The following is a 115,343-nucleotide window of genomic DNA, read 5'->3' on the forward strand; positions in this document are numbered from 1 at the left end:
GATGTCGAGAAAGCGATTCAAAAAGCCGACCTCGGCCTCTCGCCGTCTTCTGATGGGACGGTCATTCGTCTCGCGATCCCAGCTTTGACAGAAGAGCGCCGCAAAGAGCTCGTGAAAGTGACGAAAAAATATGCGGAAGAAGCGAAAGTAGCTGTCCGTAACGTTCGTCGTGACGCGAATGAAAACTTGAAGAAGCTTGAAAAAGATGGGGACTTGACTGAGGACGACCTTCGCGGTTACGCGGATGACGTTCAATCGTTAACGGATTCGTACATCAAAAAGATTGATGAATCTGCAGCGACGAAAGAAAAAGAAATCATGGAAGTGTAATCACGGAAGTGGTATACCAAAAAGCTGTGTGGGGACCCTTTTACTGAGAGGGTCCCTCTTTCATACAATCAGGAGGATAGAGTATGTTTAAATGGGTGAATCCTAAAACAAAAACCGAGGCGGAACTGAGCATTCCCGAACACGTCGCCATCATCATGGACGGCAACGGCCGTTGGGCGAAGAAGCGTGGGCTCCCTCGCATCATGGGTCACCGGGAAGGGATGAAGTCGGTCCGGGAAGCGGTGCGCACCGCCCAAGAACTCGGCATCCGTTCATTGACGCTGTATGCGTTCTCGACGGAGAACTGGACGCGTCCTGAAGAAGAAGTCAACTTCTTGATGAAATTGCCGAAGCAATTTTTAGAGACGGATTTAAAAGAATTGGATGAACAGAACGTTCGCGTGCTCGTCGCAGGCGATGTGACAAAACTGCCACGCGGGACGCGAGAAGCGGTCGATGAGGCACGGACACGGACGGCGACGAATACGGGGCTCGATCTCGTCTTTGCGCTCAACTATGGCGGACGTGATGAACTCGTTCAAGCGATGAAACAAATCGCGAGTGATGTGGCGCACGGTACGATCCAACCGGACGAGATCGATGACGTCATGATTGGTGAGCGTCTCATGACGAACATGCAAGACGTTGATTTGATTATCCGCACGAGTGGGGAACAGCGCCTCTCGAACTTCTTGCTCTGGCAAGGGGCTTACGCTGAACTACATTTCACGGACGTGTTGTGGCCTGAGTTCAAACGGGATCACTTCGTCGAGGCGATTGAAGCGTACAATGCGCGGACTCGCCGGTTTGGCGGGGTGTGACATGAAAACACGAATCATTACCGGTCTCTGGGCCGGCGCCATATTTGTCACGTTGATTGCCTTAGGCGGTAGCCCGTTCGTCATCTTGATGGGCGTGCTCGCCTTAATCGGATTGAGCGAGTTTACGTTGATGCGCAATCATAAATTGATGGCGTTCCCGTTTCTCGTGACGTCACTTCTCGTGGCGTTCCCGTTCATCTTGATGTTGCTCGAGCGTCGGCTCGTCCTCGAGGAACTGCCGATGTCGACGACGCAATGGATGGTGCTCGGTTTAATGCTCCTCTTGTTCTGGACGGTCGTCACGAAAAACCGGTTCACGTACGAAGATGCGAGCTTTTATTTCGTCTCTGCCGTCTATCTCGTCATCGGGTTCTCGAGTTTCGCACTCGTCCGCTTGTCAGAAGACGGGCTCGTCAAAGTGTTGCTCGTCTTGTTCATGATTTGGGCGACCGATTCTGGAGCCTATTTCACAGGGAAAGCAATCGGAAAGACGAAACTATGGCCGTCGATCAGCCCGAATAAGACAATTGAAGGTGCGATCGGCGGCATCGTGTCGGCGATTGTCCTCGGCATCGTCTACGTACTCATCGAGCCGGTGTTACCGATTCTCGAAGTATTGGTGCTCGCGGTCGTCGTATCAGTCGTCGGTCAACTCGGTGATTTGGTACAATCAGCATACAAGCGTCAATATAATGTGAAAGATTCCGGTCATCTGTTACCGGGACACGGTGGGATTTTAGACCGGTTTGATAGTATGATCGCGGTATTCACCGTCATTTGGGTATTTAATTTGTTATAAAAGAGGAGTGTCAAGATGAAGCGAATCAGCTTAATCGGGGCGACTGGATCGATTGGCGTACAAACATGCGACGTCATCGAACAGCACCCCGACTTGTTTGAACTTGAGGCATATGCGTTCGGAACGAACGTAGACGTGGCGGAAGAATGGATCAATCGACTACGGCCAAAATACGTATCCGCTAAAAATATCGAGGTACTCGAACAGCTCAAGCCACGCCTTACATATGAACCACTCTTTTTCATCGGACTGGAAGGGTTGATTGCATGTGCGACCGCTGAACGGGCCGATGTCGTCGTGACGGCAGTCGTCGGGGCCGTCGGGCTTGAACCGACCCTTGCCGCCATCGAAGCGGGGAAAGACATCGCGCTTGCGAACAAAGAGACTCTCGTCACGGCAGGGCATCTCGTCACCGCAGCCGTCAAAAAGCATGGCGTCAGCCTGCTCCCGGTCGACAGTGAACATTCGGCCATCTATCAATGCTTGAACGGCGAACGTCGCGACGACGTCTCGAAAATCATCTTGACGGCCTCAGGCGGAAGTTTCCGTGACAAGTCGCGAGAAGAGCTTGAAGGGGTTACGGTCGCAGAGGCGCTCGCGCATCCGAATTGGTCGATGGGTGCCAAAATCACAATCGATTCGGCGACGATGTTCAATAAAGGACTCGAAGTCATCGAAGCGCACTGGTTGTTCGATATCGATTATAATGATATTGAAGTAGTGCTCCATCGCGAGTCGATCATCCACTCGATGGTCGAATTCAAAGATGCCGCTGTCATGGCGCAGCTCGGCAACCCCGATATGCGAGGCCCGATTCTCTATGCGCTATCAGCCCCGAAACGTCTTGAAATCGAAGGGAACAAGCGGTTAAACTTGAGAGAAATCGGGACGCTACACTTCGCGGAAGCCGATTTAACACGTTATCCGGCGTTACGCCTCGCTTATGAGGCCGGGCGTGCCGGCGGTTCGATGCCGACCGTGCTCAATGCGGCCAACGAGGCGGCCGTCGAGCTGTTCTTGAACGGGGAGATCGCATTCCTCGATATCGAACGCATCGTCGAGCAAGCGATGGAGACACATACGGTAATTGCAGAACCGACGCTCGAGGAGATTCTTCAAATCGACCGAGCGGTTCGAGAACAAATTCAGCAAGGAAAGTGAAGGTGGGGAATAGACAATGACGACTTTTATCGCCATCGTTTTGATGTTTGGGGTACTCATTTCGGTTCATGAATGGGGACACCTCGTCATGGCGAAACGGGCAGGGATTCTCTGTCATGAATTTGCAATCGGGTTTGGACCGAAAATCCTCTCATTCCGAAAAAATGAGACGCTGTATACGATTCGACTATTGCCAATCGGCGGTTATGTCAAAATGGCCGGGGAAGATTTTGAGCCGATCGAAGTGAAGGCCGGGCAACACGTCGGATTGCGTCTGACGAGTGCCGGGACGGTCGATCGCGTCTATTTCCAATCGGACCAGGCCCAAGACGTTCATGTCGTCGGGACGGTCGACAAGTTTGACTCGGTCCGCGAATTGAAAGTACAACTGCTCGTCGATGATGAGGTCCGTGTCTATTCGCTCGAGCGGGACACGCTTCTCGTCGACCAAGGCATGGAGATTCAAATCGCGCCTTACGACCGCACGTTCGGAGCCCAGTCTGTCTGGAAACGGGTGCTTGCGATTGCAGCCGGTCCGGCGATGAACTTCGTCCTTGCCTTCCTCCTCCTCGTCATCGTCGGTCTCGTCCAAGGGACACCGACGGACGATGGTCAAATCGGTACGGTCCAACCGGACTCGGCCGCCGATCAAGCCGGGCTCGTCGCAGGCGACGAGATCGTCTCGATCGAGGGTCAACCGATCGACAACTGGCTCGATTTGCGGACGGTATTGGCCGATCGTGCCGACACGCCGACCGAAGTGACGTATATTCGTGACGACGTCGAGCAAACGGTGACGATTACGCCGCAAGCGGTCGAACAAAATGGGGAGACGGTCGGAATTTTAGGCGTGACGAACGCGCTCGAACGTTCACCGGCCAAAGCCTTTACAACCGGGGCCGAGACGACGTGGACGATGTCGACGCTCATCTTCTCCGCGGTCGGTGACTTGGTGACGGGTCAGGTCGGCGTCGATCAGTTGGCCGGTCCGGTCGGGATCGTCCGCATGACCGACGAAGTGGCAGCGAGCGGATTCATCATGCTCCTTAACTGGACGGCACTTCTATCCGTCAACTTGGCCATTTTCAACTTGTTGCCGCTCCCGGCGCTCGATGGGGGACGACTCATCTTCCTCTTGTTCGAAGCGGTGCGCGGACGACCGATTGATCCGAAAAAGGAAGGATTCGTCCACTTTATCGGTTTCGCTTTGCTCATGCTGCTCATGTTGATTGTCACCTGGAATGATATCCAGTCATTCTTTAAATAATAAGATCTAATCGAGTTACAGAAGGGAAACGTTGATACCTATGAAACAATCGAGACTGTTCATGCCTACATTACGAGAAGTACCGGCCGATGCGGAAGCCATCAGCCATCAGCTTCTCGTCCGTGGGGGCTTCATGCGCCAAAACGCCGCTGGGATTTATTCATATCTCCCGCTCGGCCATCGCGTATTGCACAATATCCAAACGATTATCCGCGAAGAGATGAATCGGGCCGGAGCGCAAGAGTTGCTCATGCCAGCGATTCAACCGGCCGAACTATGGGAAGAGACGGGACGCTGGGGCATTTACGGTCCAGAATTGATGCGATTGACGGACCGTCATGACCGTCGTTTCGCACTCGGTGCGACTCATGAGGAACTCATCACGTCAATCGTGCGCGATGAACTCAACTCGTATAAAAAGTTACCGGTCAACTTGTATCAGATTCAGACGAAGTATCGCGACGAACGTCGTCCGCGCTTCGGATTGCTCCGGGGTCGTGAGTTCTTGATGAAAGACTCGTACTCGTTCCATGCGACGCAAGACGACTTGGACGAAGAGTATACGAATATGTATAACGCCTATTCACGCATCTTTGACCGCATCGGCTTGAAATATCGTCCGGTCGTAGCTGATTCAGGTGCCATCGGCGGGAAAGATACACACGAGTTCCAAGCGCTCGCCGAAATCGGTGAAGATACGATCGTATATACGGATTCATCAACTTATGCGGCGAACATCGAGATGGCTGAAACGCTCGACCGCTATGACATGCAAGCGGCCGACGTGCTCGCACTCGACAAGGTCGACACGAAAGACAATAAGACGATTGAAGATGTGGCGCGTTTCTTGAACGTCGATCCGAAGACGACGATCAAGTCGGTCCTCTTCAACGTCGATGGCGAGACGGTCATGGCCATCGTTCGAGGTGATCACGAGGCGAACGACGTCAAAGTGAAGAACGCTCTCGGTGGACTCGACATCCAAATGGAAGAAGAAGCGACGATTATCGACTTGTTCGGCTGTGAGCCGGGCACGCTCGGACCGATTCATTCACCGGTCAAAGTCGTGGCTGATTACGCCGTCAAATATTTGGTCGACGCGGTATGTGGCGCCAACGAGGCGAACACCCATTATACGCACGTCAACGCCGAACGCGACTTGTCGCATTTGACGTATCACGACCTCCGTTTTGTCGTCGAAGGCGACATGGCACCTGACGAGTCAGGTCCGGTCCGCTTCGCCCGCGGGATTGAAGTCGGACAAGTGTTCAAGCTCGGCACACGCTATTCAGAAGCGATGGGCGCGACGTTCTTGAACGAAGAAGGTCGGGCCGAACCACTCATCATGGGCTGTTACGGCATCGGCGTCTCGCGGACGTTGTCGGCCGTCATCGAGCAACATCATGACGATCGCGGGATCGTCTGGCCGAAGAGCGTCGCTCCGTTCGATGTGCACTTGATTGCCATCAACACGAAAGACGAGGCGCAAGTCGAACTCGCGAACCGTTTATACGATGAGCTGTCATCGACGTACGATGTGTTGTATGATGACCGTAAAGAACGGGCTGGCGTCAAGTTTGCCGATGCTGATTTGATCGGTCTTCCGATTCGTATCAACGTCGGGAAAAAAGCGAGCGAAGGAATCGTCGAAGTGAAAGTACGTGCCACTGGCGAAGTCCTCGAGACGACAGTCGATGAGTTGCCACGTGTCATCACGACGCAACTGAACGAAGCCAAATGATCGATGAAGGTGACGGTTTCTTGCCGTCACCTTCATTTTTCGACATTGAATGATAAAAGGGGGGACTTCTTACCCGTGGAAGCTAATCAAAAAATGCAATTGCTCTTGGGTGACCTCGGCATCACGACCGAAACGGATCAATTCGACGGAGCGGAGCTGTCACGACTCGTCGTCAACAAGCAACGCCGGACATGGACGTTTTATTTCCAATTGCAACACGTGTTGCCGTATGAGGTGTATCAACTATTCATGAGCCGGCTCGAGAGTCGCTATGCGACGTTCGCGGACGAGGTGTACGCTCGGTTCACGACGACGTCAGGTGGGGGCGAACAGGACTATATCGACTATTGGCCCCGAATCGTCAGTGAATTGAGCCAAGTGTCAGGCGCGATGCGCAGTTATTTCGCATCGGTCGCACCGCGCTTCGAGCAGAACAAATTGCTCATCCCGGTGCGCTCGGCCCCTGAGGCGAACTATGTCGATAAAGAGTTATGCCAAGAAGTCCAGGCGCTCTACAGCGCCTATGGCTTTATGAAAAAACCATGCCAAGCGTTGTTCTCAGAAAATGAAGAAGCGAACCAAGCGTTGCGCGAACAAGTCGTCCAAGAAGATTTGGAACAGGCGAAGCTCGCACTCGCGGCGCAGTTCGCCAAGTCGACCGAGACGAACGATGAGCCGGTCACTGAAGTGCGGATGGGCGCCTTGATTAAAGACGAGATTGTCCCAATCAAGACGATTATCGAAGAAGAACGACGCGTCGCCATCCGTGGCCTCGTCTTCTCGGCCGAACGGAAAGAATTGAAGAGCGGGAAGAAACTGTTCACGTTCAAGATGACGGACTATACCGATTCACTCATCGTCAAAGTGTTCGCGCGCGATGACGACGATGACCGTATGCTCAGTGCCGTCAAAAAAGGCATGTGGATTCAAGCAGCCGGTCGTGTCGAGGATGACAGCTTCATGCGCGAACTGTGCATGATGGCGTCACAACTGCAAGAAGTGAAAGTCGAACCGGTCCGGGACGAATGGGCCGGTGAAAAGCGGGTCGAACTGCACGCGCACACGCAGATGAGCCAGATGGACGCGGTCACAAACGTATCGGCACTCGTCGCACGAGCGGCGAAATGGGGCCACCGTGCCATCGCCATCACGGACCATGCCGGAGTCCAGTCGTTCCCAGAAGCCTATTACGCCGGGAAAAAGAATGACATTAAAGTGCTGTTCGGGGTCGAGGCGAACGTCGTCAATGACGGCGTACCCGTCGCCTATCATCCGACCGACGTCCCGCTCGACGATGCGACGTACGTCGTCTTCGACGTCGAGACGACGGGGCTTTCGGCCGTCTACAATAAAATCATCGAGCTCGCGGGTGTCAAAATCAAGGACGGAGAGATTATCGACCGCTTCGAGGCGTTCGCCGATCCGAAGCATCCGCTCTCGGCCACGACGATTGAACTGACGGGTATCACCGATGACATGGTCCATGGCCAGCCCGATCCGGAAGTCATCGCCAAGCAGTTCGTCGATTGGTGCGGGGACGGCATTCTCGTCGCCCATAACGCATCGTTCGATATGGGCTTCCTTGAAGCGACGCTCCGGAGCGGTGGACACGAGCCGGATGACTATCCGGTCATCGACACGCTCGAGCTCGCCCGGACGATTTTACCGACGCTCAAGAACCACCGTCTCAACACGCTCGCGAAGCGATTCGATATCGAGTTGACGCAACATCACCGCGCCATCTATGATGCCGAGGCGACGGCGTATTTGCTCATGAAGCTGCTCGAACTCGCCAAACAGATGTTTGAGATGGAAACGCATCGCTCGCTGAACGCGAAAGTCGGGAGCGACGTCTCGAAGATTCGTCCGTTCCATGCGACGATTTATGCGAAAACGAAAAAACCGGGACTCCGGAACTTATACGAACTGATTTCCTTGTCGCACATCGACTACTTGTTCCGCATGGCACGCATGCCTCGCTCGGAGATTATCAAGCGTCGTGAGGGCCTCTTGATCGGTTCGGCGTGCGACAATGGCGAGATTTTCGATGCTGCCCTGAACAAATCGGACGAAGAGCTTGAGAAGATGATGGCGTTTTACGATTTCATCGAGATTCATCCGCCGGCGCTCTATATGCATCTCATCGATAAAGAAATTGTCGCCAACGAACTTGAGTTGCGTGAAATCATCAAACGGATCATTCGCGTCGCAGGTCAGGCCGGACTGCCGGTCTGTGCGACCGGCAACGTCCACTATCTCGACCGGACGGACCGTTCGTATCGGGAGATTTTGATTCGGACGCAAGGTGGCGCCAACTTCATCAACACGCGGAAAGAACTCCCGCATGCCCATTTACGCACGACGAAAGAGATGATGGAAGACTTCAAATTCCTCGGGGACGAGCTCGCCCGCGAGATCGTCATCACGAACCCGAACGCGATTGCCGATCAAATCGAGTCGATTCAAATCATCCCGGACGACTTGTATACGCCGAAGATTGAAGGGGCCGACGATGAAGTCCGGAATATGAGTTATGATATGGCCCGCTCGATTTATGGAGAACAACTGCCTGAAATCGTCGAAGCTCGGCTCGAGAAAGAGTTGAAGTCGATTATCGGTCACGGGTTTGCGGTCATTTATTTAATCTCGCATAAACTCGTGAAGAAATCGCTCGATGACGGCTATCTCGTTGGGTCACGTGGTTCGGTTGGATCGAGTTTCGTTGCGACGATGACCGAAATCACCGAAGTCAATCCGCTGCCACCGCATTACGTCTGTCCGAAGTGTCAACATTCCCACTTCTTCGACGACGGATCGGTCGGGTCCGGGTATGACCTTCCCGACAAGCAATGTCCGGAGTGTGGGACTTGGTATACGAAGGACGGGCACGATATCCCGTTCGAGACGTTCCTTGGTTTCAAAGGGGACAAAGTACCGGATATCGATTTGAACTTCTCGGGTGAATATCAACCACACGCCCACGCTTACACGAAAGTGTTGTTCGGTGAAGAGTATGTGTATCGTGCCGGTACAATTGGGACGATTGCCGATAAGACGGCGTACGGATACGTGAAAGGCTATGCGACCGAGAACGATAAGATTTATCGGAATGCCGAGGTCGACCGGCTCGTCTCGGGTGTCACCGGCGTCAAACGGACGTCCGGGCAACACCCGGGGGGGATTATCGTCGTCCCAGATTATATGGACATCGCCGAAATTTCGCCGATCCAATATCCGGCCGATGATAAGTCGTCCGAATGGAAGACGACCCACTTCGACTTCCACTCGATTCACGACAACTTGCTCAAACTCGATATTCTCGGTCACGATGATCCGACCGCCATCCGGATGCTCCAAGACTTGTCCGGTATCGATCCGAAGACGATTCCGACGGACGATCCGACGGTCATGAAAATCTTTTCGTCGCCGGAAGTACTCGGTGTCACGCCGGAACAAATCGAATCGAAGACGGGTACGCTAGGGATTCCAGAGTTCGGGACGAAGTTCGTCCGGCAGATGCTCGAAGAGACGAAACCGTCGACGTTCTCCGAACTCGTTCAAATTTCGGGACTGTCTCACGGGACAGATGTCTGGATTGGGAACGCGAACGAACTCATCTATAACGGGACGTGTGAATTGAAAGACGTCATCGGGTGTCGTGATGACATCATGGTCTACTTGATTTATGCGGGCCTCGAACCGTCATTTGCCTTCAAAATCATGGAGTCGGTACGGAAAGGGAAAGGCTTGTCGGAAGACATGGAGACGGAGATGCGGGCCAACGATGTTCCGGAATGGTACATCTCGTCTTGTAAGAAGATCAAGTATATGTTCCCGAAAGCGCACGCCACGGCGTACGTGCTCATGGCCGTCCGGATTGCCTACTTCAAAGTGCATCATCCGATTCTGTATTACGCGACGTACTTCACGGTCCGGGCCGGCGACTTCGATTTGTCGGCGATGATCAAAGGGTCACAGGCCGTGCGTAAAGCGATGTCGGATATCCGTGAAAAAGGATTTGAAGCCACGGCGAAAGACAAAGGCCTCCACACCGTGCTCGAGCTCGCACTCGAGATGTTAGAGCGCGGCATGAAGTTCCAGAACATCGATTTGTACCGTTCGAGCGCGACCGAGTTCTTGATTGAAGGGAACACGCTCATCCCGCCGTTCAATGCCGTCGATGGTCTCGGTACGAACGCGGCGAAAGCGATTGTCGATGCACGTGCCGAAGGACAGTTTTTATCGAAAGAAGACTTGCGCAAACGGGCCAAGTTGTCGAAGACAATCGTCGAGACGCTCGATACGATGAAATGTCTCGAAGGCCTCCCGGATGAGAACCAACTCTCGTTCTTTGATTTTGGGGTGTAAGTTGCGAAAAACCGGGAAAATATGATATATTGGTATCGAACAATGTTGGATACTACGACGGAAAGGAGTAGGGAACCCTACTCCTTTCTTGTATGTAAAAGCCAGAAGGAGGGATGAGAGTGTCCAAAATAACAGAAGTCGTCGAAGCGATCGCGTTGCCGATCGTGGAGCGTGAGAACATGGAATTGGTCGATGTCGAATTCGTGAAAGAAGGGCCAGACTGGTTCTTGCGCGTCTATATCGACAAGCCGGGGGGCGTCGATTTAGATGATTGCGTCAACATCAACGAACAACTCTCGGAAAAACTAAACGATAGCGATCCGATCGAACAAGCCTATTATCTTGACGTCTCGAGTCCCGGTGCCGAACGACCGCTGAAGAAGCCGACCGACTTTGAACGCGCGATTGGAAAGAACGTCTATATCAAGACGTTTGCCCCGATTGAAGGTGCCAAAGAGTTCGAAGGGATTTTGACGGAATATGACGGCGAGACCGCCATCGTCGAGACACGCATCAAGACAAGAAAAAAAGCGATATCGCTACCGGTAGACAAAATTGCACAAGCCCGCCTAGCGGTCACGTTTAGTTAAGGAGAGGTAAAGATGGGGCCACAATTACTCACAACAATCGAACAGATTGCTAACGAAAAAGGAATCGAGAAGGAGATTATCATCGATGCACTTGAGCAGGCGCTCATTTCGGCATACCGCCGAAACGTCGCCAACCCGAATGAAAACGTAAAAGTTGAATTCGACCAAGTGACCGGTGATATTCGTGTCTTCGCACTTCTCGAAGTCGTTGAACGTCTCTCGCATCCCGAGCAACAATTGTCGCTCGAAGAAGCGCATGAGATTGACCCGAACTATGAGTTAGGGGACTTCCATAAAGAAGAAGTCACACCGAGCGACTTCGGTCGCGTCGCGGCGATGACAGCCAAACAAGTCGTCACGCAAAAGATGCGGGAAGCCGAGCGCGAGCGCATCTATAACCACTTCGTCGATAAAGAAGACGAGATCATGACGGGGATTGTGGAACGGTTCGACCCACGCAACTTGTATATCGGTCTTGAAAACAATATCGAAGCGGTGCTCACACCGAACGAGCAGATGCCAAATGAATCGTACCAGATTCATGACCGCATCAAGGTGTATGTCACAAAAGTCGATTCGACGACGAAAGGGTCTGGCGCAGCCATTCAAGTCTCGCGGACGCATCCAGGTCTGTTGCGTCGTCTGTTCGAGCTCGAAGTGCCAGAAATCGCGAGCGGAACGGTCGACGTCATGTCGGTCTCACGCGAAGCGGGTGATCGCTCGAAGATTGCTGTTCATTCAGACATCGTCGATCCAGTCGGCGCTTGTGTCGGTCCGAAAGGGCAACGTGTCCAAACAATCGTCGATGAGCTCAACGGTGAGAAAATCGATATCGTTCGTTGGTCGAACGACCCGAAAGAGTTCGTGAAAAACGCACTCAGCCCGGCTCAAGTCGTTGACGTGTACGTCAATGAACCGAATAAATCGACGACGGTCGTCGTGCCAGACTATCAATTGTCACTCGCCATCGGGAAACGCGGTCAAAACGCCCGTCTTGCCGCTAAGTTGACGGGATGGAAAATTGATATTAAGAGTGAGACCGATGCAGAAGGCATGGACTTGTATGATACGTACGCCGAAAAAGTTGAACCGGAGCCAGAAATTGTTCACAATAAAGTGGAACAGACTGACTCGGTTGACGTCGCCCTCGAGCCGACAACGGTGAAAGAAGAGGAATGACCATGAAGCAAAAGAAACTTCCTTTGCGCAAATGTGTGGTCACGCAAGAAATGTTACCGAAACAAGCGTTGATTCGTGTCGTTCGGACGCCGGAAGGTGACGTCGTCATCGATACGTCCGGTAAATTGAACGGACGTGGAGCGTATTTGTCGAAAGATGCGGATGTGATTCGTTTAGCAGAGAAAAAACGGACACTCGATCATCATTTAAAAGTCAAGACGAGTGACGCGCTTTATGAGCAGCTGCTTCAAGCTGTCACAGGAGCCGAATCATGAGTCAGTGGGAATCATTGTTAGGCCTTGCCGCACGTGCGAGGAAAGTAACGATGGGAGAAGAGTTTGTGTTGAAGGATGTGCGAGCTGGCCGAGCCAAGCTTGTCATCCTTGCCGGAGATGCAGGAGCGTCTACGAGAAAACGGGTTACCGACAAGTGTACATCGTATGGTGTTCCATTGATTGAAGTGAGCGACCGATATACGATCGGGGCTGCTTTAGGTAAAGACATGCGAGTCGTCGTGTCTGTGACAGAATCCGGATTTGCGAACAAGCTTAAGCAACTTCTCTCTTAACTATTAACGGAGGTGGATGCTTTGGGAAAACGCGTCTATGAATTTGCAAAAGAACAGAATGTAACAAGTAAACAAGTCATTACTCAGCTCGAGAAAATGAACAAGCCAGTGAAAAACCACATGGCTGTCTTAGATGAGGAGTCGGTCAAGCAACTCGACCGTGTCTTCAATCCTGAGAAATACCGTTCGGCTGACAAGCAAGAAAAGCCAGCTGCAACGAAACCAGCTGAAACGAAGTCTGCCGAGTCAAAACCGGCTGACGCGAAACCTGCTGCCAAGCAAGAAGCACCGAAAGCACGCCCACAAGCGTCTGGCGGTCAAAGCAACCAAGCGGGCAACCGTGGTGGCAACCGTTTCGGCAACAACCGCAACGACAACCGCAACAAAAAGCGCGGTGGTAAATTCAAAGGCAAGCCTGCGAAAGCAGCCGTGCCATTAGAAGCGGATCCAAATTCGAAAACGAGTCAGCGTAAAGCAGCTCGTTTAGCGCAAGAGTCTGAAATGGGCAACGTCATCAAGTACGATGATGTCCTCAGCGTATCGGACCTCGCTGCGAAGATGGATAAAAAGCCAAACGAGATCATCATGAAGTTGATGGGTCTTGGTGTCATGGCGACAATCAACCAAACACTTGATGACGAGACGATTGAGTTGCTTGCAACTGAATTCGGTTATGAAGTGGAGAAAGAAGTACTCATCGATGAGACGGACTTTGAAGAAGTAGAAATCGACTTCTCTGAGTATGAACTTGTTGAGCGTCCAGCTGTCGTCACAATCATGGGTCACGTCGACCACGGTAAGACAACACTTCTTGACTCGATCCGCAACACGAAAGTCGTTGCTGGTGAAGCCGGCGGAATCACGCAGCACATCGGTGCTTATCAAGTTGAAGTCAACGATAAAAAGATCACGTTCCTCGATACACCAGGTCACGCCGCCTTTACGACGATGCGTGCTCGTGGAGCCGAAGTGACGGATATCGCGATTATCGTTGTCGCAGCGGATGACGGCGTCATGCCACAGACAGAAGAAGCCATCTCACATGCGAAAGCGGCAAACGTGCCGATTATCGTCGCTGTGAACAAAATGGATAAAGAAGGCGCAAACCCTGACCGCGTCAAACAAGAATTGACAGAGTTCGGTCTTGTACCGGAAGAGTGGGGCGGCGAAACGATTTTCGTACCGATCTCAGCTTTGAAGGACGAAGGAATCGATGAGTTGCTCGAGATGATCTTGCTCGTTTCTGAAGTCGAAGAGTACAAGTCGACGCCTAAAATGCCAGCTCGCGGTTCGGTCATCGAAGCGAAGCTCGACAAAGGCCGCGGTCCTGTCGCCACGCTTCTCGTTCAACACGGGACACTCCGGATCGGTGACTCAATCGTCGTCGGTAGCACGTTCGGACGCGTCCGGGCCATGGTCAACGATATCGGTCGTCGTGTGAAAGAAGTGGGTCCATCGACACCAATCGAAATTACAGGATTGAACGATGTCCCACAAGCCGGGGACCAGTTCATCGTGTTTGAAGATGAGAAGAAAGCACGTGCAATCGGAGAAAAACGTTACCAACGTTACCTCGAATCACAGCGTCGCGAATCGGCTAAAGTTAGTCTTGATGACTTGTTCAGCCGCATTCAAGAAGGCGAAGTCAAAGATTTGAACGTCATCATCAAAGCAGACGTTCAAGGTTCGGCTGAAGCACTCGCTGGTTCACTCCGTAAAATCGACGTCGCAGGCGTTAAAATCAACATCGTCCACCAAGGTGTCGGTGCAATCACAGAAGGTGACGTCATTCTCGCTTCGGCGGCAAATGCGATCATCATCGGATTCAACGTTCGCCCAGATGGTAACGCCCGGTCGATGGCCGAGCAAGAGCATGTTGAAATGCGTCTGCACCGCATCATCTATAACGCAATCGACGAAATCGAAAGCGCGATGAAAGGGATGCTCGACCCTGAGTTCGTTGAAGAAATCACAGGACAAGTTGAAGTCCGTGACGTCTTTAAAGTCTCGAAAGTCGGTACGATTGCCGGCTGTTACGTCACAGAAGGTAAAATCTCACGCGACGCCGGCGTCCGCATCATCCGTAACGGGATTGTTGTGTACGAAGGAAAACTCGATACGCTTCGCCGTTTCAAAGACGACGTCAAAGAAGTCGCGACAGGTTACGAGTGTGGGATTAAAGTAGAGAAGTTCGACGACATCAAAGTGGAGGACGTTATTGAAGCGTTCATCATGAAAGAAGTCGAACGTAAATAAAGCGAGGAGGGAACACGTATGAACATTCGTGCCCAACGCGTCGCAGAGCAGATGCGTAAAGAGATTACAGATATCTTGCTCCGTGAAGTCAACGACCCACGTACGAAGAACGCTACAATCACGAGCGTTGATGTGACGGGAGACTTGCAGCAAGCGACAGCCTACTACACGGTGCTCGGAGACGACGCCACGGTGAAGGCTGAAACGCAAGCTGGTCTTGATAAGGCGAGCGCATTTATTCGCCGCGAGATCGGGAGCCGCATCCGTCTTCGGAAAACGCCAGAATTGTCGTTCGAATACGATTCATCGGTCGCATATGGTAGCCATATCGATTCATTGATTCGTGACTTAAATCGGAACGACCAATAAATTGAAGGGGGGACTCGCGTCTCCCCTTTTTTGATGGGAGGAATTCAGATGGAACCAACTGGCGTATTGATTTTAGATAAAGACAGCGGCATGACGAGCCACGACTGTGTGTTCAAGCTCCGTAAATTGTTCCAAACGAAAAAAGTCGGACATACCGGCACGCTGGACCCGGAAGTGACCGGTGTCCTACCGATTTGCCTCGGACGGGCGACAAAGCTGTCTCGTTTTCTGACCGATGAAGGCAAACGGTACGCCGCCGAGATTACAATCGGAACAGCGACGATGACGGAGGACGCCCATGGCGAGGTCGTCGAGACGCGTGAAGTCGGTCCCGAGGCGTTCACCGCTGCGGACATCGATCGTGTCCTTGAGAAGCTGACAGGAAAAATCGAGCAAATCCCGCCTTACTTCTCTGCTGTCAAAGTGAACGGTAAGAAATTGTACGAATACGCCCGAAAAGGTCAGACGGTGGACCGACCGCGCCGCATTGTCGAGATTCATCGCCTCGTCCGGACGAATGAGCCGGTCGTCGAAGACGGTGTCTGCCGTTTCCGTGTCGACGTCGAGTGTGGCAAAGGGACGTTCATCCGGACGCTCGCCGTTCAAATCGGGGAGCAGCTCGGCTATCCGGCCCATATGAGCGACTTGCGGCGGACCCGGTCTGGTTCGTTTGAGGAAACGGCCGCCGTCACGTTGCAGCAACTGGGCGACCTCGAGACGGTCGAGGAACGAATGAACCACCTCATCCCGCTCGAAGAGGTCATCAAACGTTGGCCGGCCATGACGATTCCAGCCAATCGAGAACGGTATATTCGAAACGGAGGTCGTTTGAACGACGTCTCGCTCGAATTTGAACTGTTTACTGTCTATAATGAAGAAGGAATTCCACTTGCCCTCTATCGACGGCTTGACGGAACAACAGACGCAACTGTCGAGGTCATGTTGACTATCGACTAAAGGGGAGATTGAAGTATGGAAACGATCCATCTGACGTATCCTGAGACACCAGACCTGGTCCCTTCGGTCATGGTGCTCGGATTTTTTGACGGCGTCCACACCGGACATCAGGCCGTGATTCGGCATGCGCAGGCGCAAGCAAAACAGCTTGACGTGCCCGTGACCGTCATCACGTTCGACCCGCACCCGAAACAAGTGTTATCGAACAAACCGGATGCGGTCCGTTACATCACACCGCTCCAGCGGAAATTGAACCGGATTGCCGCACTCGGTGTCGAACGGTGCATCGTCATCACGTTCACGAAAGAGTTGGCGAGCCTGTCGCCACAACAGTTCGTGGATGACTATTTGATTGGTGCCGGTGCGGTCCATGTGACGGCAGGTTTTGACTACTCGTACGGTAAATTCGGCGAGGGGACGATGGAAACGCTGCCGTATCATGCGCGCGGTCGCTTCACGACCTCGGTCGTCGCCGAACAGACGAGCGGCGGCGAAAAAGTGTCGTCGACGCGGATTCGTCAGTTGCTCGGTGCCGGTGATGTCGATGTGGCGAGCGAATTGCTCGGTACGCCGTACGTTATCTGCGGGGAAGTCATCCACGGTGACGCCCGAGGCCGGACGATCGGCTACCCGACGGCGAACGTCGTCATGGACGCATCGTATGTCATGCCGCGTCTAGGCGTCTACGCGACGCGTGTACGGCTTCAGGACGGTCGGACGTTCGACGCGATGACGAACGTCGGTCGGCGGCCGACGTTCTATGCGACCGGTGACGTCTCAATCGAGAGCCACTTGTTCGACTTCTCGGAAGATTTATACGGACAATTGATCGAAATCGAATGGATGCACTATTTACGGGACGAGCGGGCGTTCGACGGACTCGACTCGCTCATCGCCCAACTCAAGCAAGATGAGACGGCAGCTCGGGCAATCCTGTCTTGACTTTGGATGGGTGGTACGGTATCCTATTTTGGTACGCAAAGTACACCGCTTCGCTTGGCTGATCGATTCACCAACGTCGGCTCGGCAACGCGGCAATTTTCTATTAAATGGAGGTGGAGAGGCAATGGCACTCTCAAAAGAACGTAAGAACGAAATCATCGCGGAATACGCGACAAAACAAGGTGACACTGGTTCACCGGAAGTTCAAGTTGCAGTATTGACTGAACAAATCAACACTTTAAACGATCATCTTCGTACACACAAGAAAGACCACCACTCACGTCGCGGTCTTTTGAAAATGGTTGGACGTCGCCGTAACTTGCTTACGTACCTTCGTAACAAGGACGTTACACGTTACCGTGAATTGATTCAACGCCTTGGTCTCCGTCGTTAATCCGAACGGACCATGTGACGGGCTGGGACACTTGTTCCTAGTCCGTTTCTTCTTTTTTAGGAGGAAAATCATTAGACATTCATATGAATGAGTTACATAATAAACTAGATAAGGTTTGAGAGGAGAATGTTCATGTTAGGTACGAAACAAGTATTTTCTACAGAATGGGGCGGGCGTCCGCTGTCTGTAGAAGTCGGGCAACTTGCGAAACAAGCAAACGGCTCGGCACTCGTCCGTTATGGGGACACGGTCGTGCTCGCCACGGTCACAGCATCGAAAGCGCCGAAGGATTTAGATTTCTTCCCGCTCACGGTCAACTATGAAGAAAAATTATACTCGGTCGGTAAAATTCCTGGAGGTTTCCTCCGTCGGGAAGGTCGTCCTGGGGAGAACGCGATTTTGACATCGCGCCTCATCGACCGTCCGATCCGTCCGCTTTTCCCGGATGGCTTCCGTCATGATATCCAAGTGATGATTTACGTCATGTCGAACGACCCGGACTGCCCAGCTGAGATGGCCGGTATGCTCGGAACGTCAATCGCACTCTCGATTTCAGACATCCCGTTTGATGGCCCGATCGCCGGTGCGACAGTCGGACGCGTCAACGGTGAGTTCGTCGTCAACCCGACGACGGCTCAGCTCGAACAGACAGACCTCGAACTCCAAGTCGCCGGAACGGCAACTGCAATCAACATGGTTGAAGCAGGCGCCAACGAAGTACCGGAAGACGTCATGCTCGAGTCAATCTTGTTCGGTCATGAAGAAATCAAGAAATTGGTCGCTTTCCAAACGGAAATCGTCGAAGCTGTTGGAAAACCGAAGTTCGAATACACGGTATCGAAATTTGATGACGCCTTGACGGCTGAGCTCGAAGCAGCTCGTCCAGAAATCAACGCTGCGGTTCAAGTCGAAGAGAAGCATGCGCGTGATGCAGCAATCAACGAAGTGATTGCCAAGTACGTCGCCATCTACGAAGAGCGCCTTGTCGACGAGCCGGCCAAGTTGAAAGAAGTGTCTGGCATCTTGAATAAATTTGTCAAAGATGAAGTTCGCCGTCTCATCACGGTCGATAAAGTTCGTCCGGACGGTCGTCGCCCGGAAGTCATCCGTCCACTTGCGTCGGAAACGGGCTTATTGCCACGCGCCCATGGCGTTGGGTTGTTCACACGTGGACAAACACAAGTCATGTCGGTGGCGACACTCGGCGTCATCGGAGATGCTCAAATCATCGACGGCATCGGTCTCGAAGAGAACAAGCGCTTCATGCACCATTACAACTTCCCGCCGTTCTCGGTCGGAGAAGCTCGTCCGGTGCGTGCGCCAGGTCGTCGTGAAATTGGTCACGGTGCTCTCGGAGAACGTGCGTTGCTCCCGGTCATCCCGAAAGAAGCCGACTTCCCGTACACGATTCGTCTCGTCTCGGAAGTACTCGAGTCGAACGGTTCAAGTTCACAGGCGTCAATCTGTGGTTCGACACTCGCTCTCATGGATGCAGGGGTTCCAATCAAGGCACCGGTTGCCGGGATTGCGATGGGTCTCATCATGGAAGGCGAACATTACACGGTTCTCACGGACATCCAAGGACTCGAAGATCACCTCGGTGACATGGACTTCAAAGTCGCTGGAACGAAAGACGGGATCACGGCGCTCCAAATGGATATCAAAATCGCCGGAATCACGCGTGAGATTTTGGAAGAGGCACTCGAACAAGCACGTTCAGGCCGTCTCCACATCTTGAATCATATGCTTGAGACGCTCGACGCACCGCGTCCGCAGTTGTCGAAGTATGCACCGAAAATCGTGACGATGACGATCAATCCGGATAAGATCCGCGATGTGATTGGACCGGGCGGGAAGATGATTAACAGCATCATCGACCAAACGGGCGTCAAAATCGATATCGAGCAAGACGGAACGGTCTTCATCGCGTCGACCGATCAAGATGGCATCGATATGGCGATGGCCCTCATCGGCGACATCGTCCGTGAAGTCGTCGTCGGCGAAGAGTTCGATGCAACGGTCCGCCGCATCGAGAAGTTCGGCGCGTTCGTCGAATTGTTCAAAGGGAAAGACGCGCTCGTCCACGTCTCTGAGTTCAGCTTAGAGCGTGTCGCGAACGTGGAAGACGTCGTTAAACTCGGCGATACAATCAAAGTCCGTGTGACAGAGATTGACGACAAAGGCCGAGTCAATGCCTCACACAAAGTGCTCATCCTTGAAGGATTATCACCGGAAGAACGTGAAGCATACGAAGCAAAACGTAAAGCGCAGCGCGAAAGCCGTCCACCACGTGACAGCCGTCCGCCGCGTCGTGACGGAGACCGTCGTCCGCCACGCTCGACAAACTAATCATGATGGCCATCGTCTGGTGCGATGGCCTTTTTCATAGGAGTGATAACATGGAATGGATCACATTAGACAACGGCGTCCGCATCGTGATTGAACCGATGGCGGATGTCCGCAGCACGTCGACCGGTGTCTTTATCAAAGCCGGAACTCGGACCGAAGACATGACCGAGATTGGCATCAGCCACTTGATTGAACATATGTTATTTAAAGGAACGAAGACGCGAACGGCAAAAGAAATCGCGTCGTTCTTCGATGAGCTCGGAGGCAGCGTCAACGCGTTCACGTCGAAAGATCATACGTGCTATTACGTGAAGACGCTTGACGAGCACGCGGTCATCGCGTTCGATGCGCTCGCCGACATGCTGTTCGATTCGTTATTTGATGAGACGGAGCTCGAGAAAGAGAAGCGGGTCGTCTTAGAAGAGATTAAAATGTATGAGGACACACCGGAAGACCTCGTCCACGAGCTGCTCGCGAAAGCCGTCTATAAGGACGACATCCTTGCCGAACCGATTCTCGGGACGGAAGCGAGCGTCCTCGGACTATCGCGGGACCAACTGCTCCGTTACGTCGCTTCGACGTACACGGGCAATCGTGTCGTCGTTTCAATTGCCGGGCATGTGACCGATGAATTGATTGAGGCGGTCAAGACAAGGTTTGCCGACCTCCCATCAGGGGAATCTCCGAAAGAATCGACGACTCCGATTTTATACAGTGACGTGATGAAAAAACAGAAAGAGACAGAGCAAGCACACCTCTGTTGGAACTTTGAGGCGATTGCCGCCAAAGATGACCGTCTGCCGCATTTGGCCTTGATGAACAATGCCATCGGGGCCACGATGTCATCACGTCTTTTCCAGTCGATTCGAGAAGAAGAGGGGCTGGCATACTCGATTTACTCGTACTACACGACGTTCGATGACCACGGGACGTTCACCATCTATATCGGGACATCTCCGGATACGCTCGCCCAAGTCGAGACGATTATGACGCGCGAACTCGAGACGTTGATTGCGGACGGATTGTCCGACGAGGAAGTCGAGAAAGGCAAGCGCCAATTGAAAGGCTCGCTCGTCCTCGGGAATGAGAGTACGAGTGCCCGCATGAACCGAAACGGTCGAAACCTCGTCCTGCTCGACGATGTCGAGGACTTGAACGAGGTGCTCGATAAAATCGATCGCATCGATGTGCATGGTGTCAACGCCTTAATCAGAGAGGTGCTCAGCCACGCCCCTGCCAAATCTTATGTCCTTCCGTCCGAAGACTGACTTGAAACCGAATTGTAAGTTCTCTACACTGATTAAGAGGTATTCTTTACTTTGGACAGGAACAGGTGAAAGAAGGGAAAGACTTGAACTTAACGGATTTAGCTAAACACATTCAATTGATTAATCAACCAAACTTACAAGCCATCCCAGTGACCCATGTGACGACCGACTCGAGAGAAGTCGTCCCTGGGACGCTGTTCGTCGCCATCAAAGGCTATACGGTCGACGGCCATGACTATGCCGAATTGGCGGTCAGCAAAGGGGCCGTAGCCGTCGTCAGCGAGCGTCCGCTCTCGTTAAGCGTACCGAACTTAATCGTGCGCGACAGCACACGATCGGTCGGCCTCTTAGCGTCGGCGTTCTATCAGTATCCGTCTGAACAGATGCGTCTGTTCGGGATCACGGGGACGAACGGCAAGACGACGACAACGACGATTTTGCGCGACGTCCTCACCGAGCTCGGTCATAGCACCGGATTGATCGGCACGGTCGAGGTCCGCATCAACGATACGGTCGTCCCAAGTAAAAATACGACACCGCAAAGCTCGGAGCTACAACAGTTGCTCGCCCGGATGCACGCAGAAGGCGTGACCGATGTGATGATGGAAGTGTCATCGCACGGACTCGAACTCGGCCGTGTCATCGGGACGGACTTTGATATCGTCGGATTCACGAACTTGACGCACGACCATCTCGATTTCCACGGTACGTTCGAGAACTATGCGCGAGCGAAAGGCCTACTGTTCGCACAGCTCGGACAGATGGCGTCACGTCACAAGGTCGCCGTACTAAACGCAGACGACCCGTACAGCAAGCTGTATGAGACGATGACAGGGGCGCGAGTAATTACTTATGCGATTGACGCGATGGCAGACGTGACGGCATCAGATATCGTTCAGACGCTGTCAGAGACGAGCTTTTGCCTCAACTATCAAGGCGAACGCCATCCGTTGACGGTTCAATTCATCGGCCGCTTCAACGTGTATAACATCTTGCTCGCGACAGGTTGCCTGCTCGCGGCAGGCTATCGCTTGCCCGAAATCGTCCAGGCGCTCGAAGCGATCCATCCGGCCAAAGGGCGGATGCAACGCCTCGATGTGCCGGGCTATAACGTCTATGCGGATTACGCCCACACGCCCGACGGCATCGAGCAATGCTTGAAGTCGCTCGTCGGCGTGCCGAAAGAGAAGATTGTATTCTTAATCGGGACAGGCGGAAATCGTGACGTTACGAAGCGACCGACGATGGGAGAGATGGCCTCGAAGTATGCGGGAACGGTCGTCATCACGACGGACGATCCACGCTTTGAAGCCTACGACTCAATCACGAGCGGCATCGCTGCCGGGATGACCCACGACAATTTCGTTGAGATCGGGGACCGCGAAGAGGCGGTCCGCTACGCGGCCAAATTGGCCGAGTCCGATAACATCGTCGTCCTGGCCGGCAAAGGACATGAGAAATATCAAATCATTGGGAATGAGAAAATTCCGCTAGATGAAGAAGCGATCGTCCGAGCGACAATTTTGAAGACGGAGGAATCATGATTTATGGCAGTACAACCGATCACCTTGACAGAAAAAGAGCACGACGAGTTCGTCAAAACACATGACCGTGGGGATTTGCTTCAACTCTCAAGTTGGGCCAACGTCAAACGACAAAACGGCTGGTTCGCCGAGCGGATCGCCGTCGCGACCAATGGTGTGACGAGCGGGGTCGCGTTACTCTTGTTCAAACGCGTACCTAAACTCCCGTTCACGCTTTGCTACGCGCCGCGCGGTTTCGTCGTCGACTATGACGATGTGGCTTCGTTGACCGCGTTGACCGAAGAAGCGAAACGGGTCGCCAATGCGAATAAAGCGATTACCGTGAAAATCGATCCAAATATCGACCGAGACGAAGTGCCAGGCCTGTTGACGGAAATGGCTAGCCTCGGTTTTAACCATAAAGGATACGGCGGCGGGTTCGATTACGCCCAGCCTCGGTTCACGATGGAGACGGACTTGCGTCCGAGCGAGAAAGAGATTTTTGGCAAGTTCCATCATAAGTTCCGCTATAACGTGCGTTTGGCAGAACGAAAAGGAATCGTCTGCACGGAAGTCGGTCGCGATGGTCTCCAGACGTTCGCGGAGTTGATGAAAGTGACAGGCGAGCGGGACGGCTTTGCCATCCGCGGCCTTGATTACTTCGAGAACTTATACGATTGCCTGCAGCCAGGGGACGCGCGTCTGTTCTTGACGAAACTCGAACCGAAGCTCGCGCTCGACCAACAGATGGCCACGCTCGAAAAAGCCGAACGTGACCTCGGCAAGATTGAACGTTCCCTCGAGACGGAGACGGTGGAGAAGAAACGGACGAGTCTGTTGAACCGTCAAAAGCAGACGGGCGAACAGATTGAAAAGATTAAAGCTGCGTTGCCGGAACTGAATGAGTTGCACGACAAGTACCCGAACGGGCTCGTCTTATCGGGCGGTCTGTTGACGTTAGCCGGACGACGCTCGTATTACTTGTACGGCGCGTCTTCGAACGAGTTCCGTGACTTCATGCCGAACCACCTCATGCAATGGACGATGATGCAAGCGGCCAAGGCGAGCGGGGCCGAACGCTATGATTTCGGTGGCGTATCGGGCAGCACCGACGCCGATGATGAGTATGCGGGTCTGTATGCGTTCAAATCAGGTTGGGGTAGCGATATGATCGAGAAGGTCGGCGAGTTCGATCTCGTCTTGAATCGTCCGCTCTATTTCGCCCTTGAAACAGGATTACCGCTCGTCAAAGGACTCCGTAAACGGTTGCGCCGATGAAATGGACCGGCGTCTTGACGTTCGCGATGACGGCTTTTTTAGTCGGAATCTTTTTAGCGTATACGTTGTCACGTCCGGGGCCGATGCCATGGGTCGATGAACCGACGTTCGAGGCGGGGATGTGTGAGCGCAACTCGCGCTCGGAAGCGGTCATCGTCGAGCGTAGCGAGAAGGCGTTCGCCAAACTGCATCCGCACGTCCGGGAGCGGAGTGAATCGTTCGTACGGCTAGCCTATTCGTGCCTCGGTCTCGAGGTTCGCCTGACGTCAGGATACCGTTCAGCCGATGAACAGAACGCCCTGTACGCCCAAGGTCGTTCGAAACCAGGTCAAGTCGTGACGAACGCCAAAGCAGGTGAGAGCTACCATAACTATGGCCTTGCCGTCGACTTCGTCATCATTCACAACAACCGCGCCGACTATGATTTGGAGTCGGACCACAATCGGTCGGATGAACCGGATTGGCAAGAACTAGGGGAGCTCGGCAAGGCGCTCGGCTTCGAATGGGGCGGGGATTGGAGAAGTTTTCCGGATTACCCACACTTACAAATGGACTTCGGTTTGTCGATTCGTCAGCTCGCTTCCGGGAAACGTCCGGATGACAAAGCGACGATGCCGCTTGCCGATGTGATGAAACCTCTCGTCGATTGAACGGAAATGTTGGCATATCAGCAGTTTTCCGATACAATATTCAGTAGCGATAAGTGGACGAAACAGAATATGCAACATCTAGGAGGTTTTTGTTAGTGTCAAAGAAGAAGACAGAGAACGTTAGCGTCTTTGCGCTTGGAGGCGTAGGCGAAATCGGGAAGAACATGTACGTCGTGGAACTAGACGACGACATCTTCGTCATCGATGCCGGCCTTATGTTCCCAGGCGATGAGATGCTCGGGATTGATATCGTCATCCCGGACATTACGTATTTGAAAGAAAATAAAGATCGGGTACGCGCGATTTTCATCACACACGGTCACGAAGACCATATCGGTGGACTCAGCTACGTACTCCGTGATTTGAAACACGTTCCCGTATATGGGACGAAATTGACGCTCGGTTTAATCGAGCTCAAATTGAAAGAGGCTGGCTTATTGAAAGAAGTCGACCTCCGATTGATTGACGCCAAAACGAAATTGACTATCGCTGATCATTTCATCACTTTCTTCCGCGTCAACCACTCGATCCCGGATTGTGTCGGGGTCTGTATCCAAACGTCACAAGGCGCCATCGTTCACACGGGCGACTTCAAGTTTGACTACACACCGGTCGATGGGAAACAGTCAGACTTCAACAAGTTGGCGGCCATTGGCCAACGGGGCGTCCTTTGCCTCTTGTCGGATTCGACGAACGCGGAACGTCCGGGTCAAACCGGTTCGGAATCGCTCGTCGGCGCCGAGTTGAACGACGTCATCTATCAAGCCGAAGGCCGCGTCATCGTCGCGTCATTCGCCTCGAACGTGCACCGTCTGCAACAAGTGTTCGCGGCAGCCGAAGCGAACGACCGTAAAGTGGCCGTCGTCGGCCGCAGCATGGTCAATATCGTCGAAGTGGCACAGAAGCTGAACTACTTGCGCTTCAAGCCGAAGACGCTCGTCGAGCTTTCACAAGTGAATCGCTTGCCTGACAACAAAGTCGTCATCTTGACGACTGGTTCGCAAGGTGAGCCGATGGCGGCCTTGACGCGCATGGCGCGCAACGCCCATAAACAAGTGAACATCCGCCTGAACGATACGGTCGTCATCGCGGCGACGCCGATTCCGGGGAACGAGAAGTCGGTCTCGAAGACGATTGATTTGCTCTTCCGCTCAGGCGCCAACGTCATCTATAACCAACGCAAAGTACACGTCTCTGGACACGGTTCGGCCGAAGAGCTCAAGCTCATGTTGAACCTCGTCAAACCGAAGTACTTCCTCCCGATTCACGGGGAGTACCGGATGCAGATGGCCCACTCGAAACTCGCCGAGCAAGTCGGTGTGAAGTCGAACAACATCTTCATCGTTGAAAAAGGGGATGTCGTCGAGTTCACGGGCCGCAAAGCCCGGATGAGCCGCAAAGTGCCGGCTGGAAACGTCTTAATCGACGGAATCGGTGTCGGGGACGTCGGGAATATCGTGCTCCGTGACCGTCGTCTCTTGTCACAAGACGGTGTCGTTCTCTGTGTCGTCACGTTGAACCGGAAACAGAAGAAATTGATTTCAGGACCTGAACTCATCTCGCGTGGATTCGTCTATATGCGTGAATCGGAAGAGATGATTTCAGAAGCGAACCGCATCGTCACGAAACAGATTGAGAAGAGTCTCCAAGCTGGAAGTGATTGGACCGAGTTGAAATCAAATATCCGCGAACGGCTCAGCGTCTATTTGTACGAGCAGACGAAACGTCGTCCGATGATCTTGCCGATCATCATGGAGATTTAAAGAATTGAGATTAAGGCAAAAGTCATCAGACTTTTGCCTTGTTTTTTTAGGAGGAATCTAAGGTGGCACAAAAAACGAGAAAAACTCCGGTGAAGCGGAAGCGACCGACGACGAGACGTGCGAAAAAACAGCCCATCCCACTGCGTACATATGGCTGGATCGCCTTCGTCCTGTCGATTACGGCCTTCATCTTTTCCCTGTTCGATTTCGGATGGGTCGGCAATCAGACGTCACTTCTCGCGACGACGTTATTCGGGGGCTGGGGGGCATTGACGTATTTGGCAATCGCGTTCACGTTGCTCGTCTTCTTAAATGAGTTTCGCCCGATGCAACGGACCGGGATTCTATTGTTGTTCACGTCGTTTCTCATGTTCGGGGACTTGGTATGGGGGGCCGAACGAGGCGAGGTCAACGGGGCGCTCTATCGACTCAACCAATACTTGCTCTCTGACTTCGGGATCGTCTTTTTAGGCGCCCTCTGCATGATTGTCGGGATTTCCCTATTGTCGCCAACGATTTGGCGGACGATGGGTTCGCGGCTGCTTGAGACGGGCACGGCCATCAAACAAGAGTGGCACGACCGGGAACGGGTCAAACCGGCCCCTGTGAAGCGTCAGAAGGCTGTCCCGGCCCCGGCGAAGGTCGTGGAATCGACACCTGCCGAAGCGGAGCCTGAGGCGGATGCGGTGACGATGCATGATATCCCAATCGTCGGGTTCAGCGAGAAAGTCGTCGCCGAGAAGCGTCCGAAAACGGAGGAGGCGGCCCCGTCGGAAGAAGTGGCCGACCTGCCGACCGAGGATATGATGATGACGGCGTCACAGGATGTATCGGATACGTATGAGCTTCCGACGTTCACCATTCTCAGTGAACCGGTCGTGACCGATTTGTCCGGCGAGAATGCCCGCTTGAAAGCGAATGCGACAAAACTCGTCCAAACGCTCAAATCGTTCGGCGTCGGCGTGAAAGTATTGAAGATTCATCTCGGGCCCACCGTGACGAAATATGAACTGCAACCGGATATCGGGGTCAAAGTGAGCCGCATCACCTCGCTCAGTGACGATCTTGCCCTCGCGCTCGCGGCGAAAGATATCCGCATCGAGGCACCGATCCCGGGCAAAGCAGCCATCGGGATTGAAGTGCCGAACCAGGAAGTGGCCCCGGTCTGTCTCCGTGAAGTGCTCGAAGCCGATCCGGTCAAGCGGGAACAGTCGCCGCTCCTCGTCGCATTGGGCCGCAGCATCAGCGGTGAGACGGTGACGATCGCCTTGAACAAGATGCCGCATTTGCTCGTCGCCGGTTCGACTGGTTCGGGGAAATCGGTCTGCATCAACGGAATGATCGTGTCGCTCTTGATGCGGACGCGTCCTGATGAGGTCCGGCTCATGATGATTGACCCGAAAATGGTCGAGTTGAACGTCTATAACGGTGTCCCACACTTATTGACGCCGGTCGTGACGGATCCGAAGAAAGCGGCCCAAGCGCTCAAACAAGTCGTCGCCGAGATGGAGCGGCGCTATGAGCTGTTCAGCCGCTACGGAGTCCGGAACATCGAAGGCTATAACGAACTCGTCGATAAGTCGGATGACGAGGACGCGAAGCGTCTGCCGTTCATCGTCGTCATCGTCGATGAGCTCGCCGACTTGATGATGGTCGCCTCGAACGACGTCGAGGACGCGATTATGCGTCTCGCCCAGATGGCTCGGGCAGCCGGCATTCATATGGTACTTGCCACGCAGCGTCCATCGGTCGATGTCATCACCGGTGTCATCAAAGCGAACATCCCGTCACGGATCGCGTTCGCGGTCTCGTCGCAAACGGATTCCCGGACGATTCTTGACGGCGGCGGTGCGGAAAAGCTGCTCGGACGGGGTGACATGCTCATGCTCGCCAACGGGATGAACAAACCGATTCGTGTCCAAGGTGCGTTCGTCTCGGATCAAGAAGTCGAGACGGTCGTCAATCACGTCATCGCCCAACAACGGGCCCAGTATGTCGAGGCGATGATGCCGAAAGAAGAGGAAGTCACGACGATCGACTCGGACGATTCATTGTTCGAAGAAGTCGTTCAATTCATCTTGACGCAAGAGACGGCTTCCACTTCGATGATTCAACGAAGATTCCGCATCGGTTATAATCGAGCCGCCCGATTGATCGATTCGCTCGAACAGGCTGGATATGTCGGGCCGTCAGAAGGCTCAAAGCCGCGGAAAGTGCTCATTAACCAACCAGAGGGGTAAACATTAAAACGAACGATTAGGTGTAAAAAAACCTAATCGTTCGTTTTTTATATAATTTCAGATAATCCGGTTCAAACGTGACGATCGGGGTCGACGTCATGTTAGGACGAACTAATATAGCACATCTGACCTATTCGAGACATTAAGACATACTACTAAAATCGTTGAACCGCTTTCATTTTTTAATACCGTTTACATTTTACGTTTTCTTTTCAAACGGCTTCACAACAGGTAATATAGACTAAGAGGTATACATAATCCCTTCACTTTAAAATATTTCCCTGATTCCGAACAAAAAGTATTGCGTTCTAATTCTCGAATCCCTATACTTAATATTGGCAAGGACATTCATACGTCAGATGTCTGAGCACTGGTTAGAATAGGTAAAGGTGGTGAGGCCCATGTCGATCAAGCTCGATCATCGCTTGCTCTATCTTCGCGTGATTGAGAAAATCAAGCAAGATATCGACGATGGTGTCTATCGTGAAGGAGAGAAACTTCCTTCAGAGTTCGAGTTGTCGAAGCAACTAGGAGTCAGTCGAGCGACACTCCGGGAAGCCCTTCGTATCCTCGAAGACGAGAAATTTGTCGTGCGGAAACATGGCGTCGGAACATTTATCAGTTCAAAACCCCCGTTCACTTCAGGGATTGAAGAACTGTTCAGTGTCACGGACATGATCATGCGCGCCAAGATGACACCAGGAACGAAAGTATTGGTGGCCGAAAAGGTTCTAGCGACCGAGAGAGAAGCTGAGCGTCTGAAAATCGAACCGAACTCGCCGATTTATCGGATCGTGCGGATTCGTTATGCAGACGAGACACCGGTTGTATACTGTGTCGATAAAATTCCGGCCCACCTCGTCTCGAATCCTAAAGCGTTGACGGAAGGTAAGTCGTTGTTTGATGCGCTCGAACAAGAGGTAGGACGTCGGGTCGCTTATGCGATCACGCACATCGAACCGAGTGTGAACGCGGAAATCTCGACGCAACTTCAAACGGACCAACCGTTACTGGCATTAAAGCAATTGCATTACGATGAGAGCGACTTACCGCTGCTCGATTCGGCGAACTTTTTCCGAGCGGACCGCTTCGACTTCCACGTCGTTCGCAAACGCGTCTAAGCACGTTCGTTTTATCCGGAAACGGTTATTTTTGGGGAACAGCGTGAAAGCGCTTTCTTATACCGGTGTAAAGACTACTGATGACATGACAACCTTAATTGTTATGATCCGAAAGGGGAAACACGACGATGAACAAGAAAAAAACGATTCTCTCAGCTTTAGCAGCAGGTCTCACACTCTCAACAGTACTCGCAGCATGTGGCGGGGATGACAATGAAGGTGCTTCAAACGGCGAAGGCGGCGGCGAAGGCAGCGACTTCAAAGTAGCCATGGTAACCGATACTGGCGGTGTCGATGATAAATCGTTCAACCAATCAGCTTGGGAAGGTCTTACGAAGTTCGGGAAAGACAACAGCTTGACTGAGAACGAAGGCTTCAAATATCTTCAATCTTCAAAACAAGCGGATTATCAGCCTAACTTGCAACAATTGGCACGCGATAACTTCAACTTGATTTACGGAATCGGCTTCTTGATGGGCGAAGACATCCAAAAAGTTGCTGAGCAGTTCCCAGACAACAACTTCGCAATCGTCGACATGGTCGTTGATGCACCGAACGTCGCATCGATCACGTTCAAAGAGCAAGAAGGTTCGTTCCTCGTCGGTGTTGTCGCTGGTCTCACTACGAAAACTGACAAAGTTGGATTCGTCGGTGGCGTTGAGTCTGACTTGATCAAGAAGTTCGAGAACGGTTATAAAGCTGGCGTCATGGCCGTTAACCCGGATGCAACAATTGACGTGAAGTACGCTGAAGACTTCAACTCAGCTGAAAAAGGTACAGCAATCGCTTCAGGTATGTACGGAGCAGGTTCTGATATCGTGTATCACGCAGCAGGCGGTACTGGGGTAGGGGTATTCACAGAAGCGAAAAACCGTAAGAAGAACGGCGAAGATGTATGGGTCATCGGTGTTGACCGTGACCAATACGAAGAAGGTCTTCCAGAAAACGTAACGCTTACTTCAATGGTCAAACGTGTTGACACGGCTACTTACGAAGTATCGAAACTTGCAATGGAAGATAAATTCCCTGCAGGCGAAATCGTTGAGTTCTCTTTGAAAGACGATGGAGTAGGGATTGCTGAAACATCTGATGAGAACGTTGCAGCTGACGTCCTCACAAAAGTTGAAGAGTACCGCACACAGTTGATTGACGGAGACATCACGGCTCCAGCGACTGACGCTGAGTTCGAAGAGTTCATGAAAACAGTAAAATAATTCATTGAGTTAGGGGGGGACCCATGCGGTCTCCCTTTACTTAAAGTTAGGGGTGGACTTTCTTGGAATATGTAATTGAAATGCTCAATATTCGCAAAGAGTTCGGAACGTTCGTTGCCAACGACAATATCACCCTCCAATTGCGCAAAGGAGAGATTCATGCGTTGCTCGGCGAGAATGGTGCCGGAAAATCGACGCTCATGAACGTCCTGTTCGGTCTTTATCAGCCGGAAGGCGGGGAGATCCGCGTGCGTGGGGAGAAAGTGAACATTGAGAATCCGAACATCGCCAACGACCTTGGGATCGGTATGGTACACCAACACTTCATGCTCGTCGAGAAGTTCACGGTGACCGAGAACATCATCCTCGGCTCAGAACCGAAGAGTGGATTGACGGTCGACCGGGCCACGGCGCGTAAAAAAGTTATGGAGATCTCGGAACAATACGGTCTCCGCATTGATCCGGACGCTAAAATCGAGGACATCTCGGTCGGGATGCAACAACGTGTCGAAATTTTGAAGACGCTCTATCGCGGCGCTGAAATCTTGATTTTTGACGAGCCGACCGCTGTATTGACGCCACAAGAGATTCAAGAACTCATTCAAATCATGAAGCGTTTGATCGAAGAAGGTAAATCGATCATCTTGATCACGCATAAACTGAAAGAGATCATGCAAGTGGCCGACCGCTGTACGGTTATCCGTCGCGGACGTTATATCGGCACCGTCGATATCGATGAGACGGTCAATGAAGACCGTTTGGCTGAAATGATGGTCGGGCGTGAAGTTAACTTTGATGCGGAATATTCCAAGGCAGATCCACAGCAAGTCGTCCTCGACGTGCAAAAACTCGTCGTCAAAGACAGTCGCGGGCTTGAAGCCGTCGATGGCTTGGATTTACAGATTCGTTCAGGAGAGATTCTCGGAATCGCCGGGATTGATGGAAACGGACAGACCGAGTTGATTGAAGCCATCTCAGGCTTGAAGAAACCGGAGTCTGGAAAAGTATTGTTGAATGGGAAAGACGTGACTGGTTTCACGCCACGTAAAGTGACGGAATCTGGCGTCGGTCATATCCCGCAAGACCGTCATAAACACGGACTCGTCCTCGACTATTCGATTCGGGACAACATGGTCCTCCAAACGTATTACAAAGAGCCGTTCTCGAAGCGTGGTTTGATGAACTATAAAGCTGTGGCTGAAAAAGCGAAGGCGTTGATTGAGAAGTTTGACGTCCGAACTCCATCGGTCGATGTGCCAGCCCGTGCCTTATCAGGTGGTAACCAGCAGAAAGCGATTATCGCCCGTGAAGTCGACCGGTCACCTGACTTGTTGATTGCGGCCCAACCGACGCGTGGACTTGACGTCGGTGCAATCGAGTTCATTCATGAACAGCTCATCAAAGAACGTGAGAAAGGACGCGCCGTCCTCTTAATCTCGTTCGAACTCGAAGAGATTTTACACGTCGCGGACCGAGTCGCCGTCTTATATGAAGGTAAGATTGTCGGGATTCGTGATCCGAAAGAAACGACCGAGCAAGAACTCGGCTTCTTGATGGCCGGCGGTAAGAGAGGAGAAGAAACAGTATGAATAAGTTAGGATTCAATCGACTGCTCATCCCGCTCTTGTCGATTTTGATGGGACTTCTCGTTGGGGCAATCGTCATGCTGATTGGCGGTTATGACCCGATTCAAGGGTTCTCGTCATTGTTCGAAGGTATGGTCGGAAGCCCATATGCAATCGGAGAAACACTTCGTGCCGCAGCGCCGCTCATCTTCTCAGGTTTAGCGGTCGCGTTCGCGTTCCGGACCGGTCTCTTCAACATCGGGGTCGAAGGTCAAGTGTTAATCGGTTGGGTGGCAGCCGTTTACGTCGGAATCAACTTTGATTTACCGATGTTCATCCACCTCCCGCTCGCGCTTCTCGCGGCCATGTTTGCGGCAGCGCTTTGGGCGTTCGTGCCTGGTTTCTTGAAAGCCAAGTTCCACGTCCATGAAGTTATCACATCGATCATGATGAACTATATCGCCTTGTACACGACGAACGCGATCTTGCGTAGCGTCATCGGCGTAACGAACGAACGGACCGAGTCGATCAACGAGTCGGCGTCGCTCGCGTCGCCATGGCTTCAAGAAATGACGCAGTTCTCACGCTTACACTGGGGTGTCCTCATCGCTGTGCTCGCGGCGATCGTCTATTACTACATCTTGCAACGGACGACGCTCGGCTATGAGCTACGGGCCGTCGGTTTCAACAAACACGCGTCGCAATACGCGGGGATGAGTGTCAATCGCAACATCATCCTATCGTTCGTCATCTCGGGTATGTTCGCTGGACTCGCTGGAGCGATGGAAGGTCTTGGTACGTTCAACGGGATGACGCTCAGTGCCTCGTTCACTGGGGTCGGATTCGATGGGATTGCCGTCGCCCTTCTCGGTGCGAACACGGCCATCGGTGTCGTCTTGGCAGCCATTTTGTTCGCCGGACTCAATATCGGTGGACTCGCGATGCAGCTCGGCGCCAACATTCCGTCCGAGCTCGTCAAAGTCATCATCGCCGCCATCGTCATCTTCGTGGCGTCTGGTTATGCGTTCAACTACGTGATTGACAAATTCAAAGGAAATCGTAAGAAAGGAGTGGAGAAAAAATGAGCTTCTTAGAAGTCCTCTATATCGTCGTTCCGGTCGCGTTGGCCTATGCGACTCCACTCATCATCGCGGCGCTCGGCGGCATTTTCAGTGAACGTTCGGGTGTCGTCAACATCGCCTTGGAAGGCATCATGGTCATCGGTGCCGCCACGGGAATCATCACGACGCTCACGTTGACGGAGATGGGGCTTGGTGGTCTCAGTCCTTGGATCTCGCTCTTGGTCGCCATGGTCGTCGGCGCACTCTTCTCACTTTTCTTGGCAGTGCCGGCCATCCTTTGGCGTGCTGACCAAACGGTGCTCGGGGTCGCAATCAACATGCTTGCGATCGGTCTCGCCATCTTCGTCGTCCGTGTCCTCTACAACAAAGGACAGACCGATTTCATCGAGTTTCGGATTGCGAAAGAGAACGTGCCGATTTTATCGGATATCCCGGTGCTTCGTATGTTCTTCATCAACGTCCAGTACACGTCGTTCATCGCCATCGCGCTCGCGTTCGTCGTCTGGTTCGTCATCTTCAAGACGCCGTTCGGCCTTCGTCTCCGCTCGGTCGGGGAACACCCGATGGCAGCTGACACGATGGGAATCAACGTCACGAAAATGCGCTTCATGGGCGTCATGCTCTCAGGTGCGTTCGGCGGTCTCGCCGGTGCGGTCTACGCCGTCACGGTCACGACGAACTTCAGTGGGACGACGATTGTCGGTCAAGGCTTCTTGGCCATCGCCGCCATGATCTTCGGGAAGTGGAACCCGCTCGGCGCGCTCGGAGCCGGCCTCTTCTTCGGTTTCGCCCAAGCGTTGTCGATCATCGGCAGTAACTTGCCGGTCATCAGCAACGTGCCGCAAGTGTTGCTCTTGATTGCACCGTATGCGCTTACGATTCTTGCCCTCGCGGGTGTCGTCGGACGTGCGGATGCACCGAAATCAGTCGGTATCCCATATATTAAAGGGAAACGCTAATCACCAAAAGGACAAATGTCCATTTCACCAAGGTTGTTTGACGCTTAAGTCAAACAACCTTTTTTGTTATACTGGTGTAGAGGTGAGACAATTGAAAAAATGGTGGCAACTGCTGATTGCCGTCGTGCTGAGCATCTCGCTCGCAGGCTGCTCAGTCGATGACTGGTTCGCTGAACAAATCGACCCGCCGGAGTCGCTCGTCGAACTCGAGGCCGACTTTCCGTCGGCGTCGGTCACGCAACAAGTCGCACGGCCGCTCGGCAAGACTGAGACGGTCACGCTCGACCGCGTCATCGACGGGGATACGCTCAAAGTCGAGTTTGAGAACGGGGCGACGGAATCGATTCGCCTCTTGCTCGTCGATACGCCAGAGACGAGTCATCCGACGTTGCCGGTACAACCGTTCGGAGAAGATGCAAAATCATTCGTCGAGCGTTGGCTACCAGAAGGGGATACGATCACACTGGAGTATGACGTCGGGCGCTACGATCGCTATCAACGGACACTCGCCTACGTCTGGTACGATGATGCGATGCTGAACGAGGAATTGTTACGTCGCGGTCTGGCGCGCGTCGCCTATGTATACGCGCCGAACACGCAACACATCGATGCGTTCCGGGACGTCGAACAGGCCGCGCGTCAGGAATTGCTCGGGATTTGGAGTCTCGAGGATTATGTGACCGGCAAAGGGTTCGACCACGAGGCGACCGAGCCGGCCCAGCCGAAACGAGACACGGATGGATGTGACATTAAAGGGAATATCAATCGGGACGGAGAGAAGATTTATCACGTTCCGGGCGGGGCGAGCTATGAGCGCACGATCCCGGAAGAGATGTTCTGTACAGAGAAAGAGGCGCGGGAGGCCGGTTTCCGCAAAGCGACACGATAAAAAAAGACATGTGCGCCGAGATGGCACACATGTCTCGTTTATTCGTACTTGAGTGCGTCGCCGTCGAATGATTCGTCTGCGACTTTAATTGAGTCGGTCGGGCAGCCCTCGAAGGCGTCCATCAAGTCCTCATACAATTCATCCGGGACTTCAATCGTACCCGTGTTGTCGTCCATCAAGTTGAACGCGAGGCCTTCGTCATCATAGTCGAAGATGTCCGGGGCAGCTGCTCCGCAAGCACCACATGCGATACATGTATCTTTATCAACAATCGTAAATTTTGCCATTTGTAACCCTCCATACGTTTCGTCTCTCTGCATAGAAATGATTTTCTACTGACTATGAGTAATTGTAGTCTACATACCCAAATATTTCAATGAGGAAACGAATAACGTTTTGGAAGCATAATTTTAACAAGGAGGTGGAACGATGGTTCATTTAGCGGACGGGGTGTTATTACTATCCATCCAACGCTTGAAAGGTGAACGCAGCGAGCGCAGTTTGTTTCATGTGTTGAACGGGAAACGATCGGCGACGACGCTGCAAGATGCCTTTTTTTATGATTTGGAACCGATTTTTGGCTTGTTCCCCTACACGAAGTACGACTATGAGAAACTGCTCGCCTCGTTCGAGAAGCGAGGTTGGCTCAACCGCTCGAGTTTTACCTTGACCGAAGCCGGGTCCATGCTCGCTTCGCCCGAGGCCGTCAGCGACTTGTTCGACCGTCTCGGCGGCGAGTACCGGGACTATACGACGATGACATGGAAACGGCTCAGCCTGTTCGTGCAGACGTTCATGTCGCTCGAGCATGAGCGGACGTTTTATCCGGTCCAGGCCGATCGTCTGGCCGAACGTTGGGTCAAACAAATCGTCCGGACCGAACGCGAATGGCGACCGTTGATTCAAAGTTTCCATCACGAGCTCGAGACGGCGCTTGAAGACATCGGCGACCCTTATGCGACCGCCGTCGTTTATAGGTTCACGGGAGCGTTCGAGACTGGGTATACGTATGAACAAATCGCGGCCCTCCTCGACGTTGATGCACGGACGGCCCGGCTCTACTTCTTGGCCGGGTGGAATGCGCTCCTCTGGAAATTGCCGCGAGACGCGAAACTGTTAGGATTCGCCCACGGCTTATCGAGTGAACGGATGACCTTATCGGCGCGAGGGTCGTATGAACAGTTCTTGGCCGGTCGATCGTTCCAACAAGTCCAGTCACAGCGGCGGTTGCGCACTAGTACGATTGAAGACCACGTCGTCGAGATGGCGATGTATTTAGACGAATTTCCGCTCGACCAATTTGTTCCGCTCGAGCAAATCAAGCAAGTCGAGCAGCTGCGTGACGAATCGAGCTGGGCGCTCAAACCGATTTTTGAACAAATCGACGGGATCAGTTATTATCAAATCCGATTGGTGTTCGCACGATTGAAACGAGGTGAGACATTTGTTTGAGAAGACGTTGAAGCGGGTGTTCGGTTATGACAGTTTCCGTCCGGGACAGCGCGAGGTGATCGATGCGGTCGCCGAGGGACAAGACGTGCTCGCCATCATGCCGACCGGGGCCGGGAAGTCATTGACGTTCCAACTCCCGTCCTATATCAAAAACGACGGCTTGACGATTATCGTCTCGCCGCTCTTGTCACTGATCGAGGACCAGATGCTCCATATCCGCGAGCGCGGCGAACGTGGGGTGGCCCGATTGACGTCGATGGAGACGCTCGAAGAGAAGCAAGAGATTTTAAACCATTTGAAACGGTACCGCTTTTTGTATTTATCGCCGGAGCAACTTGCCGTGCCCCATGTGACACGGGCGCTGGCGCGCACAAAGATTCAAATGCTCGTCGTCGACGAGGCGCACTGTATCTCGCAGTGGGGCCATGAATTCCGGCCGGAGTATGCGCGCCTAGGTGAACTGCGCAAGCAGCTCGGCAGTCCGCAGTGCATGGCTGTCACGGCGACCGCACCGGAGACGGTGAAACGAGATATTGTCGAGAAACTGGCGCTCTTCTCGCCGGCGCAGTTCGTCCACTCGGCGAACCGTCCCGAAATTCGCCTCATCGTGGAACGTCTCGGGTCAGAAGATAAGATGCGCCGTCTGAGCGAACTCGTCCACGACGTGCCGAAACCGGCCGTCATCTATACGGCGACACGGCGTGAGGCCGAAGCGCTCGCCCTCCATCTCGATGACGCCTTGTTTTATCACGGTGGCATGTCGACCGAGGACCGGCGCCTTGTACAGTCACAATTTTTACGTGACGAAGTCGCCATCATGGTTTGTACGAGTGCGTTCGGGATGGGTGTCAATAAAGATAACGTCCGTTCCGTCATCCATTATCAAATCCCGGCCACGCTCGAGGCGTACATGCAAGAGATCGGTCGGGCTGGGCGTGACGGCGAGCCGGCTTTCGCGGTCTTGCTATACGCCGAAGGGGATGAGCGGATTCAACAGTTTTTGATCGACCAGCAATATCCGAAAGACAAAGATATCCGTCTCGCCTATTTTGAACGAGACAATGGCACGAGCCTGGCCCAGTTGCCACGCTTATTGCGCTTGAACGAGGAAGACCCGGTTTGGGGACTGTTGAATCAGATGCTTGCCGAGCGGACGCTTGCCGAGGCGGTGGATTGGGTAAAAGATAGAAAGCGGGCCCGGTATCGTCAACTGGGGCAGATGATGGACTATGCCCTCATCAAGACGTGTCGGCGCGATTATTTGTTAAATTATTTCTCGGAGCAACCGGTCAAGCAAAGCGATTGTTGCGACATCTGCGGCGAAATCGTGTTCCCGCCGTCGGAGCAACTTGTGTCTAAAAATGTGACAGATTGGAAACATCGGTTGGCTCGTATCTTTTCCTTTGATTGATATCATAGTAAAATGATAAAAAAGGTAAAGGAGGGCACACGTTGCGACATCGGAACCAAGCGGACTCACTTCGTGAAAAAGTGGTGGACACGTTGCCATCTCGCGCTGAACGGCAAGAGCATGAGCGAAAAGAGAAATTGAACGACAACTGGCTGAAGCGACCGCTCGCCATGATGCTGACACTGACGATGTTTGCCATTATTCTTGTATTTTTATATATAGGTCGTCACGACATCTTTTTCTAAACAATACGACGAGAACGTCGTATTTTTTTTATGATTTCATGCCCGAGGTTGTGAATATGCACAATCTCACCAATTTCTCACAAGATTTGCACAATAAAACAGGTAAAGCCGTACAGATGGGTCTATACTGAAAGAGAAGAACTAGTAGGAAAGGAGGGGCTGCTGTGCCGAAGTACTCCATCAAGACGGTCGCGTCACTCACCGGAGTCAACCCGACCACGATCCGGGCGTGGGAACGACGCTATCAATTCATCGTTCCGAGCCGGACAGATTCGGGTCATCGATTGTATTCCGACCAAGACGTCGAGAAGATAAAATGGGTCGTTGAAAAACAACGGGAAGGATTGACCGTGTCCCAAGCGATTCAACAGCTACATGAAGCCCCGAAGCCGAAGCCTGCCCGCCTTTATGACGAGGAGCTCATGGACGGGTTGCTCGAGGCGTTACTTTCATTTGATGAACGTAAGGCGCACGATTTGATTAATCGTGCCTTTAATACGTTTAGTTTTGAAAAGGTTACGACAGATATCATCGGTCCGTTATTGATGGAAATCGGGACACGTTGGGAGAATGGGACGATTACGATTGCGCATGAACATTTTGCGACGGCCTTTTTGCGTGCCCGCCTGTCGACGTTGTCGCTCCAAATGCCGATGAATCCCTTTTTGCCACGCATCATTTGCGTCTGTGCCCCGGGCGAGATGCACGAAATCGGGCTCTTGTTCGTGACGCTTTATTTGCGCCAATACGGTTATGACGTGATTTTCCTAGGTGCGGGATTCCCGAAAGAGGATTTGAACGAGGCGTTGCACGATATCGATGCCAAGTGTCTGATTTTCTCATGTACGTTGACGGAACATCTCGATGGCCTGAAAGACGCGATGCAGTTCATCCAAGCCGACCACCCGAACCTCGTCATCGGGGCCGGTGGTTACGCGGTCAGCCTTCAAGCGTCCGAATTCGGATCGGCCTTCCTCGGGGACACGCCCGAGGCGTGGACCGAGTGGTTGTCAACTATTTGACAGCTCGAACAAACGGGAGTAGCTTATAAAGTAGGATTGATTATTCTTTGGAGGTTTTCGTTTGAGATTTGAAAAGCAAACAAAAGAACATTTAAGGGTATATTTGACCGCGAGCGACCTATCCACTCGAGGCATCGCCATCGATACCATCGTGGGGGAGAGCGGTCAAGACCTGTGGCGGGAATTGCTTGAGACGGCGGAAGCGGAATTTGGCTTCATGCCGCAAGGGACCGTCGACTTGAACGTGACGATGTTTCCCCGTGACGGGCTCGTCATCGACGTCCAGAAAGTCGATGCGCCCGTAGCGGAATCGGATCAAGAGCAAGTCGAGATTCGGCTCACCATCGACGTGATTCATCATTTGATTTATCAATTTGACGATATCGAGGACGTCATCAACGCCTCGATTCGCTTGTTCCCACATATGCGAGACACCGAGCAGGGCGGAGCGTTCTATCATTACGAGGGACGATATTATCTGCACTTTGTCGAGGTGCTCAAACCAGACGTGGAAGAACGACTGGCCGCCATCTTGTCGGAGTACGGTCGGACGACGACCGTCAGTCCGTACGTCATGATGGAGTACGGGAAGACGATTCAAACTGAACAGGCCGTGAAACAGCTGTACGATACGTTCGCGTAAGTACGGCTTTTTACCGTTCTGTTTCTATTGTTTTCGGCCGACACATGGTATGATAAAGCTTGAATTTTGGAGTAGCTAGCTGAAGGAGAGATTTGATGAAAGTCGCGGTATTATATGGTGGTGTATCAGGTGAGCGGGAAGTGTCGCTCACGAGTGGTAAAGGAATGATTGAAGCGCTCGAAGAACGGGGTCACGACGTCGTGGCGATTGATTTTCACCCGGACCGGGCCAATGAACTGTTGACGCTTCAAGCCGACGTCGTCGTCAGCGCCTTGCATGGCAAATACGGTGAAGACGGACGCGTGCAGTCGCTCTTGGAGATGGCGGGCTTGCCGTACACGGGGTCTGGTGTGTTGGCGTCCGCGCTCGCGATGGACAAAGCCCGTGCGAAAATCATCTTCGCCGCTGCCGGCATCCGAATCGCCCGTGACGTCCTCATCGAGACAGGGGACGATATCGACGCGAAAATCGTCGAGTGGGGCGGTGAATTCCCATGTGTCGTCAAACCGGCCCAAGAAGGGTCTTCGAACGGATTGACGATCGCGATGGACGAAACGATGCTCCGTGAAGGAATCGACAAAGCGTTCGCCTGCGATACGGCCGTCTTGGTCGAACAATATATTAAAGGCCGTGAATTGACGGTACCTGTACTCGGAAACCATGGCGCCGAAGCCGCGCTCCCGGTCATCGAGATTATCCCGAAAAACGAGTTTTATGACTATGAGTCGAAGTATTCAGAAGGTGGATCGATTCACGTCTGTCCGGCCGAGTTGCCGGCTTCGTTGACCGAAGAAGTTCAGGCGGCCGCGATTCAAGCGCACCGTGCCCTCGGCTGCAGCGGATATTCCCGCTCAGACTTCCTCGTGTCAGAAGACGGGCTCGCCTATATTTTAGAGACGAACACACTGCCTGGCATGACGCCGCTCAGCCTGTTCCCGGACAGCGCCCGCGCCGTCGGCATCTCGTACGGTGAACTGTTAGAGCGATTCATCGCACTCGCACTTGAAAAGTAAGAAGGGGCACCCCCTTCTTTTTTCGTTTTAGAAAACGCTTTCATTATTTTTGTAAAAGCCTTTCAAATTGGGCGCGTATCAGATATACTTTTAAACGAATACGAGGTTGATTCTTGGGGGAGAATCGACAATTTAGGGGAGGAAACCTTCATGATTACGGATCAAGAAAAAGGTCATCAAAAACGAAAAAACATCCTTGAATCGACACAAGAAGTGATACACGAGGCGCTCGATAAACTCGGGTATCCAGAAGAGATGTACGAGCTCTTGAAAGAGCCGCTTCGGATGTTGACCGTCCGCATCCCGGTACGGATGGATGATGGATCGACAAAGATTTTCACAGGATATCGTGCGCAACATAACGATGCCGTCGGACCGACGAAAGGTGGAATCCGATTCCATCCGAGCGTGACCGAGGTCGAAGTGAAGGCGTTGTCGGTCTGGATGAGCTTGAAAGCCGGCATCGTCGACCTTCCATATGGCGGCGGTAAAGGTGGAATCGTTTGTGATCCGCGTGAGATGAGTTTCCGTGAAATTGAGCGGTTGAGCCGTGGTTACGTTCGGGCCATCAGTCAAATCGTCGGACCGACGAAAGACATCCCGGCACCGGATGTGTTCACGAACTCGCAAATCATGGCATGGATGATGGACGAGTATAGCCGGATCGATGAATTCAACTCACCAGGATTCATCACCGGGAAGCCGCTCGTGCTCGGTGGCTCGCACGGTCGCGAGACGGCGACGGCAAAAGGTGTCGCCATCATGATTCGAGAAGCGGCGCTTCGTCGCGGGATCGAGTTAAAAGGCGCCCGCGTCGTCGTCCAAGGGTTCGGCAACGCTGGTAGCTTCTTGTCGAAGTTCATGCATGACGCCGGAGCGAAAGTCATCGCCGTCAGCGATGCGTACGGAGCCATCCATGACGAGAACGGTCTCGACATCCCGTACCTGCTCGACCGTCGTGACTCGTTCGGGACGATCTCGACCTTGTTCAAGAACACGATCTCGAACAAAGAGATGCTCGAACTCGACTGCGACATTTTGGTCCCGGCCGCGATCGAGAACCAAATCACCGAGGACAATGCCGACAACATCAAAGCGTCCATTGTCGTCGAGGCCGCGAACGGACCGACAACGAACGAAGCGACCCGCATCTTGACGGAACGTGGCATCCTGCTTGTCCCAGACGTGCTCGCTTCGAGCGGTGGAGTGACGGTCTCATACTTCGAATGGGTTCAAAACAATCAAGGTTACTATTGGACGGAAGAGGAAGTGGAAGAGAAGCTTGAGAAAGTGCTCGTCCACTCGTTCAATACGGTATACAATACCTCGTCGGCGCGTAAGGTCGACATGCGTCTCGCCGCCTATATGGTCGGTGTGCGCAAGATGGCAGAAGCGTCGCGCTTCCGCGGTTGGGTATAACAAAAGAGAGGGAAGACCTGAAACCAGGTCCTCCCTCTCTTTATTTATAATGTGACACCGTTGCGCTCCCGAAGCGTCTCGGCGATCGCTTGGCCATGGAAACGTCCGTTCTCGATAAAAATCTTATTGGCATCGTTTCCGGCAGCGACGACACCGGCGATGAACAAGCCGTCGACGTTCGTCTCGTAAGTCGACTCGTCGAACGCCGGCACACCGGTCTCCTCATCGACTTGGACCCCGGCATCGGCGAACAGCCCATGGTCGGGCAAGTAGCCCGTCATGGCGAGGACGTGGTCGGTCTCGAGTCGATGTTCTTCACCATGCTGACGATAGACGACATGATGCGGTTCGATCCGAACGATCTCCGCTTCGAGCTCGAGTCGCACCTTGTCGTGACGGACGAGCGAGTCGAACGTCGGCAGTACCCACGGTTTGACGGACGGACTGTAACCGTCCCCGCGATAGAGCACCGTGACATGGGCGCCGGCCTTCTCTAGCTCGATGGCCGCGTCGACGGCGGAGTTTTTCCCGCCGATGACCGTGACGCGCTGCCGATAGAACGGATGCGCCTCTTTGAAGTAATGGGCGACGTGGGGAAGCTCTTCACCAGGCACGTCAAGTCGACGAGGGCGTCCGTAGTAGCCGGTCGCCAAGATGACGTAGTCGGCCTGACGCTCTTTGGAACCGTCCCGGTCATGTCGGGACCGAACGACGAAACCGTCCTCGGTCCGCTCGACCGCTTCGACCGTCTCGAACGGATGAACATCTAAACCGGTCCGGCTGACGACTTCCCGATAATAGACGAGCGCGTCTTGACGTCGTGGTTTCAAATCTTTACAGATGAACGGGATATCCCCGATTTCAAGCAAACTAGCAGACGAGAAGAACGTCTGATGGGTCGGATACCGATAGATGGCATCGACGATATTGCCGCGCTCGATAATCGTGCACGAGATGCCGATGCGTTCCAATTCAATCGCAGCCGACAGCCCACACGGTCCGGCGCCGACGACGATAGCGTGTTTATTCAATGAAATCACCTCATCCCTCATTGTATGGAAGGACGAAACGGTTGGCAAGTCGCCAACTCATTGTTGGAAACTAAAGCTGTGCTCCATGACCGCTTGCGACGACCCAGACTCGAGTTCGACGAGGAGACGCAGTCTCGCTTTTTGTGAGTTCAACCCGTTCGAGAAGATGATGCCCATCTCTTTGAGCTGCTGGCCACCGCCGACGTAGCCGTACACGTCTTGCACGATCCCGTTGAAGCAACGGCTGACGATGACGACCGGCATGCGTTCGACGAGCAGTTCGAGCGCCGGGACGATCGACGGCGGGACGTTGCCTTGACCGAGCACCTCGAGGACGAGCCCGTCATAACCGAGCGCGAGTACCGCCTCAATCAAGTCCGGGTCCATCCCGGCGACGACTTTCAGCACCGCGACCCGTTTCGTGATCGTTGAAATCATCTTCGGTTGCTTCGTCGTCGGCTGACTATAGATGAGGACATGGTCTTTCGTCACCATGCCGACGTTTCCGAAGTGGACCGATTTGAACGTGTCGACCGAGGACGTATGCGTCTTCGTGACGTTGAAGGCGGAATGAATCTCACCGTTGAAGACGACGAGCACGCCTTTGCCTCGCGCGACATCACTTTGGGCTACCCGAAGCGCCGTGATGAGATTGAATTCGCCGTCGGAGCCGACCTCGTTCGACGAGCGCATCGCCCCCGTCAAGACGATCGGGACCGGCGCGCCGAGCGTGATTTGTAAGAAATACGCCGTCTCTTCGAGCGTATCGGTCCCGTGGGTGATGACGACCCCGTCATATGTGTCTTGCGTCAACTGTTGATTGATGAATTGGGCGAGCTCGAGCATTTTCTCGGGTGTCATGTGCGGCGACGGGATGTTCGAGAAATGTTTCGTTGTGATATTCGCGATATCCGTCGCTTTCGGCAACGTCGCATCAATCGGATTGACCTCGCTCGGCATGACATGTCCCGACCCCGATTGGGACATGGCGATTGTGCCGCCGGTGTGGATGAGTAATAAATGATTCATAACAGACCTCCAACTTTTTTGTTCGTTTCTTCCAATTTCTAGGCGTGACCTACTTTTTCTTTCCTCTATTTCAGTGTATGCTTAACGTGAGAAAGGAGAGATGCATCATGATTGCAATCGCCTTGTCTGCGGTTGCGCCAGGGTTCGCCCTTCTTTCCTACTTCTATCTCCGGCATGAACTAGAAGCGGAACCGCTCGGCTATGTGATCCGGTCGTTCGTCGCCGGGGCCATTCTCGTCTTTCCGATCATGTTCGTCCAGTATGCGTTCGTGGAAGAAGGGGTGCTCGTGGGCCCGTTTTGGAAGGCGTTCGTGGCCACCGCGCTATTAGAAGAGTTTTTTAAGTGGTTCATGATTTATTATACAATATACATACATAAAGTCTTTGATGATTACTACGACGGGATTCTCTATGCGGTCGCCTGTTCACTCGGCTTTGCCACGTTAGAGAATTTTCTATATTTATGGGTGTACGACTCAATCGAAATCGCGATCTGGCGCGCCGTGCTGCCGGTGAGCGGCCACGCGCTGTTCGCCGTCGTCATGGGGTTTTGTCTCGGCCGGGCCAAACATTCCAACCACGAGCGGTTTTGGTTGTTCACCGCCGTCATGGCGGCCACGCTGTTGCATGGGATGTTCGACTATATCTTGCTCGTCGAACCGATGAACAAAGTTCCGGCTGTCGTCTATATCGTCGTCTTATGGATGGTCGCCTTATTGCTCGTCCGTACCGCCAATCGTTCCAATCATCGCCAATATAAATAGAATAAAGGGGAATCGTTTCATGTTAAAAGTAGGTCAAGAGTTACGGGTGGAAGTCGAAGGGAGAAAAGAAGGAAAGACGAAGATCGCAGCCATTAACGATCAAGTCGTCTGGATCGAGTCCCCGAGTGAAACGGATACGTTAAAGACGTTCTTCTTGCACGAAGACGAATCGATGCGTGTCTATTTCTTCAAAGGAGAAGAGCAACTGTACGCCTTTGATACCGTTGTGTCGAGACGCGTGAGCGATGCGCAGTTGACGCTTCGCTATGCGTTCCCAGTGCCGGATGAGAAGAAAATCAAACGAGTCCAGCGCCGTGAATATTTACGGGTGCCAGAGATGATTCACGTGACCGTGTCTGCGGAAGACGGCCAAGCGTTCCCATCGTTCGAGTCGACATCACTCGACGTCTCGGCCGGGGGCATGCGCATCATCGCCAATCGAGCCCCGGTCGCTGTCGACGAGGCGATGATCGTCTCGTTCCATATCGATGACGACCGAGGTATTCCGCAAACGTTCCGCGTCAAGAGCCGCCTCGTCCGCATCCATGAACAGACGGCCAAACAAGAGTTGTCGCTTTGCTTTGAAGAGTTATCACACCGGGACCAGGAGACGATTTTACGTTATTGCTTCCGAGCCCAGCTCGAAGCGAGAAAACGGACCGGCTCCGTATTTTCTTCACGCTAAAAAACTGGTATGATGTTCTCGGAACAAATGACCGAGAGGAGGCGGGTATCGGGATGAGCCGATACCCAATTTTTATGAATAAACCATTACAAATCGCATTAGATGGGCCGGCCGGGGCCGGCAAGAGCACGATCGCGAAAACGCTCGCTAAAAAACTAGGGTACGTCTATATCGATACGGGTGCGATTTATCGCGCCGTCACGTATCGCGCGCTTCAAGACGGCGTCGGTCTCGAAGACGGTCCGATGCTCGCTGAGATGATCGACAAGATGGATTTACGTCTCGTCCCGTCCGAAAACGGTCAACGCGTGTACGATGGCACGGAAGAAGTGACCGATGTCATCCGGACGAGCGAAGTGACGAACAACGTCAGCTTCGTCGCACGCCAGCCGGAAGTACGGGCTGCCCTTATGGATTTACAGCGTGACCTCGCCAGTAAAGGCGGAATCGTCATGGACGGCCGCGATATCGGCACGCACGTCTTACCAGGCGCCGACTTGAAAGTGTTCATGACGGCGACGGTCGAAGAACGGGCCCGCCGCCGCCACGAAGAGAACGTATCGAAAGGATTGCCGAGCGACCTCGAACAATTACAGCTCGAGATCGCCTTGCGCGACAAACGCGATTCCGAGCGTGAGGTCGCCCCGCTTCGTCAGGCCGACGATGCGCATTATCTCGATACGACCGAGCTGTCGATTGACGGCGTCGTCGAGGCAATCGAGCACTTGATGAAGCAGGTGATTGAACGATGAAACCGCTCAACAATGGACCGTTCGGCATGTATCGTCTTGCGGTAGGTGTCGTCAATATCATCCGCAGATTGAGCTTCCGCGTCGAGTATATCGGGCGCGATAACGTCCCACTCGACGGTTCGATGATCGTCTGTTCGAACCATCAATCGAACTGGGACCCGGTCATGCTCGCCGGGGCGATGCCGAAACAGCGCCAACTTCGTTTCTTCGCGAAAAAAGAGTTGTTCGACGTGCCGGTATTGAAACACATTTTGAATCGGGCTGGACAGATTCCTGTGTCACGCGGGGAAGGAGACCGACAAGCACTCCGGGTCGTCTTGCAAAAATTGAAGGAAGACGAGGTCATCTCGATTTTCCCGGAAGGAACGCGGTCAAAAGACGGTACGCTCGGCAAAGCCCAAGCCGGCGTCGGGTTCTTCGCGCTCCGTTCGGACGCGTCGGTACTCCCGGTGGCGATTATCGGGACGTATAAGTTCCGCTCGAAGCTGAAGGTCGTCATTGGCCAACCGATCGACATGAGCGGCTTGAAAGCGGACAAGGCGAGCGCCCAAATCGCGGCCGACTTGATTATGACGACAATCGGTGACTTGTACATGCAGCATTCACGGAACGTTCGTTAATTTCAGGTTTAATCTCGCGCTAGGAGAGGAACTAACCTGATAACACCTTGACAAATCTTTCGAATTATAAGAAGTTTATACTAGGTGTAAGCGCCTTAGGGCGCTCCTTTTTGTACTCATCGTGAGGGGGTAGTGTTGGAATGGTCGAAGAAATGAAAGATATGCCTGATTTTGAAATCAATCGAGGTCAAATTGTGACCGGTACTGTCGTCAAAATCGAGGACAAGCAAGCGTTGATCGATATCGGTTATAAAACCGAGGCAATTTTACCAATCAGCGAAGTATCAAGCATGCATTTAGACGATTTAAACGAATCACTCCATGTTAACGACGAAATCCGTGTCAAAGTGAAAAAGGTCACGGACGAAGAGGTGGTCGTTTCGAAGAAAGACGTTGATGCCGAGGCAGCTTGGGATCAAATCGTCGAGAAATTCGAATCCGGCGAAGTGTTCGAAGTCATGGTAAAAGACAAGGTCAAAGGTGGACTTGTCGTTGACATCGGTATCCGTGGATTTATCCCGGCTTCGCTCGTAGAGAACCATTTCGTCGAAGACTTCTCATCCTACTTGAACAAACCGATTACGGTTAAAGTCGTCGAGATCGACCGCGAGAAAAATCGCGTCATCTTGTCGCATAAAGCGGTTGCCGAAGCGGAAATGAGCGCCAAGAAAGCGGAGACGCTCGAATCACTGGAAGTCGGTCAAATCATCGAAGGGACGGTTCAACGTCTCACAGATTTCGGTGCGTTTGTCGATATCGGCGGTGTCGATGGCCTCGTCCACATTTCGGAAATGGCGCATAGCCGGGTTGAGAAACCGAGCGATGTTGTGACTGAAGGAGATAAAGTCAAAGTGAAAGTGCTTGGACTTGACCTCGACAACGAGAAAGTGAAGTTGTCGATTAAAGAGACGCAGCCTGGACCGTGGGAATCGGTAGAAGGTAAAATTCAGCCGGGTGACGTGATTGAAGGGAAAGTCAAACGTCTCGTCACGTTCGGTGCGTTCGTCGAAGTCGCACCACAAGTTGAAGGTTTGCTTCATATCTCGCAAATTGCGAACCGACACATTGCAACGCCGTCTGAAGTCTTGTCAGAAGGCCAAGAAGTAACCGTCAAAGTACTCGATGTCCATCTTGACGAGAAGAAAATCTCGTTGTCGATGCGTGCGCTCGAGTCGAGCGATTCATCACGTGGCGACGCGGATCAATCGTTGCTTGACGAGTATAGCGACCAAGGAGGTTTCTCTGTCTCTGAATTGACAGGTGACGAAGCCTCGGACGATTCTAAATAAGACGATCGTTCAAGCGGGAGCCAGACTCCCGCTTCTTTTTGTATGGTCACAGAAATTCGCCTGTGATATGATAGTACAGTTGCAATTAGAAACGATAGACTTATTGAATGAAAGTTAGAGAGGTGTTTATATGGGAATTCCAGCAGTGGCCATCGTAGGCCGCCCGAATATTGGGAAATCCACGATTTTTAACCGGATTATCGGAGATCGCGTGTCGATCGTCGATGATAAGCCCGGTGTAACACGCGACCGCATTTATGGGACGGGTGAGTGGTTGAACCGTAAGTTTCATTTAATCGACACAGGCGGAATCGAGGTCGGTGATGAGCCGCTCCTCGTGCAAATGCGGCATCAGGCCGAGCTTGCGATCGATGAGGCGGACGTCATCGTCTTCATGGTGAACGGACGCGAAGGCATTACAGCAGCAGACGAAGAAGTGGCGAACTTGTTGTTCCGTTCGAACAAACCGGTCGTCCTCGCCGTCAACAAAGTCGACAACTTCGAGATGCGCGAACTCATGTATGAGTTCTATTCACTCGGATTCGGCGATCCGTTCCCGATTTCAGGGACGCACGGTCTTGGTCTCGGGGACTTGCTCGACAAAGTGCTCGACATGGCTCCAGACAAAGACGACTATGAGTACAATGAAGAAGTCATCCAGTTCTCGCTCATCGGACGTCCGAACGTTGGGAAATCGAGCTTGACGAACGCGATTCTCGGTGAAGAACGCGTTATCGTCTCGGACATCGCGGGCACGACTCGTGATGCCATCGATACACCGTTCACACGGGATGGGCAAGAATACGTCATCATCGATACGGCAGGGATGCGCAAGCGCGGGAAAGTGTATGAATCTACCGAGCGCTACAGCGTCATGCGTGCCCAAAAAGCGATTGAACGCTCGAACGTCGTTCTCGTCGTCATCGACGGTGAAGAAGGCATCATCGAGCAAGACAAACGTGTTGCCGGACTCGCCCACGAAGCGGGGAAAGCCATCGTTCTCGTCGTCAACAAATGGGACGCCGTCGACAAAGACGATAAAACGATGAAGAAAATGGAAGAGAAGATTCGTAAAGAATTCTTGTTCCTTGACTATGCACCGATCGTCTTCTTGTCGGCGCTCACGTCGAAACGATTGCAGACACTTCTGCCGGTCGTCAAAGAAGTGGCTGATTCACATCGCCGTCGCATCTCGACGAGCGTCTTGAACGACGTCATCGTCGACGCAGTCGCGATGAACCCGACACCGACGGACAAAGGACAACGACTCAAGATCAACTACGCGACGCAAGTGGCCATCGAGCCGCCGACGTTCGTGTTGTTCGTCAACGATCCAGAGTTGCTTCACTTCTCATACAAACGTTATCTAGATAACCAGATTCGCCGCGCATTTGACTTTACTGGTACACCGATTCATATCGTGGCTCGTCAGAAAAACTAGTAATGGGGGTGCCTCTTATGGCAAAAGTAGCTGTCATCGGCGCAGGGAGCTGGGGAACGGCGATATCACTCGTCCTCGCTGACAACGGACATGATGTTCTACTATATGGACGTGAGGAAGATCACGTTCATGAAATCAACACGGCCCACACGAACGCGACCTATTTGAAAGACGCACCGTTGCCGACTTCGATTCGGGCGACGACAGACTTGGCGGAAGCGGTCAAAGATCGTTCCATCGTATTCCTCGTCGTCCCGAGTTCGGCGATTCGTCCGGTGTCGCGTGAGTTGAACGCGCTCCTTACGAAACCGGCGGTCATCGTGCATGCCGCCAAAGGAATCGAACCGAAGACGCATAAACGTCTGTCGGAGATTATCGCCGAAGAAATCGACCCGTCGAAACGTCGGGCCATCGGTGTCTTGACGGGACCGACGCATGCCGAGGAAGTGGCCGTCCGTAAATTGACGACCATCACAATCGCTTGCGAGGACTTGGACGTGGCCGATGAGATTCAAGAGTTGCTCACGAACGATCAGTTCCGGGTCTATTTGAATTCGGACGTCATCGGGGCGGAGTACGGCGGTGCGCTCAAGAACATCATCGCGCTTGCCGCAGGAATGACGGATGGGCTCGGCTATGGCGATAACGCCAAAGCGGCCCTCATGACACGCGGGATCGTCGAGATCGCCCGGCTCGGGGTCAAACTCGGTGCCAACCCGGCGTCGTTCTCCGGCTTGACGGGAATCGGCGATTTGATTGTCACGGCCACGTCTCAGCATAGCCGTAACTGGCGTGCCGGGAACGCGATCGGTCGCGGCGAGAAGCTCGAGGATGTGCTCGGTCAAATGGGCATGGTCGTGGAGGGGGTGCGTGCCTGTGAGGCGGCGCATACGCTCGCTCGGGAAGCCGGTGTCGAGATGCCGATCACAGAGGCCCTCTACAACGTGTTATTCGAAGGGAAGAGCCCACACGATGAAGTACAAAAGTTAATGAGACGCCCGCAGAAGCATGAAATGGAAGAAGTGTTCCATTTCGAAGGCGACGTAGAGCAAAGGGACTGACGTTTTCGTTCAGTTCCTTTGTTTTTTTTGCTACACTAATGTACGGAGATAGATTTAAAGAGAAAGTCGAGGGGATAGACGTGACACCGTCACTGATCAAGATGTGGATTTCATTTGCGGGCATCGGGGCGTTTGCCATCGCCGCGCTCATGGTGGCAGTCAGCCATACGAAACTAACGGGATGGTTCGCGGCGCTCGTCCGCGTCATCGCATTCGTCATATTTTTATTTGGGACGATCATCATGATTTATGTGGTCGCTTCAGGACCGACAGGAGGATAAGACGTGAAACGGATTTTTTTGGTCGCGAGTCTATTGGCGGCGACCGTGCTCAGTGGATGTATGTTCCCAGATTCGAACCGGGTCGATAACGTCCCGTATGAAGACCAACTGAAGTCGGTACAGACGGCCGTCGACTCGTTCAAGGAGACGACCGGGGTGTTGCCGATTAAAACAAGGCCGGCCGAGACGCCACTCATGGAACGTTATCCGATCGAGTTCGCCCGGCTCGTCCCCGGTTATTTAGCCGACCCGCCGGCGAACAGCTTCGAAGGAGGCGGTCTGTTCTTGTACGTCCTCGTGGACGCCGAGACGGAGCCGAAGGTCAAACTCATTGATTTACGTGTGTCAGAAAGCTTGCAACAGTTACAGACGAATATTAACGCGTTCCGGGCCAAAGAAGGCAAGTTCCCGTTTGACGGGTCGCTCGGAAAGAATCAATTCACGATTGATTATGATCTCGTCTTCGTCTCTGAAGAGCCAAGTATCCCAAGTCCGTACACGGAAAACGAATTGCCGATCTATGTCGACGGGACCGGACAATTATTTGTCGACTACCGTGCCGACTTGGAAGCCGCCCTCGAGAACACGGATGTAGAGCCAAAAGTCGGTGAGGACATTCGGTATTTGCTCTATAATGACTCCCCATTCGCTCCGGCTTATTCGCAAGGGTACACGATTAATGAACAAGGTGAAGTCGAGTTTTTAAACAACTGATCGACTGAGCGGGTCGAATATAGGCCGATTGCTTAAAAAATGTTGTCATATCAACGTTTGTACGATATGATTAATCCCGTAAACTCTCAGTGAGAGGAGGTGAATCGTGATGAACAAAACTGAATTGATCCAAGCAGTTGCGGAGAAAGCAAATGTTTCGAAAAAAGAAGCTACACAAGTTGTAGAAGCTACTTTCGAATCTATCACTGAAGCACTCCAAAACGGTGATAAAATTCAATTGATCGGTTTTGGTACTTTTGAAGTTCGTGAGCGCGCTGCCCGTAAAGGTCGCAACCCACGTACGAAAGAAGATATCGAAATCCCGGCAAGCAAAGTTCCTGCCTTCAAAGCAGGTAAAGCGCTTAAAGATGCGGTCAAATAATGGGCAATACATAAGTCGCCGAAAGGCGGCTTTTTTTGTGTCGGAAAGCGAGTTCACATGGCGTGAATGTGACAAAAATGTGCTATACTATGTCAGAATGACAACGAAGAGGACGAGGGGGGATAGCATGGAACAGATGACATACGAAACCGTTGTCACCGACCTTGCTCGTCAAATCGAAGAACGCATGAACCATCCGTATTTGACGAGACACGAGATTGTACCCGTAGTCGACATGCCTTTACTTCGTTGGATGGTCGAGATGATTGAAATCGAATCGAATCAACAACGTCAGCTCGTGCTTGCGACGTATTTTGCACATCAAGCACTTGAACTGCACGATCAAGTAAAGGATTGCCCGAACGGCTCGCTCGAGCGGCAACTCAAAGTGCTCGCCGGCGATTTCGCCTCGGCTCAATTTTATAAAATATTGGCACTGTTTCCTGCCGACTATAGCAATCGCTTCGGTCGGTCGGTCCAGCTTGTCAATGGGGCGAAATGTACGCTCGCGCTTGATGCGGACGTATCCGTCACGACTTGGATGGAAGCGAACTTCGGATTGATTAAAACGTTTTCTGAGGTGATAGGTCGGTCCTACTTGACCACATACGGAAAAACGATCATCGAACGAAAGGCGACAGTACTGCGCCAAGATCAACGAGAACAGCTAACGACGCTCCTGGCGCACGCTGTCGCTTAGAACGGAAAGGATGTTACGTATTGCAACCGAAAGAAAAAGAGCAAAAAGTATATGACGTGTTTCAATCAATCTCACCGAGCTACGATACGATGAACTCGATCATCAGTTTCCGTTTGCATAAATGGTGGCGCAAAGCGACGATGCGTCGCATGCAAGTGTTCCCGGGCGCGAAATGTCTCGACGTCTGCTGCGGGACGGCCGACTGGACGATTCAACTCGCCGAGGCGGCTGGTAATACCGGTGTCGTCAAAGGTCTTGATTTTTCCGAGAATATGCTCGCGGTCGGCCAAGAGAAAGTGGCCGATTATCCGACGATCGAACTCATCCATGGTAACGCGATGGCATTGCCGTTCGGGGATCACTCATTCGACTACGTGACGATCGGCTTCGGCCTTCGCAACGTACCGGATTACATGACGGTGCTCCGTGAACTGCACCGGGTCTTGAAACCGGGCGGGACGGTCGTCTGTCTCGAGACGAGCCAACCGACAGCACCGCTGTTCAGCGAACTGTATCGCTTCTATTTCGGCTCGGTCATGCCGTTATTCGGGAAAGTGTTCGCCGGCTCATACGATCAATACAAATGGCTCCAAGAGTCGACCGACCAATTCCCGGACCGGTTGACGCTAAAACGCATGTTCGAGACGGCAGGCTTCGAACAAGTCGAAGTGAAGGCGTTCTCCGGCGGTGCGTGTGCCATGCACCTAGGAAAGAAGTGGTGACCGATGTCTTTGAAGCGACTTTATCGCCACATGAACCGAGAGATTGAGCAGATCGATCGCTTCTTGTCGACGCGGGTCCATACGGATCACCCGGTCATCGAGGCGGCCTCGAAGCAACTGCTTGATGCGGGCGGGAAGCGGATCCGTCCGGCGTTCGTATTGCTGAGCGCTGGTTTCGGGCAAGCGAAAGACATCCGCTTGACGAAAGTGGCGGCGAGTCTTGAACTGATTCATATGGCCTCGCTCGTCCATGATGACGTCATCGATGACGCCACACTTCGCCGGGGCAAACCGACCGTCATGGAACGTTACGATGAGCAGGTCGCGATGTATACAGGGAATACGTTGTTCGGCGAAGCGATTCGACTCGTCTCTGAGGTCGACTCGCCGCGCGTGATGGAAATCATGGCAGACACGATGGAACTGATTTGTATCGGTGAAATCAATCAAATCCAAGACCAATACGACTGGGGCCAGTCCCCGAAACGATATCTCGATCGGATTGCCCGAAAGACGGCGCTCTTGATTGAGACGAGTTGTGCGGCCGGGGCCGTCGTCTCAGGGGCGTCACCCGAAGTCGTCAAACAGCTGCGGCTGTTCGGCTATGACATCGGGATGGCGTTCCAAATGACGGATGATTTGCTCGATTTCACCGCGAAAAGTTTTCAGCTTGGAAAGCCGGTCGGAGAAGATTTGAAGCACGGCCATAAAACGTTGCCGCTCTTCTATTCAGCGGAAGACCCTGAATTCTTTGGTCGGTTGCAGCAAGTCAACCAGTCGTCCGATTACGCGACGACCCATACGCTCGTTCGTGAAGTGCAGCGCAACGGGACGCTCGAGCGAAGCCAACGAACAATCGACCGGTACGTGAACCGGGCGATTCAACGTCTCGATGGCTTGCCGGACGTACCGGACAAGCGCTCGCTCATTGAAATCGCCGAGTATATCGGGAAACGAAAATGGTAACAACCACCTTGTAAACCCTTTCAATAATCAAGATGACCGTGTAAACTAATAAAGTACATGGTACACATATTGATTTAGGGGGATTAGGGGAATGGAAAAAACATTTTTAATGGTAAAACCGGATGGAGTGAAACGCGGTCTGATTGGGGAAATCATCTCGCGCTTCGAAACGAAAGGATATACGTTGAACCGTCTTGAGCTATTGACGCCATCGGTTGAAGTCGCACAATCGCATTATGCGGAACATAAGGAAAAGCCGTTCTTTGGAGAACTTGTCGAATTCTTAACGTCTGGTCCTGTTGTAGCGATGGAGTGGGAAGGCGAAAATATCGTCGCCGTCTCTCGATTGATGATCGGGAAGACGAACCCGTTAGACGCACAACCTGGAACAATTCGTGGCGATCTGGCCTCGACGATGTCACAAAACGTCATCCATGGTTCAGATAGCGTGGAGAGCGCAGAGCGTGAATTGTCACTCTGGTTCGCCACTGAAGCATCACACGTTTGATGACGATAAAAGGGACGGGGGCCTCCTGTCCCTTTTTATATTGGGATTAAAGCGCTTTCGCTTGTTTTGGCACGACATGATCTAGGAGAAGAGAAAGAATTGAGGTTGGAACTGGTGATAAATGATTATGCCATCTTCGTAAAAAAGTTTTATATGAAGTCGGGGATTGACTTAAACCTATACAAAGAAGCCCAGATGAAGCGACGTATGATTGCACTTCGCGAGAAGAAAGGGTATGCCACGTTTATCGAATACTTCAAAGCGATGGAGTCGGACCGGGGCTTATACGATGAATTTTTGGATCGCATGACCATCAACGTGAGTGAATTTTACCGGAACCCGGTCCGCTGGCAGCAACTAGAGACGGATATTTTGCCGGAACTCATCCGTAAGAGCCAGGGCAAGTTGCGCGTCTGGAGCGCTGCGTGCTCGACGGGTGAAGAACCGTATTCGTTGGCGATGCTGTTATCGAAACATTTGTCACCCGCACAGTTCACAATCACGGCGACGGACCTAGATGACGTGGTGATCGAAAAAGCGAAACAAGGCAAGTATCATGAGCGGGCGCTCGTCGACTTGCCATCAGAGTTTCGGCAGCGTTACTTCACCCGCCGTGGAGACGACTATTACATCACAGAGGACATCAAAAAATTAGTGACGTTCAAAAAACATAATCTGCTGGCCGACGTGTATGAACGGAATTTTGATTTAATCGTCTGTCGTAACGTCTTGATTTATTTCACCGAGGAAGCGAAAGAGAAAGTGTATACATCGTTCCACCGATCGCTCCGACCAGGCGGTGTCCTCTTCGTCGGAGGGACCGAGCAGATCTTTCAACCGAAGCGATACGGCTATAAGATGAAGCAGAGCTTCTTCTACGAAAAATTTGAAGAATGAGGTGGCAGCTATGCGTTATTTGACGGCAGGAGAATCGCACGGGCCTGGACTTTCAATCATCATCGAGGGTGTACCGGCCGGGCTTGAGGTCGATGTGCAAGCCATCAATGCGGAACTCGCGAAACGGCAGTCCGGCTACGGCCGCGGCCGCCGCATGCAAATTGAATCAGACCGAATCGAGGTGAGGGCCGGTATTCGTCACGGGGTGACGACAGGGGCCCCTATTTCGTTCTGGATCGAGAACAAGGACCATACTCATTGGCGGAACGTCATGCAGGCCGAACCGATCGATGCGGACGTGGAAATCAAGCGCCGCGTCGTCCGCCCGCGACCAGGACATGCGGACCTCGTCGGCGGCTTGAAATACGACCATCGTGACCTGCGAGACGTCCTCGAACGCTCGAGCGCACGTGAGACGGCCGCCCGGGTCGCCGTCGGCGCACTCAGCAAACAACTGCTCGCTGCTGTCGGGATGTCGCTCGTCAGCTATGTCAAAGTGATTGGCGGCGTCGAGGCCGATGCCTCATACGAGTCGCTCGCCACATTGCGCGCCACGATCGAGGCATCACCGGTCCGGACGATGGATGAGACGGCAGGCCAGGCGATGATGCATCGAATCGATGAGGCGAAAGCAGCCGGTGACTCGCTCGGCGGTGTCGTCTGTACGGAAGTGCATGGTGTCATCCCGGGGCTCGGATCGTACGTCCAATACGACCGGAAACTCGATGCGGCGATCGCTCGCGCCGTCATGAGTGTCAACGCCATCAAAGGCGTCGCGTTCGGTGATGGGTTCGAGATGGCGTATCGACCAGGGTCGGAAGTGATGGACCCGATCGCCTATGGACCGGACGGCTATACACGCCTGAGCAATCATCTCGGCGGTTTCGAAGGTGGGATGACGACCGGGATGCCGATTGTCTGTACCGCTGTGATGAAACCGATTCCGACGCTCTACAAGCCGCTCCAATCCGTTGATATCGATACGAAACAACCGTTCCTCGCCCAAATCGAGCGAAGTGACGCCTGTGCCGTCCCGGCCGCCTCGCTCGTCGTCGAGGCCGTCGTCGCGTTTGAGCTCGCCCGTGAGTTATGCGAGACGTTCGGACATGACACGGTCGGACGCATCCAAGCGCGCGTCGACGCGTACCGCGAGGAGATTCGCACGTGGTGACGATTCGCGTGAACGCCTCGACTCCATACGACGTCACAATTGAACGAGGGGACGCCTGGCTCGACCGCGTCCCTTACTTCTCGTGCTCGACCGTATGGGTCATCACGGACGAGACGGTAGATCGCCTTCACGGGACGGCGTTTCGGACTCGTCTCGAGGCAAGCGCGCGTCCAATCGTCTGGTCGGTCGTCCGTCCGGGCGACGGATCGAAATCGCTCGCGACGATTGAACGTCTCGTCGCAGACGGGTTGACGTCTGGCTGTGACCGGGACACGCTCGTCGTCGCCTTTGGCGGCGGCATGATTGGGGACTTGGCCGGCTTTTTGGCGAGTGTTTATATGCGCGGGCTGCAATACATACAAGTGCCGACGACAGTTCTCGCCCACGATTCAGCCGTCGGCGGAAAAGTCGCGGTCAACCATCCGCTCGCCAAAAACGCGATCGGTGCCTTTTATCAGCCAGCGGGCGTCCACTATAACGTCGACCGCCTCGAGACGTTGACGGACCGTGACGTACTGAGTGGGCTCGGCGAGTTAATTAAACATGCCTACTTGTCACGATACGTCCTCGGGCACTCGTTCGAGACCGAGCTGTTCACCGCCTTGGCGCAAGGACCGCTCGATTGGGAGGCGTGGCTCGCGCGTGGGATTGAAGTGAAACGACAGGTCGTCGAGACCGATGAGCGGGAACACGGCGTAAGGGCATGGCTGAACTTTGGTCATACGTTCGGCCATGCGTTGGAGTCGGTCGAGGCGTACCGATTAGCGCACGGGGAGGCCATCCTATACGGAATGGTGTACGCCTTCCTCGTCGCCGGAGACGTCACACGCGCGGAAACGCTCGCCGGTTTCATGAAACAGCAAGCAATCACGCCGGTCGTCTGGCAGCCATTCGAGGCGTATCTCGAGGTGATGCGCCACGATAAAAAGAATCGAACTGGACAGATTCGCTTCGTCTTGCTCGGTGTAGAAGTGACCGTGACGAGCGTCACGACCGAGCGGCTCGTCGAAGCGTACAATCAGTTGAAAGGGTGGTTTTAAGATGGGATTGAACGGATTGATACGCGTACCGAGCGATAAGTCGATCACGCACCGGGCGTTATTGCTCGGGGCCGTGGCGCACGGACAGACGACGGTGTACGACCCGCTCCTCGGTGAGGATTGCCGGTCGACGCTCGAGGCGATCCGTCGTTTGGGCGCACAAGTCGATGAACAAGCGGAACGACTCGTCATCACTGGCAGCCCGTCGCTCACGTCGGCGGAACTCGATTGCGGGAACTCCGGCACGACGATGCGTCTCTTGACGGGACTGCTTGCAGGCTACGACGGTACGTTCACGCTCACCGGCGACGCCTCGCTCTCGAAGCGACCGATGCGACGCGTCACTGCCCCGTTGCGCGCCATGGGAGCCGACCTTGCAGGTGACGTCGCTCCGCTCCACATCCGCGGGCGGGCGTTGACGGGCATCGATTACACGTTGCCTGTCGCGAGCGCGCAAGTGAAATCGGCCATCTTATTGGCTGGACTCCGTGCGGACAGCCCGACGATCGTGCGCGAGCCGGTCTTGTCTAGGGATCATACCGAACGCATGCTGCCGCTGTTCAACGGGCAGATTGACATCACCTCGGAAGAGGGGGTTCGGACGATTCGGCTGTCGCCGTCCGTCCTGGAAGGCGCGACGGTGGCCGTACCGGCTGATCCGTCCTCGGCCGCCTTTTGGTGGGCCGGGGCCGCGCTCGTCCCGGATAGTCGCGTCACGACGACCGACGTCTGTTTGAACGAGACACGGATTGGCTTTTTGCGCACGCTCGAACGGATGGGGGCGCACGTTGACGTGACGAACGTCCGCGCACTCGGAGAAGAATCGGTCGGGGACGTCACCGTGTCGACGAGCACGCTCCACGGCATCCGGTTGGACGGGACCGCCATCCCGCATCAAATCGACGAGTTGCCATTATTCGCCCTCGTCGCGTCGCAGGCATCGAGCCCCTCGTCGGTCCGGGATGCGGGGGAGCTTCGCGTGAAAGAGACGGACCGGATTCAGACGGTCGCGAGCGAATTGAAGGCGCTCGGTGTCGACCTTCGCGAGACGGATGACGGCTTTGACGTCTATCCGAGCCGTTTGCACGGGGGACACGTCTCCTCGCACGGAGATCATCGCTTGGCGATGATGCTCCAAATTGCGGACTTATTGACGACGGAACATGTGACGATTGACGACGTCGAGGCAGCGGACGTGAGTTACCCGCGCTTCCGTGACGATTTACAACGACTCGGTCGTGAGATAGAATAACGTCAATACGAGTAGCCGCTAGGAGGAATTTTGACGATGTTAGACGAAACAGAATTAAACCATATCATTGAGATGCTTGAAAAAGGTGAGACGGAGCATGCCCTCATGCATCTCGAATCGCTCGAGAAGGAAGGGTCGGACGAGGACCGGTTGGCCATCGCCGATCTCTACCTCGAACTCGGCCTCGCCGATCGGGCCGTCAAGTTGCTCGCGGCGCTATATGTCGATTATGCGGGCAACCCGCACGTCGCCTTGTCGCTCGCCGAGGCCTACTTGGACAGTGACCGGGAAGAAGAGGCGATTGCCGTCCTCGAGAAAATCGATACGACGGACAAGGAAGCGCATATGCGCAGTCTCGTCCTCCTCGCCGATTTATATCAATCACAAGGGTTGGACGAGGTCGCCGTCAAGAAACTGATGGAGGCGCTCGAGACGAACCCGGACGAACCGCTCCTCATCTACGGATTGGCCGAGTTGTACGCGTCGATCGGCTCGTTCGAACAGGCGGTCCCGCTGTACGCGCGTCTGCCGCACTTGCGCTTGCCGGAAGAACTCGATTATCAGGCCGATTACGCGGAGGCGCTCACGATGATCGGCTCTTTCGAAGAGGCACTCGATGAGTATGAGAAGGCGGAAGACCGCAACTTGAACACGATTTTCGGTCACGCCATGACGGCCCACCGCATCGGCCGTGACGAAATTGCCGTCAAACAGTTTGAGTCGCTTCGCTCGATGGACCCCGACTTCACGTCGCTCTATCTGCCTTACACGGAAGCGCTCGACGAACTCGGCCGCTTCGATGAGGCGCTCGAGGTGATTGGCCAAGGGATTGACCGCGACGACTATAACGATGAGTTGCGCACGGTAAAAGCGAAACTGTTCTTGAAACAAGGTCGGACAGATGAGGCGGTCACGGAATTGCGCGAGGCTCTCGCGTTGAATCCGGAGTCGCTTCAGGCGACTGAGCTGCTCTTATCGGTCTTGTTCGAAGGTGGGGACATGGAGGCCGTCCTCGAGACGATCGATGCGCTCGAGGAACATTCGACTTCCCCGCTCATGACATGGTACAAGGCGAAAGCGGCCTATGAACTTGAAGACTATGATACGGCCGTCACGTTATACCGGTCGATCGAGCAAGTTTATAAAGAGGACGTGTCATTTGCGATTGAATGGGCTACACTATTGATAGAAGAAGGACAGCGTGACCAAGCGCAACGAGTGCTCGAGCAAACGCTTGCGCTCACTGTCGATGTCGATGACCGCCAAGCACTTGAAGAGCGGCTCGAACGGTTGACGGATCACGATTAAACGATATAAAGGAGATGGGGTCATATGGTCGAGCGGAAAAGAACATTTTTAAAGCGATTCCTCGCTCATCATACGCTTCGTAAACGAGAAGCCAAGTGGATTATCGACTACTGGCTCAGACATCCAGAAAAACTCGGGAACGTTCATTTCGTCACGAACGCCTCGGTCTCACCGCGCAGTTTGATCATGACGGCGTATGGATTTGACGGCGAACCGTTCCGTTACCGTCGGGGTGACCTCATCACGGTCAATCCCGAGAAGGCGTATCACGACATCCGGCTCCACGACGGCGCCATCTACGTGGAGTTGAACTTTCAAGGCATGATGATTGATGAGCTGTGGATTGATATCGTGGAATTGAATCCGTTCGAACCCGTCGCCGAAGTGAAAGACGAAGTGACGACGTCGGCCCAGACGGTCATTCGGGCCTCGGTTGCCCAGTTCGAGGAGGAGCGTCTGCTCGTCGAAATCGATAAGGCACTCGACCGACGGGACGAGAAATTGTTCCGCAACTTGACGAGCCAGCTCCATCAAGTCCGAGCCTCAAAATTATTTTAATAAAAACAAGCGCTTCCGTTATGGTAAGCGCTTGTTTTTTGGTATATTAATGACGTAGGAATACACAATAATTTCACATTTCGTTCATAAGTTTCGCAGAGGGAACGATTGTAGGTACGCTACAATGAACATAATGATGTATGTCTAATGGAGAGGAGGAGGAAGATGAGGTTCGATGGTCTAGACGCGATGAAGTCGCTCTCAGAACGCCAATACGTCGATACGCTCGTCGTCCCGCTCGTCGAACTGGCGTTTGATGAGGACATGGTGCGCAAAGCCGAAGGAAACGAAGTCATCCAGGCGGTGGCACTTGAAACCGAGCGCCAATTGTCCGGCCGGACGATGCTAAGCCCGACAATCAGTTATGTCGACGCGGAGGCAGGGCGTGCGCTCGCCGAACAAGTTACTGTTCAGGCGACGGCATCGGGGTTTACCCACGTGTTGTTCATCTCCTCGGATTTGCGCTTCAAGGGCTCTGAACTGCCGATTATTTTCGTTCCGCCGCTTGCGTTGAAAGGCATGTCCGGCGAGCAGTCGCACACGATGGTTCAAAATTTTGCGACGCAAGTCATTACCGATCTTTCGAGCCGTTGGATGGCGACATGAAGCGGTTGACGTGGAGGTTTTATTGATATACTATTTTGTTGAGTGAGAAATTTTTGTGAAGAATGCATAAAGAATTATGGGGTTATGCACACGAATGAGGGGGGAACGAAATGGCTCAAAATGGGTCAAAAGTCACACGCCGTCAGTTCTTAACGTATACGTTGACTGGTGTAGGTGGCTTTATGGCGGCAACATTGATCAGTCCGATGGTCAACTTTGCGATCGATCCGGTCTTAAAAAAATCGGGAGCGGGCGATAAAGTAAAAGTCATCAGTCTTGATGACATCACGACTGAGCCGCAACGTGTCGACTTTAAGAAACAAACGCAAGATGCTTGGTATGAATTTGAAGAAACGCTTTCGGCGTGGGTATTTAAAGATGAGAGCGGCGAAATCATCGCCTTGTCTCCAATTTGTACGCACCTCGGCTGCCAAGTAGGATATGGTGGAGACCCGACTCGACCGACAGAATTCTTCTGCCCGTGTCACTTCGGTCGCTATGAGAAAGATGGAACGAACATTCCTGGTACGCCTCCGACTGCACCACTTGCACGCTACGAAAAAGAAGAAAAAGACGGCTTCCTATACTTGGGCAGTCCAGTCGCACAGTTGTGAGAGGGGGAATAGTCGATGTTACAAAAAATTTATGATTGGGTCGATGAACGCGTCGACATCACGCCGTTATGGCGCGACATCGCTGACCATGAAGTTCCAGAACACGTCAACCCTGCCCATCACTTTTCAGCATTTGTTTATTGCTTCGGCGGTCTGACGTTCTTCACGATCGTGATTCAAATTCTGTCAGGGATGTTCTTGACGATGTACTATGTACCAGACATCATCAACGCGCACGCGTCGGTGTACTATCTTCAAAACGAGATCGCGCACGGACAAATCGTTCGTGGGATGCACCACTGGGGCGCATCGGTTGCGATCGTCATGTTGTTCTTACATACGCTCCGCGTATTCTTTACCGGGTCGTATAAGAAACCTCGCGAACTCAACTGGGTCGTCGGTGTTCTCTTGTTCTTCGTCGTCTTGGCGCTCGGTCTTACAGGGTACTTGTTGCCGTGGGATATGAAAGCGTTGTTCGCGACGAAAGTTACACTTCAAATTGCCGAGAGTGTCCCGGTCATTGGTGGTATCGCCAAAACGCTTCTCGCCGGTGGCGAGATCGTCGGCGCACGGACGCTCACGAACTTCTTCGCCATTCACGTCTTCTTCTTACCGGCGGCCTTGTTCGGACTCCTCGGAGCCCACTTCTTGATGATTCGTAAGCAAGGGATCTCAGGACCGCTATAAGCCGATTCGAAGACAAAAAGGAGGAGAAACGATATGCATCGCGGTAAAGGGATGAAATTTGTAACCGACTCTCGAGTAGGAATCTCGAATCGGAAACAAAATATTGCTAAAGACTATTCAGAGTATCCAGGACGCACGGAAGCGTTCTGGCCGAACTTCTTGTTGAAAGAGTGGATGGTCGGTTCGGTCTTCTTGATCGGATTCATCGCCTTGACGATTGTCGAGGCCCCACCGCTCCAAAACATCGCCGATCCAACGAACACGTCATACATTCCGCTTCCGGACTGGTATTTCTTGTTCTTGTATCAATTGCTCAAGTATCAGTTCGCAGCAGGGGATTGGATCTTGCTTGGAACGGTCATCTTGCCAGGGGTCGCTTTCACGGCGCTCTTGATCGCACCATGGCTCGACCAAGGACTCGAACGCCGTCCGGCGAAACGTCCGGTCGCCATTAGCTTCATGTTGCTCGGCGTGTTGTCGATTTTCTACTTGACGTGGGAATCGGTTCAAACGACGCACTGGGATCAAGTTCATGAACAAGGGATCTTGGAAGTTCCGGGCGAGGGCCCTGAAATCGATACGGCCGCACCTGGCTATGAGATTTACTCGGCTCAGTCTTGTGTGAACTGTCACGGTCAGAACCTCGAAGGCGGGGCAGCAGCTCCTGCACTCGTCGGCACACAGTATACGGCCGAAGAGATCGCGGATATCGCGGTCAACGGTGTCGGTACGATGCCAGCCGGTCAATGGGATGGTTCGGATGAAGATCTCCAAGCCATGTCTGAATTCATCGCTTCATACGGTGAAGGCGGCGAAAACAACCAATAATCGATTGGTTCAAGAAGCGTGGCCCGTCTAACGGGTCACGCTTCTTTTTACTTCGCCTCCGTTGCGCTACAATAGAGAAAAAAAGGATGGAATACACGAATGATACATATGTTACGCCCGATTCTCACCCATCGGACCGTCTTGGTGCTCCTGTTCATCATCAACTTGTTCGGAACGATTTACGGATATGTCTGGTATGAGCCCCAGCTCCGTGACACACCGCTCATCTATTGGCCGTTCGTGCCGGACAGTCCGACGGCCTCGCTCTTCTTCACGGTCGTGCTCGGCTTATGGATTGCCGGGAAGAAGTCACCCCTCATGGAGACGCTCGCCTTCGTGACGCTCATCAAATACGGGGTATGGGCCGTCATCATGAACATCTTGTTCTTACGGGAACTCGGTCCCGATGCCGAGACGTTCACCGTGCTCATGGCCGTCATGCTGATGGTGTCACACGGGGCGATGGCGTTCCAGGCGCTGTTGTACGCACCGTTCATGACATGGACGGTCCGCTCGTTCGTCTTGACGCTCATCTGGGTCATCCATAACGACGTCGTCGACTACGTGCTCGGACAATGGCCGCGTTATCCGTCACTGGCCGAACATATCGCCTGGATCGGCTACGGGTCGTTCTGGTTGACCGGAATATGTTTTTTTATGGGATACCACATCATCCTACGCACTTCGCTTGATAATAAGTTCATTAGAATGTAAAATCAGATTATCAAATACACGCAGAGGTGATAGAGAACATGTCATTAGGTGGCTATATTTTCTATCTTGCACTGATTATGCTCATTCCGTTATGGGCCCAGATGCGAGTGAAAAGTACGTACAAAAAGTTTCTCCAACAACCGATTCAAAGCGGAGTCACGGGTGCACAGGTCGCTGACTTCATCATGAAACAAAACGGCGTTCATAACGTCCGGATCGAGATGGTCGATGGTTTGATGAGTGACCATTACGACCCGGTCAATAAAGTCGTCCGTCTGTCGCGCGAAGTGTATCAAGGCGCGACGATTTCATCGGCTGCGATTGCGGCCCACGAGATCGGCCACGTGATTCAAGATGCATCCGACTATAAGATGATGCGTGTCCGTCACCGTCTCGTCCCGGTCGTGAACATCACGTCGAACTTGTCGTTCCCCCTTCTCTTAGGTGGTTTCTTGCTCGGCGCGATGGGCCTCGCCCAACTCGGTGTCATCATGATGCTCGGGGCGGTCGTGTTCCAACTCGTCACGTTACCTGTCGAATTCGATGCCTCGAAACGGGCTATGGCTGAATTGACGAGCCACGGCATCGTCACGGCAACGGAAGAGTCGGGCGCACGCAAAGTGCTCAACGCAGCGGCTTGGACATATGTGGCGGCCACACTTGTCGCCGTCGCCGAACTGATCCGCTTGGCGCTCATCGTCTTCATGCCACGTGATGAGTAGAATCAAGGGTCCCGTCCACGTGACGGGACTTTTTTTTTAATTTTGCTTTCGAAAGGAGTAGCAGATGAATCAACCACAATTGACGAAAGCGGGACGGCTCCGCTTACAAGAACAGCTGGAGACGTTGCGCGGGGATAGCCGGCATGAGGCGCTCGAACGCGTCAAGACGGCCCGAAAGTTTTGTGATTTTCGTGAAGACGTGACGTACGTGGAGGCGGTCCGGGAACAAGAGCGGATTGAGACTAAAATTATCGAACTGGAGCGTCTGCTCGCCGATGCCGTTATCGTCGACGAGGGTCGGCCCGACGTCGTCGCGTTCGGGAGCCGAGTCGTCATTCGGGAATTACCGGACGGGAATGATGAGACGTATCGCCTCGTCGGTGAGCTCGAGGCTGATTTGGCGGAAGAAACGATTTCCGTATCGTCCCCGCTCGGTAGCGGGTTGATGGGAGGCGTTGTCGGTCAATCCGTATCAATCGCTTCACCGGGCGGCCCACTTGATTTTGAGATTGTCCGAATCGAACCATAATGAAACGCCCCGTTCATCCGAACGGGGCGTCGTTTGTCGTGACTTATTTCAGCGGGACACGGTTCTCATCGAACGTGAACCCTTCACCGCCGACCTCATAGACGTGGTGGAACGTGACGAAGGCGTGCGGGTCGATCTGTTTGACGATCGTCTTCAACCGATTGACTTCGTTTCGTCCAACGACGACGTATAGCACTTCGAGCTCTTTATTCGAATAGCCGCCCTTGGCGAGGAGCCGTGTCGTCCCGCGGTTCATCGTGGCGTGAATCCCGTCAGCGATGGCCGTACGATGGTCGCTGATAATCATGGCGGCCTTACCGGCGTATGTCCCTTCTTGCATCGAGTCGATGACGCGGGCGCCGATATAGACGGCGAGGAGTGTGTACATCGCCTCGCGAATATCGAGATACGTCAAACTGAGGACGATGACGAAAAAGTCGAACACGAGGAACGTCTTGCCGATTGACCATCCGACGTAACGTTGGACGAGTCGGGCGATGATATCGACGCCTCCCGTCGTCCCACCGTTATTGAAGATGATGCCGAGACCGACCCCGATGAAGAGACCGGCGAATAGACTCGCGAGCACCATATCGTCCGTCAAATCGATGATTAGATTCGAGTACTTGGCGATGAGGGCGTACCAGAGCGAGAAACTGAACGTCCCGATGAGCGTATAGATGAACGTCGTCCGCCCGAGCAGCTTGTAGCTGACAAAAAAGAGCGGGATGTTGAGCGCCAAGTTCGTGATCGATGGCGACCAGTCGAACAAACCGCGCAGAATCAAGGTGATGCCCGTGAATCCGCCTTCCGCCAAATTGTTCTGGACGTTGAAATGATAGACGCCGAACGCGAAAATAAAGGAACCAATTAAAATAAAGAATATATTGCGAAACCGAATCGGTAATTGTACCGTCATTTGGTTCACCTCCCACCTAGTAGCGTACTCGAAAAACCTCTCGATTGACTACCCTCTACATATGACATTCCGCGATGAGTCCGATATACTTTTCACAGAAGAGGTGATTTTATGAAAATAGTAGCAATTGGGGCCCATCCGGACGATATCGAAATCGGAATCGCCGGCATGACCGCCCAATGGACCAAGGCCGGGGTCGACGTTCTATACGTCGATTTGACGAGAGCGGAGCTGTCTTCGAATGGGGACGTCGTCACGCGCGGCACCGAAGCCGAAACGGCCGATCGGGTGCTCGGCATCCGTCGCATCAATCTCGGGTTCCCGGACCGGGGCCTGACTGGGGACGCAACGCAAATCGAGGCGATCGTCCGATTGATTCGGTCCGAGCGTCCGACACACGTCCTGTATCCATACGGCATCGACCGCCATCCCGATCACGGCGCCTGCGCCCGACTCGTCGAGGAGGCGCTCTTTAATGCCGGAATCCGTAAATACATGCCCGACGTCCCGGCATATCGGCCGTCGAGTGTCTATCAATATATGATTAACGCCCATACGACACCGGACGTCTGCATCGACATCACGGGGACAATCGAGCAAAAACTTGACGCCTTGCGTGCCTATGCCAGTCAGTTCACACCGGTCGACGGCGTGGCAACGCCGCTCACGGACGCCTATCTCGAACGGGTATTGGCGCGGGAACGTCACTTCGGTAGCTTAATCGGGACCGCATATGCGGAAGGGTTGATGACGAGCCGTCCATATGTGGTCCATCAGGCAGGTGAGCTCACATGAGTCTACGAATCGGAGTTCTCTGTTATCCGTCGGTCGGGGGTTCGGGCATTCTCGCCACCGAGCTCGGGATGAAACTCGCCGACCGGGGCCATGACGTCCATTTCATCACGTCGAGCATCCCATTCCGATTGAACGCTTATCATCCGAATATCACGTTCCACCAAGTCGAGATCAATCAATACTCGGTGTTCCGGTATCCACCGTACGACATCACACTGGCGTCGAAGATTGCGAGCGTCATCCGGGCGTTCGGCCTCGATGTCATCCACGCCCACTATGCGGTGCCGCACGCCGTCTGTGCCGCCCTCGGGCGCGAGATGGCGGGGACGAAGACACCGATCGTGTCGACACTCCATGGCACGGATATCACCGTGCTCGGCGAAGATGAGGAATTGAAGCCGGCGATTTTGTACGGCTTACGCCAATCAAACGCCATCACGGCCGTCTCGGACAGTTTGAAGCAAGAGACGCTCGAGCGGATCGGGTCCGACTTATCGATTGACGTCATCCACAACTTCATCGATGAGGCGGTCTATCAACCGCAGGCCGACACGTCCCTCCGCGAACGGTATGGCTTGTCCGATCAAGACCGGGTCGTCATCCATATCTCGAACTTCCGGCAAGTGAAGCGAATCGATCTCGTGCTCGAGGCGTTCCAGCAGATGAACGTCCCACATAAGAAACTGCTCCTCGTCGGCGACGGTCCGCTCATGGGAGCGATGCGCCGCCTCGTGAGCGAAATGGGACTCGAAGAGCAAGTCATCTTCGCCGGGAAGCAAGAACAAGTGGCGGCGCTCTTGTCGATTTGCGACGTCCACATCCTGTTATCGGACAAAGAGGCGTTCGGTCTCGTCGCGCTCGAGGCGATGGCGACGGGCGTCCCATCGGTCGTCAGCGATGCGGGCGGATTGCCGGAAGTCATCACTGACGGCGTGGAAGGGTTCGTCGTCAAACGCGGCGACGCGCTCGCGGCGACGAGAGCGCTCGAAGCGATTTTGCTCGACGGGGAACTGCATGCACGCTTCCGCACGAACGGGCTCGAACGGGCCAAACAGTTCGCGTCGGCCGATATCGTCACGGCATATGAATCGCTTTATGAACAGGTGGTGCGCCCATGACGGAATGGGAATACGCCAAACGGATTATCGAGACGATTAACGCCCACGGCGGCGAAGCGTATATCGTCGGGGGGGCCGTCCGCGACTATATGCTCGGTACGCTTCCGGATGACATCGATATCGCCACGTCGCTCTTTCCGGACGAAGTCATGCGCTTGTTCCCGAAATCGGTACCGACCGGAATCGATCACGGCACAGTGACGGTCATTCTCGACCATCATCCGTTCGAAGTGACGACGTTCCGGTCGGAAGGGACGTATTCGGATTCGAGACGGCCCGACCACGTGTCGCTCGGCGTCTCGCTCGAGGAGGACATGAAACGGCGCGACTTCACGATGAACGCGATGGCGTTCCACGATGGCAACGTCGTCGATTTGTTCGGCGGTCGGATGGATCTTGAGGCGCGTGTCATCCGTACCGTCGGCAGCCCGTACGAACGCTTCAATGAGGACGCGCTCCGCATCATGCGGGCGTTCCGCTTCATGGCCCAGCTCGATTTCCGTCTCGATGATGACGTGCAACGAGCTTCCCGCGAACTCGGTCATAAACTGCAAGACATCGCGATGGAGCGGGTCGCCATCGAGTTCGAGAAGTTGATGGTCGGTCCGGCGTATCGAAAAGCGCTGGCGGCGATACTGGACCTCGGCATCCATCAGTATTTACCGAACGTCTCGGCAGAACTGATTGAGCGCGTCATCGCCGACAGACGGACGCCGGTCAATCCGGTCGGCGGCTGGGCGCTGTTCGTCCATCATGCCGCTGCAACCGATTGGTTGACGCCGTGGAAACGCTCGAACGCGCTGAAACGGGAAGCGAACGTGCTCGCCCGGTTGTTCACGACCGGCCTCGACACGTTCACGATTTACGAGACGACGACGGCGACGCTCTCGACGTATCTCGACATGTCGGGTCGGACGGAGACGGCTGAACAGTTGAAGCGGCAGTTGCCGATTCAATCGCGCCGGGAGCTTCGCTTCGACGGCCGTGATGCGCTCCAAATCGGGGCCAAGGGCCCGCTCATCAAACAAGTGCTCGCCCACGTCGAACGGCTCGTGCTGGACGGCGAGCTCGCCAACGAACCGGAACCGTTACGAAAGGAGGCGAAACGATGGCTTCAACACGCGGAAAAGTATTAAACCTGTTGCAGGACGGGACCGTCTGGAGTGGTCAGGAGTTGGCCCGTCAATTAAATATTTCACGTACCGCTATTTGGAAGCATATCGAGACGTTAAAACAAGATGGGTATGCGATTGAGACGATTCCTCGAAAAGGGTATCAATTGTTCGGCCAGACCGACCGACTCGATGAGCCGGCGTTCGTATCGTTCCGAAAAGGGCGGTTCGGACAAACCGTCCATGCGTTTGATCAAGTCGATACGACCCAACGCATCGCCCATGAATTGGCGCAAAAGGGCGTCCTCGAAGGAACGCTCGTCATCAGCGAGGAGCAGACAGCGGGACGAGGCCAACTCGGCCGGAACTGGTATAATCCGAGCCACGTCAATATCGCGGCGAGTGTCATCCTGCGCCCGGCGCTGCCGATTCGCGACGCCTCGAAGCTGACGCTCATGGCGGCGAGCGCGTTCGCGCGCGCTTTGCACGCGCAAGGTATCCCGGCCACCATCAAATGGCCGAATGACTTGTTGCTCAATGGGAAAAAAATCGGCGGCATCTTGACTGAGATGCAGACGGAGGGTGACCGGATTCAAGCCGTCATCCTTGGGTTCGGGTTGAACGTCAATAGCGATGTCATCCCGGACGAGCTCGCCCATCGCGCGACGTCCATCAAGCTGGAAATGAATCAGACGTATCGGAGAAGCGAGTTGCTCGCTCACTTGCTCGCCGAGCTCGAGACGGAATACGATTTGTTCCTCGCGTCAGGATTTGATTCTGTGCGCGCCCATTGGCTCGAACACGCCGCTTATCTGAACGAACCGGTGACGTTGACGGCGTCAGGGAAGCCAAGACGCGGGACGATGCGCGGCATTTCAGAGGATGGGGCACTCCTGTTGGAACATGAAGGAACGGTCGAGCCGATTTACTCTGCCGAGATCGCAGTTTGGAATGATTGATGGAAACGGGTTCGTGGTCTATAATGAATGTGCCGGACGCTATCGCTCGCGAAGTGTACCAGCACTGCAGACCGTCACTACATTTTTTTGTCTGCCTTGATCATTTTGACAGGGACAGAAGGACACTCATCTACTTGAGATTGTTTTCGTGCGCCTTCTTACCATTCGTGTAGGAAGGCGTTTTTTCTAACCTGTCTCCACATTAGGAGGAGAACTATATGCATACGATGACTTCGTTATTGAAGAAGATGAAGCAAGAAGAGAAATTGGTCATGTTGACCGCCTACGATTATCCGTCAGCGAAACTGGCCGAGGCTGCAGGCGTCGATATCATTTTAGTCGGGGATTCGCTCGGGATGGTCGTGCTCGGTTACGATTCGACGATTCCTGTGACAATCTCTGACATGGTCCATCACGCGAAAGCGGTTCGCCGCGGGGCCCGTGACACGTTCGTCGTCGTTGATATGCCGTTCGCGACATACCACGGTGATTTCGACCGCACGCTCCAAGCGGCCGCGACGTTGTTCCAAGACGGACAGGCCGATGCGATTAAACTTGAAGGGGCTGGCGAGGTGCTTGAAACGATCGAGCGTCTGACGAAAGTCGGTATGCCGTGTGTCGCCCACCTTGGCCTCACTCCGCAATCTGTCGGTGTGCTCGAAGGTTATAAAGTACAAGGCAAGTCGCTCGAAGACGCAGAACAGTTGATTGCCGATAGCCTCGAGGCGGAGCGGGTTGGCGCAAAGATGCTCGTCCTCGAATGTGTGCCACATCAATTGGCCAAAAAGATTGCCGAGGCGCTCAGCATCCCGGTCATCGGAATCGGTGCGGGTGCCGATGTGGATGGCCAAGTACTCGTCTATCACGATATCTTGAAATATGGCGTCGACCGCCTTCCAAAGTTCGTCGAGGCATATGCCGACGTGAATGAAGTGGCGACGACGGCAATCCGCAATTACGTCGATGCGACGAAAGACGGCTCGTTCCCGCTCGAACGGCACACGTTCACGATGGATGAGTCATTGCTCGACACGCTCTACGGGGGCAAGGCATGAACATCGTCACGACCCCACGTTCGTTACAAGAAGCATTGACAGGTGTCGGGACGATCGGTTTCGTCCCGACGATGGGTTATTTGCATGAAGGGCACCTCAGTCTCGTCGAAGCGGCCAAGTCAGAAAACGACCTCGTCGTCATGAGCATCTTCGTCAACCCGACCCAGTTCGGACCGAACGAGGATCTCGACCGCTATCCGCGTGATTTCGAGCGGGACGAGGCACTCGCCCGCGAGGCAGGTGTCGACGTCTTGTTCTACCCGAACACGGAGACGATGTACCCGCTCGACATGGCACGTGTGACGGTGCGCACCGGCGCTGACGTCTTATGCGGGGCCAGTCGTCCCGGTCATTTCGATGGCGTCTTGACCGTCGTTTCGAAGCTGTTCAATCTCGTCCGTCCGACCCGCGCTTACTTCGGGTTGAAGGATGCGCAACAGGTCGCTCTAATCGAAGGCTACGTCCGCGACTATTTCGTCCCGGTCGAGATTCGCCGCTGTGCGATTATCCGTGAACCGTCGGGCCTTGCGAAATCGTCCCGTAACGTCTATTTGTCGGAGTCAGAGAAGGCGGATGCGAGTGACATCAACCGTGCCTTGATCGAGGCGCGAGACGCCCTTGCGCAAGGTGAGGCGATTCGAGACGTGATGGCACGGCTCGAGGACCGCTTGAAGAACATTCCGAATAGTACGATCGACTATGTCGAAATCAAAGACTATCCGACGTTGACCGAGGTGACCTCCGCGTCAACCGAACTATTGATTGCTGTAGCGGTGCAGTTCGAACGGGCCCGCTTGATTGATAATGTGATTTGGAAGAGAGGATGAATCCAATGATTCGAACATTTATGCACGCAAAACTACACAAGGCGACCGTCACCGAGGCGAACTTACATTACGTCGGCTCGATCACGATCGATGAAGATTTAATGGATGCGGTCGGGATCATGGAAAACGAGCATGTCCACATCACGAACAACCATAACGGGGCTCGCATCGAGACGTACGTCATCAAGGGCGAACGAGGTTCAGGTGTCGTCTGTTTGAACGGGGCTGCGGCCCGTCACTTCCAAGTCGGGGACGTCGTCATTATCATGGCGTACGGTCAAATGACGGCCGAGGAAGCGAAACAACATCGTCCGAAAGTCGCCGTCTTGAACGAGCGAAACGAGATCGATCAACTTCTATACGAAGAAATCGCCCATACGATTTTATAAGACGAACGGGGATGTCCGCGAGAGGCATCCCCGTTTTTTCGTGTATCGTTCTATGGTAAGATGAGACAGACAGAAAGCACGAGCGTGCCGAAGATGGGATGGATGTTATGGACACCTATGTGATAGTGGATTTGGAGACGACTGGTCATTCCGTCAAGTCCGGCGACGAATTGATTGAATTTGCGGCGGTGGTCGTTCAAGGGAGTGAAGTGATTGAGCGCTACAGTACCTTGATTCGTCCGAGTCGCCCGATCCCGCCTTTTATCACGCAGTTGACGACGATCACGAATCAAGACGTGGCGGAAGCCCCGACGTTTGAGGAAGTGATCCCAGATATATGGAAGATGCTAGACGGGCGGATTTTTGTCGCCCATAACGTATCGTTTGATTTGAATTTTTTGAATGAAAGCTTAGAGTTGGCCGGGTATATCCCGTTCCAGGGCCGGGCCATCGACACGGTCGAGCTGGCACGGATTCTATACCCGACGCTCGAGAGCCACGCACTTGAGTCGCTCGCCGAGACGTTCAACCTCGTCCACACCGACGCGCACCGCGCGCTGAGCGACGCCGAGGCAACGGCTGAACTGTTCGTTCGTTTGGTCGAGCGGTTGCGCGCGTTACCGCTCGTCACGTTGAAACAATTGCGGCGGTTGTCCGAATCGTGGACGAGCAACGTCGAGCCGCTGCTCGATGAGTTGATCATTCAAGTCGGGATTCGAGCCGACGACGAGACGACGTACGATATTCATCGGAAAATCGCACTGAGACGTCTCGTCGACACGTTCGAACCCGCCGTCGAACGCGAGCCGTTCGAGCCGTTCCTTCACCGGACGATTGAAGAGACGCTCCCGGCATTGTTCGGGCAATTCGAACCGCGTCAAAGTCAATTCGAGATGATGCGCCACGTCTATAAAGCGCTCGATGACGAAGCGACACTGTTAATCGAGGCGGGAACAGGGACCGGAAAAACGTTGGCGTATTTGATTCCGAGCGCACATCACGCGCTCGAGACGAAACGACCGGTCGTCGTCAGCACACATACGATTCAATTGCAGGAACAGCTGTTGACTCGAGATTTGCCGATTTTAAAAGCGATTTTCCCTGAAGTCGAATTCACGTTGTTGAAAGGGAGACGCAATTACATCGACCTCCGCAAGTTCGAGATGATTCTCGAGGAGGCGAACGAAGGCTTGCTCCCGGCGATGTGCAAGGCGATGGTACTCGTCTGGTTGACCGAGACCGTGACAGGCGACTTGGAAGAGTTGTCGCTACCGGGTGCGGCGTCACAAGGGCCGGCCTCGTTCAAACGGCTCATCCAAGCCGACGCGGCCTCGGACTTCGGGCGTTTCGACCCGTGGTATAGCCGGGACTTCTTCACCCGGGCCGTCTTGCGCTCGAAAGAGGCCGATATCATCGTGACGAACCACGCCTTATTGTTCTCTGATTTGCAGCATCAGGCCGGGATTCTTCCGACCGATACGCCGCTCATCTTAGATGAGGCCCATCAAGTCGAGGAAGTCGCGTCGCATCACTTCGGTGTGACGTTCGACGCGATTCAGTTCGACCGCTTGTTCAAGTGGTTCGGTTACGGCGCCGATGGCAAGTTCCATTCACGCGTGCTCGGACTCGCTGATTTGACGGCCGTCGCGGAAGAAGCCGAGGCGTTCAGCAAGGCGACCGATCAAGCGCTCGCCCGCGTCGACGATGAACTGAACGATTTGCTCACGGCGCTCCAGTCGCTCGGTAAAAAGCGGGAGCAACGTCAAACCGTCCGCTTCGAGCGGGAAGGGGAGCCGTTCCGTCCGATTCGGGAAGTGGCGAAGCGACTCGAAGACCGTCTGCGGACACTCCGGACGACGCTCCGGCAACTGCATCGGCTTCTCGATGAGCATAAAGAACATATGACGTTCAAACAACGGGCCGTGCTCGGGGATTTGAAGGCGTTCATCGGGGACGTGCGCGATATCGAGAGCGTGCTCTACGAGACGATGCTCACGCGGGATGACGATGCTGTCAGTTGGGTCGAACTCAACCTGGCCAACCGTAAGTTGACTTCGGTGTATACGCAACCGGTGGAAATCGGTCCGCTCTTGCATGAACGACTGTTCGCCAAGCGTCCGACCGTCTTGACGTCGGCGACGATGACCGTTTCGGGCCGATTCGGATTCATCGAACGCCGTCTTGGACTCGACGGCGAAGATGTCCGTCGCGTCGTCCTGGCGTCACCGTTTGATTTCAAGAAACAAGCGAAACTGTTCGTGCCATCCGACATCCCGCTCATCAACGAGGTTCCGTTGCCGCGGTTCGTCGAACAGATTGCAGGCTCGATTGCCCAAATCGCCAATGTGACGAAAGGACGGATGCTCGTCTTGTTCACATCGAACGAATTGTTGCGCTTGACGCATGAGGCCGTCAAAGACCAGCTTGATGAGGGCTATACGCTCCTCGCCCAAGGCGTCAGCGGTGGATCACGTAGCCGTTTGACGAAACAATTCAAGCGCATCGACCAATCGATTTTGTTCGGGACGGCCAGCTTCTGGGAAGGCGTCGACATTCCGGGCGAGGCACTCACTTGCCTCATTATCGTCCGACTCCCGTTCGCCCCGCCCGACCAACCGGTCATGCAGGCGCGGTCCGAGAAAATCGAGGCGACAGGCAAATCGTCATTCTTCGAGCTGTCACTCCCGCAAGCGGTCATCCGCTTTAAACAAGGAGTCGGCCGTCTGATTCGCTCGAAAGAGGATTACGGCGCCATCTTCGTCTTCGACCGTCGTGTCGAGACGACCCGTTATGGGAAGCAGTTCATTAACAGTTTGCCGGCCGTCGACCGAATCGACGGTCCGCTCGAGACCGCACTCGCCGAACTGGAGCTGTTTTTAGACGAGAAAGAAAAGACCGGCCTAGGAAATCAGAGATAACGCTAGGCATCGTGATATTATCGTTTTATAATAATGGGTATAGTGTTTTTTGAAGGAGGAGTAATCATGAATTCGAATATCGAGACGTTGGCGACGGTTCGAATCGAGCCGACGGCAGATGTATACAAAATTGTCGACTTGTTGAACCGCACGTTGAAGGGCCAAGATTTAATGTTCGGTCTTGCTTTAGAGAAAAAAGTGAATGATCCGAAGAAAGAAGAGATGGTGTTCACCATCTATCGGACGGAATGACACGGAAGACCAAAGTAGTGGTTGCGTTCATGACGGCACTCATCGGTGTCGTCATCGTATTTAGTGGCATCTATTGGTTCACGGTCGGTCATACCGAGCGCACGAAAGACAAGATGATCGAGGCGGCACGCGAGCGTCTCGAGACCGAGCAACCGTCCGTCAACATCGAACGGGCCGAGCTGTACAATGGGACGGAACCGTACGTCGTCTTCGAGGAGACGGATCAAGTCCAGTTCGTGCCAGTCGATGACAAGTTGCCGATTGTGACGCGTGACATCGCGTCGGTCGACCTCGATCAAGTCTGTGCCGAATCGGTCGCAGAAACGGGCGGGTCACTCGTCAGCTGTAAATACGGGTTCGACGAACGGGCCTTGATTGAGGTCGTGACGAAATCGGGCGCATCGTATACGTATTCGTATTATACGCTCCAAGCGGGCGAATTTATTCGACGGGTCCAATTGACGGACTCGTAACGAAACCAAGGGGGAGTTTTTGTGGAACATCTATTGGCACAACGTGTAAAGCAGTTGACACCTTCAACGACACTCGCCATCACAGCGAAAGCGAAAGCGTTAAAGGCTTCGGGACAAGACGTCATCGGCCTCGGCGCCGGGGAACCGGATTTCAATACGCCGGAACGCATCATCGAGGCAGCCTGTCAGGCCGCGCGCGATGGTGACACGAAATATACGCCATCAGGCGGAACGGTCGAATTGAAAGACGCGATCATCGAGAAGACGAAGCGCGACAGCAACTTGACGTTCACGCGTGCGGAGGTCATGGTCGCCTCAGGTGCGAAGCATGCCCTCTATACATTGTTCCAAGCGATTTTAGATGAAGGCGACGAGGTCATCATCCCGGTACCGTACTGGGTCAGCTATCCGGAGCAAGTGAAGCTCGCGGACGGTGTCCCGGTCTACGTCGATACGAACGAGTCGACGATGTTCAAATTGACGCCAGAGTTGCTCGAGGCGGCCATCACGGATCGGACGAAAGCGGTCATCTTGAACAGTCCGTCGAACCCGACTGGTATGATTTATACCGAGGCCGAGCTGTCGGCACTCGCGGACGTCATCAAACGACACGACTTGCTCGTCGTCAGTGACGAGATTTATGAGAAACTCGTCTACGGCGATGCGGAGTTCGTCTCGATCGCGACGCTTCCAGGGATGTTGGAGCGGACGATCATCATCAACGGCGTCTCGAAGTCACACGCGATGACCGGATGGCGCATCGGTTATGCGGTCGGCGATAAGACGATTATCGAGGCGATGACGAACCTCGCATCGCACTCGACATCGAACCCGACGTCAATCGCTCAAGCGGCGGCGGTCGAAGCGTATAACGGGCCACAAGACGACGTCGAGATGATGCGTGTCTCATTCGCGGAACGACTCGAGATCGTTTATGAGCGTTTGATTGCCATCCCAGGCATCACATGCTTGAAGCCGCAAGGCGCATTTTACTTATATGCCAACGCCAAAGAGGCGGCATCGATGAGCGGGTACGACTCGGTCGACGCATGGTGTGAGGCCGTGCTCGGCGAAGCGTTCGTCGCCCTCGTCCCAGGCTCAGGTTTCGGACAGGACGACTACGTCCGCTTGTCTTATGCAACAGAATTGAAACGGGTATTAGAAGCGCTCGATCGAGTAGAAGACTTCATTACACGTAACGCTCGATAAGCGAAAGGATGGATATGGATATGACAACAATTTCAATCAGCCAATTTAAAGATTACGAAGGCCAGACGGTCCGCGTCGGAGCCTGGATCGCCAACAAACGTTCGAGTGGAAAGATCGCTTTCCTTCAACTTCGTGACGGGAGCGGTTTCGCTCAAGCCGTCGTCGTCAAAGCGGATGTAGCCGAAGAGTTGTTCGCACTCGCTAAAGGCGTGACGCAAGAAACTTCGGTCTGGGTCACGGGTACGGTCAAATCGGACGGCGGACGCACGCCGCTCGGCTTCGAGCTCGAAGTGACGGCGATGGAAGTGATCGCGGAATCGGTCGACTATCCGATCACACCGAAAGAGCACGGCACCGAGTTCTTGATGGACAATCGTCACCTTTGGCTCCGTTCGCGTCGCCAGCACGCGATCATGAAAGTTCGTAACGAATTGATTCGGGCGACGTATGAGTTCTACAACCAAGAAGGTTTCGTGAAAATCGATCCACCAATCATCACGTCGAGTGCACCGGAAGGCACGACTGAGTTGTTCGAGACAGATTACTTCGGACAACCGGCCTACTTGTCACAAACGGGCCAGCTATACATGGAAGCTGCCGCGATGGCACTTGGCAAAGTATTCTCGTTCGGACCGACGTTCCGCGCCGAGAAATCGAAGACGCGCCGCCACTTGATCGAGTTCTGGATGATCGAGCCGGAGATGGCATTCTTCGACCACGACATGAGCCTCGAGCTCCAAGAGCGCTACGTCTCGTATATCGCCAAATCGGCGCTCGAGAACTGCCGCAACGAATTGGAACTGCTCGGACGCGACTTGTCGAAACTTGAGAAAGTCCAAGCACCGTTCCCGCGTGTCCGTTACACCGATGCGATCAAGTTCTTGAAAGACGAAGGCTTCGACGACATCGAGTACGGCGACGATTTCGGTGCCCCGCACGAGACGGCCATCGCCAACGCGCATGACCTCCCGGTGTTCATCACACATTGGCCGAAAGACATCAAGCCGTTCTATATGAAAGTCGATCCGGAAAACCCGGAACTCGTCCTCTGTGCCGACTTGATCGCACCGGAAGGCTACGGCGAGATTATCGGCGGTTCGCAACGTGAAGACGATTACGACCGGTTGAAAGAAGAAATCATCAAAGAAGGTCTCGATGAGACGGACGCGTACGACTGGTACCTCGAACTCCGCAAATACGGATCGGTCCCGCACTCTGGCTTCGGTCTTGGCCTTGAGCGTACGGTCGCCTGGATTAGCGGGATTGAGCATATCCGCGAAGCGATTCCGTTCCCACGCCTTTTGAACCGCATTCACCCATAATCGCCAATCGGGGATGACTTCGTCTTCCCCGATTGATTTGTCTAGAAAGGATGTGCGACATGGATGCACATAATCTAATCAAGCTGTTCGAACAAAATCCAGTCGTCGTTCCGAGAAAATTGTTCACGGAGGCGCGTCGCCTCAACTTGAGTCCGGTCGAGTTCAATCTCGTCATCCACTTGCTTGAGATGACAGGGGAAGGCATTGAGATGCCGCTTCCGAGCGAACTCGGAGACCGGATGAACGTGGCCGAGAGCGAGGCTCGTTCCGTCTTGCTCGGCTTGCTCCAAAAAGAGTTGATCGCCATCGATGCGTCGACCGAGGTTGAACGATACAGTCTGCTCCCGTTGTTCCTTGCACTCGAAGAAGGGGCGACACCTGAAAAATCGGCTCATTCGTTAAATGAGAACATCATTCATACGTTTGAGCGCGAATTCGGGACGATCACCCCGTTCGAGATCGAACAGATTGTCGGTTGGTTGACCGAGGACGGCTTCAGTGAAGAGCTGATTATGGCCGCGCTTCGGGAAGCAAAGCTTCGCAACGTACGCAACTTTAAATATATGGACAAGATTCTCAGAGTGTGGCAAGACCATAACGTCGAGTCACTCGAGGACCTCGTCGATTATCAACGGAGGAAAAAGTGATGTTGACGAGAGCCCAATTGACCGAAGTGTCTGACACGATGCGTCGCATGTTCCCGGACGCCCACTGTGAGTTGACGCACCGTAATCCGTTCGAGCTTGTCGTGGCCGTGGCGTTGTCGGCGCAGGCGACCGATGCACTCGTCAACAAAGTGACGCCTGGTCTGTTCGAGACCTATCCGACCGTCGAATCGATGGCCGCTGCTGACGTCGCCGACATCGAGGCGTTAATCAAGCGCATCGGTCTCTATCGGAACAAGGCGAAAAACGTGAAGGCGCTCTCGATGCAAATCGTGGAACGTCACGACGGGATCGTCCCGTCGGATCGCGAATCGCTCGAGGCGTTGCCTGGCGTCGGACGGAAGACGGCGAACGTCGTCTTGTCCGTCGCGTTTCACGAACCGGCATTCGCCGTCGACACGCACGTCGAGCGCGTCTCGAAACGTCTCGGCATCTGTCGTTGGAAAGATAACGTCCGTCAAGTCGAGGACACGCTCATGAAGAAGTTCCCGCGCGAAGAATGGTCACAGCTCCATCACCAGTTCATCTTCTTCGGCCGCTATCACTGCAAAGCGCAACGTCCTGCTTGCGAGACATGTCCGCTACTCGATATGTGCCGCGAAGGGAAGAAACGAATGAAGTCCAAGCAAGCGACCGGACAATGAACGGAAGCGTCTTCCTGATCACGAGATCGGGAAGACGCTTTTTATACGTACGGGGGTATTTTTTGATATACTCAATCCAGCAACCAGTTGGCAAGGAGGATGTATATGAATCAACCACGTATCGGCGTCCGAGAAAATCGATTCAATTTTATACTGCTCGTCGTGACAAACTTCTTTGTCGGATCGATGGTAGGGCTTGAGCGGACGATCTTGCCTATTATCGGAGAAGAGGATTTTGCTCTCATCTCGACGAGTGCGGCACTCTCGTTTATCATCAGTTTCGGATTCTCGAAGGCGGTCGTCAATTACTTCGCAGGAGCCATCGCCGACCGATACGGTCGCAAAAAAGTGCTCATCTTCGGTTGGGCAATCGGGCTCCTCGTTCCCGTGCTCGTCATATCAGCATCGGCATGGTGGGTGATTATCGTGGCGAATGTCTTGCTTGGGGTCAACCAAGGGCTGACGTGGTCGATGACGGTCAATATGAAAATTGATTTGGCCAAACCGACGGAGCGGGGACTGGCGGTCGGACTGAATGAGTTCGCGGGTTATATTGGCGTCGCCGTGATGGCGGCGGTGTCCGGGATGGTTGCCGTCACATACGGCAGTCGGCCGGAACCGTTCTACATCGGTGTAGTCGTCGCCTTGATCGGTCTCACGTTATCGTTGTTCGTCCGCGATACGACGAAACAATTACAGCTTCAGTCTATAGGTCAACCTGAAAAGACACGTTCGCCGAAACAGGTATTCCTGGCGACGACATGGAGAAATCGTTCGCTCTCGAGCCTGACGGTAGCCGGTCTGTCGACCAATTTGAAGGACGGCATGGCATGGGGCTTGTTCCCGATTTATTTTGCCGCCCAAGGGCTGAGTCTCGCGGAGATCGGGCTGATCGTGGCGCTCTACCCCGCGGCATGGGGCTTCTTTCAACTGTTCACCGGTGTGTGGAGCGACCGCATCGGACGAAAAGGGTTGATTGTCGCAGGGATGTGGGTTCAGGCCGGCTCGCTATGGGCGATTCTCGTCATGACCGACTATTGGCAATGGGTGTTCGCAGCGGTCATGCTTGGCATCGGGACGGCGATGGTCTATCCGACGCTCCAAGCCTCAATCAGTGACGTCGCCGAACCTTCGTGGCGCGCCTCGGCGATGGGCGTCTATCGTTTTTGGCGCGACAGTGGCTATGCGTTCGGGGCTATATTCGCCGGGCTGTTGACCGATGTCTTGTCCATCGGCTGGGCAATCGGATTGGTGGCCGTGATCCCGTTTTTGGCCGGCCTCAACGCGCTCATTCGTTTGCGGGAGACGCTCCCGGGCTTGCGCCGAACATAAAAACTGCCTTGCCGAATGATGATCGGCAAGGCAGTTTTTAGTGATTCCACGGATGGTCGCTCCATTCGCGGCGCTTTTTCGTAATCGGTACTTTTTTGAATCCCCAGTTGCGGAAATCTTGGTCAGGACTTTCTTTACGAATGTAAATCTTGTCCTTGATGGCTTTGAAGATGCGGTTCTCATCCCCATAATGGACGAACCGTGGTTTTACTTCGATGACGCCGCGACGCACGCGCGAGAGCGGGAGGCAGACGAGGTCAGCGATTTCGAGACCCGACTGATACACCGTGTTCTGCTTCTCTGAAAAGATGAAGCCTTTGATTTTTTGACGGCTCTTCTCGACGTCGAGATGGACCGTCCCCGAATTGAAGATATCGAAGAACGCTTTTTGGATGAGCAAGTTCTGATAGTCATCCCGTGACTCCAAGACGACGCGGGCGCTGACGGCTTCCGTCTCTTCCAAAAACGCATAGAACGACTTCATCAAGTGAGCGAATGCGACGACGTACGGGTCTTTCGGTGTCGAGTAGAAGTCATGGAGCTTTTGTTTATCGACCTCGACGCTGACGATCGTACAGTCGATATCGCGCAAGAAATCAGGCAACTTGTTCCAGAAATCACGAAGCATATCGATCGTGATGCCGTCTTCTTTCCCGTACGGATGCTCGGCTTTTAAAATCTCTTTTAAATGGAGCGGGATATTTTCTGTCTTGAACACGTCGCGTTTGAAGGCGTGTAACCGACGTTTCAATTCGCAAGGCATGCCGGCCTCGTCGGCATCAATTGCATATTTATATTCCATCAATACGCCGGTCAGATTGAATTGCGTGTTCCCCTTTGGCGTTCCCGTCTCATCGACGAACATGACATACTTCTTTTGTGTTTCCATCTTACTCCTCCAACCATGGCTCTACTGCTTATAAAAGCGGGCCTGCTAATTGTTTATCAACCTTGGGTTACACTATTTATTGCACACTTTTTAGAAACTTCCGTCAATCTGCGTTTAATCCGCCCTGATTATGGCTAATAAGTAGAAGACTTATTTCAGAAAAATAAATAGCTTCTCCGTAACAAGGTCGTGTCAATTTGACTACACAATGCACTACATACTAGTTTAACATACGGGAGTTTGGTACGATATGGATTGCGGAAAATCCACACAGGAGTCGAGCGACAGAACTCGACAATCAGACTTCAGACGGAAGGAACGGCTGGGCGAACCTGTTAAACTAGATATTAGGGGTGACGACATTGTTCCATTATCCAAACGGAAAAAAGCCGCAACCTTCGGCTGGGCCGGCCCGATCGAATCCGCAGACGTATGCGAACCGAGGCATGAACCTCGAGACGCTGCTGAACGACACGAACGAGTTTTATCGGCTCCACAGTCGGGCGGTCATCCATAAGAAACCGACGCCGCTGCAAATCGTGAAAGTCGATTATCCGAAACGGAGCGCGGCGAAAGTAACCGAAGCGTATTTCAAGCAAGCATCGACGACCGATTATAATGGGGTGTATCGCGGCAAGTATATCGATTTCGAGGCAAAAGAGACGAACAATAAAACGTCGTTTCCGCTCGGAAACTTCCACGACCACCAAATCCACCACATGCGCGAGTGTGAGCGGCATGGAGGGATTTGTTTTGTCATCATTCGGTTTAGCCGCTATAATACGCAATATGTGTTATCAACGGAGCAATTATTAGTCTGGTGGGAACAGCGCGAATCAGGACGCAAGTCGATTCCGCTCTCCTATATCGAGCAAGAAGCAATTGAAGTTCCAACCCGGGCGATGCCGGCCATCGATTATTTGACGGCGATCGAAGCATGGCTCGATTGAAATAGAAGGAGTGAAGCGTGAATGGAACGAAGTCGGATGGCACGTCGACAAGACACGACGACCAATAAACGTAAACCAGCGGCCAAAAAGCCGAAACCAAAAGCGAAGAAGTCGAAGTTTCGACGCATAATAACGATTTTAGGGATTTTATTCATCATCGGCGTCATCGCCGGCGGCGCATACACCGCGTATGCGATCGCGACAGCACCACCGCTCGATGAAGAGAAATTGGTCGATACGTACCCGATTCAGCTGCTATCGGCTGAAGGTGAACCGCTCGAAGAGAACGGACAGATTCGCGAGTACGTCTCGATTGACGATATCTCGGAAGTGATGCAACAAGCGGTCATCTCAATCGAGGACCGTCGTTTCTATGAACATAACGGGGTCGACTTGCGTCGCATCGGCGGTGCCGTGCTCGCGAACGTGACCGACGGCTTCGGGGCCGAAGGCGGTTCGACGATCACGCAACAGCTCGTCAAGCAGTCGTTCTTATCAACGGATAAAAAGTTGAAACGGAAACTGCAAGAGCAGTGGCTCGCCATCAAACTTGAGCGCGAATACACGAAAGAACAGATTTTAGAGATGTACTTGAACAAGAACTATTATGGTTCAGGGGCATGGGGTGTCCAAGCGGCTTCGAAGACATACTTCAATAAGCCGGTCTCGGAAGTGAACTATCAAGAGGCGGCCATCTTGGCCGGTCTCCCGCAACGTCCGAGCGCCTATGACCCAATCAGTGGTGACCAAGAGCTCACGCGTTACCGTCAAGAGCAAGTGCTCTCTTCGATGAAGCGTGACGGTCACATCACGGAAGAACAATACAATGAGGCGCTCGACGTCGAGATTGCGGATATCATCTCGCCGGGTGCCCAATCGGAAGAAGAGTCGTATACACGTTCGATTTACGCCCGCGTCCAGGCCGAGCTCGAAGAAGACTACGGTCTCGAGCAGGCCGATATTTACGGGACGGGCTTGAAAGTATACACGTCAATCAATAAAGAGTTGCATACGAAGTTCAACAGCGACATCAAAAACAATAACGTCAATCTTCCTGCAGATCAGTTCCCAGAAGATCTTCGTATGGGTGCGACCGTGCTGAATACGAAGACGGGTGAAATCGTCGCCGTCATTGACAGCGAACAAGCGAAACAAGGCGATAAGAACTATCGCGACTATTCGCGTGAGAAACGTCAAATCGGTTCCACGGCGAAGCCGTTCTTCGATTACGGTCCAGGCATCGAGAATGCGCAATGGTCGACGGGGAAAGTGTTGATTGATAAAGCGTTTGACGAGGACGATAACTATAAGCCACTAAACTATTACGAAGGTTTCCGCGGCGCGAATACGATGCGCTATTACTTGACGATTTCCGGTAACACCCCGGCCGTCCGTGCCTTTTATGAAGTACGCGACGAGTTCGGCCAAGACGCGATTCAATCGTTCGTCGAGAACGTCGGCATCGAACCGTCGATGTCAGGCGACGAGATGAACGCGTCGAACGCACTCGGGACGGCGGAAGCAAGCACGACGCAAATGGCGGCTGCTTACGCTGCGCTCGGGACGAACGGGATGTACACGAAGCCGCACTTGATTCAAAAAATCGAGTTCAACGACGGATCGACGATCAATTCGCCAATCAAGGCGAAGCAGGCGATGGAAGACTATACAGCGTATATGTTAACGGACATGCTCCGTGACGTCGTCAGCGGTTCGAACGGCACGTATGAGCCTGGTGCGTTCCCGTGGGATGTTGCCGGGAAGACCGGAACAACGACCGATGAAGAGGGCGACGAGAAGGATAAATGGTTCACCGGATATACGACCGACTACTCAATCTCGGTATGGACGGGTCGTTCCAGCGCCACACCTGTATCTGTGATGAAGCCGAACTACGCCCAATACTATTTCGAGTATATGATGCAAGAAGTGACGAACGCGACGGGACAACCGGACCGCTTCCAGCAACCGGAATCGGTGCTCTCGCTCGGCAATGAGTTGTACGTCAAAGGGACGAAACCGAAAGATTTACAGCCGGATAAACTGGCCGCTCCGACCGGCGCATCGATTGACTATGATGTGCCAGGTGAGACAGGCACACTCTCGTGGTCGTATGACACACAAGGAGTACAAGCCGCTGGCTATCAAGGTCTTTCTTTCACCGTGACGGAGACACGTCCGGACGGTAGCGAACGTGTCGTCGGGACGACCGAAGACACGAGCATCGCCATCGCCGGTCTGGCGGAAGGGCAGACGACGTTCACGATTGTCGCCAACGCGACGAATGCGCTCGTCGGTGATCAACAATCGAGCCCACTTCAAACGTCTTACACGGTCGAACGAGGCGAAGAGCCTCCGGCCGAAGAGGAAGAAGAACCAGCCACGGAAGAGACGCCGCCTGAAGAGGAAGGCGAACCGACCGATGGCGAAAATACTGAGAACAACGGCAATAACGAGAATAATGAAAACAGCGAAAACAATGAGAATAACGGCAACGACACGAACACCGAAGACGAGAATACGGAACCACCGACCGAAGAAGAACCACCAGCCGATGAGACTGATGGGGAAGCGGATACGAATGGAGACGTCAGCCGTCAATCGACAGACTCGAATAGCCAGGGTAACGGCAACGGGAATGGCAACGGTGGTCGTGACTAAAACCGACTCACAGCAAACAGGGCGACATCAGCGCCCTGTTTTTCTGTTTCGTTTGCTATAATGAAAAGAAAGCGAATAGGATGGTGACACATGGTACAACTCTCACTGAAACGCAAGATGAAAGTGTTGTTTGTGATCGACCGACTGCAAGACGATGATTTAGGTATTCCGTTACACGGTATCAACGGCTTGAAAATGAGCCGATTGCTCGTCGAGGAGTCGATTCCGTTCGGACGTTTGATTGATGATCAAGCTGTGGCCGAGGCCAGTGGCCATCCTTATTTGAAACGAATCGGCGTCGAGACGATGTTCCTCGGCGACGAAACATTCTATCCAGAACTTCTGCGGGGCAAGCGTCAAGCGCTCTCGACGCATGAAGATTATCATAAAGCGGTGCAGCGTTACACGAAACACTTGCAAGCCGTTCATTCGAAATGCACGAAGCTACATACCATCGTCTTGTTCGGACGGTCGACGCAACGGTTGTATGACGATGCGATCATTCGACTCGAAGAAGAGAATGGACATGTTGCCGACGCCTTCAAAGAAATGGATGTGCTGCGTTTACCTACTGTCCATCGGCTCGTACGCGATGAACGGATCGGCGAAGTGAAAGCAATCGTGGAGCGACTCGCACCTTCGAAATCGTAAAGAAGGTGAACCTCATGCGGAAAAAACGTTCCGTGGAAGAAATGATCCATACGCTCAAGACCGACCCGGGCTTTTCTCAAAACGTGACACATTGGCATACAGTCGAGGCGAAACCGGCCCGCTACGCACCGATTCCGTCGAGTGTGCCGCCAGATCTTGTCCGGGTGCTGCATGGCCGGGGAATTGAACAACTGTACACCCATCAAGCAGAAGCAATCGAGCAGACGTCGCGTGGGAACTCGACGGTCATCGTCACACCGACCGCATCCGGGAAGACGCTCTGTTACAATCTACCCGTCCTGTCGAAAATGATTGAACAACCGAACGCTCGGGCGCTCTATTTGTATCCGACGAAGGCGCTCGCTCAAGACCAAAACAGCGATTTGATGGAGATGGTCGAAGCGCTCGAGGGCGACTTGCGTTGCTTCACTTATGATGGCGACACGGCACCGGCAGCCCGAACGAAAGTACGGGACGCCGGCAATATCGTCATCACGAATCCAGATATGTTGCATTCTGGCATCTTGCCGCATCATACGAAATGGATTCGCTTGTTCGAGAATTTGGAGTATATCGTCGTCGATGAGCTTCATACGTATCGCGGCGTGTTCGGTAGCCATGTCGCCAACGTCTTCCGCCGCCTGAAACGGATTTGCGCCTATTACGGGAGTCATCCGAAATGGATTATGACGTCGGCGACGATTGCCAACCCGGTCGAGCTGGCTGAACTGTTGACGGAAGAAGACGTCGTCCTCGTCGACAATAACGGGGCGCCACAAGGTAAGAAGCATTTGATTTTCTATAACCCGCCCGTCGTCAATGAAGCGCTCGGCATTCGCCGGAGCGCGACGCTCGAGACGAAGCGCATCGCCTCAAAATTGGTCGAGGCGGACATCCAAACGATCGTCTTCGCCCGCTCACGCGTCAGGGTCGAGGTGTTGTTGACGTATTTACAAGAATTGACGCGGCGCGAGCTCGGTCCAAAGTCGATTGTCGGGTACCGAGGCGGTTACTTGCCGTCGGAGCGTCGCGAAATCGAGCGCCGGCTCCGTAACGGGGAGATTAAGGCCGTCGTCTCGACGAATGCGCTTGAACTCGGCGTCGATATCGGCCAATTGCAAGCGTGTGTGTTGAACGGCTATCCGGGAACGGTCGCCTCGATGTGGCAACAAGCCGGCCGGGCCGGACGCCGTCATTCCGAGGCGCTCGTCATCTTCGTCGCCTCATCGTCATCGCTCGACCAACTCGTCGTCGAACAGCCCGATTTGATTTTAGACCGGTCTCCGGAAGCGGCTCGTCTCGACCCGAACAATTTAATCATCCTCGTCGATCATATGAAATGTGCCGCCTTCGAACTGCCTTTCCAGAAAGGGGAGCGGTTCGGCACGGTCGAGACGGAAGAGATTCTCGATTTCTTGACGGACGCCCACATCTTGCATGAACGGGCCGATAAATATTATTGGATGACTGATGCGTTCCCGGCCCATGACATCTCGCTTCGGACGAGTGACCAAGAGAACGTCGTCATCGTCGATCAAACCGCGAAGAACCAAGTCATCGGTGAGATGGATACGTTCAGCGCGATGACGTTGCTCCACGACGAAGCCATCTATTTACATGGCGCCGAGCAGTATCAAGTCGAACGTCTCGACTTCGAAGAGAAGAAAGCGTACGTCCGACGCGTCGACGTCGACTACTATACGGACGCCAATTTGGCAGTCGAACTGAAAGTGTTGGAAGAGAACAAGACGACCGGCGTGAAGACGTTCGGGGAAGTGTCGGTCATCGCGATGGCGACCCTGTTCAAGAAAATCAAGTTCGGGACGCATGAGAATATCGGTTCCGGACCGATTCACTTGCCGGAGCGGGAACTTCATACGACCGCGACATGGTTCACGCTCGACGAACGGTTCGCCTATTCGGAAGCCGACATGGAAGACCAGCTCGAGGCGGTCAGCGATCTGTTGCGACGCCTAGCCCCGCTCTATTTGATGTGTGACACGCTCGATCTGTTCACGACGATTCAAATGAAAGCGACGCATACAAATAAACCGACCGTTTATTTATATGACCGTTATCCGGGCGGCATCGGGCTGAGCGAAGCACTTTATCGCGACGCCGATGAGGTCTTGGATGCGGCCATTCGAACGGTCGACGATTGTCCGTGCGAGAGCGGTTGTCCGCGCTGTGTCGGAATGATCGGCTACGGTGACTTTAAACAGCAGGTCGTCAGACAGTTGCAAGCATTGAAAGGAACGATATGAAAGCAAAACTATCACGACTCATTAAAACGAATGAACCGAAACAGGTGACCGTGACGCCGGACGACGTCGAACAGGCGAAGTGGCGCGAGCGCGGCGGAGAGATTTTGACGTTCGAACAAGAGTGGTGCGTCCGCTTGAAACAGATTTATCCACTCGATGAGACGTATCATGATTATACGTTCGGAGAGGCGAAAGCCTCGCTCGCGACATCGACCCATCCGTTCTTTCAAGTCGATGTGCCATCTGAACAGGTATTGTTCATGGACACCGAGACGACCGGGCTTCGCGGCTCCGGCACCTCAATCTTTTTAATCGGCTTCGCGCGCTTCCAAGACGATCATCTGGAGATGATTCAGTACGTGTTGCCGCACCCGGCATTCGAGACGGCGTTCTACTATCACTTCTTGAATGACATCGGCGACGAGGTTCGTTTCGTGACGTATAACGGCAAGTCGTTCGACTGGCCCCAAATCAAAACAAGGCATACGTTTGTCCGTTCGAAAGTGAAGGCGCTCCCGGCTGTCGGCCACGTCGATTTGTTGCATGCCTCACGTCGTCTGTTGAAACCGACACTTGAATCGGTCTCGCTCAAAGCGGTCGAGGCCCACTTCGGTCATGCCCGGACGGACGACATGCCTGGCTTTTTGGCGCCGATGCACTATTTTCAATACGTGAAAGAACGGGAACCGGATATCATCCAGCCCGTCATCGAACACCACCATGCTGACTGTTTGAGTCTTGTCTCACTCTATAAACGGCTCTGTCATCTCGTCGAAGCCGATGAGACGCCGTTCGGGGAAGAGCGGGCCCACTGGTTGAACGATCTCGGTAACGCCGAGGCGGCGCTTCAAGAATATGAGCGGCTTGAACAACCGACGAAACGTGCCTTGATGCGTCAAGCCCTGCTGTTAAAACGGACCGGCCAGATGGAGCAGGCGTTGCCGCTGTTCGAACAGGTCGGTACGGTCGAGGCATTCGTCGAGTTGGCGAAATATGCCGAACATCATCAAAAAGACATCAACCGAGCCATCACGTTCACCGAGCAGGCGCTGACGCTCTCGGAACGGAAAGAGACGGTGCTTCGACAGACCGCCTTGACCGAGATGCGGGCACTCCGTCACCGGATGAATCGGTTAGAAAGGAAGCGGTCATGAAAGTTGTCGCCATCACAGGATATCGTCCACATGAGCTCGGCATCTTCAAAGCCGACCATCCTGGCATCGATATCATCAAAGAAGCTTACGAGCGAAAAATAATGGAAGCGATCGAGCTTGGGGCCGAATGGTTCATCTTTAGTGGCACGAACGGTTGTGAATTGTGGGCTGGAGAAGTATTGTTAGAGTTAAGAGAATCTTATCCAATCAAAATTGCCGTGTTTCCACCTTTTTTACAGATGGAAGAGAAGTACAAGCCGTTTGAACAAGAACTGTTCATCCGCTTGCAGCTCGAGGCTGACTTTTTTGAACCGCTGACCCAACGTCCGTACGAGGACCCGAGCCAATTGCGCGCAAAAACCGCCTTCTTTTTGGACAAAGCAGCAGGATTAATCACGCTGTATGACGAAGAGACGGGGGGAAGCCCTCGTTTTCTCGTCGAAGGGGCTAAACGAAAACACCAGATGGAGTTATTCTTGATTACGCCGGAAGAGTTACGTGTAATCGAAGAAGAAAAACAATGGGAACAACATTGGGAGTGAAAATCATGCAGACCGAACTAACAGCTGAAGCCATTTATAAACAAGAATTCAAAACCGCCCTCCGTGGCTACTCACAAGAAGAAGTCGACCAGTTTTTGGACGTCGTCATCCGCGATTACGAGAAGATGACGAAAGAAATCGAACGGTTGCGCCAAGAGAACGAGTCGCTTCGTCGCGGTTCGAACGAACAAGCAGCAGAACCGGTCAAACCGGCCCAGCCTGTCGCGTCGAACTATGACATGTTGCGACGCATCTCGAATTTAGAAAAGGCCGTCTTCGGAAAACAGGTCGGTCCAAGCGAATAAAGGGAGGAGGTGGAGAAGATGTTACAAGTATTGACGGCCGTCAAGAAAGAACCTGAGAAACGACAGACGAAAGGCTTGTTCCGCACGAAAGAAGAAGTCATCACACCACCGAAATCGTACACGGACGAGATCGTCGAGATCATTCGTCATACATGTCGCTTTGATTGGATGATGATTGAACACGTCCAGCTCGGCGATGACGTGCTCGATTATGTGTTGGTCGGACCGAAGGGCGTCTTTTTAGTCCGCATCAACCGGACGACGTCGGCCGTCCATATGACGAACCGAGATTGTCGTCTCGAGACGCCGCTCGGTTGGAAAAACATCTATCCGCATCCGATGGAAGAACTTGAGCGGATGACGAAGCACGTCCGGAGTGTCTTGAAGAGGCAATGCGGACAAGCTGTTCCCGTCACGTCATTTTTAATATTCCCGGAGACACCACGTCTCAAAGTGGAACGCATCAAAGCGAACTGTGCCGAGACGTTCGATGTGATTGACGATGTCATCACGAAGACGAAGCTCGAGCTGTTGTCTGAGGCGACGATTAAACATATCGCCTACTATTGCTCGGAGCGGCAAGTACATAAATGAAAATGGCGCTGAAGAGTCAGCGCCATTTTCATTGTGCCCGGTCGGACAAATACAAAGGCTGCAGACGATGTTAATGTCTACAGCCTGACACAACGGCGCTGTAGTTTAAGCGCCGTTTTTATTTCAATAATTGTCGAGCCTTCTGTTCGTCTTTGCGATGGACGAACAAGGCGACCCGGTCGTCCAAGTTTTTGGCGAGCGGGCGGAACAGGCGGCCGGTCGGTAAACCGTGCTCGACGCGACACGTGATGCCTTGTTCTGTTAAGTACGTATAGTCGTCAAGTAGCGCCTCGCCTTGTTTGCCGAACGCCTCACCGAAGCGGACCCACTGCAAGTTGCGGACGGCGCGGATCGAGACGAGCACGACGAATGTGATGCCTAAGACGATAATTAAAATAGTTTCCAAATTCAAAGCGTTCAACCCCTTCTTTACATAATTTTAAGGGCGCAACCGCTTGAAAGCAACAACGATGGACCGGTATACTCAAAAGAAAGTGGGGGATGACTATGAAAACAACGATTCAATCGCGTCGCGAAGCCGTGACGCTGCTAGAAGACAAGCACGTGCTCTACATCCGCATCCATAACGGACAGACCGGGATGATCAAACAGACCGATGATGGCATCATCGTCGCAATCCCGAATGAAGAGACGGACAAAGTCGATTTTCGCAAGTTGGAAGATATCGAAGCGTTCGAGGCGTTTTATGACTTGACGCTGTCGAAACCAGGGACGCTTTATTACAATCAAGCGTAAACAAAAGCTCCACTCAAATCCGAGTGGAGCTTTTGTTATGGGGACGGCAACCAAGCTGCCATCGTCGCTTGTAGCGCTTCCGGGCGAAGGTGCCGCTGCTTGTGGAGCAGATAACCGTCTGGACGGATGACGAGGACGCCGCGTTTCATGAACAGCGATTTCGCGAGCTCGTTGCCTTGATCGAAGAAGGGACGGCTCGTCTTCGACAGCGTGATGATTTGGAAGAACGATTGATGGTCGTTCAAATAGTCATACAACGCGCTCGCGTCCCGTTTATCGTCGTCGAGCACGAGCACTTGGAAGCGGCCGTCGGCGACTTCTGAAATCTTCGTGCGGAGCCCGTCGTCCGTCCGGATAATCTCGATTTCCGGGAAGATTTTGCCTTCGGTGACGCGTAAGAACGGGACGCGGGAATGTCCAGGATACGACAAGTGTAGCTGGGCAATCCGTTCCGTGATTTTTTGGTTGATGAGATTGACGCGCGTAAAGACGTCGGCGCCTAGTGCTTGGAACGGCAGTAGGACTGGGAGCGTCGTCTGCAACACTTCGGTCGCCACGTTCGTCGTCTGCAGGACGTTACGGGCCACATGTTCGCGCTCATCGCGATATGAATCGACGACGCGGAACGGGGCACCCGCCTTCAAATGAAGCCACAGCTTCCAGCCGAGGTTGAACGAATCGGCGATGCCGGTATTCATCCCTTGTCCGCCGACAGGTGAATTGATATGGGCGGCGTCACCCATGAGAATGACGCGATTGTGAATGAATGAGTCAACCATGCGGTTATGGACCCGGAACAATGAGAACCATTCGACCTCGTCGATTTCGACATCCATATGGCTGCGCTGTTCGATCAACTCACGCAATTCCGCCTCGTTGAACGACTCATCGCTCGCGAGATTGCCGGTGATGCGAATCGTGTCGTCCGTGAGCGGGAAGACTTCCAATACACCGCGGTCCGAAAAGAAAATATGCACCTCTTCACGCGAGATGTTCCATTTAGCTTTCATGTCGGCGAGCACCCACGATTCCTTAAACGATTTTCCGCTGAATGGCAGAGCGAGCATGCGTCGAATCGTACTGTTCGCTCCGTCGGCCGCCACGACATATTTGGCCTCGATTGTCCGGTTTGAGTCTGACTCCAAATGTGCGAGCACACGAGACGGGTAATGTGTCAGCGAAACGAGCGCTTCCCCACGCTGGACGTAATGCCCGTGCTCGTTTAACGCCGCCTCGAGAATTGCTTCGGTCTCGTTTTGACGGAGCAACGTCACGAACGGATAGGGCGTGACGAGACGGGAAAATTCGAGCTTGGCCGTCCATTGTCCTGAAAAATATAGATTTCCTTTCTCGATGGTCCGCGCCCGGTCGAGCACTTCTTTGGCGACATCGAGACGAGAGAAGACTTCAATCGTCCGCGGTTGAATCCCGATGGCGCGGGAGTTGTTCGACGGTGTCGTCTTGCGATCGATGATTTCAAATGAGATTCCATATCTGGCTAACGTCAGCGCGAGCGTGAGTCCGGTCGGGCCCGCCCCGACAATCAATACATCAACTTGTTTGTCCACCACATCTACCATCTCCTATCATTAATAATGATATTTCCGACATTTGATGCGTTTAAACGAGGAGACAACGGTGGAACTGTAGAAACATAGAGAATGAGGTGGAGAACATGAAACAATCGTGGATCACGGAACAACAATTGCGTGACAGTTTTTCGATGGAAGAGAATTATGAACAGACGGCTGCCGTATTGATTCCTTTGGTCGAGGTCGATGGAGCGTGGCATGTCATCTTTGAAGTGCGCGCCCATACGATGCGGCGCCAGCCTGGAGAAATCTCATTCCCGGGCGGCCGTCTCGATCCTGGCGAGACCCCGGTCGAGGCGGCTGTTCGTGAGACGAGTGAGGAGCTATTGCTCGCGATGGAAGAGATTGAAGTGATCGGTCGCCTGCAACCCCTCGCAACGCCACATCGGCAACTGATCTATCCGTTCGTCGGAGTGATTCCGAAGCTCCCAGACGTCCGTCACACCGATGAAGTCGACCATCTGTTCTCAATCCCGGTCGAGACGTTGCTGTTGCTCGACCCGTTCCACGGCGAGATGGAATGGACGATGAATCCTGATCAAAATATTCCGTTTGACCGGATGGCGAATGCTAAAGCGTACGAAAAACGGGTAATTAAAATGAGAGAACCTTTTTATGAACATGAAGACTACATTATTTGGGGATTGACTGGAAAAATTTTGACACAATTTATTAAACGGCTTAAAGAAAACGTATTCAAACCGATATAATTTCGTTATAATGATAGAAACAAATTTAAGATTGGAAGTGAATGGGTGTGTCTGTAGAATTCGTTGTGGGTGATATCGTCAAGTCAACTCGTGAAGGTTGGGTCGCAGAAGTGACTGCCGTATTGACCAATACGGTCATCGGGGACGTTTCCATCATGGAAGAATTTCAACAGCTTGGTCTCGAATTCGAGAAGCAAGTTTTACTGAAAAAAGATTTGGAATTGATCGAACGCGCCAGCTGACCTTTTAATCGAAAGGGATGATTCAGGTGTCCATTGACAAAAAAGTTCGTGAATGGGAAGAGGCCGGTTTACTGGATGAAGTGACCGGTCAGCGCTTGGTCGAGTATGAACATAAGAAGTTGGCGGTCGGTGACAAACGTGAGCACAAACCGCCTATTCTTGTGATTATCGGATCGATTTTGCTCGCACTTAGTCTATTCAGTTTTGTCGCGGCCAATTGGCAAGCGATTCCTGATCTTGTGAAAGTCGCCATTTTCCTCGTGTTTATGGTCGGGATGTATGTGACCGCCGAACGCCTGCAAGTGAAAGCGTCACGCTATGTCACGCTATTCCGACTGTTAGGCGTCGCCTTTTTCGTCGCCACGATGATCGTCATTTTCTCGACGTATAATCTTTCCTCGCAAATTCCGTTCTTATTCTGGTTATTCCTTGCCGTCGCCGTCATGCACAAATTGATTTTCAAACATCCGATTTTCACGTTCTTGGCCGCACTCGCTGGCTTTTTGGCAATCACGAATAGTTTTCAAGGCATCGGCATCACGTTGATTGCGTTCGGATTGATCGTGACGTGGGTCTGGTTCCATTATGGGGACAACGAGCTCGATCGCATTTTCGCCTGGTTCGGCTTCTACGGCCTATTGATCACGATTGGTCAGTACGCCGACTATGAAGGCCGCTTTTGGCCGTTATGGGCACTCGCTGCGCTACACGTCTTGTTTCTCGTTTATCGGGAGCGGGCCCAATGGAACTATCTGTACCTTTTCGTCGCAGCCGTCCTATCAATCGGCTATTTGATTAATGCGACGGAAGGCTGGTTGTCGCAACGAACGCCGTCGGTCATCGAGGCGACAATCCTTTCGGTCGTCCTCGTCGCCGTCTATTTGTTGCACCGACGTCCAGATTTGATGTGGGTCAGCCTGCTCGCCGTCATCCCCTTCTCATTGTTCGAGGATTCGGGCATCTTGCTGGCCATCCTGCTTGAAGCGGTCGCCCTCGCTTATCTCGTCTATCAAGACCATAATCGCAAACCGATCGTGCTCGCCTTCATCTATTTCTTGCTCGTTCAAATGACGATCTACTTCATCTATGTTTGGGATAAACTCGATATTTCACTGTTCTTCCTCATCGGAGCATTGATCGTCTTCGCATTGTCGCTAGCCTTGTGGTGGCGCAGCCGTAGTCGTACGACGAGAGGGGATGCTCAGACATGAAACGATTGACGCCTTGGCTAGTACCGATTGTGCAAGTGTTGATTGCCGTCGGGTTTATACTGCTCGTCTATGCGGTCTCCTGGTTCGGTGAGACATATACGTTCAAAGCGACTTCCTACGAACCGTACGACCCGTTTTTCGGAGACTTCGTCTATTTGGAGTATGACTCGTTCGAAGGAAAACAAGATGTCGAGTCAGGGACAGTATACGTCTCATTCAAAACGGGGGACGATGGATATGCGACCATTGACCGGGTCAGTTCACGGCCGTTTTTCGGAGGCACTCGGGCCAACTATTACGACCGCCAAGTATATATTGATGATATGAGTTCGTATCGTGTCGCTGAGGAAGAGACATCAGCAATCGAAGGGGCGAAGACGTTCGAAGTGGACGTCGACGTGGCACCTTGGGGCATGGTAAGACCTCACGATTTGCGCTCGACCGAAGCTGAAACAGAATGACAATCAGATTACAGATTTGTTACACGTCGTGTTGTAACGAATCTGTAATTTTTTATAAAAATGCTTGGTAGCGCTATGTTTCATGTAAATGTTACAGATTGTAACCGACAGAGAGTCGATGTGTCAGAAATATTTCACTTCATCAAAATCCCTTCTCGGGGTCGGACGGGCATGGTAAATTAACTCCTGTTCGTTAGATGACGAGAAAGGTGCTGACCTATTGATTATGCATTCCTTAAAATATATGATGACTGTCCTACTTATGGCTGTGGGAACGTTCGCGTTTGCCGCGACGGCCGATGCCGCCCAAATCGGGATTGGGACGGAACAAAAAATTGTCCAAAACCCACTTGAATTGGAACGAAAAGCGATCGAGCAAGAACGCCAGCAAAAGATTGCACGAGAAAAACGACTAGCCGAACAGAAACGGATCGCGGAAGAAAAACGTGTCGCTGAAGCGAAACGGATTGCGGAAGAAAAACGGGTCGCCGAAGAGAAAGCCGAGCGAGAGCAGGCAGAGCGTGAAGCAAAAGCAGAACGTTTGGCCGAAGAAAAACGTGTCGCTGCCGAGCAGGCACGACAAGAAGAAGCGAAACATCAAGCCGCAACTTCGAAAAAGCAATCGACGGTGTCGACAACGACTGCAACTCCAGTCTCGACGACAGGACGCTCCATTCAAGCCGAGTCGACGGCGTACACGAACGATGCAGCCGATAACGGCTCATACGGGGGCCGCGTCTTGACGGCAACCGGTCATGATGTCACGGATTCGATTTTCTATAACGGCATGCGTATCATCGCAGTCGATCCAGCCGTCATCCCACTTGGAACGATTGTTCAAATCGAAGGTGTCGGTCAAGCGATTGCCTTGGATACGGGTGGACGCATCAAAGGAAATATCGTCGACTTGCTCGTCGACACGAAAGACGAGGCCATCAACTGGGGTCGTCGCCACATCACGATTACACTTCCATAACAGCAGGTTCTCCTTTAGGAGGACCTTTTTTGTGCCTTGCTTCATGATTTTGCTTACCGGCAGTGTCCATACGCACCAGATAGCACGTCCGATTGTTTAACAAACGTTGGAAACGGGCAAACTAATATTTGACTTTCATGAAAAAGTTACGAGCCGAGGAGGGGTAGAGTTGATAGAATTTCAAAATGTGTCCAAGCGCTACGAAGACGGGACGCTAGCCGTCAAAGACTTGGATTTGACAGTCCGTAAAGGAGAGATTTTTGTCTTAATCGGGCCATCGGGGTGCGGGAAGACGACGACGATGAAGATGGTGAATCGACTGATTGACCATACAGATGGAAAAATCCTCATCGACGGGAAAGAGATTTATCAATTCGATATATACGAGTTGCGACGCAACATTGGTTATGTGCTTCAACAAATTGCCTTATTCCCTCATTTAACGGTCGAGGAAAATATTTCTGTCGTTCCCGAATTATTGAAATGGCCTAAACAGAAGACGAAGGACCGCGTGACCGAACTCATGAACATTGCAGGGCTGGATCCGGTCTTACGAATGAAAAAGCCGACGGAACTATCCGGTGGACAGCAACAACGCGTCGGCGTACTGCGGGCGCTTGCAGCCGACCCGGAAGTCATCTTGATGGATGAACCGTTCTCGGCGCTCGATCCGATTAGCCGAGGTCAGCTTCAAGATGATATTAAACGCTTGAACGATGAGCTCGGGAAGACGATTCTGTTCGTGACCCATGACATGCAAGAAGCGATGAAACTTGGGGATCGCATCGCCTTGATGCGTGATGGCGAATTGGTCGTTATCGGTACTCCAGATGAAATTAGAGCGAGTACGGATCCGTTCGTCCTCGACTTTACACAACGTGGAAGAGGTGAGGTAGATGCTTGAGACATTTCAAAACCGGCGTGGCGAACTCGTCGAGGCGCTGATTGAGCACTTGCAGCTCTCCGTCGTATCACTTTTGATAGCCGTCTTAATCGCCGTTCCGCTCGGGATTTGGTTGACGCGTCGCAAGAAAGTGGCCGAGACCGCCATCGGCGTTACCGCCATCATTCAAACGATTCCTTCTTTGGCACTCCTCGGTCTTATGATTCCGCTCGTCGGGATTGGTGCTTTACCGGCGACGATTGCCCTCGTGTTATATGCCTTGCTCCCGATTTTACGAAATACTTTCACCGGGCTGAACGAGGTCGATAAATCGCTCATCGAAGCGGCCAGGGCTTGTGGGATGAAACCGAACCAAAGTTTGATGAAAGTCGAACTCCCGCTCGCGCTACCGGTCATCATGGCCGGGATTCGAACGGCGATGGTGCTGATTGTCGGAACGGCGACCCTCGCCGCCCTCGTCGGCGCAGGTGGGCTCGGGACGTTAATCCTTCTCGGCATCAACCGAAACGACAATTACTTAATTCTCCTCGGGGCAATCCCGGCCGCCATCCTTGCCTTGTTGTTCGATTTCTTGCTACGCCAAATGGAAGGGGCGACGGCAACCCGGAACAAGACGAAATTGATTGCCGTCTCGACCGTGTTGGCGCTCATCGTCGCGGCCCCGCTAGCCTTCGGTCGCACGCAACAGACCGACCTCGTCATCGCGGGGAAACTCGGGCCAGAGCCTGAGATTTTAATGAACATGTATAAGCTGTTGATTGAAGATCAGACTGATTTGTCTGTATCCGTCCGTCCAAACTTCGGAGAGACGACGTTCGTCTGGGGCGCGTTACAATCAGGCGATGTCGACATCTATCCAGAATTCACAGGAACGGTGCTCGCGAGTCTCGTGAAAGAGACACCGAACTCGAACGATGCCCGTGAAGTGTATGAACAGGCTCGGGACGCGCTCGCCGATGACGGCTATGCGTTGCTTGAACCGATGCAGTTCAACAACACATACGCCATCGCGATCCCACGCGACTATGCCGAGCAAGAAGACATCACCGCCATCTCGGATTTACGAAACGTTCAATCGGATATTAAGGCCGGATTCACGCTCGAGTTCACAGACCGTGAAGACGGATACCCGGGACTGCAACAAGCGTATGGTCTCGATTTCCCGTCGGTCGTCTCGATGGAACAAAAGTTGCGCTATCGTGCCATCGCACGTGGAGACGTCAACCTCGTCGATGCGTATGCGACCGACCCGGATATCGCCGAGAACGAATTGCTTGTCCTCGAGGACGACCAACAGTTCTTCCCACCTTACCAAGGAGCTCCGTTGGTGAAACAAGAGACGCTCGATGAACATCCGGAAATCGAGGATGCCCTCAACCAATTGGGTGGTAAAATTACTGACGAAGAGATGTCTGAATTGAACCGTCGCGTCGCGTACGGGAATGAACGGGCGTACGACGTCGCGAAGGACTTCTTGGAGCAGGCTGGTCTGTTATGAGAGCATTGATTATCTCCAATCCCACGTCTGGCGGGAACGAGACGATGCTCGGTGAGGTCGTCGGGACGATTGAATCGTTATACGATGAGATTTTGATTCGGAAGACGCTCGCGCAAGGAGACGCCGGTCGCTTCGCCGAAGAGAGCGGGGCTTACGAGCACTTGATTGTCATCGGCGGGGACGGGACGCTACATGAGGTCGTCAATGGCTTGATGAAGCTTCCGCGAGATGAACGGCCGACAATCGGTTTGATTCCGGCCGGCACGTGTAATGATTTTGCCCGTGCCCTCGCGCTACCGGTCGAACCGATCGAGGCGGCCCGTTTGTTCAAGATGAGTTACGCGCAATCGGTCGATGTGATGCGAGTCAACGAACGGTACGGGCTCAACTTCATCGGGGTCGGCCTGATCGCGGACGCGTCGAGACAAATCGATCCGCTACAGAAAGAATCACTCGGGTCGATTGGTTACTTTTTAGCGACGATCCGGCAGTTTCGTGAACTCGATCCATTCGATGTTCGCATCGAACACGGTGGGGAAGTCGTCCACGATGGACCAGTCAGCTTCCTATATGTAGGGAACGGGGCTTATCTCGGGACGGTACCGACGAAACTCCCGACCCAGTCGTTCACGGACGGACTCGTCGAGGTCGTCCATAGTTCCGCCATCGGCTTCCCGATGATTCGTCAATTGTTGACCCAACAGCTCGGACTCGAACAGTCGTCTCAGGAATGGGTGCATCTACAGATGTCTCAACTGACCGTCCATTTGAGTGAATCTCAACTCATCGACGTCGATGGGGAGCACTTCGAGGCGGAACGGCTGGACGTCGATGTCCTGCCGGGCGAGTTGTCATTTCTTGTCCCGTCACACTAAAAATCGATAAAAATTGCTGACAGAGAAAAGAATTCAGACTTTTCTCTGTTTTTAGTTGTTCTCATTTCTGAACCGTGTTAGTATTTCACTATTATTATGAAAAAAGATATGAAAACAGGAAGTAGGGATGGTAATGGCGCAAAATTCGTTCGCCTCAAAAATTGGATTCATCTTAGCGGCCGCAGGGTCTGCGATTGGTCTCGGTGCAATCTGGAAATTTCCGTATGTCACCGGCACAAGTGGAGGCGGCGCCTTTTTGCTCATGTTTTTAGCGTTCACGCTCTTACTCGGGTTACCGTTATTGATTGGTGAATTCATCGTCGGACGCTCGACACAAAAGACGGCACTGCTCGCTTTCAAAAAATTAGGACACCGTCGTTGGACACTCGTCGGCTACCTTGGCGTCATCGCATGTTTCTTATTGCTCTCATTCTACAGTGTCATCGGTGGTTGGGTTTTAATCTATGTCGGTCTCGGATTGAGCGGGACATTGAACGGACGTTCGCCTGACGAGTTCGGTGCCGTGTTCGGAGATGTCGTTTCGTCACCAGGCATCGCCGTGTTCGGTCAGTTCTTGTTCTTATTGATTACGCTCTTGATTGTCTTAAAAGGTGTCGAGGCTGGCATCGAGCGCATGAGCAAGATTTTAATGCCGCTCTTGTTCGTCAGTTTCATCGTGCTCGTCATCCGTTCGTTGACGCTTGACGGAGCGATGGAAGGGGTTCGCTTCTTCTTGCAACCTGACTTCTCTGCCTTGACCGGTGAATCGGTCTTGTTCGCCCTCGGTCAAGCGTTCTTCTCGCTATCGCTCGGTGTCGCAGCCATGTTGACGTACGCGTCGTACATTCAGACGAAAGGCACGCTCAATCGTTCAGCGAACATGATTGTTCTCTTGAATATTGCCGTCTCGCTACTCGCAGGCCTCGCGATATTCCCGGCCGTCTTCGCTTCGGGTCTTGACCCGGCAGAAGGACCGGCGCTTCTCTTCGTTGTCTTGCCGGCTGTATTCAACCAAGTACCGCTTGGTGGATTCTTCATGGTGTTGTTCTTCCTCTTGTTCACGTTCGCTTCAATCACATCATCGATTGCGATGCTTGAAGTCGTCGTCGCCGGTGTGACGGACAAGTTGAACGAGAAGAAACAAACGATATCGAAGCGAAACGTCACCCTGTTGTCAGCGGCCATCGTCTTCGCAGTCGGGATTCCATCGGCACTCTCGTTCGGTGTCATGAGCGAGATGCAGTTCTTAAACGGTCGCACGTTCTTCGATTCGATGGATTACATCGTCAGCTACGTCTTAATGCCAGTCGGTGCGCTCTTGACATCGATTTTCGTCGGCTATATCGTCGACCAACGCATTTTGAAAGAAGAGATTCAAACGTCAGACATCGGTGTGAAGTTGTACCCGATCTGGCACTTCTTGATCCGGTACGTCATTCCGGTGACGGTTGCCGTCGTCATGGTGTCGACGTGGGTCACATTATAATCGTAGAAACCTCCTGATTCGTCGAATCAGGAGGTTTTTTGTCCAGTCATCGGCCATACTTTTCGTTCTTGCGACCGAGAGAGCGCGCGGGAACGTTATGCTAAGCTTATAAAGATGACGAAACTTTTTTTGAAGGGTCACGTAAGGTACAATAGAAGTATCATGAGACGAGGTGAAACGGATGAAAACATGGATGAAATGGGCCCTGACCGGGGCAATCCTATATTTTGCCATAAGCGTTTTTGATTTCTCTTGGTTGTTTATCATCGTCGGGGCGCTCGTGTTGAACGAGGTGTGGTCGAACAGCAAACGCAGGAAGCGGGCACCGGCGCCTGTCGCCAAGCGGGCCAAAAAGAAACTGTTGCTCGACGAGGACGAACCGTTCGTCGGTTCACGCATCTTGAAACCGCTCGAAGAAGCGGCGCCGGTGCGCCAATTTGAAGCGACAGATGATTTAGAGCTTCAATTTTTACAGCGGACGATTGAACAAGGCTATGAGAAGTTACAACAGATTGACCGCGTCTTGCCTGAGATTAAAGACATCGAGGTGCGGCGTGAGATGAAGGCGGTCTCGAAAGAAGCACACGAACTGTTCGCTGAGCTGTTCGAGAACCCTCAAGATGCCAAACATGTCCGTGACTTGTTCACGTTCTATTTGGACTCGCTCGTGTCGGTCGTATTGAAATTCAAAGAACTAGAAGGAAAACGAGTCGTCATTCAAGAAGAGACACGTGAACAGTTGATGACCAATATGCGGCTCATCGTCGACAAGTTCAAACAACAGCGCAGTCGTCTCCTCGAAGATGACGCGGTCGATTTTGAACGAGAGTTGATTATGATGGAGAGAGTATTGGCCGATCAACCAGAAGGGAGAAAAAAGCATGACTTCATCGAATGAAACGAACTGGCAGTCATGGCCAGAAGAAGAACTTACTTCCCAAACGAAAACGAAGACAGAAACCGATGCGATTTCGGACCCGTCCGTGGACTGGTCAGCGATGACCGAGAAACATGAGGTGCCGGCCATTCAAGTAAATGCCGACGTCCCACAAGCGCACCGGGAACGCATCACGCGCATCGCAGAGTCGATTGATATTAAAAAGACGGATTCCGTCATGCTGTTCGGTTCGAACGTACAACGTGAACTGTCGCAATTCTCGGACCAAATCTTGACTGAGGTCCGGATGAAAGATGGCGGTGACGCCGGCAAGCTATTGTCCGATTTGATGCAGAATGTGCGCAAGATGGACCCGGACATGCTGCAGCCGGAGAAGAAGAGCTTCATGGACAATCTGCCGCTCATCGGCCGGGCCAAAAAGAAAGCCGAGAACTATAAGTTACAGTTTGAAAAGATGAGTGTCTATTTAGAAGAGGTCATCCATAATCTAGACCGGGCCAAGTTCGGTTTGATGAAGGATATCACGATGCTCGATCAAATGTACGACAAAAACAAACGCTACTTCGAAGAACTAAACGTCTATATCGCCGCTGGGGAGACAAAGCTTGATCACGTACGGAGCTATGAGATTGCCCCGCTTCGTCAAGAAGTCGAGATGTCGAAAGACCAGGTCAAACTGCAACAGTTGAACGACATGATTCAACTCGCAGACCGGTTCGAGAAGAAGTTGCACGACTTGAAACTGAGCCGGACGATCAGCCTGCAGATGGCCCCGCAAATCCGGGTGATCCAGCAGAACAACCAGATTCTAGCCGAGAAAATCGAGTCGGCGGTCGTCAATACGATTCCACTTTGGAAAAACCAAGTCGTGCTCGCGCTCAGCTTGACGCGACAAAAGACGGCGCTCCGGATGCAGCAAGACGTCACAAAGACGACGAATACGTTGCTCGAGCAGAACTCGAAGATGTTGAAAGACTCTTCAATCGAGATTGCCACGGAGAACGAGAAAGGCATCGTCTCGGTCGAGTCGCTTAAAGTGGCGCACGAGAACTTGCTCTCGACGCTCGATGAGACGCTCCGGATTCAACAAGAGGGACGTCAGAAGCGTCGTGAGGCGGAACGTGAACTCGATCGGATGGAGCACGAGTTGAAAGAAAAAGTCATCGAGATTGCTTCGAAAAACAAAGAGTTGCCAAAAGAGACTGGATATTGAACGGGGAAAGTCTGAGCATTCAGACTTTCCTTTTCTTCGAGGAGGATCAACAATGGATAAACAACACCTATGGGACGAGACGTGGTTACAGTTTGCCGATATGATGGCGGTACGTCATTCGAAGTGTGCTTCAAAAAGTGTCGCTTGCGTCATCGTCAAAGATGAGAAGCCGATTTCGATTGGCTTGAACGGAACGCCGCCGGGGCATACGAACTGTAATGAAATCTTCTTAAAGCGGGATGACGGATTTTATAAGCGTGCTGAGTATGTATCCGCGAATACGGTCGACTTGCTCGAAACGCCGGTCTCGTTCATTCATGACGGTGTGACCTATATCAAATGCTCGGACCCGTACGATCATCACAATTGGTCGAAACAGCATGAGATTCATGCTGAAATCAACGCGATCGGAAAGCTCGCCGCCGATTCGACGAACGCATTCGGGGCGACGGCTTATGTGACCCATTCGCCGTGCCACGCCTGCTCGCTCGCCTTGATTGCCTCCCGCGTCGCTCGTGTCGTCTATGCGGTCGGTTATGAACATGGCGACGGTCTCGATTTAATGCGCGAGAGCGGAATTGACGTGGTACATATGCCACTTGAAAAAAGTTTTAAAAACACATTGTAAACGTTTACATTCGGTGTTATATTATTAATGTACTGCCAATGGTGTTTTACTCTTCCATTATTTGTCTCTCCTCGGAGGGACCTTTTTTTATGTTCACAACTAGGTGAGACAAAAATTCCACAAAATGTTCAACATTTCACAAACTTTTAGTGTGTTCCTCTCTTATAATGAAAGTAGATTAACGAGAGGGGAAATGTTACATGGAAAAACAAGTTCGTTTCACTGATGGTGCCTATGATGTGGAAGCGTTGATCACACTCGAAGAGGTGTGGGAAGATAAGTTCGCGATTGGAACGCATAAAGAGTTGGCGGTCAAAGCACTTAAAATCAATGGAAACGATATCTCAGAAATGAAGCACGTCCGCGCGCTGCTCCGTTACTACCCGACGCTCGGTGTATCAGGTATCTTGCTCGCGCTCGATGATGCGGCAGCCGAAATCGTTCGGATGTCGGGTGACAAGGATCCAGCACTTCAATTCGTCGAACTCGTGGCGTTACAGATGGATGAGGCGGCTACGAATGAATTAAAAGATTTATACGCTGAAATGGCGGTCTAAATAGCAAAGGATGACAATTCCGTCATCCTTTTTTCAATTTTAGGTTGCATTGCCGATTCAGTATGGTATTATTGTCAATAGATGAAGAAATGGAACGCCATATCGTTATCGACAACCGAAAATGGGGATCTAGATAGCTAGATCGCTGTGAAAAAGCCACGTTCATAGGAACGTGGCTTTTTTTTGTATTGTTTCGAACCCAGCGCCCACGTCTTTTGCGATATGGGCGTCCGAACCGAGTACGAACGGGATTCCAAGTCTGGCCGCCTCAGATGCGACGTCGATGGCATACGGCTGTCCGCATTCAGGCTTGCGCAGTCCGGCCGTATTGAGGTCGAGACCGAAACCGCGAGCGGCCATCGTCTGGAGCAGGCGCGACTGTTCGGCCAGGACGTTTGAGCGGTCCCATACATACTTGGTCTGATATTTGATTGGTAAATCGATATGTCCGATGCGGTCCACTTTCAGGCGTTCCCAAGGGAATACGAGGCCGGCAGCGAGCGCCGAATAGTATTGTTTCATCACAGCCTCGAACGAACCGACACGTTCGACGAGGATATGAAACGTCTCGAGCGAGAAGTCGACAGGCAGGAGCTCACCGGCGATGAGTAGAAAGTGTTGAGACAAGATTGTTTCATCTAATACGTCGGCATACGGCTCGAGCAACGCCAACGTCTCAGCTTCATAGCCGGGCAAGTAGTCGATCTCTAAGCCGAGGCGAAGGTCGAGTTCGGGATACTTCCGTTTTAACGACTGCACGGCCTCGATATAATCCGGAAGCAATTCGAACGCCATCGCCGAATCTTTGTCTGGTGTTGGGTCTTGAAACCGGGCTGGGAGCGGAGCATGTTCTGTGAACGTGAGCGTCTTGATACCACGGGCTAACGCCTGTTCGACGTACGCCTGGAGCGGGTCTGTCGAGCCATGTGGACAAAATGGGGTGTGAAGGTGACCATCACGGGTAAAGTCAATCATCAAGCGACATTCCTTTCGAGTTCGCCGGTTGACAGCACCGGCTTGGTTTGATAAATTTAACACACTACTTTAGTTTGGTAAAGTGATAATAAGATAAAGGGTGATATCGATGATTTGGTTCAATACAAAAGGATCCATCCCGGAAGGATGGCACGAATTGCAAGGGGAGGACGTTCTGCGTCCGAAGCAGTGGATGTTATCATTTCTCGAACGAGCCGAATCGAACGGCTACAGCGTGATCGAACCGCCACTCGTAGAATATTATTCGCACTATCAAGACTTGGCCTTGTTCGATGAGTCGGCCTATTATCGTCTGTTCGGAAATGACGGAGAGTTGCTCGTCATGCGTCCAGACTATACGTTACAAATCGCACGGAAACTCGCGGACGGTCATGAGCCGATGCGTGTTGCATATGCCGGTGCCGTCTACCGGCGTACCCCGAAGCATTCGGGACAGCCGCATGAACGTCAACAGCTCGGTCTCGAATGGATTGACGGGGACGCTCCTGATATGGAGTTGATTGCCTCGTTCCTCAGTATGACCGAGCGTGTCCTGCCACAAGACGGACTCCGGATTCAAGTCGGATCAGCAGCCTTGGTCGCCGCCGTGGCCGACGAAGCCGGTATCCCTGAGCGGACGCTCCGCCAATATTTGGCGCTTCGCAATTTGGAGTCACTCCGGGAACTCGCCGATACGTATCAATACCCGTTAATCGCGAAATTACCGTTCTTGATTGGCGACTCGGCACTTGGTGAGTTACGTGAAGTCGCCGAGCCGGGCTTGACGGCAGCAATCGATGAAGTCGAGCGGGCGGTCGAACATTTACGGTCCATCGGTTTGAACGTATCGTACGACTTCGGACAGACCGGTGATTTTGATTATTATTCAGGATTGACGGTGACAGGCAGCATCGACGGACGACGCGTCCTATCGGGTGGTCGTTATGATTCATTATACGGACATTTCGGCCAATCTCGTCGGGCGTTCGGACTGTCCCTTGATTTAGAACAGTTAGGTGAGGTGATTTTATGAAAGTAGCCATCGCAAAAGGACGCATTGAAAAAGCGGCCCGAGACTATTTCGAACAAGTCGGACTTACCGTTTGGCCTGAAAAGCGCGGCCGCGAACTGACGGTCGAAGTCGACGGGCATGAGTTCATCTTCGTCAAAGGGGATGACGTCTACAAATATGTCATGCACGGCGCCGCTGATGTCGGCGTCGTCGGCGGAGACATCTTGCGAGAGAAAACGCCGGGCGTCCTTGAAGTCGTCGACTTGCCGTTCGGCCGTTGCCGCATGGCGGTCTGCGGACCGAAAGAACGGAAGAATGGAACGAAAAAATTGAAAGTCGCGAGCAAATATCCGAATATCGCCATCTCTCACTTCGCCTCGAAACGACAGAACGTCGAAGTGATTGCATTGAACGGATCGGTCGAACTCGCACCGCTTACAGGACTGGCCGATTGCATCGTCGATATCGTCGAGACGGGGGCGACGCTCCGCGCGAACGACCTTGAAGAATACGAGACGATTTTCACGGTGAACGCCAAGTTCATCACGAGTGAGGCGGCACTCGCCAACAATCCTGATGAATTGAAGGCGTGGATTCGTCGCTTGAGCAAGGAGGATGCCCAATGAGTACAGAAACGAACCGGACCCGGCGGGAAAGCTGGGCGGAAGCGGTCAAGCCAATCCTCGAGGCCGTGGAGTCGAACGGAGACGAAGCGCTCCTCGCGTTCACGAGAAAGTATGACGGCGTCGACAAAATCGAGACGGTCGATTTGACGACGTTTACGCCACCTGAAGCATATGCTGAACTGACCGAGGCGTTGACGCTCGCGGCTGAACGCATTCGTACGTTTCACGAACGCCAGCGACGTCAAGATGACGTGTACGAAGACGGTATGTTCCGGCTTGGACGCCGTTTCATGGCGCTCGATTCGGTCGGTGTGTATGTACCAGGCGGGACGGCCGTCTATCCGTCGAGCGTGTTGATGAACATCATTCCGGCGAAAGTGGCCGGCGTGAAGCGAGTCGTCATGGTGACGCCGCCGAAACAAGACGGCATCGATTTATCGTTATTGATTGCGGCAAAAATCGCAGGGGCGGATGAATGTTATCTCGTCGGCGGGGCGCAAGCCGTGGCCGCCTTGGCGTTCGGCACCGAGACGATTCAACCGGTCGATAAAATCGTCGGGCCTGGGAATGCCTATGTCGCGACGGCAAAATCGCTCGTCTCCCATATCGTCGGCATCGATTCGGTCGCTGGACCGTCCGAGGTGCTTATCATCGCCGATGAGACGGCCAATCCGAAATGGGTCGCCGCCGATTTGCTCGCCCAAGCCGAACACGATGTCGAAGCGACGGCACTTGCGCTCGTCACGACTGACGAATTGGCCGAAGCGATTCGACAAGAATTAGACCGACAATTGGCTGAATTACCGCGGCGTGACATTGCGATAGAGGCGATGAAGCGCGGGGGTGTCCTCGTGAAGACGAAGGCTGAGGCGATTCGTTATGCGAACGAGATGGCGGCTGAACACGTCCAACTCGCCGTCGCCGACCCGGAAGATTACATGCAAGCCATCCGTCACGGCGGATCGTTCTTCCTCGGTCATGAAGCGGCGGAGGCGTTTGGGGATTACATCGCTGGACCGAACCACGTCCTGCCGACGAGCGGGACGGCCCGTTTCTCGAGCGGCCTCTCGGTCGATGATTTTTACCGACGCCAGACGTTCCTGGAAATGACAGAACTCGATGAGCGCATCACGCGTGCCGCGATTCGAATCGCGCAACAAGAACAACTTGACGGCCACGCCCGGGCGATGGCGGTCCGATTGGAGGACGTATGAGACTGAACTATGAGACGATTCCACGCTACGTCCCGCATGCGGTCAAAGGGCACGCGTTGAATCAAAACGAAAGCCAATATGTCTTCCCAGAGCGCTTGAAGACGGCTATCCGAGAGCTTCCGCTCGACTTGAGCCATTATCCGGTCGACGAGTTGACGGCGCTTAAACAAAGCTATGCGGCGTATGCCGGTGTGAGCCCGCAGCAACTCATGGTCGGCAGTGGCAGCGATGAATTGCTCGCGATTCTCTGTCAAGCCATTCTCGATGCCGACGACGTCGTCGCCGCACCGATTCCAGACTTTTCGATGTATGGAATTTACACGCATATCGCCCGTGGGAATTTCGTGCAGCCGGATGCGGATGGATTGTCGTTCAAGGCGCTCATGCAAACGATTGAGGCGGAACGGCCGAAACTTGTCCTCATATCGAACCCGAACAATCCGACCGGCAAGATGTGGTCGCTCGATGATCTCGAGACGATTGCACGTCGAGTTCCGTACCTTGTCGTCGATGAGGCATATATCGATTTCACGATGGAAGATTCGTTTAAAGCCCGTCTCGCGGACCACGCGAACGTGATCATTCTACGCACGCTTTCGAAAGCGTTCGGACTCGCGAATCTGCGCATCGGCTTCATGATTGCCGACGAGCGCTTAATCGAGAAGATTGACCGGTTCCGCTCGCCGTTCAATGTGAGCGGGCTGAGTGCCGCTGTGGCGACGATTGTAGTGAACGACCCCGACTATATCGATGAGTCGATCAACTTCCATCAAACGCAGCGACAAAAGCTCGAGACGTTGCTCGCACCGATCGGGAATGTTTTACCGAGTCGTGCCAACTTCCTATACGTCGAGACACCGGACAGCGAAGCCTGGGCCGCCCGCTTCCTTGAAAAAGACGTGCATGTTCGCGCGTTCGCGGACGGGCTTCGTGTCAGTGCTGGTACGGACGAAGCGTACCGCTTGCTTCAACAAACGATAGAAGAGGTGACTTCACTTGAGAACAGCTGAGACGAAACGAGAGACGAAAGAAACGAAGATTGAGCTAAAACTCGATTTGAACGGGACGGGACAAAGTGACGTCAAGACAGGCGTCGGCTTCTTTGACCATATGCTGACACTGTTCGCGTTCCACAGCCAAATCGATTTGACGGTCCATGTCGAAGGGGATACGTGGGTCGACGCTCACCATACGGTCGAAGACGTCGGGATCGCCCTTGGGCAGATGATCAATCAAGCGCTCGGCGACAAAATCGGTATCCGCCGCTATGGGACGAGTTACTTGCCGATGGACGAGACGCTCGCGCGTGCCGTCGTCGACGTGTCAGGCCGACCGTTTCTCGTTTACCGGGCCGATATTAAAAACCCGAAACTCGGGGACTTTGATACCGAGCTCGCCGAAGAGTTTTTCCGGGCCGTGGCGATGAACGCCCGTTTGACGCTTCATCTTGAAGTGCTCTACGGGTCGAACTCGCACCATATGATTGAAGGGCTGTTCAAAGCGTTCGGTCGCGCCCTCGCCGAAGCGATCGGCCAAGACGGATCGAATCGACTCCCTTCGACGAAAGGACTGATTGAAGGATGAAAGTCGCGGTCATCGATTATGGGATGGGCAACGTATTCAACGTCGAACGGGCGCTCCAAGCCATCGGCTGTTACGTCACGATCACGAACGACCCCGTAGACATCGAGGCGGCGGACGCCATTTTGCTTCCTGGCGTCGGAGCGTTCCCGCAGGCGATGCAATCGCTGAACGAGACGGGACTGATTCCGTTGTTGAAACGATCGGCACAAGAAAAACCGTTCCTTGGCATTTGCCTTGGCATGCAGCTCTTATTCGAGTCGAGCACGGAAGGGGTGCCGACAGAAGGACTCGGTTTGATTGAAGGGCGCGTCGAGCGGATGCGGGCGAAACGTCTGCCACACGTCGGATGGAACTCGATTTTGCGAGACGAGGACGTCTATTTCGTTCACTCGTATCACGTCGTGACCGACCCGACCCATGTGATCGCTTCTGCCGATTATATGGGGGAAGACGTGCCAGCCATCGTGCAAAAAGGGCTCGTCACGGGGATGCAGTTCCACCCGGAGAAGAGCGGCGCGTTTGGACTCAGTTTATTGAAAGAATGGAAGGAGGCGGTCGAACGTGAGATTACTACCGGCCATTGATTTGATTGACGGAAAAATCGTCCGCTTGACAGAAGGCGATTTCAATACAGAAGAACAGTACGGAGACCCGTATGAGAAATTGAAGGAGTGGCAAGGGCGCGTCCCGATGCTCCACTTGATTGATCTCGAAGGGGCGAAAGCCGGTGAACCGAGACATCTTGATGTCGTCCGCTTTGCCAAAACGTGCGGGTTCTTCGTTCAGACCGGCGGGGGCATCCGTTCCGAGGAAGCGCTCGACGCGGTCATGGCGACCGGTGCGGACCGGGTCTTGCTCGGGACAAAAGCGTTCACAGACCCGGATTTCTTGGACCGGGCGCTCGCGAAGTACGGAGATCGTGTCGCCGTCGCCCTCGATGCCTATGATGGCATCGTCGCCGTCAACGGCTGGCAAGAAGCGACCGACTTAAAAGATATCGATGCCGCGAAAGGCCTCGTTGACCGTGGTGTCAAAACGATTCTCTATACGGACATCGGGTCGGACGGGAAGTTGAACGGACCGAATCTCGAGCGGATGAAGGCGCTGCGTGAGGCTGTTTCAGTCACGCTCATCGCTTCGGGCGGTGTGACGACCGAGGCTGATGTCGAAGCACTTCAAGCGGCCGGTATCGACGAAGCGGTCGTCGGGAAGGCACTACTCTCCGGACAAGTCAGCCTCGATGACTTGATCGAGTGGGAGGCGCGCCATGCTTAAACGTCGCATTATTCCGTGTCTTGATGTGAAAGACGGTCGTGTCGTCAAAGGAATCGAGTTCGTGGCACTCCGGGATATCGGCGACCCGGTCGAGATTGCTAAGTATTATGACGCATCCGGTGCGGATGAGCTCGTGTTTCTAGATATCACTGCGAGTACGGAACGCCGCCAGACGATGCTTGACGTCGTCAGTGCCGTCGCCCGGAAAGTGTTCATTCCGCTCACGGTTGGTGGCGGTATTCGGTCGCTTGAGGATATTTCCTCGCTCTTAAAAGCCGGGGCCGATAAAGTGTCGCTCAACACGCTCGCCGTCGAATCACCCGATTTGATTAAACGAGCGGCCGAGCGGTTCGGGTCACAATGTATCGTCATCGCCATCGACGTCAAGTTCGAAGACGACGATTACTTCGTCTATACGTATGGCGGGAAGAACCGGACCGAGTTGCGGGCCGTCGATTGGGCAAAGCAAGTGGCTGCACTTGGGGCGGGTGAACTGCTCGTCACGTCGATGAATCAGGACGGAAAGCAGAGTGGCTACGATTTGCGAATCCTTGATTTGCTCCGGGACGCCGTCGATATCCCGATTATCGCCTCTGGCGGTGCCGGGAACGCGAATCATGTCGTCGACGCGCTCGAGAAGGTCGATGCGGCGCTACTCGCCTCGATTTTGCATGACCGGAAAACGACAGTGGAAGAGGTGAAACACGTATGCAGCGAGCACAACTTGCCGATGCGGTTCGTTACGACGCAAACGGATTGATTCCAGCCATCATCGTGTCGACAGAGGACGACGCCGTCCTCATGTTAGGCTACATGAACGAGGAGGCGATTCAGAAGACGCTCGAGACGAACACGGTCACGTTCTGGTCACGTTCGAAAGGGCGACTCTGGATGAAAGGGGAGTCGAGCGGAAATACGCTCGAGCTCGAAAGCATCCACGTCGATTGTGATCAAGACGCACTCTTGGTCCGGGTCCGTGCCAATGGGCCGACGTGTCATACGGGAAATCGAAGCTGCTTTTTCACGGAGGTGGAAGGATGATTCACGAATTAGAGAAGTTGATTCAAGAACGACAGGCGTCACCGAAAGAAGGGTCGTATACGTCTTATCTATTCGACCAAGGTGTCGACAAGATTGCCAAGAAGTTTGGGGAAGAGTCGTTCGAGGTCGTCATCGCGGCGCTGAACGATGAAGATTTGGTCGAAGAGTCGGCTGATCTCTTGTACCACTTGCTCGTCTTGCTCGCCGCCAAAGGCGTGTCATTACAAGACGTCGAGGCGCTCCTCGCCAAACGGCACGGGACGACGACTCCGGCGAAACCGCGCCGAGACGTCACCGACTGGTAACACAAAAAGGAACGAAGCCATTATCGGCTTCGTTCCTTTTGATTAGCGGTTGACCGAGGCGGCCATGCGGATATACGTATGGCGCCGTCCCCGAATGGCGATGGATAACGCCTGAATGTTCTCCGGTGTGGCGATTCCGGACAGACCGGCATCGCCGATATGGAAGACGTCGGTACCGCCGCGCTTCGAGGACAAGGCGATGTCACGGATTGTCGCTTCATCGGATCCTTCCTGTGACGTACCGATGGCGGCGACGACGAGTTTATCCAACGCCTGAATCTCCCGCGTGACTTCATAGAATTCGTCTTCGCGGACGCCGGGAACAGTGCCAGGCGCAGGAATCAAGATGATGTCGGCCCCGGCCTCAGCGAAGCGGACATAGGCCTCTTGGTCGAGTACTCGGCCGACGCCGGCTTGATGCATCTTCCCGGCGATGATGACCCCAGCGAACTCTTGGCGGGCGTTGATGATGGCTTGCTCGATCGCCTCGTTCGTCACCCCGGTGTTCGGGTTTCCGGTCAGGCAGATGAAGTCGATACCGAGCTCTGACGCTCTGGCGAACGCTTCCCGTGTCGCGAGCCGTCCT

At 53.3% G+C, this 115,343-nt stretch carries 116 protein-coding genes and 2 pseudogenes (2 of these 118 cut by a window edge); 109 read left to right on the forward strand and 9 right to left on the reverse strand.

Features of this window, described 5'->3' with window-relative positions; translation table 11 throughout:
• The 29 genes from frr to M467_RS26310 form a co-directional block, all read left to right on the forward strand.
• A protein-coding gene (frr, locus tag M467_RS26170) for a ribosome recycling factor (protein ID WP_021067149.1) crosses the window boundary here: on the forward strand, positions 1–330 show its 3' portion. It extends 231 nt beyond the left edge of the window; only the last 330 of its 561 coding nucleotides appear in the window; its start codon lies beyond the left edge, outside the window; it ends in the stop codon at positions 328–330.
• 83 nt (positions 331–413) lie between these two features.
• Positions 414–1,151 (forward strand): isoprenyl transferase, encoded by a 738-nt coding sequence (locus M467_RS26175; protein ID WP_021067150.1) that lies wholly within the window; start codon positions 414–416, stop codon positions 1,149–1,151.
• Between the two features lies 1 nt (position 1,152).
• Complete coding sequence (locus M467_RS26180) at positions 1,153–1,950, forward strand: phosphatidate cytidylyltransferase (RefSeq protein WP_031200184.1); 798 nt, start codon at positions 1,153–1,155, stop codon at positions 1,948–1,950.
• 15 nt (positions 1,951–1,965) lie between these two features.
• Positions 1,966–3,111, forward strand: coding sequence for a 1-deoxy-D-xylulose-5-phosphate reductoisomerase (gene dxr, locus M467_RS26185; RefSeq protein WP_021067152.1), 1,146 nt, complete (start codon positions 1,966–1,968; stop codon positions 3,109–3,111).
• 16 nt (positions 3,112–3,127) lie between these two features.
• Positions 3,128–4,378, forward strand: a complete 1,251-nt coding sequence (gene rseP, locus M467_RS26190; protein WP_021067153.1) for an RIP metalloprotease RseP — start codon at positions 3,128–3,130, stop codon at positions 4,376–4,378.
• Positions 4,379–4,418: 40 nt separating this feature from the next.
• Positions 4,419–6,119: a proline--tRNA ligase gene (locus M467_RS26195; RefSeq protein ID WP_021067154.1), complete on the forward strand. Its 1,701-nt coding sequence runs from the start codon at positions 4,419–4,421 to the stop codon at positions 6,117–6,119.
• 75 nt (positions 6,120–6,194) lie between these two features.
• Complete coding sequence (locus tag M467_RS26200) at positions 6,195–10,487, forward strand: PolC-type DNA polymerase III (protein ID WP_034797239.1); 4,293 nt, start codon at positions 6,195–6,197, stop codon at positions 10,485–10,487.
• A gap of 119 nt (positions 10,488–10,606) precedes the next feature.
• Positions 10,607–11,077 (forward strand): ribosome maturation factor RimP, encoded by a 471-nt coding sequence (gene rimP / locus M467_RS26205; RefSeq protein WP_021067156.1) that lies wholly within the window; start codon positions 10,607–10,609, stop codon positions 11,075–11,077.
• 12 nt (positions 11,078–11,089) lie between these two features.
• Positions 11,090–12,256, forward strand: coding sequence for a transcription termination factor NusA (gene nusA, locus M467_RS26210; protein ID WP_021067157.1), 1,167 nt, complete (start codon positions 11,090–11,092; stop codon positions 12,254–12,256).
• The gene (gene rnpM / locus M467_RS26215) at positions 12,253–12,531 is read left to right on the forward strand and encodes an RNase P modulator RnpM (RefSeq protein WP_165569410.1); all 279 of its coding nucleotides are present in this window, start codon (positions 12,253–12,255) and stop codon (positions 12,529–12,531) included. Before nusA ends, rnpM begins: the two co-directional genes overlap by 4 nt.
• Positions 12,528–12,824: a YlxQ family RNA-binding protein gene (locus M467_RS26220; protein ID WP_021067159.1), complete on the forward strand. Its 297-nt coding sequence runs from the start codon at positions 12,528–12,530 to the stop codon at positions 12,822–12,824. The genes rnpM and M467_RS26220 overlap by 4 nt, the downstream gene beginning before the upstream one ends.
• Before the next feature lie 21 nt (positions 12,825–12,845).
• A complete protein-coding gene (gene infB / locus M467_RS26225) occupies positions 12,846–15,080 on the forward strand; it encodes a translation initiation factor IF-2 (protein WP_021067160.1) in 2,235 nt (744 codons plus the stop codon).
• An 18-nt stretch (positions 15,081–15,098) separates the two neighbouring features.
• Positions 15,099–15,449 carry a 30S ribosome-binding factor RbfA gene (gene rbfA / locus M467_RS26230; RefSeq protein ID WP_021067161.1) on the forward strand — a complete coding sequence of 117 codons (351 nt, stop codon included), beginning with the start codon at positions 15,099–15,101 and terminating at the stop codon, positions 15,447–15,449.
• A gap of 48 nt (positions 15,450–15,497) precedes the next feature.
• Positions 15,498–16,406 (forward strand): tRNA pseudouridine(55) synthase TruB, encoded by a 909-nt coding sequence (truB, locus tag M467_RS26235; RefSeq protein WP_021067162.1) that lies wholly within the window; start codon positions 15,498–15,500, stop codon positions 16,404–16,406.
• A 15-nt stretch (positions 16,407–16,421) separates the two neighbouring features.
• Positions 16,422–17,348, forward strand: a complete 927-nt coding sequence (locus M467_RS26240) for a bifunctional riboflavin kinase/FAD synthetase (protein WP_021067163.1) — start codon at positions 16,422–16,424, stop codon at positions 17,346–17,348.
• 124 nt (positions 17,349–17,472) lie between these two features.
• Positions 17,473–17,742, forward strand: coding sequence for a 30S ribosomal protein S15 (gene rpsO / locus M467_RS26245; protein ID WP_015881433.1), 270 nt, complete (start codon positions 17,473–17,475; stop codon positions 17,740–17,742).
• A gap of 132 nt (positions 17,743–17,874) precedes the next feature.
• The gene (gene pnp / locus M467_RS26250; RefSeq protein WP_021067164.1) at positions 17,875–20,091 is read left to right on the forward strand and encodes a polyribonucleotide nucleotidyltransferase; all 2,217 of its coding nucleotides are present in this window, start codon (positions 17,875–17,877) and stop codon (positions 20,089–20,091) included.
• A gap of 50 nt (positions 20,092–20,141) precedes the next feature.
• Positions 20,142–21,359, forward strand: a complete 1,218-nt coding sequence (locus tag M467_RS26255; protein WP_021067165.1) for a M16 family metallopeptidase — start codon at positions 20,142–20,144, stop codon at positions 21,357–21,359.
• Between the two features lie 83 nt (positions 21,360–21,442).
• Positions 21,443–22,903, forward strand: coding sequence for a UDP-N-acetylmuramoyl-L-alanyl-D-glutamate--2,6-diaminopimelate ligase (locus M467_RS26260; protein ID WP_031200186.1), 1,461 nt, complete (start codon positions 21,443–21,445; stop codon positions 22,901–22,903).
• A gap of 3 nt (positions 22,904–22,906) precedes the next feature.
• Positions 22,907–24,160, forward strand: coding sequence for a lipid II:glycine glycyltransferase FemX (locus M467_RS26265; protein WP_021067167.1), 1,254 nt, complete (start codon positions 22,907–22,909; stop codon positions 24,158–24,160).
• The gene (locus tag M467_RS26270) at positions 24,157–24,810 is read left to right on the forward strand and encodes a M15 family metallopeptidase (RefSeq protein WP_021067168.1); all 654 of its coding nucleotides are present in this window, start codon (positions 24,157–24,159) and stop codon (positions 24,808–24,810) included. The genes M467_RS26265 and M467_RS26270 overlap by 4 nt, the downstream gene beginning before the upstream one ends.
• Positions 24,811–24,905: 95 nt before the next feature.
• On the forward strand, positions 24,906–26,573 hold the full coding sequence (locus M467_RS26275) for a ribonuclease J (protein ID WP_021067169.1): 1,668 nt from the start codon (positions 24,906–24,908) through the stop codon (positions 26,571–26,573).
• A gap of 62 nt (positions 26,574–26,635) precedes the next feature.
• Positions 26,636–28,813 carry a DNA translocase FtsK gene (locus M467_RS26280; protein ID WP_021067170.1) on the forward strand — a complete coding sequence of 726 codons (2,178 nt, stop codon included), beginning with the start codon at positions 26,636–26,638 and terminating at the stop codon, positions 28,811–28,813.
• A gap of 401 nt (positions 28,814–29,214) precedes the next feature.
• Positions 29,215–29,934, forward strand: a complete 720-nt coding sequence (locus M467_RS26285) for a GntR family transcriptional regulator (protein ID WP_021067171.1) — start codon at positions 29,215–29,217, stop codon at positions 29,932–29,934.
• A gap of 128 nt (positions 29,935–30,062) precedes the next feature.
• On the forward strand, positions 30,063–31,148 hold the full coding sequence (locus M467_RS26290; RefSeq protein ID WP_021067172.1) for a BMP family lipoprotein: 1,086 nt from the start codon (positions 30,063–30,065) through the stop codon (positions 31,146–31,148).
• 62 nt (positions 31,149–31,210) lie between these two features.
• On the forward strand, positions 31,211–32,737 hold the full coding sequence (locus M467_RS26295) for an ABC transporter ATP-binding protein (protein ID WP_021067173.1): 1,527 nt from the start codon (positions 31,211–31,213) through the stop codon (positions 32,735–32,737).
• Positions 32,734–33,798 (forward strand): ABC transporter permease, encoded by a 1,065-nt coding sequence (locus M467_RS26300; protein WP_021067174.1) that lies wholly within the window; start codon positions 32,734–32,736, stop codon positions 33,796–33,798. Before M467_RS26295 ends, M467_RS26300 begins: the two co-directional genes overlap by 4 nt.
• The gene (locus M467_RS26305; RefSeq protein ID WP_021067175.1) at positions 33,795–34,754 is read left to right on the forward strand and encodes an ABC transporter permease; all 960 of its coding nucleotides are present in this window, start codon (positions 33,795–33,797) and stop codon (positions 34,752–34,754) included. The genes M467_RS26300 and M467_RS26305 overlap by 4 nt, the downstream gene beginning before the upstream one ends.
• 82 nt (positions 34,755–34,836) lie before the next feature.
• Positions 34,837–35,643, forward strand: coding sequence for a thermonuclease family protein (locus tag M467_RS26310; protein WP_031200188.1), 807 nt, complete (start codon positions 34,837–34,839; stop codon positions 35,641–35,643).
• A gap of 38 nt (positions 35,644–35,681) precedes the next feature.
• Here M467_RS26310 and M467_RS26315 read toward each other — a convergent pair whose 3' ends face one another.
• The gene (locus M467_RS26315) at positions 35,682–35,930 is read right to left on the reverse strand and encodes a ferredoxin (RefSeq protein ID WP_021067177.1); all 249 of its coding nucleotides are present in this window, start codon (positions 35,928–35,930) and stop codon (positions 35,682–35,684) included.
• A 142-nt stretch (positions 35,931–36,072) separates the two neighbouring features.
• Between M467_RS26315 and M467_RS0115990 the strand changes: the two genes are divergently transcribed.
• The 7 genes from M467_RS0115990 (at position 36,073) to M467_RS26345 (ending at position 42,848) form a co-directional block, all read left to right on the forward strand.
• Positions 36,073–37,095 (forward strand): YpbB family protein, encoded by a 1,023-nt coding sequence (locus M467_RS0115990; protein WP_021067178.1) that lies wholly within the window; start codon positions 36,073–36,075, stop codon positions 37,093–37,095.
• Entirely contained in the window at positions 37,079–38,506 is a 1,428-nt protein-coding gene (locus M467_RS26320) for a RecQ family ATP-dependent DNA helicase (RefSeq protein WP_031200191.1), read from the forward strand. The genes M467_RS0115990 and M467_RS26320 overlap by 17 nt, the downstream gene beginning before the upstream one ends.
• Positions 38,507–38,547: 41 nt before the next feature.
• Complete coding sequence (locus tag M467_RS26325; RefSeq protein WP_021067180.1) at positions 38,548–38,751, forward strand: hypothetical protein; 204 nt, start codon at positions 38,548–38,550, stop codon at positions 38,749–38,751.
• 164 nt (positions 38,752–38,915) lie between these two features.
• The gene (locus M467_RS26330; RefSeq protein WP_021067181.1) at positions 38,916–39,773 is read left to right on the forward strand and encodes a MerR family transcriptional regulator; all 858 of its coding nucleotides are present in this window, start codon (positions 38,916–38,918) and stop codon (positions 39,771–39,773) included.
• A 61-nt stretch (positions 39,774–39,834) separates the two neighbouring features.
• Positions 39,835–40,416 (forward strand): adaptor protein MecA, encoded by a 582-nt coding sequence (locus M467_RS26335; RefSeq protein WP_021067182.1) that lies wholly within the window; start codon positions 39,835–39,837, stop codon positions 40,414–40,416.
• 95 nt (positions 40,417–40,511) lie between these two features.
• Positions 40,512–41,429, forward strand: a complete 918-nt coding sequence (locus M467_RS26340) for a D-alanine--D-alanine ligase (RefSeq protein WP_021067183.1) — start codon at positions 40,512–40,514, stop codon at positions 41,427–41,429.
• Between the two features lie 150 nt (positions 41,430–41,579).
• Entirely contained in the window at positions 41,580–42,848 is a 1,269-nt protein-coding gene (locus tag M467_RS26345; RefSeq protein WP_021067184.1) for a Glu/Leu/Phe/Val family dehydrogenase, read from the forward strand.
• Between the two features lie 44 nt (positions 42,849–42,892).
• On the opposite strand, the gene M467_RS26350 is transcribed toward M467_RS26345, so the two are convergent.
• A complete protein-coding gene (locus M467_RS26350) occupies positions 42,893–43,900 on the reverse strand; it encodes a YpdA family putative bacillithiol disulfide reductase (RefSeq protein ID WP_031200193.1) in 1,008 nt (335 codons plus the stop codon).
• 36 nt (positions 43,901–43,936) lie between these two features.
• The gene (locus M467_RS26355; RefSeq protein ID WP_021067186.1) at positions 43,937–44,908 is read right to left on the reverse strand and encodes an asparaginase; all 972 of its coding nucleotides are present in this window, start codon (positions 44,906–44,908) and stop codon (positions 43,937–43,939) included.
• Positions 44,909–45,015: 107 nt separating this feature from the next.
• Between M467_RS26355 and prsW the strand changes: the two genes are divergently transcribed.
• The 27 genes from prsW (at position 45,016) to M467_RS26490 (ending at position 66,719) form a co-directional block, all read left to right on the forward strand.
• Complete coding sequence (gene prsW, locus M467_RS26360; protein ID WP_021067187.1) at positions 45,016–45,672, forward strand: glutamic-type intramembrane protease PrsW; 657 nt, start codon at positions 45,016–45,018, stop codon at positions 45,670–45,672.
• Positions 45,673–45,691: 19 nt separating this feature from the next.
• Positions 45,692–46,357: a flagellar brake protein gene (locus M467_RS26365; protein ID WP_021067188.1), complete on the forward strand. Its 666-nt coding sequence runs from the start codon at positions 45,692–45,694 to the stop codon at positions 46,355–46,357.
• A gap of 74 nt (positions 46,358–46,431) precedes the next feature.
• Positions 46,432–47,109: a (d)CMP kinase gene (gene cmk, locus M467_RS26370; protein WP_021067189.1), complete on the forward strand. Its 678-nt coding sequence runs from the start codon at positions 46,432–46,434 to the stop codon at positions 47,107–47,109.
• Positions 47,106–47,729, forward strand: a complete 624-nt coding sequence (locus tag M467_RS26375; RefSeq protein WP_021067190.1) for a lysophospholipid acyltransferase family protein — start codon at positions 47,106–47,108, stop codon at positions 47,727–47,729. Before cmk ends, M467_RS26375 begins: the two co-directional genes overlap by 4 nt.
• 140 nt (positions 47,730–47,869) lie before the next feature.
• On the forward strand, positions 47,870–49,018 hold the full coding sequence (gene rpsA / locus M467_RS26380) for a 30S ribosomal protein S1 (RefSeq protein WP_021067191.1): 1,149 nt from the start codon (positions 47,870–47,872) through the stop codon (positions 49,016–49,018).
• 130 nt (positions 49,019–49,148) lie between these two features.
• The gene (gene der, locus M467_RS26385; protein WP_021067192.1) at positions 49,149–50,459 is read left to right on the forward strand and encodes a ribosome biogenesis GTPase Der; all 1,311 of its coding nucleotides are present in this window, start codon (positions 49,149–49,151) and stop codon (positions 50,457–50,459) included.
• Positions 50,460–50,476: 17 nt separating this feature from the next.
• Positions 50,477–51,520 (forward strand): NAD(P)H-dependent glycerol-3-phosphate dehydrogenase, encoded by a 1,044-nt coding sequence (locus M467_RS26390; protein WP_021067193.1) that lies wholly within the window; start codon positions 50,477–50,479, stop codon positions 51,518–51,520.
• 80 nt (positions 51,521–51,600) lie between these two features.
• On the forward strand, positions 51,601–51,801 hold the full coding sequence (locus tag M467_RS26395; protein ID WP_021067194.1) for a DUF2768 family protein: 201 nt from the start codon (positions 51,601–51,603) through the stop codon (positions 51,799–51,801).
• 3 nt (positions 51,802–51,804) lie between these two features.
• Complete coding sequence (locus M467_RS26400) at positions 51,805–52,515, forward strand: hypothetical protein (protein WP_021067195.1); 711 nt, start codon at positions 51,805–51,807, stop codon at positions 52,513–52,515.
• 109 nt (positions 52,516–52,624) lie between these two features.
• On the forward strand, positions 52,625–52,897 hold the full coding sequence (locus M467_RS26405; protein WP_021067196.1) for an HU family DNA-binding protein: 273 nt from the start codon (positions 52,625–52,627) through the stop codon (positions 52,895–52,897).
• Between the two features lie 127 nt (positions 52,898–53,024).
• The gene (locus M467_RS26410; protein ID WP_021067197.1) at positions 53,025–53,597 is read left to right on the forward strand and encodes a heptaprenyl diphosphate synthase component 1; all 573 of its coding nucleotides are present in this window, start codon (positions 53,025–53,027) and stop codon (positions 53,595–53,597) included.
• A 20-nt stretch (positions 53,598–53,617) separates the two neighbouring features.
• Positions 53,618–54,319, forward strand: a complete 702-nt coding sequence (locus tag M467_RS26415; protein ID WP_021067198.1) for a demethylmenaquinone methyltransferase — start codon at positions 53,618–53,620, stop codon at positions 54,317–54,319.
• Positions 54,320–54,322: 3 nt separating this feature from the next.
• Positions 54,323–55,285: a polyprenyl synthetase family protein gene (locus M467_RS26420; protein WP_021067199.1), complete on the forward strand. Its 963-nt coding sequence runs from the start codon at positions 54,323–54,325 to the stop codon at positions 55,283–55,285.
• A 91-nt stretch (positions 55,286–55,376) separates the two neighbouring features.
• On the forward strand, positions 55,377–55,793 hold the full coding sequence (gene ndk / locus M467_RS26425; protein ID WP_021067200.1) for a nucleoside-diphosphate kinase: 417 nt from the start codon (positions 55,377–55,379) through the stop codon (positions 55,791–55,793).
• A gap of 117 nt (positions 55,794–55,910) precedes the next feature.
• Positions 55,911–56,690: a CheR family methyltransferase gene (locus M467_RS26430; RefSeq protein ID WP_029595663.1), complete on the forward strand. Its 780-nt coding sequence runs from the start codon at positions 55,911–55,913 to the stop codon at positions 56,688–56,690.
• Between the two features lie 10 nt (positions 56,691–56,700).
• Positions 56,701–57,861, forward strand: coding sequence for a chorismate synthase (gene aroC, locus M467_RS26435; protein WP_021067202.1), 1,161 nt, complete (start codon positions 56,701–56,703; stop codon positions 57,859–57,861).
• Positions 57,855–58,901, forward strand: a complete 1,047-nt coding sequence (locus tag M467_RS26440) for a 3-dehydroquinate synthase (protein ID WP_021067203.1) — start codon at positions 57,855–57,857, stop codon at positions 58,899–58,901. Before aroC ends, M467_RS26440 begins: the two co-directional genes overlap by 7 nt.
• A gap of 1 nt (position 58,902) precedes the next feature.
• Positions 58,903–60,153, forward strand: a complete 1,251-nt coding sequence (aroA, locus tag M467_RS26445; RefSeq protein ID WP_021067204.1) for a 3-phosphoshikimate 1-carboxyvinyltransferase — start codon at positions 58,903–58,905, stop codon at positions 60,151–60,153.
• Between the two features lie 36 nt (positions 60,154–60,189).
• Positions 60,190–61,461, forward strand: a complete 1,272-nt coding sequence (locus tag M467_RS26450; RefSeq protein WP_021067205.1) for a tetratricopeptide repeat protein — start codon at positions 60,190–60,192, stop codon at positions 61,459–61,461.
• 24 nt (positions 61,462–61,485) lie between these two features.
• The gene (locus M467_RS26455) at positions 61,486–62,019 is read left to right on the forward strand and encodes a ReoY family proteolytic degradation factor (protein WP_021067206.1); all 534 of its coding nucleotides are present in this window, start codon (positions 61,486–61,488) and stop codon (positions 62,017–62,019) included.
• A gap of 165 nt (positions 62,020–62,184) precedes the next feature.
• Positions 62,185–62,625 carry a DUF2487 family protein gene (locus M467_RS26460; protein WP_021067207.1) on the forward strand — a complete coding sequence of 147 codons (441 nt, stop codon included), beginning with the start codon at positions 62,185–62,187 and terminating at the stop codon, positions 62,623–62,625.
• A gap of 110 nt (positions 62,626–62,735) precedes the next feature.
• On the forward strand, positions 62,736–63,239 hold the full coding sequence (locus M467_RS26465; protein WP_021067208.1) for a QcrA and Rieske domain-containing protein: 504 nt from the start codon (positions 62,736–62,738) through the stop codon (positions 63,237–63,239).
• 15 nt (positions 63,240–63,254) lie between these two features.
• Positions 63,255–63,926, forward strand: a complete 672-nt coding sequence (gene qcrB / locus M467_RS26470) for a menaquinol-cytochrome c reductase cytochrome b subunit (protein ID WP_021067209.1) — start codon at positions 63,255–63,257, stop codon at positions 63,924–63,926.
• A 33-nt stretch (positions 63,927–63,959) separates the two neighbouring features.
• Positions 63,960–64,754, forward strand: a complete 795-nt coding sequence (locus M467_RS26475; protein WP_021067210.1) for a menaquinol-cytochrome c reductase cytochrome b/c subunit — start codon at positions 63,960–63,962, stop codon at positions 64,752–64,754.
• 99 nt (positions 64,755–64,853) lie between these two features.
• Positions 64,854–65,468 carry a DUF1405 domain-containing protein gene (locus M467_RS26480; protein ID WP_021067211.1) on the forward strand — a complete coding sequence of 205 codons (615 nt, stop codon included), beginning with the start codon at positions 64,854–64,856 and terminating at the stop codon, positions 65,466–65,468.
• A gap of 38 nt (positions 65,469–65,506) precedes the next feature.
• Positions 65,507–66,190 (forward strand): zinc metallopeptidase, encoded by a 684-nt coding sequence (locus M467_RS26485; protein WP_021067212.1) that lies wholly within the window; start codon positions 65,507–65,509, stop codon positions 66,188–66,190.
• Positions 66,191–66,254: 64 nt separating this feature from the next.
• Positions 66,255–66,719 carry a GreA/GreB family elongation factor gene (locus M467_RS26490; RefSeq protein ID WP_021067213.1) on the forward strand — a complete coding sequence of 155 codons (465 nt, stop codon included), beginning with the start codon at positions 66,255–66,257 and terminating at the stop codon, positions 66,717–66,719.
• A 43-nt stretch (positions 66,720–66,762) separates the two neighbouring features.
• On the opposite strand, the gene M467_RS26495 is transcribed toward M467_RS26490, so the two are convergent.
• Positions 66,763–67,638, reverse strand: a complete 876-nt coding sequence (locus M467_RS26495; RefSeq protein ID WP_021067214.1) for a YitT family protein — start codon at positions 67,636–67,638, stop codon at positions 66,763–66,765.
• Between the two features lie 111 nt (positions 67,639–67,749).
• Here M467_RS26495 and bshB1 point away from each other — a divergent pair, with 111 nt between their 5' ends.
• The 15 genes from bshB1 to M467_RS26570 all read left to right on the forward strand — a co-directional run bounded on the left by bshB1 (position 67,750) and on the right by M467_RS26570 (position 82,708).
• Positions 67,750–68,433: a bacillithiol biosynthesis deacetylase BshB1 gene (gene bshB1, locus M467_RS26500; RefSeq protein ID WP_021067215.1), complete on the forward strand. Its 684-nt coding sequence runs from the start codon at positions 67,750–67,752 to the stop codon at positions 68,431–68,433.
• Entirely contained in the window at positions 68,430–69,551 is a 1,122-nt protein-coding gene (bshA, locus tag M467_RS26505) for an N-acetyl-alpha-D-glucosaminyl L-malate synthase BshA (RefSeq protein ID WP_021067216.1), read from the forward strand. Before bshB1 ends, bshA begins: the two co-directional genes overlap by 4 nt.
• Positions 69,548–70,687 (forward strand): CCA tRNA nucleotidyltransferase, encoded by a 1,140-nt coding sequence (locus M467_RS26510; protein WP_021067217.1) that lies wholly within the window; start codon positions 69,548–69,550, stop codon positions 70,685–70,687. Before bshA ends, M467_RS26510 begins: the two co-directional genes overlap by 4 nt.
• The gene (locus M467_RS26515) at positions 70,660–71,622 is read left to right on the forward strand and encodes a biotin--[acetyl-CoA-carboxylase] ligase (protein ID WP_021067218.1); all 963 of its coding nucleotides are present in this window, start codon (positions 70,660–70,662) and stop codon (positions 71,620–71,622) included. The genes M467_RS26510 and M467_RS26515 overlap by 28 nt, the downstream gene beginning before the upstream one ends.
• 218 nt (positions 71,623–71,840) lie before the next feature.
• The gene (gene panB, locus M467_RS26520; protein WP_021067219.1) at positions 71,841–72,677 is read left to right on the forward strand and encodes a 3-methyl-2-oxobutanoate hydroxymethyltransferase; all 837 of its coding nucleotides are present in this window, start codon (positions 71,841–71,843) and stop codon (positions 72,675–72,677) included.
• Positions 72,674–73,504: a pantoate--beta-alanine ligase gene (panC, locus tag M467_RS26525; protein ID WP_021067220.1), complete on the forward strand. Its 831-nt coding sequence runs from the start codon at positions 72,674–72,676 to the stop codon at positions 73,502–73,504. The genes panB and panC overlap by 4 nt, the downstream gene beginning before the upstream one ends.
• A 5-nt stretch (positions 73,505–73,509) precedes the next feature.
• Positions 73,510–73,893, forward strand: coding sequence for an aspartate 1-decarboxylase (gene panD / locus M467_RS26530; RefSeq protein WP_021067221.1), 384 nt, complete (start codon positions 73,510–73,512; stop codon positions 73,891–73,893).
• A 107-nt stretch (positions 73,894–74,000) separates the two neighbouring features.
• Positions 74,001–76,811, forward strand: coding sequence for an ATP-dependent DNA helicase DinG (dinG, locus tag M467_RS26535; RefSeq protein WP_021067222.1), 2,811 nt, complete (start codon positions 74,001–74,003; stop codon positions 76,809–76,811).
• A 66-nt stretch (positions 76,812–76,877) separates the two neighbouring features.
• Positions 76,878–77,063 (forward strand): YpmA family protein, encoded by a 186-nt coding sequence (locus M467_RS26540; protein WP_021067223.1) that lies wholly within the window; start codon positions 76,878–76,880, stop codon positions 77,061–77,063.
• 29 nt (positions 77,064–77,092) lie between these two features.
• On the forward strand, positions 77,093–77,536 hold the full coding sequence (locus M467_RS26545) for a hypothetical protein (protein WP_235045185.1): 444 nt from the start codon (positions 77,093–77,095) through the stop codon (positions 77,534–77,536).
• A 21-nt stretch (positions 77,537–77,557) separates the two neighbouring features.
• Complete coding sequence (locus M467_RS26550) at positions 77,558–78,745, forward strand: pyridoxal phosphate-dependent aminotransferase (protein WP_021067225.1); 1,188 nt, start codon at positions 77,558–77,560, stop codon at positions 78,743–78,745.
• A 20-nt stretch (positions 78,746–78,765) separates the two neighbouring features.
• The gene (gene asnS / locus M467_RS26555) at positions 78,766–80,067 is read left to right on the forward strand and encodes an asparagine--tRNA ligase (RefSeq protein ID WP_021067226.1); all 1,302 of its coding nucleotides are present in this window, start codon (positions 78,766–78,768) and stop codon (positions 80,065–80,067) included.
• A gap of 59 nt (positions 80,068–80,126) precedes the next feature.
• The gene (locus tag M467_RS26560; RefSeq protein ID WP_021067227.1) at positions 80,127–80,714 is read left to right on the forward strand and encodes a DnaD domain-containing protein; all 588 of its coding nucleotides are present in this window, start codon (positions 80,127–80,129) and stop codon (positions 80,712–80,714) included.
• A complete protein-coding gene (gene nth / locus M467_RS26565) occupies positions 80,714–81,376 on the forward strand; it encodes an endonuclease III (RefSeq protein ID WP_021067228.1) in 663 nt (220 codons plus the stop codon). Before M467_RS26560 ends, nth begins: the two co-directional genes overlap by 1 nt.
• 105 nt (positions 81,377–81,481) lie before the next feature.
• Entirely contained in the window at positions 81,482–82,708 is a 1,227-nt protein-coding gene (locus M467_RS26570) for an MFS transporter (RefSeq protein WP_021067229.1), read from the forward strand.
• Positions 82,709–82,745: 37 nt separating this feature from the next.
• Here M467_RS26570 and M467_RS26575 read toward each other — a convergent pair whose 3' ends face one another.
• Positions 82,746–83,597, reverse strand: coding sequence for a DUF3800 domain-containing protein (locus M467_RS26575; protein ID WP_021067230.1), 852 nt, complete (start codon positions 83,595–83,597; stop codon positions 82,746–82,748).
• Between the two features lie 353 nt (positions 83,598–83,950).
• Here M467_RS26575 and recU point away from each other — a divergent pair, with 353 nt between their 5' ends.
• The 8 genes from recU (at position 83,951) to M467_RS26615 (ending at position 92,718) form a co-directional block, all read left to right on the forward strand.
• Positions 83,951–84,547 (forward strand): Holliday junction resolvase RecU, encoded by a 597-nt coding sequence (gene recU, locus M467_RS26580; protein ID WP_029595649.1) that lies wholly within the window; start codon positions 83,951–83,953, stop codon positions 84,545–84,547.
• Between the two features lie 21 nt (positions 84,548–84,568).
• Entirely contained in the window at positions 84,569–87,208 is a 2,640-nt protein-coding gene (locus M467_RS26585; RefSeq protein WP_021067232.1) for a transglycosylase domain-containing protein, read from the forward strand.
• Positions 87,209–87,298: 90 nt separating this feature from the next.
• Positions 87,299–87,859 (forward strand): hypothetical protein, encoded by a 561-nt coding sequence (locus M467_RS26590; RefSeq protein WP_021067233.1) that lies wholly within the window; start codon positions 87,299–87,301, stop codon positions 87,857–87,859.
• Between the two features lie 14 nt (positions 87,860–87,873).
• A complete protein-coding gene (locus M467_RS26595) occupies positions 87,874–90,123 on the forward strand; it encodes a DEAD/DEAH box helicase (protein ID WP_021067234.1) in 2,250 nt (749 codons plus the stop codon).
• Positions 90,120–91,277, forward strand: a complete 1,158-nt coding sequence (locus M467_RS26600) for a ribonuclease H-like domain-containing protein (protein ID WP_021067235.1) — start codon at positions 90,120–90,122, stop codon at positions 91,275–91,277. The genes M467_RS26595 and M467_RS26600 overlap by 4 nt, the downstream gene beginning before the upstream one ends.
• A complete protein-coding gene (locus M467_RS26605) occupies positions 91,274–91,819 on the forward strand; it encodes an SLOG family protein (protein WP_021067236.1) in 546 nt (181 codons plus the stop codon). Before M467_RS26600 ends, M467_RS26605 begins: the two co-directional genes overlap by 4 nt.
• A gap of 5 nt (positions 91,820–91,824) precedes the next feature.
• The gene (gene gpsB, locus M467_RS26610) at positions 91,825–92,124 is read left to right on the forward strand and encodes a cell division regulator GpsB (RefSeq protein WP_021067237.1); all 300 of its coding nucleotides are present in this window, start codon (positions 91,825–91,827) and stop codon (positions 92,122–92,124) included.
• Positions 92,125–92,142: 18 nt separating this feature from the next.
• Positions 92,143–92,718 (forward strand): NERD domain-containing protein, encoded by a 576-nt coding sequence (locus M467_RS26615; RefSeq protein WP_021067238.1) that lies wholly within the window; start codon positions 92,143–92,145, stop codon positions 92,716–92,718.
• 118 nt (positions 92,719–92,836) lie between these two features.
• On the opposite strand, the gene M467_RS26620 is transcribed toward M467_RS26615, so the two are convergent.
• Entirely contained in the window at positions 92,837–93,130 is a 294-nt protein-coding gene (locus tag M467_RS26620; RefSeq protein WP_021067239.1) for a hypothetical protein, read from the reverse strand.
• A gap of 95 nt (positions 93,131–93,225) precedes the next feature.
• On the opposite strand from M467_RS26620, the gene M467_RS26625 reads away from it, so the two are divergent.
• Positions 93,226–93,474 carry a hypothetical protein gene (locus M467_RS26625; RefSeq protein ID WP_021067240.1) on the forward strand — a complete coding sequence of 83 codons (249 nt, stop codon included), beginning with the start codon at positions 93,226–93,228 and terminating at the stop codon, positions 93,472–93,474.
• 35 nt (positions 93,475–93,509) lie between these two features.
• Here the strand turns inward: M467_RS26625 and M467_RS26630 are convergent, their stop codons facing one another.
• Positions 93,510–95,042, reverse strand: a complete 1,533-nt coding sequence (locus M467_RS26630) for an FAD-dependent monooxygenase (protein ID WP_034797310.1) — start codon at positions 95,040–95,042, stop codon at positions 93,510–93,512.
• A gap of 155 nt (positions 95,043–95,197) precedes the next feature.
• On the opposite strand from M467_RS26630, the gene M467_RS26635 reads away from it, so the two are divergent.
• From M467_RS26635 to M467_RS26695, 13 genes and pseudogenes are all read left to right on the forward strand, one after another.
• Positions 95,198–95,776, forward strand: coding sequence for an NUDIX hydrolase (locus M467_RS26635; RefSeq protein WP_412778518.1), 579 nt, complete (start codon positions 95,198–95,200; stop codon positions 95,774–95,776).
• A 41-nt stretch (positions 95,777–95,817) separates the two neighbouring features.
• Entirely contained in the window at positions 95,818–96,018 is a 201-nt protein-coding gene (locus tag M467_RS26640) for a DUF2187 family protein (RefSeq protein ID WP_021067243.1), read from the forward strand.
• Between the two features lie 17 nt (positions 96,019–96,035).
• Entirely contained in the window at positions 96,036–97,229 is a 1,194-nt protein-coding gene (locus M467_RS26645) for a DUF2157 domain-containing protein (RefSeq protein WP_031200207.1), read from the forward strand.
• Positions 97,226–97,690, forward strand: coding sequence for a GDYXXLXY domain-containing protein (locus tag M467_RS26650; RefSeq protein ID WP_021067245.1), 465 nt, complete (start codon positions 97,226–97,228; stop codon positions 97,688–97,690). Before M467_RS26645 ends, M467_RS26650 begins: the two co-directional genes overlap by 4 nt.
• A 262-nt stretch (positions 97,691–97,952) precedes the next feature.
• Complete coding sequence (locus tag M467_RS26655) at positions 97,953–98,666, forward strand: 3D domain-containing protein (RefSeq protein ID WP_021067246.1); 714 nt, start codon at positions 97,953–97,955, stop codon at positions 98,664–98,666.
• Positions 98,667–98,835: 169 nt separating this feature from the next.
• Positions 98,836–99,552 (forward strand): annotated as a pseudogene (locus M467_RS26660) (ABC transporter ATP-binding protein); the annotation flags it as partial.
• A 10-nt stretch (positions 99,553–99,562) separates the two neighbouring features.
• Positions 99,563–101,068, forward strand: a complete 1,506-nt coding sequence (locus tag M467_RS26665; RefSeq protein ID WP_021067248.1) for an ABC transporter permease/substrate-binding protein — start codon at positions 99,563–99,565, stop codon at positions 101,066–101,068.
• Complete coding sequence (locus M467_RS26670; protein WP_021067249.1) at positions 101,065–101,943, forward strand: diacylglycerol/lipid kinase family protein; 879 nt, start codon at positions 101,065–101,067, stop codon at positions 101,941–101,943. The genes M467_RS26665 and M467_RS26670 overlap by 4 nt, the downstream gene beginning before the upstream one ends.
• 133 nt (positions 101,944–102,076) lie before the next feature.
• Positions 102,077–103,429 (forward strand): sodium-dependent transporter, encoded by a 1,353-nt coding sequence (locus tag M467_RS26675; RefSeq protein WP_021067250.1) that lies wholly within the window; start codon positions 102,077–102,079, stop codon positions 103,427–103,429.
• 181 nt (positions 103,430–103,610) lie between these two features.
• A complete protein-coding gene (locus M467_RS26680; protein ID WP_021067251.1) occupies positions 103,611–104,327 on the forward strand; it encodes a 5-bromo-4-chloroindolyl phosphate hydrolysis family protein in 717 nt (238 codons plus the stop codon).
• The gene (locus M467_RS26685) at positions 104,311–105,540 is read left to right on the forward strand and encodes a toxic anion resistance protein (RefSeq protein WP_021067252.1); all 1,230 of its coding nucleotides are present in this window, start codon (positions 104,311–104,313) and stop codon (positions 105,538–105,540) included. The genes M467_RS26680 and M467_RS26685 overlap by 17 nt, the downstream gene beginning before the upstream one ends.
• Before the next feature lie 52 nt (positions 105,541–105,592).
• Entirely contained in the window at positions 105,593–106,168 is a 576-nt protein-coding gene (locus M467_RS26690) for a deoxycytidylate deaminase (RefSeq protein ID WP_021067253.1), read from the forward strand.
• Positions 106,169–106,368: 200 nt separating this feature from the next.
• Positions 106,369–106,725, forward strand: a complete 357-nt coding sequence (locus tag M467_RS26695) for a hypothetical protein (RefSeq protein WP_021067254.1) — start codon at positions 106,369–106,371, stop codon at positions 106,723–106,725.
• A gap of 162 nt (positions 106,726–106,887) precedes the next feature.
• Here M467_RS26695 and hisJ read toward each other — a convergent pair whose 3' ends face one another.
• Positions 106,888–107,700 (reverse strand): histidinol-phosphatase HisJ, encoded by an 813-nt coding sequence (gene hisJ, locus M467_RS26700; protein ID WP_021067255.1) that lies wholly within the window; start codon positions 107,698–107,700, stop codon positions 106,888–106,890.
• A 109-nt stretch (positions 107,701–107,809) separates the two neighbouring features.
• On the opposite strand from hisJ, the gene M467_RS26705 reads away from it, so the two are divergent.
• From M467_RS26705 to hisIE, 9 genes and pseudogenes are all read left to right on the forward strand, one after another.
• Positions 107,810–108,733, forward strand: coding sequence for an ATP phosphoribosyltransferase regulatory subunit (locus M467_RS26705; protein WP_021067256.1), 924 nt, complete (start codon positions 107,810–107,812; stop codon positions 108,731–108,733).
• Positions 108,730–109,338, forward strand: a complete 609-nt coding sequence (hisG, locus tag M467_RS26710; RefSeq protein WP_021067257.1) for an ATP phosphoribosyltransferase — start codon at positions 108,730–108,732, stop codon at positions 109,336–109,338. Before M467_RS26705 ends, hisG begins: the two co-directional genes overlap by 4 nt.
• Positions 109,335–110,552 carry a histidinol dehydrogenase gene (gene hisD, locus M467_RS26715; RefSeq protein WP_021067258.1) on the forward strand — a complete coding sequence of 406 codons (1,218 nt, stop codon included), beginning with the start codon at positions 109,335–109,337 and terminating at the stop codon, positions 110,550–110,552. The genes hisG and hisD overlap by 4 nt, the downstream gene beginning before the upstream one ends.
• Positions 110,549–111,562 carry a pyridoxal phosphate-dependent aminotransferase gene (locus M467_RS26720; RefSeq protein WP_021067259.1) on the forward strand — a complete coding sequence of 338 codons (1,014 nt, stop codon included), beginning with the start codon at positions 110,549–110,551 and terminating at the stop codon, positions 111,560–111,562. Before hisD ends, M467_RS26720 begins: the two co-directional genes overlap by 4 nt.
• The gene (gene hisB, locus M467_RS26725; RefSeq protein ID WP_021067260.1) at positions 111,549–112,136 is read left to right on the forward strand and encodes an imidazoleglycerol-phosphate dehydratase HisB; all 588 of its coding nucleotides are present in this window, start codon (positions 111,549–111,551) and stop codon (positions 112,134–112,136) included. The genes M467_RS26720 and hisB overlap by 14 nt, the downstream gene beginning before the upstream one ends.
• A complete protein-coding gene (hisH, locus tag M467_RS26730; protein WP_021067261.1) occupies positions 112,133–112,720 on the forward strand; it encodes an imidazole glycerol phosphate synthase subunit HisH in 588 nt (195 codons plus the stop codon). The genes hisB and hisH overlap by 4 nt, the downstream gene beginning before the upstream one ends.
• A complete protein-coding gene (gene hisA, locus M467_RS26735; protein ID WP_021067262.1) occupies positions 112,698–113,411 on the forward strand; it encodes a 1-(5-phosphoribosyl)-5-[(5-phosphoribosylamino)methylideneamino]imidazole-4-carboxamide isomerase in 714 nt (237 codons plus the stop codon). The genes hisH and hisA overlap by 23 nt, the downstream gene beginning before the upstream one ends.
• Complete coding sequence (gene hisF / locus M467_RS26740) at positions 113,404–114,171, forward strand: imidazole glycerol phosphate synthase subunit HisF (protein WP_021067263.1); 768 nt, start codon at positions 113,404–113,406, stop codon at positions 114,169–114,171. Before hisA ends, hisF begins: the two co-directional genes overlap by 8 nt.
• A pseudogene (gene hisIE, locus M467_RS31890) lies at positions 114,120–114,757 on the forward strand (bifunctional phosphoribosyl-AMP cyclohydrolase/phosphoribosyl-ATP diphosphatase HisIE). The gene hisF and the pseudogene hisIE overlap by 52 nt, the downstream one beginning before the upstream one ends.
• A gap of 42 nt (positions 114,758–114,799) precedes the next feature.
• Here the strand turns inward: hisIE and M467_RS26755 are convergent.
• Positions 114,800–115,343 carry the 3' portion of a DUF7916 family protein gene (locus M467_RS26755; RefSeq protein ID WP_021067266.1) on the reverse strand. Its footprint extends 380 nt past the window's final position, so 544 of the gene's 924 nt are visible here — the last part of the coding sequence; the start codon falls outside the window, past its right edge — the gene reads right to left on this strand; the stop codon is at positions 114,800–114,802.

The organism is Exiguobacterium chiriqhucha RW-2 (genome assembly GCF_000416965.1).
Lineage (GTDB): Bacteria > Bacillota > Bacilli > Exiguobacteriales > Exiguobacteriaceae > Exiguobacterium > Exiguobacterium chiriqhucha.

Excerpts from the sequence above, each read along its gene's own strand:
- M467_RS26175 (WP_021067150.1), top strand. The coding sequence starts at position 414 with ATGTTTAAATGGGTGAATCCTAAAACAAAAACCGAGGCGGAACTGAGC.
- M467_RS26180 (WP_031200184.1), top strand. The coding sequence starts at position 1,153 with ATGAAAACACGAATCATTACCGGTCTCTGGGCCGGCGCCATATTTGTC.
- dxr (WP_021067152.1), top strand. The coding sequence starts at position 1,966 with ATGAAGCGAATCAGCTTAATCGGGGCGACTGGATCGATTGGCGTACAA.
- rseP (WP_021067153.1), top strand. The coding sequence starts at position 3,128 with ATGACGACTTTTATCGCCATCGTTTTGATGTTTGGGGTACTCATTTCG.
- M467_RS26195 (WP_021067154.1), top strand. The coding sequence starts at position 4,419 with ATGAAACAATCGAGACTGTTCATGCCTACATTACGAGAAGTACCGGCC.
- nusA (WP_021067157.1), top strand. The coding sequence starts at position 11,090 with ATGGGGCCACAATTACTCACAACAATCGAACAGATTGCTAACGAAAAA.
- rnpM (WP_165569410.1), top strand. The coding sequence starts at position 12,253 with ATGACCATGAAGCAAAAGAAACTTCCTTTGCGCAAATGTGTGGTCACG.
- M467_RS26220 (WP_021067159.1), top strand. The coding sequence starts at position 12,528 with ATGAGTCAGTGGGAATCATTGTTAGGCCTTGCCGCACGTGCGAGGAAA.
- rbfA (WP_021067161.1), top strand. The coding sequence starts at position 15,099 with ATGAACATTCGTGCCCAACGCGTCGCAGAGCAGATGCGTAAAGAGATT.
- truB (WP_021067162.1), top strand. The coding sequence starts at position 15,498 with ATGGAACCAACTGGCGTATTGATTTTAGATAAAGACAGCGGCATGACG.
- M467_RS26240 (WP_021067163.1), top strand. The coding sequence starts at position 16,422 with ATGGAAACGATCCATCTGACGTATCCTGAGACACCAGACCTGGTCCCT.
- rpsO (WP_015881433.1), top strand. The coding sequence starts at position 17,473 with ATGGCACTCTCAAAAGAACGTAAGAACGAAATCATCGCGGAATACGCG.
- pnp (WP_021067164.1), top strand. The coding sequence starts at position 17,875 with ATGTTAGGTACGAAACAAGTATTTTCTACAGAATGGGGCGGGCGTCCG.
- M467_RS26255 (WP_021067165.1), top strand. The coding sequence starts at position 20,142 with ATGGAATGGATCACATTAGACAACGGCGTCCGCATCGTGATTGAACCG.
- M467_RS26265 (WP_021067167.1), top strand. The coding sequence starts at position 22,907 with ATGGCAGTACAACCGATCACCTTGACAGAAAAAGAGCACGACGAGTTC.
- M467_RS26270 (WP_021067168.1), top strand. The coding sequence starts at position 24,157 with ATGAAATGGACCGGCGTCTTGACGTTCGCGATGACGGCTTTTTTAGTC.
- M467_RS26285 (WP_021067171.1), top strand. The coding sequence starts at position 29,215 with ATGTCGATCAAGCTCGATCATCGCTTGCTCTATCTTCGCGTGATTGAG.
- M467_RS26290 (WP_021067172.1), top strand. The coding sequence starts at position 30,063 with ATGAACAAGAAAAAAACGATTCTCTCAGCTTTAGCAGCAGGTCTCACA.
- M467_RS26300 (WP_021067174.1), top strand. The coding sequence starts at position 32,734 with ATGAATAAGTTAGGATTCAATCGACTGCTCATCCCGCTCTTGTCGATT.
- M467_RS26305 (WP_021067175.1), top strand. The coding sequence starts at position 33,795 with ATGAGCTTCTTAGAAGTCCTCTATATCGTCGTTCCGGTCGCGTTGGCC.
- M467_RS26315 (WP_021067177.1), bottom strand. The coding sequence starts at position 35,930 with ATGGCAAAATTTACGATTGTTGATAAAGATACATGTATCGCATGTGGT.
- M467_RS0115990 (WP_021067178.1), top strand. The coding sequence starts at position 36,073 with ATGGTTCATTTAGCGGACGGGGTGTTATTACTATCCATCCAACGCTTG.
- M467_RS26340 (WP_021067183.1), top strand. The coding sequence starts at position 40,512 with ATGAAAGTCGCGGTATTATATGGTGGTGTATCAGGTGAGCGGGAAGTG.
- M467_RS26345 (WP_021067184.1), top strand. The coding sequence starts at position 41,580 with ATGATTACGGATCAAGAAAAAGGTCATCAAAAACGAAAAAACATCCTT.
- M467_RS26350 (WP_031200193.1), bottom strand. The coding sequence starts at position 43,900 with ATGAGGGATGAGGTGATTTCATTGAATAAACACGCTATCGTCGTCGGC.
- M467_RS26355 (WP_021067186.1), bottom strand. The coding sequence starts at position 44,908 with ATGAATCATTTATTACTCATCCACACCGGCGGCACAATCGCCATGTCC.
- prsW (WP_021067187.1), top strand. The coding sequence starts at position 45,016 with ATGATTGCAATCGCCTTGTCTGCGGTTGCGCCAGGGTTCGCCCTTCTT.
- M467_RS26365 (WP_021067188.1), top strand. The coding sequence starts at position 45,692 with ATGTTAAAAGTAGGTCAAGAGTTACGGGTGGAAGTCGAAGGGAGAAAA.
- cmk (WP_021067189.1), top strand. The coding sequence starts at position 46,432 with ATGAATAAACCATTACAAATCGCATTAGATGGGCCGGCCGGGGCCGGC.
- M467_RS26375 (WP_021067190.1), top strand. The coding sequence starts at position 47,106 with ATGAAACCGCTCAACAATGGACCGTTCGGCATGTATCGTCTTGCGGTA.
- rpsA (WP_021067191.1), top strand. The coding sequence starts at position 47,870 with ATGGTCGAAGAAATGAAAGATATGCCTGATTTTGAAATCAATCGAGGT.
- der (WP_021067192.1), top strand. The coding sequence starts at position 49,149 with ATGGGAATTCCAGCAGTGGCCATCGTAGGCCGCCCGAATATTGGGAAA.
- M467_RS26390 (WP_021067193.1), top strand. The coding sequence starts at position 50,477 with ATGGCAAAAGTAGCTGTCATCGGCGCAGGGAGCTGGGGAACGGCGATA.
- M467_RS26405 (WP_021067196.1), top strand. The coding sequence starts at position 52,625 with ATGAACAAAACTGAATTGATCCAAGCAGTTGCGGAGAAAGCAAATGTT.
- M467_RS26410 (WP_021067197.1), top strand. The coding sequence starts at position 53,025 with ATGGAACAGATGACATACGAAACCGTTGTCACCGACCTTGCTCGTCAA.
- M467_RS26420 (WP_021067199.1), top strand. The coding sequence starts at position 54,323 with ATGTCTTTGAAGCGACTTTATCGCCACATGAACCGAGAGATTGAGCAG.
- ndk (WP_021067200.1), top strand. The coding sequence starts at position 55,377 with ATGGAAAAAACATTTTTAATGGTAAAACCGGATGGAGTGAAACGCGGT.
- aroC (WP_021067202.1), top strand. The coding sequence starts at position 56,701 with ATGCGTTATTTGACGGCAGGAGAATCGCACGGGCCTGGACTTTCAATC.
- aroA (WP_021067204.1), top strand. The coding sequence starts at position 58,903 with ATGGGATTGAACGGATTGATACGCGTACCGAGCGATAAGTCGATCACG.
- M467_RS26450 (WP_021067205.1), top strand. The coding sequence starts at position 60,190 with ATGTTAGACGAAACAGAATTAAACCATATCATTGAGATGCTTGAAAAA.
- M467_RS26455 (WP_021067206.1), top strand. The coding sequence starts at position 61,486 with ATGGTCGAGCGGAAAAGAACATTTTTAAAGCGATTCCTCGCTCATCAT.
- M467_RS26460 (WP_021067207.1), top strand. The coding sequence starts at position 62,185 with ATGAGGTTCGATGGTCTAGACGCGATGAAGTCGCTCTCAGAACGCCAA.
- M467_RS26465 (WP_021067208.1), top strand. The coding sequence starts at position 62,736 with ATGGCTCAAAATGGGTCAAAAGTCACACGCCGTCAGTTCTTAACGTAT.
- qcrB (WP_021067209.1), top strand. The coding sequence starts at position 63,255 with ATGTTACAAAAAATTTATGATTGGGTCGATGAACGCGTCGACATCACG.
- M467_RS26475 (WP_021067210.1), top strand. The coding sequence starts at position 63,960 with ATGCATCGCGGTAAAGGGATGAAATTTGTAACCGACTCTCGAGTAGGA.
- M467_RS26480 (WP_021067211.1), top strand. The coding sequence starts at position 64,854 with ATGATACATATGTTACGCCCGATTCTCACCCATCGGACCGTCTTGGTG.
- M467_RS26485 (WP_021067212.1), top strand. The coding sequence starts at position 65,507 with ATGTCATTAGGTGGCTATATTTTCTATCTTGCACTGATTATGCTCATT.
- M467_RS26490 (WP_021067213.1), top strand. The coding sequence starts at position 66,255 with ATGAATCAACCACAATTGACGAAAGCGGGACGGCTCCGCTTACAAGAA.
- M467_RS26495 (WP_021067214.1), bottom strand. The coding sequence starts at position 67,638 with ATGACGGTACAATTACCGATTCGGTTTCGCAATATATTCTTTATTTTA.
- bshB1 (WP_021067215.1), top strand. The coding sequence starts at position 67,750 with ATGAAAATAGTAGCAATTGGGGCCCATCCGGACGATATCGAAATCGGA.
- bshA (WP_021067216.1), top strand. The coding sequence starts at position 68,430 with ATGAGTCTACGAATCGGAGTTCTCTGTTATCCGTCGGTCGGGGGTTCG.
- M467_RS26510 (WP_021067217.1), top strand. The coding sequence starts at position 69,548 with ATGACGGAATGGGAATACGCCAAACGGATTATCGAGACGATTAACGCC.
- M467_RS26515 (WP_021067218.1), top strand. The coding sequence starts at position 70,660 with ATGGCTTCAACACGCGGAAAAGTATTAAACCTGTTGCAGGACGGGACC.
- panB (WP_021067219.1), top strand. The coding sequence starts at position 71,841 with ATGCATACGATGACTTCGTTATTGAAGAAGATGAAGCAAGAAGAGAAA.
- panC (WP_021067220.1), top strand. The coding sequence starts at position 72,674 with ATGAACATCGTCACGACCCCACGTTCGTTACAAGAAGCATTGACAGGT.
- panD (WP_021067221.1), top strand. The coding sequence starts at position 73,510 with ATGATTCGAACATTTATGCACGCAAAACTACACAAGGCGACCGTCACC.
- dinG (WP_021067222.1), top strand. The coding sequence starts at position 74,001 with ATGGACACCTATGTGATAGTGGATTTGGAGACGACTGGTCATTCCGTC.
- M467_RS26540 (WP_021067223.1), top strand. The coding sequence starts at position 76,878 with ATGAATTCGAATATCGAGACGTTGGCGACGGTTCGAATCGAGCCGACG.
- M467_RS26545 (WP_235045185.1), top strand. The coding sequence starts at position 77,093 with ATGACGGCACTCATCGGTGTCGTCATCGTATTTAGTGGCATCTATTGG.
- asnS (WP_021067226.1), top strand. The coding sequence starts at position 78,766 with ATGACAACAATTTCAATCAGCCAATTTAAAGATTACGAAGGCCAGACG.
- M467_RS26560 (WP_021067227.1), top strand. The coding sequence starts at position 80,127 with ATGGATGCACATAATCTAATCAAGCTGTTCGAACAAAATCCAGTCGTC.
- nth (WP_021067228.1), top strand. The coding sequence starts at position 80,714 with ATGTTGACGAGAGCCCAATTGACCGAAGTGTCTGACACGATGCGTCGC.
- M467_RS26570 (WP_021067229.1), top strand. The coding sequence starts at position 81,482 with ATGAATCAACCACGTATCGGCGTCCGAGAAAATCGATTCAATTTTATA.
- M467_RS26575 (WP_021067230.1), bottom strand. The coding sequence starts at position 83,597 with ATGGAAACACAAAAGAAGTATGTCATGTTCGTCGATGAGACGGGAACG.
- M467_RS26585 (WP_021067232.1), top strand. The coding sequence starts at position 84,569 with ATGGAACGAAGTCGGATGGCACGTCGACAAGACACGACGACCAATAAA.
- M467_RS26590 (WP_021067233.1), top strand. The coding sequence starts at position 87,299 with ATGGTACAACTCTCACTGAAACGCAAGATGAAAGTGTTGTTTGTGATC.
- M467_RS26595 (WP_021067234.1), top strand. The coding sequence starts at position 87,874 with ATGCGGAAAAAACGTTCCGTGGAAGAAATGATCCATACGCTCAAGACC.
- M467_RS26600 (WP_021067235.1), top strand. The coding sequence starts at position 90,120 with ATGAAAGCAAAACTATCACGACTCATTAAAACGAATGAACCGAAACAG.
- M467_RS26605 (WP_021067236.1), top strand. The coding sequence starts at position 91,274 with ATGAAAGTTGTCGCCATCACAGGATATCGTCCACATGAGCTCGGCATC.
- gpsB (WP_021067237.1), top strand. The coding sequence starts at position 91,825 with ATGCAGACCGAACTAACAGCTGAAGCCATTTATAAACAAGAATTCAAA.
- M467_RS26615 (WP_021067238.1), top strand. The coding sequence starts at position 92,143 with ATGTTACAAGTATTGACGGCCGTCAAGAAAGAACCTGAGAAACGACAG.
- M467_RS26625 (WP_021067240.1), top strand. The coding sequence starts at position 93,226 with ATGAAAACAACGATTCAATCGCGTCGCGAAGCCGTGACGCTGCTAGAA.
- M467_RS26635 (WP_412778518.1), top strand. The coding sequence starts at position 95,198 with ATGGAAGAGAATTATGAACAGACGGCTGCCGTATTGATTCCTTTGGTC.
- M467_RS26640 (WP_021067243.1), top strand. The coding sequence starts at position 95,818 with ATGGGTGTGTCTGTAGAATTCGTTGTGGGTGATATCGTCAAGTCAACT.
- M467_RS26645 (WP_031200207.1), top strand. The coding sequence starts at position 96,036 with ATGATTCAGGTGTCCATTGACAAAAAAGTTCGTGAATGGGAAGAGGCC.
- M467_RS26650 (WP_021067245.1), top strand. The coding sequence starts at position 97,226 with ATGAAACGATTGACGCCTTGGCTAGTACCGATTGTGCAAGTGTTGATT.
- M467_RS26655 (WP_021067246.1), top strand. The coding sequence starts at position 97,953 with ATGGCTGTGGGAACGTTCGCGTTTGCCGCGACGGCCGATGCCGCCCAA.
- M467_RS26665 (WP_021067248.1), top strand. The coding sequence starts at position 99,563 with ATGCTTGAGACATTTCAAAACCGGCGTGGCGAACTCGTCGAGGCGCTG.
- M467_RS26670 (WP_021067249.1), top strand. The coding sequence starts at position 101,065 with ATGAGAGCATTGATTATCTCCAATCCCACGTCTGGCGGGAACGAGACG.
- M467_RS26675 (WP_021067250.1), top strand. The coding sequence starts at position 102,077 with ATGGCGCAAAATTCGTTCGCCTCAAAAATTGGATTCATCTTAGCGGCC.
- M467_RS26680 (WP_021067251.1), top strand. The coding sequence starts at position 103,611 with ATGAAAACATGGATGAAATGGGCCCTGACCGGGGCAATCCTATATTTT.
- M467_RS26685 (WP_021067252.1), top strand. The coding sequence starts at position 104,311 with ATGACTTCATCGAATGAAACGAACTGGCAGTCATGGCCAGAAGAAGAA.
- M467_RS26690 (WP_021067253.1), top strand. The coding sequence starts at position 105,593 with ATGGATAAACAACACCTATGGGACGAGACGTGGTTACAGTTTGCCGAT.
- M467_RS26695 (WP_021067254.1), top strand. The coding sequence starts at position 106,369 with ATGGAAAAACAAGTTCGTTTCACTGATGGTGCCTATGATGTGGAAGCG.
- hisJ (WP_021067255.1), bottom strand. The coding sequence starts at position 107,700 with ATGATTGACTTTACCCGTGATGGTCACCTTCACACCCCATTTTGTCCA.
- M467_RS26705 (WP_021067256.1), top strand. The coding sequence starts at position 107,810 with ATGATTTGGTTCAATACAAAAGGATCCATCCCGGAAGGATGGCACGAA.
- hisG (WP_021067257.1), top strand. The coding sequence starts at position 108,730 with ATGAAAGTAGCCATCGCAAAAGGACGCATTGAAAAAGCGGCCCGAGAC.
- hisD (WP_021067258.1), top strand. The coding sequence starts at position 109,335 with ATGAGTACAGAAACGAACCGGACCCGGCGGGAAAGCTGGGCGGAAGCG.
- M467_RS26720 (WP_021067259.1), top strand. The coding sequence starts at position 110,549 with ATGAGACTGAACTATGAGACGATTCCACGCTACGTCCCGCATGCGGTC.
- hisH (WP_021067261.1), top strand. The coding sequence starts at position 112,133 with ATGAAAGTCGCGGTCATCGATTATGGGATGGGCAACGTATTCAACGTC.
- hisF (WP_021067263.1), top strand. The coding sequence starts at position 113,404 with ATGCTTAAACGTCGCATTATTCCGTGTCTTGATGTGAAAGACGGTCGT.